Below are 115,343 nucleotides of genomic sequence, written 5' to 3' on the forward strand. Positions count from 1 at the left end.
CAAAGTAATACCTAAACTATTGCCAACCTTGCGGACGGCGGTTTTTTGCATAAGTTTCCTTTCGTTTGAGTAATTATAACAATTGTATTACTTGAAATCAACAACTATATTGATGCCGGCGACACATCAGATAACAAGCGGCTTACACGTGTCGCTTCGTCACGCCGCCGGCGGAAGCGTATGAGATAGACAGACAATTAATAAATAATTTAACCACAAAAACTAAACGAAACTATGCAACCAAGAAAACTCTCAATAATTGCCGGTATTAGCTACCTCATTATTTTCTTCGCAGCGATATTCGCTAATTTTTTTGTCCTTGAATCAATTCTGCAAGACCCCATAGGCGCCATTCAACAGAATCATATGATGGTAAGAATTGGGATTTTGGCATTTATTTTAACTGTTGTTTTTGACGTTGTTGTTGCATGGGCGCTTTATGAATTATATAAAGAACACTCATTGTCAAATTTAAGCACGTTCTTTAGAATGATGCATGCGGCAATTATGGGCGTTGCTATATTTGCACTTCCTGCAGCATTAAAATCAACTACTAGTCATGAAATTCTTAGACAAGTAGATACTTTCAATATTGTATGGCTTATCGGACTTTTCTTTTTTGGCATTCATCTTATCCTATTGGGAAAAATAATTGGTAAGCCGAGAATAATTGCATTCTTTCTCATTATTGCGGGTATAATGTACATGATTGATACAAGTGCGCATTTCCTGCTGCCGGATTATGAAGTATATAGTTCAATATTTTTAGCGCTGGTTGCAATTCCGAGTATTGTTGGAGAGATGTCGTTTACAATTTGGCTTCTTGCAATAAATGGTAAGGAAAAAGGTTAAATTAATTTTAGCCTTAATTAGGAGGGTGAAATTTGCTGGAAAGCTCCGCTTTCGGCAATAACCGAAACGGCGTTATGCGTCACGCCTCCTGTCTTGATGAAAATTCCCGATACCGGGAACCAACGCATGATTCATCTCTGAATGAGCTTAGGTATTTAATGCCCGATCATAAACCTATTTCTTTATATCGACTAACCGGCAATTAAATCCCCATCCGCCGCCGAGTTCGCTCACCGCGAGCACTAGTTCATTATGTTCTTTTTTCAGGGGAAGGTAGACGGCGTCATTTTCCGGGTTGACAATCCCGAGGAAACCGGGATCGCGAAAATTTTGCGCGCTTCGCCCTGTAAAAAGAATTTTTCCATTTAGGAACACGCTGACCTCGTCGCTATATCCGACGAAAAGTTTTTTCACCTGGTCACGATCTGATTCGATGGCGGTTTTCGCATACAAGACTTTCGTTCCGGGTTGGGGATCGAGACGTTTTGAAAAGTCGTTTGCAAACGTAACCCTCAGATGCGGCGCGTCGCGATAGCGATAGAGGTTGACAAGTCCGGGCGGTTCCGCCTCCACATCCTGCCAGCGTGTCGTATCGCTCTCAGCGGGCGAGAGCGGCCGCTCCGTATTACGCGCGAGCGCATCGTAGGCTGGAGAAATTTTCCATTTAGTCAAAGTGCCCGGAGGCATTGGCGGAAGATGCCTTTCCCATGCTGCGTCGGGTGTTTTGCGAATTTCGAAATTGGAGAAATAGGTTTCGCCGATCAGCACCGCCAAAGAAACCCGGCCTTTTTGAATACCGGTTTTCAAATCGTCCATCACGAGCGCGGGTGTATTCATGTCCTTGACGTAAAGTTTCGCCTGCGCTCCGGCGACCACCAGCCGCAGATGAAACCATGTATCCTTTGGTATATCGACTGCGCCGGTGAATCCTTCTCCGTTATAAAGCTGCCAGTTCAGGCCGGTGTTGAGAATCGGCGTATACTGCATCGCGTCGGGATATCCGGACTTGTGTTGGCGTAGATAAACCCATTCGCCGTTGAGGCCTTCGTTATCTAGGCGAAATTGTATGCCGAAGAATCCGCGTTTTGCAGGAGTCGAAACATCGACATCGATTACGCCGTCGCGCATTTCAAAGTCGCTCAGTTCCGCACTTCCGCCGTTGAGGAAGATGCTCTGCCGGCCCTGATGTTCTGTAATATTTGCGCGTCCCCCCAGAGACCAATGTAATGTGTCTGCGGGAACAGAGATCGATTGCGAAGTCTGTGATTGAGCCGCAGTTGTAATGAAAAGAATCAGCGCACAAAGAGCAATACTTCGGAACATAACTACGTCCTTAAGTTTGGGAATGAATACGAATTTATCGATTGGTTAATAACTTACGCTGTGTAGTCTGCTTTGTTACGATAAATAACCCGGGATTTGGTATCACTGAGAAATATACCCAAATAGGTCATAACTTTATTTTCAAATTTTCGTAGGGACTTATTCATTAGAAAGAATGCTTTGGGTATTATCGAATCGAAAGGATTTTGACATGGAGCACAGCGATATGTTGCTATTCTGGACGGCATCGTTCCTGCTGATATTGACGCCGGGACCCGACATGCTTTATATCATTGGCCGAAGCGTAGGACAGGGGCGCATGGCCGGTGTGGTTTCTGCTATGGGTATTGGTGTGGGCTGTATGGGACACATCATGGCAGTATCGCTTGGCCTAACGGCTCTGCTGAAAGCGGTTCCGGTGGCTTTTGAAATCATGCGTTACGCAGGCGCTTGTTATTTATTGTACCTTGGAATTAAGATGTTATACCGAAGCGGAAATCCGACGGATAATGTGGTTGTTGAGACCACGCCTTTAATGGAGATATTTAAGCAGGGGATGATCACCAATATATTAAATCCGAAAGTCGCATTGTTCTTCGTGGCTTTTCTTCCGCAGTTCGTCGATCCCGCAAGCGATAATGTCGCACTACAACTTGCAGGGCTGGGAATTCTGTTTGATATTTTAGGTACGGCGGTAAATCTCCTTATCGCTTACGCGGCAAGCTATGCAGGCGGGAGGATGAAACAGAAAATGAGATCGTCGGGTTTTTTTAATAAATTTACCGGGCTGATCATGATTGCGCTGGGGCTTCGGCTGGCGGTGGTTAGTAAGAAATAAAGAAGTTTTACTTATATTTAATAATCTGCTTATATATAATAGGATCTTTCACACCGGCCAATTGAAATCCCCGTAAACGCAGAGCGCAGCTATCGCACACGCCGCAGGCTTTGGCTTCGTATTGATAACACGACCACGTCAAGTGGAGAGGCGCTTTGAGTTCCACGCCTTTTTTTACAATTTCCGATTTATTCTTATGAATGATCGGCGTGACGACCTCGAGAGTCGTATCCGGGCGCGTACCGAGCGCGATGACCTTATTAAATGCTTTAAAAAATTCCTCCCGGCAGTCCGGATAGCCGGAGGAGTCTTCTTCTACTGCGCCGATGAATATTTTTCTAGCGCCGATCACTTCCGCCCAACTCACGGCGATCGCGAGAATATGGGAATTGCGAAAGGGAACGTACGAGGTAGGAACTTTTTTGTTCTCCAGATTGGCTTTTGTCACTTCTATCGAGCGGTCGGTCAGACTGGAGCCGCCGATTTTTTTCAAATGGTCGATATGGCTGATGAGTTGGCGATCCCCGGGTATCCGATAGAATTTACAAATATCGCGAAACGCTTTTTCTTCACGCCGTTCGGTTTTCTGCCCGTAATTGAGATGCAGCATGGCGAGTTCATACGACTGCGCCGCGATAGCCGCCGTGACGCAACTGTCCATACCGCCGCTTACAAGTATAACGGCAAGTTCTTTACTTGATTTTTTTTTAACGGGCAAACGTTTCAACGGCTTCTGCATACGATGAGGTAGTTTCCTGAATCCGGACTTTGACGGCAATGATATTTTTGTATGGAACCAGTTTTTCTTTGATTTTTTTGGCAAAATAAAAACTCAGATTCTCTGCCGTCGTAAAGAAATCGACGTAAACCGCCTTAAGTCCGCTTGTTTTAAGAAACGGCTTCATCATTTCGTCGTCATTAGAACAGAGAAACGCGTGATCGAGTTCGTCCACGATCGGCTTTACCAGCGATTTCATATCGCCGTAATCCATAAGCATGCCGTTAGGCCCCGGCGTGCCTTCGATTTCGACAAACATGCGATAGGAATGGCCGTGAATATTCTGGCAGCCGGAACGGTGATAGGGAAGGCGATGCGCCATTTCCCAGTGAAATTCTTTTGCTATTTTGATAATATTTTCCATAAGTATATTCCGAAATCCAACCACGGAGATCATGGAGGTTTATTGTGTTAAAAAGTTTTTTATTTTCTCTGTGTTCTCTGTGGCTTCGTGGTAATGTTTTTTCATACTCCTCTTGTTTCCGGCGCCCAGATCATCTTATGCATCTGGATCTGAAAACGCAGATTCGGAATTTCCTTTTGAATCTGATCGGCTAACATCCAGTTCACGATCTCCACCGGTTCGATGTTTCCAAAAACGGGTGAGAAAAGGATCGTTCTGCATTTGGCCTGAATACGGTATTGACGTATCTGCCCGATGGCCCATGCATAATCCTCCCGATTTCCGATGACAAACTTAACCTCGTCGTGCGGAAGGAGATAAGCAATATTCTCATATAAATTTTTATGCGCCATCTTGCTTGAAGGGCATTTAAGATCCATGATCTTAAAAACGCGCGGATCGATCGGGGATACATCCAAACTTCCGCCCGTCTCGATCAGAACTTCATACCCTTCGTCGCATAATCGCTTCATCAGGGGATGAACGGCCTTCTGCATCAAAGGTTCGCCGCCGGTAATTTCAATTGTTTTGCACTGATACTGTTTAACTTCATCCAAAATAGCATCCAGCGTCATGTCTTTGCCGTCATAAAAAGCATATTCCGTATCGCAATAAGAGCAACGCAAATTGCAGTACGTCAACCGAACGAATACGCACGGCTTTCCGGCATGGCTGGATTCGCCCTGAATACTGAAAAAAATCTCATTGATTTTCAGCGTGTTGTCTGCTGTAGCGGTTGATTCCATAGGTCGGGCAATATATTGATTATAAGCAATTCCCGCAAGTGCAAATCAGTTTCTCAGGCACCTGTTAGAAATACCCTGCCACAGAGTTCGCAGAGGAAAAACGAAAAATAACTGTGAAAGGTTGTCTCACATTAGTTTTTTTGTAAAAATTTTTCTCTGTGTTCTCTGTGGCAAAAGGATTGCTCTACTTTCAATTCGATACCAATTCTTTTATTGAAATTATGAAATTTATCCTTTACATTAATGCCGCCTTTTTAAACCTATCTTGAATATTAAACAGAATTATTAAGGAACATGAATACGACGCAAATCCAGGATGCGATTAAGGCATTAGAGAAAAAGATCGCAGGTGTTAAAGGTAGTTTTACGCTCAACGACGCGGCGTCTATTACGGGTTTGGCCGTTGACGAAGCCAAAGAGGCTTTAGATACAATGATGTCGAGATACGTTTGCCGCCTGATGGTAACGGATAACGGGGATATGATCTATTCGTTTGGATCATCGTTGCAGCGGCGCGGCGAAAAAACATTGGCCGAAAAAATGGAGCAGGTTGGTGAATGGCTGTGGAAGGCTTTTACTGTTTTTTTTAAAGCATGGATCGCGATTACGTTGGTTGTGTATTTTGTAATCTTCCTCGTAATACTGATTGGTCTCATTATAGCGGCTTCGCAGGGCGGCAACCGTGATCGCAAGTCGCCGGTCAGATTGGACGGAATTTTCAATATCTTTTTTTCCATTTTTCAATGGCGAACCGCGACACGTATGATTAATTATCAAATGGACCGCGACGGTTATCGTTACAGGCAGTATGAGCCAAAAAAATCGTATTTAAATGAAAAGAAGAAAAATTTTATTGCCTCTGTTTATGATTTCGTTTTCGGCCCGGAGCGCGTTAAAACAGATCCTTTGGCCAATGCGAAAGAGGTTGCGGCCTATCTGCGTCAAAGTAAAGGGATTGTTACTCCGGCTGAATTGGTTGCACTTGCCGGCTGGAAAATGGACGAGGCGGAGTCGTTCTTGTCAGACTGTATTGTTCGATTCAAAGGCGATGCCGTAATATCGGACAATGGCGTTGTGTATGGAAAATTTGACCAGATCACGCGCGGAACCGGTGAAGTGGACGGCGGAAAAATAGAACATTATTGGGATGAATACGAGCCGGAATATGAAATCACAGGCAACAAAACCGGTCGAAATGCGTTAATTGTTTTCATGAATCTATTTAATCTCTTTTTTGCATCCAGTATTTTATCGGGATTTTACAGTTCCCGCCCGGTGTACGTCGGACAAAACGATACTTTAGTGCTTATATTCTTGGGCTACCTTCCGTTTGTATTTTCATTGTTATTTTTTACAGTTCCGCTGAGCCGCGCATGGAAAGTCATAAAGCTGCGGCGGGAACGCGACGATATGAATAAGCGCAAACGCGTGATGAAAGTCATTTTCAAAAGAAACGATAAATCGGCCTCCGTCGATGAGATCATGAAGGAAATTAACTCGGTGTCGGGTGAAAAAGCCATGAGTCAGTCGGAAGTCGAAACCTGTCTGGAAAAGATGATGAAAGATTTTCAGGGAGAAACGACGCTGGATGCCGGCGGAAAAGTCAAATACTCGTTTTATCGGATTGCGGAACAGTATGCGGAAGCGGTGCGTCTCCGGGCAGGACGCAAAGAGGACAGCAAGTTAGGCGATGTAATTTTTGATTCGAAAAACTAATTTATCATATATTCAGGTGGTATGAAAAAAAAGAAACCCCTTAGGAAAAGTTCAAATAAGAAACGATCTGCGGTTAAGAAAAGCGCGCCAAAGAAAGTTTCTGCCGTAAAAAAATCCGTTACTGAAGTGAAAAAATTTAATATTTCTCCCGTAGATATCGACAAGATCGCGCACAGTCTCGGCGTGACAAAACAGGATTTCGGGAATCATTACAGGATGTATCTTGAAAATCCGCAGGAAGGCCGTAAGCTGACCTTGGAAATATATCCTAATATTCCCATCGGAACACGAAAAGGTACGTTGATCACGGTTTATACTCCCACGGCGCATTTGCAGCTTCAGTTTTGTTCAGGCTACGTCGTCAGTGAGATGCTGGGGGAAGTGACGTTTGTCGGAACCAGCGAAGGGAAATTGTCCGGCCTCATCATTGAAAAAGGAGCCGCCTGCTCGCTCTACGCCAATGTTGACACCGATCTGCTGTCAGGCGACATCACCCAGCTTGGCCCGGAAGTGATGTTGTCCAGCATCGCTCTCAGTTTAACCGAAACGATCATTAATGAAAAATGAGGATATGCCGGATACCTTAATAGAAGAAATCAATTCTGAACAAAGTATCGATAGCTTACGACAACGTCTCGCCGGGGGAAAAAAAAAGCTCTATTTAGAAACATACGGTTGTCAGATGAATGTATACGACTCGGAATTGGTAGCCAGTATTATGCATGATCTTGACTACGATCTCGTCGATCAATACGATGAAGCGGACGCTATCTTTATGAATACCTGCGCCATCCGTGAAAATGCGGAGCAGAGGGTTTGGGGGCAATTAACGCGATTCAAAAAACTTAAAGAACAAAAACCTGATCTTATCATCGGCGTGCTCGGCTGTATGGCGAAACATCTGGAGAACGAAATTCATGACAAACGTCCGTATGTCAATGTTGTGCTCGGCCCCGATTCCTATAAAAAACTTCCTGATCTGCTCCGGCAGGAATCGAAAAAAAATGCTCCGGTGACGATTCAGAAACTTAAGGATATGGATAATGATTTCAGCCTGAGTGAATTCAGAGATTTCAAATTTCAGATTGATACCCGCTTATCGCGAACGGAAGTGTACGAAGAAATAGAACCGGCGCGCTTCGGCAAGTTCACGGCATGGATTGCGATCATGCGCGGCTGTGATAATTTCTGCACCTTCTGCGTTGTGCCGTATACGCGCGGACGTGAACGCAGCCGGTCTGTAGAAAGCGTGGTTGAGGAAGCGAAAAAAGCCGTAGATCAGGGTTACACCGAAATTTGTCTGCTGGGTCAAAATGTTAATTCCTATAAGGACAACGCGCATGACTTTGCCTTCTTGATGGAGAAAGTGAGCGACGTAAAAGGTATACGGCGCGTACGTTTTACGTCGCCGCATCCCAAGGATTTTCCGGAGCGGCTGCTGTATTTGATCGCCGAGCGTGATAATATCTGCAAACATCTGCACATGCCCGTTCAATCCGGTTCCGACCGTATACTGTATCTGATGAATCGCACGTATACGCGTGACGAATATTTTACTTTGATCGACCGGGCGCGAAAGATTATCCCTGATGTGGCGCTCACTACGGACGTCATTACGGGGTTTCCGAGTGAAACGGAGCAAGATCACAAGGATACACTTAGTTTGTTTGAACGGGTTCAGTTCGATGCCGCTTACACTTTTAAATATTCTCCGCGTATTGGAACGAAAGCGTATGCCATGCCGGATGATGTGTCCGAGGAATTGAAATCGGAACGCTTACACGAAATCATGGAATTGCAGAGAATCGTTGGCGAAAAGGTGATCCGGCGTGAAATCGGGAAGGAACTCGAAGTTCTGGTGGAAATGGTGAGCCGAAAATCCGAAGAGCGTTATTGCACCAAAACCGGCAAGTCTCAGACGGTCATCATTCCGCGCGGCACATTTAATATAGGCGACTACGTAAACGTAAAAATAACGCGCTCCGACGGACACACATTGTTCGGCGAGCCGGTATAGTCTTGTCTAACCGTTCTTCTCTTCATTTACATGCTCAAATTACTTACCGAAAAAATTCATCATTCCGAAAAGATCAAGACTGCGATTGAACGCGTCCGTTCCGGAGGCAATTTTTCTTGTGAAGGGCTGATTGGTTCTTCCGATGTTTTAGCCGCTTTTCTTTTTATACAGGACCTCAAACCGGCGCAGTCCGTGCTCATTGCGCCGGATTCAAATGCCTATTCCAATATGCTCGATGATATGACCGCGCTTTCATCCAATGCCGGCGAGGCCTGCCCGGCAATTTTTTGTTTTCCGGAAGAAGACACATTGCCATACGATGAGAAAGAGCCTTCGGTATCCATCGCTAGCCTGCGGCAGGAATGTTTGGAACAATTGCTTGAACGTAAATCTTGTGTCGTTATCACCACCGTAAAAGCGTTATTAAAAAAAATACCTCTTCCGGAAAAACTTTCGTCCTATAGAATTGAACTCAATAAGGGCTCGACGTTTCAATTTCATTACTTGACAGCATTGCTTAGTGAACTTGGCTTTGAAAGAAATGAAGTTGTTGATCGGGTTGGAACTTTTGCCGTTCGAGGCGGTATTGTAGACATGTATCTGTATTCCATGGAAAACCCTGTACGCGTTGAGTTTTTCGGAGACGTCATAGAATCTATTCGTGAATTTGATGTAATGACGCAGCGATCGGTTGGACTACGGGACAATATTGCTTTATATCCGAAAAATGACGGAAGCCCCGCCGCGCAACGGGAAGGAAGTTTATTTGATTATTTGGATTCTGCAGCTATGCTGTTTGAATACGAACCCGACATCGTTACGGCAGCGTCGGAAAAGTTTCAAACAGCGGTCAAAGAGTATTATGAAAAGAAAGCCGTTAAACAAGAAAAGCTACAACTGCCCGATGAAATATATTTCACAACGTCCGGCATAAGAGCGCAAGTTAACCGGTTTAAACAGATCCACTTTTGCCGCTTGTCTAAACGACAATTTGAGATTCTTTCATTTCAGACCCGTGGGGTAGAGTCTTTTAACGGCCATTTGAATTTACTGCGTGAAAAAATTACTGCGATTCATCGGGAATACCGCGTTTTCATATTGTGCGGGAATCCCGGACAAGTGGAACGGTTGGATGATTTACTGGATTCCGAACAACTGCATTCCGGCGTGGACTATGCGATAGGCGCAGGAGAACTGCACGAAGGATTTTATTTTGACGATGCGGACGCCGCGGTATTTACCGATCACCAGATATTTGGACGGGTTAAGCGCGCGCGAGTTTATCGCCGTTTCAAAAGCGCACAGGCTCTGCGTCATATTCATTCCCTCAAACCGGGCGATTTCGTTGTACATGTAGATCATGGAATCGCTAAATATGCCGGCCTGGAGAAAGTAACGAGCGGGGAGCATACGGAAGAATGCCTTAAACTGTTGTATCAAAGCGGTGATAAATTATTTGTTCCGTTAGAGCATTTTATGCGCGTACAGAAATTTTCTGCAGATGAAGGCGCGGAACCGAAATTGAATAAATTAGGTTCCGTCGATTGGGATCGGCTGAAATCCAGAACCAGAAAGAGCATTAAAGATATAGCGCAGGATTTGATCAAATTGTATGCGGAACGAAAATCGAAAAAAGGTTATGCGTTCAGGCCCGATTCTGATTTACAGTATGAATTGGAAGCGTCCTTTGAATATGAAGATACGCCGGATCAATCTACCGTTACGGTAGAAGTGAAAAAAGATATGGAACAGGAAACGCCGATGGATCGACTGGTCTGCGGTGACGTCGGATACGGCAAAACGGAAATTGCAATACGGGCCTCATTTAAAGCAATTCAGGATAGCAAACAAGTTGCGATACTGGTACCGACCACCATTTTAGCAGAACAGCATTTTGAAACTTTTTCAGCGCGCATGAAAGAATTTCCGGCGCGTGTGGATGTGATTTCCAGATTTAAGTCGGCGAAAGAGCAGAAGCAAATACTGGAGAAAATCAAGACGGGTGAAATTGATATATTGATCGGCACGCACCGCCTGCTTTCAAAAGATATTGTATTTAAAGACCTGGGCTTGCTCATTATCGATGAGGAACAGCGCTTCGGCGTGGTGCACAAAGAACGCCTCAGGCAAATGAAATCGACGGTGCACACGCTGACATTGACGGCAACGCCGATCCCGCGAACGCTGCATTTTTCATTGATGGGAGGCCGTGATTTATCCGTGATCAATACGCCGCCGCAAGATCGACTGCCGATCGAAACGGAAATCACGCAGTTTGATGAGGACCTAATCCATGATGCAATCATGCAGGAGATTGACCGCGGCGGACAAGTATATTATGTACATAATCGCGTGCAGAGTATCGATCAGGTTGCGGAGACTCTCCGGCAAATGGTTCCAAAGGCGAGGCTCACGATTGTTCACGGCCAGATGCCGCCAAGGAAAGTGGAAGACGTCGTGCATGCGTTTATGCAAAAAAAATACGATGTGCTGATCGCGACCACGATTATTGAAAACGGTATCGACATTCCGAACGTCAACACGATCATTATTGATCATGCGCATCAGTTTGGTCTGTCGCAGTTGTATCAACTTCGCGGGCGCGTCGGACGGTCTAACAAGCAGGCGTACTGTTATCTGTTGACCATGTCTTATAATACGATGGCTACGGATGCATTAAGACGTTTGCAGGCGATCGAAGAATTCGCGGAATTGGGATCGGGTTTTCTCATCGCAATGCGTGATCTGGAAATTCGCGGTGCGGGAAATCTGTTGGGCTCGGAGCAAAGCGGCTATATGAATGCAGTCGGATATGAATTGTATTGTCAGATCGTCGAAGAAGCCGTTTTCGAAACGAAAAAAGAAATATTGCCAGACGCGGAACCGGCGCATACGATCCAGGTAAAAGAAAAAATTCTGCAAACCCATGTAGATGTGTTTTGCGATACGTATATACCGGATTATTATGTGAATGTTCAATCTGAAAGGGTGCGAATTTACAAGGAACTTTCCGGAGTCCAGTTCATTCAAAAGATCGAGGAAATTCAAAAAGAACTCGTCGACCGTTTCGGCCCCGTGCCGGACGAAGTTCAAAATTTATTGAAAACATTGGAAATTAAGTTTTATGCCTCTCGTTTCGGATTTGAACGCGTGGTTATTGACGAAAACAAAATATTATTGCGAATCGATGCGGAATTAGTTAAAGACAAGACGGCTACGGGCATACTGAAACAGAAAATGAATATTATTTTGTCATCGTCCGATAATATCCGGTTATTTCAGGAAAAGGAAAATCTAGACATCCGGATAGGCTTTCCATGGTTTGATATTCAAAAAAATAAACCGCTGCCATGGAATTTTCCGGTAACGGATCAACAAAAACTCGAGATGGCGCTTGAAATAATTAGAGGATGTTATGATAAGAATTTCGATTACGAGGAACAGCGATCGGCAAAGGCCGGACTGCAAGAATTAGTAAACGTATAGATACGGCAAAGGAGTAAAATGACCATGTTACGAATGATGAATGTGATTATTTTGTCGGCCATTTTTTTTGGATGCGCAAATGACAAAAAAGTCACTGATGCCCAAAACGTTGTATTGGCAATAGTGGGCAATGATACGATCACGGCAAATGACCTTAAACATCACATTGAAAAATTGAATCGGTCAAAAATTGATTTACAGAACGACGAGGTGCGTCAAAGCCTGCTCCAGGATTTAGTTCAGCACAGGCTCATTTACTACAATGCTATTGAAAACAAATTAAATGAATCGAAAGATATTATACTTGACGTAACAACTAAGCGAGATGAGATCTTTTATGAAAAAATTTTAAGGGATTATGTGTATTCTTCTATGATCTCCGAAGAAGAAATGAAGTCATTTTATGAAAAACTCAAAACCGAAGTAAGGGTACAGCAAATTTATATCGGATATAAGAACCCAAATAAGACGTTCATATTGGACAAAAAAGAACCTGTAAGGACTACAGCCGAAGCTAGACATTTAGTTGATTCATTGCATAACGCAATCGCTAAAGAACCGGAACTGTTCGGGCTTCTCGCAGAGTCGTATTCCAACGACGAAAACAGCAAATATTTAAAAGGAGACATTGGGTTTAGACGCTGGGGCATGCAGCCGGAATTGGAAAAGAGTTATTTCGAACTCCGAATCGGAGAACTGAGCCGGCCGATCGAAGCGAATTACGGATTCTATATATTTAAATCGACGGACCGAAGAAATGTCGAAAATCTAAAACCATACGATGTAGCCAAATCCGGTTTGCTTGATATGATGCTGTCCTATTTGTTTCGTGATAAGAAATCGGATATTGAAAAAAATAAGCGCAGATTTAGCGACAGCTTGTTAACGGAATACAAGTACACTGTAAATAAAACTAATTGCGAGAAGTTCCTGCGCGTATATCGCGGAATAAAAATTCCTGCTGAAATCAGTTCCGCTTTCACCGAACCGGAGAGCGCACTAGAACTGGCGTCTTTTCAGAACGGCAAGATTACAGTATCTGAGTTAGTCCATGTGATGAAAAACAATATCAATAAAATAAAGATAGACGACCGGATTCTGAATGACGGGTTAAAGGGCGTCGCTTTGCGAAGGATATATTCAGATCTGGCCCGGAATATGAGATATGAACTGAACGACAAAGAAAATGAATCCTTAAAAAATCATGAAATGAATTTGATGATCGGGCAGGCAGTGAATAACTTATACGACGCGATGGAGATTAAGGAAAAAGATATTCAAGATTTTTACGAAACGAATAAGGAAGAATATCGTCAACCCGGGTTGATCAATGTTTCCGAGATCACCTCCCCGGATATGAACGTGATTATCCGGATTTCTGCCGATGCGAAGAAAGGAAACAATTTTGAAGAGATGTATAATGAGGCTCAGAAAATTGAAGGGGTCAAGTGCATTACGACCGGATTAGTTTCGGAAATGAATTCCGAATTAATTATTCAAAAGGCCAAAGGAGTTAAAACAGGGACGGTGAGCGAGCCGTTTATGAAAGCCAACAAGGACTATTCCATTATCAAAGTAATGGATAGAAAAAAAGGAGATTTTATACCTTACGGCGATCTTAAGGACCGTGTGAAAGAAGACTACATAAATTTTAAAAGGCAATTAAGTTTTAACGAATGGATAGCAAAGCTGTCCGTTCAATACAAAGTACAAATCTTTTCCGATCGTTTGAAGAGCGTTTTTGACATCAAAATGAAGTAAAAATAACATACGGAGCCTGGATATTATAATTATATATGCGAAATATATTTACTTTACTTATTTATTTATCCGGCTCTAGTCTGCAAGCGCAGACATCCCCTGAGTCTTTCAGTGAAAGAGTCCATTGGTATTTTAATTTATCGGAATATGACAGTGTAATACAGTATTATGAACGCACGTCTGTCAATGAAAAGGATGCCGACAGCTTAGCGGTGGCGCTGAATTTAATTGCCAAATGTTATTATTATCTCGGACAGAACGGTGTATCGATAAGTACGTATCTTAAGATTCTTCAAAACCCGCCTCGTGATCCCGCCATTCTTGCCAAGGTGCATTGCACTTATTCAGAAGTGCTAATCGAGACCGCACAATATGAACTTGCTTCATCGCAACTGTCGCACGCAGAACGGATTTTGTCCGGGATAGACCGTTCCGATCTGGTTGCGCTGATGTTGAATAATCGAGGCGTACTATGTTTAAGAACCTCACGTCATACTGAAGCGCTTGGTCATTTAAATAGTGCGTTGCAAATGGTACAGGCCAATAAAGAAAGCGAAAGCAAACTATTATTACTCATTTTGAACAATATGGGCATTGTATATTACGACATCGGGAAATACCAGGATGCGCTTATCGTATTCCAAAACGTGCTCACGATAGATTCATCCTATCACATTAAAAAAGATCTTGCGGTGGATTACCTGAATATTGCAAGCGTTTATTGTCAGCTGAATGACAAACCAAACGGAATCGCTTTTTATCAAAAAGCGAAACAAGCATATGTAGATATAAAAGATTCAGCCGGACTCAGTTTTGTCCTTGGAAATCTCAGTACTATTTTTATTGAAATGAAAAAGTATTCGCTGGCTGAAGAATCGCTCAAGGAAGCGCTTCAGATTGCACAAAGGACGGGAGATCGTTTGGGAGAAACGGAATGGCTCTATTCACTTGTTATGTTGGATTATGAAAAGGGGAATTACAGCAATTGCTTTGATGCGCTTGAAGACGTTGCGCGGCGGTTTCTAGAATTAAAAAATTTTGCTCAATATGGGCAGACGCTGATCGAAATGGCTAAGTGTAAGAAAAAGCTAAATGACTACAAGAAATCGGAAAAGTTGTTATTACTGGCTTTTGAAAATTATAAATCAAATGACCTACGCAATGAATTGTGGCGCGCGCAGTCAAACCTCGCCGAAGTGTATGAGTTGCAAAAGCGGGATCGTGAAGCTGATTCTTTGTTCAGAGAATCCATAAAAGGAATTGAAGATTCGCGAGATGATTTGAGCACGGAGCTCAGAACTTATTTCATGGAAAGCGATCGTTTGGACGCGTATCGTTCTTATGCGCTTTTTCTGATTAGAAAAAATAAAAAAGAGCAGGCTTTTGATATTTTCGAAAAAGCCAAAGCGAGAAACCTCAGCGATATTTTGCGTGCCGGAGATCACATGACAACAAGTCATACTTCTATCGCCGATTCCGGTTTGTTAATAGAATATTTCCTGCAGGAAGAACAGTCCTATGCTTTCGTGAAGTCTTCCAAAAACCTGAAAATAATTCCGGTAGGGAAAAAAGAAATAATTGACAGGCTCATTATAGATTATTTAACGCAAATTAAGCAAAAAAGAAAGGACAGGAATTCGTTCCTAAAGTTATCCAACAAATTATATAAAGAAGTCATGGAACCGCTTGCGGAAGAATGGAAGTCCGCTTCCCATATAACCATTATTCCTGACGGACGCCTGTTTTATCTTCCGTTTGAGAGTTTGTTTGACGGAGAAGGGTTCGTTGCAGAGAAGTTCGAATGGGTTTATGCTCCATCGGCTTCGATTGCGCTGGCATCCAGCGTGCCGAAATCGGATAAAAACACGACGGACCGTATTTCAGTATTCTCCCCATCGCAAATTAAAAACAGCATGGACCATTCACTTCGGCTGGCTGAGCTTAATTACGCAGCATTGGAAGTCGATAACATCAAGAAAATTTTCAGAGACCGAGCGAATATTTGCTCGGATAATCATTTGACTGGGCAGGCCATATCCGACAGTGTTTTGGCAAGTTCATCCATTATTCATTTTGCGGCGCACGGGATCAATAATACTGAAAAACCTGAATTGTCTGCAATAGTTTTGTCGGAACCGGATGATGCAAACGAAGGGCTTTTGACGGCGCATGAAATTCAGAAAATGCAACTGAGTGGAAAATTGGTCGTCCTGTCAGCGTGCGAAACTTCAGTAGGCCAACTGCTTCAAGGCGAAGGCATGTTGGGTTTGACGCGCGCGTTTATGATCGCCGGCGCTTCTGCCGTCGTCGCTTCCTTGTGGAAGGTGTATGATGAAAGCACGGCAGAATTTATGAGAACGTTTTATGAAAAAAAGGTGGCGTTAAAGTTATCAAATTCCAAAGCTTTGCAGCAAGCAAAAATCGCCATGATCAAGAATGAATTATGGAATGATCCGGCCTTTTGGGCGCCATTTGTTTTATGGGGAACAAGTAATTAGCGTTTGAAAAAACAGTTGATTCGGCCATGAGCATTGTTTATCTTTTTTTGTTAATTTACTTCAATTAATCTGTTTCTATATAAGGGATAACGATGAAAATTCTCATTGAATACTGCGTGGTTTGAAATTATTTACCGAGAGCCGCCGGTCTGGCGGATGAACTAAAACGGATATTTGGAGCCGAAGTGGATTTAAAAAAATCTAAGGGGGGCGTATTTGAGGTTTCGGTAAACGATACACTTATTTTTTCAAAGAAAGAACTAGGGCGATTCCCTGATCCTGGTGAAATTAAATTGAAAGTTAAAAATGCCATTAAGTGATTCAAAAATATAGTCTTTAATGGGCTTGACATTCCACAACGATTGGGGTATATTTACACAATCAATTAGCGTTCTCTAATATCTTCGCGATTATTAATTAGCAATTCTACATAGATCATTTACTACATTTATTCTTTCATACCTTTCCAAAAATAGGAGGAAACTTATGTTTTTGAATTCAAATGTTCAGAACGTATTAGGTGTGTTCGGTAACGTGCTGTCAGTAACACTATTAGTCGGATTAATGAATTTTGCGAGTGTTGAAGCGGGTGTCAACGGAGGACGCATCATATATAATCCTGAAAAACATGTCGCAGAAGGCGAACCGATCTATATTGAAGCTGGTTTTACAACCGGAATTGAACGTGCATCGGTTTATTATCGCTTTCCGACCGATCCGGCATTCACCGAAGTTCCTATGATTATGAAAATGAATGGTAAATACGGCGCATTTCTGAAAAAACAAGGGCTCAAAAAAGGGACCATCCTTGAATATTATATTGTCGCAGAGTCATCGGACGGGCAAAGCCTTACTTATCCTGAAAATAACCCGGAGATGCTTCCGTTACAATTGGTCGTTTCCGAAAGAGCAGTTGTGCAGGAAGCCGGAATTGAAACGATCGTATTATCTCCTGATCCAGGGAGCACCGTCAACAAGAAGGATTTTCTTATTGCCATTTCGCTCTTTTCGGACGATACCATCAACGTTGTTAACTTAAAACTGACGTTAGACGGCGGTGACGATGTGACCAAAAAATCCGATATAACAAACGAGTTAGTAACGTATGCAGGGAAGAACCTTGAGCCGGGACCGCATGCCGCCAGGCTTTGGTACACGCTTCCTAATGGCGACAAAGTTATTTTGACCGAGTTCACATTTGACATTGCTCTTGAAGGCGGCGAAGATATACTGGCAGGAAAAGGTTTTACTGCTGCGACAGCCGGTCAGCTACAACCCGGAAGTGATGCTAATTTTGACGATGCGGGAAAATTTCGAGCCAATTTCAGAAGCGAGCATAAGGCGCAAAATAATTTGGGCCAAAAAACGACCTACGAGCGTGTCGGAGCGGATATTTCTTATGAGAAGAAGTTTTTTCAGGTCGCCGCCACCTTCGATTGGGATTCTGAGGATGATCCGACGAAAAACCAGCCCTTAAGCCGTTATCTTATTACGGCCAATGTGGATAATATTGCGATAGTAAATTACGGCGATTCATATCCCACATTCAGCCCCGTCACGTTGTATGGAACACGCGTACGCGGTCTGAGCGCCGGACTTTATCTCGGTATCTTTAATTTCGAGTTTGTCAAAGGAGAGGTTAACCGAAAAGTTCTTTCCAAACGCGATAAAGCTACTATACAAGAACTTGAAGACCGATATAACAACAATACCACGGATGACGCAAGAGCAGCGGCGATCATCGCCTATCTAAATCCTGATGCAAATGACCCCGCGGATGATAAGGCATTTGGAGGAACTTTCAAACGCGAAATGACCGCCGGAAGATTCAGCGTGGGCCCGCAAGCATTCCAATTCGGCCTCAGTTATGTTCATACTGGAGATAAAGAATCGTCATTGTACAGTCAAACCCTTATTTCTACCGGATTCAATGGCGTAGCGCCGCAGGAAAATGTTGTTGTCGGCGCTGATTTCAAAACGAGTCTATTCAGTAAACGGTTCAATTTCGATGCAAGCGTAGCCACAGGATTGACCAATACCAATATTACAGGCGGCACGGTGGATGCGCAAACTTTGGCAGATGCTAACCTTATTAAGCAAACCGAAGTCAAAGACGTCCAGGACTACATTGATCTTGCTGATAATTTTATGACGATCAATACCAACTTAACGCCGATTCCGACCGGCGCTGATTTTATTACGGACAAGAATAATTTTGCGTATACCTTCGGCGGATCGTTAAGCGCGTTTGATAATAACCTGAGCGCAAGATACCGAAGCAACGGGGGATACTTCCAGTCATTCGGATCATCCATCCAGCGCGATATTGAAACATTTGAAATTTCTGACCGCCATCGTTTCTGGCAGAACCGCATATTCGTTACGGTGAATTATGCGACGTCAAAAAACAATTTGTCTAAATCAAATGACAATACACTTGAAACGCAAACGATCGGAACGAATTTCTCTCTCTTCCTGCCCAAACTGCCGAGTTTGAGTTTCGGATATACAACGATGAATCGCGACAATAATTTTAATTACACGACGCCAAAAGTAGGTGCTTTGCCTGAAGAAAGCGTGACCAATATTATTTCGCTCGGCAGTTCGTATGGATTTTCTGCCATGGACTTGCGTCATAATGCCACGGTCAATTACAGTACAAGCAAGAAAGATGACAAGACGGAAAGCTATATAGTAGAAACTACGGTCAACGCGGTGCAGGACACTTTTTCGTATATACCATTTCAGGCATCCGACAACAATAGCGTCAGCCTTGGTATAACCACCGAATGGAAATTTCCGTTGCGCACGACGGTCAATTTCTCTTCCTCATCCGGTAATACGCGAAGCATCGCCGCATCGGGTAACGTTCAAAAAGACAAATCGTCGGCAACGGGATTCGGCGTTTCCGGCGATTATCAATTGCTCAATACCGATAAGTTAATTCTCAATGTGTACGGAGGCTTGAGCTACACGGGCGTATCGATTCCAAACTCAAGTGATCTCAGCCTTACGAGCATTAACCTCGGGCAGAGATTTAATTTTTATAAGAACAATACGCTCACATTGAATTTTAATCTGACTTCGGGTATCAAAATTCCTCAGTTCGACAGTGGCGGAAATGTTACCGGAACCAAGTCGGAGATCAACAGCCTGTTTTCTGCCCGCTACGATTTTGTTTTTTAATATGTAATAGCGCTATATATAACAAGGCCTAATCCGAATGACTCGGGTTAGGTCTTGTTTTTTATTCCGACCAAGTAAATCACATCTATTACCCACCATCAAACCCATGAGGTTACTATGGCCAACGGAACATTTTTTAAAAACCTGATGGAAAATAAATGGGCGTTTATTTGTCTCATTTTTTCCTTGCTTGTTTTCGTACCCAATTTGCTCTTAAAATTGTTACCGGATATGAGCGATTCTCTGGTATTATTTTATTTGCTGAATATCGGTTTAACCGCGCTGTCTATTTTTGCGATGCTGCTTGGCATTTATTTTTCAGGATTCAAGAATAAAACACTGTCCGGCGTTTTCATCACGTTATTGGCAGTCTGGTTCGGCAGTTTTCTCGTAAATGTGAAGGCTATTGAAAGTATTGAATTAAAAACCTTGGACGCCCGTTTCGGTTTTCGTTATCAATATGTTGATAACGAGAGAAGGATTACATCCGACGATTCACCGATCGTTATAATTGCTATTGACGATCAGTCTGGAAATTCAGTTCAGGAACGTTATCCTTGGCCGCGTTCCTACTACGCGCATTTCATTCGGAATATGAAGAAGGCTGGCGCGAAGGTGGTTGGTATAGACGTTGTTTTCGATGCGCCGGATTATAACGGCACGGAAAAAGACGATGACTTGGCTCAGGCAATTGCGGAATGCCAAAATGTTGTTTTGGCAGGCAAAGTGGTCAAGGCGGACGTAGGTGGAGGACAAGGGCAAAGTGAAATGGTAGTGACGCCCTTGGAAAAATTTATTAACAAGGGCGGTAAATGGGGTTTTGTAGGCGTCACAAATGACATTGACGGTTTTTGGCGTCAATACCTCATGGAAGATCAAATCGGATCGGATGAATATGCTCAAAAGTACTATTCATTTGCCATCGAAGTGTTGAAGAAATACTATGATATTCCTGATTCGGTAGAAATTGAAAATGCGGAAAATTATTTTAAGTTCGGCGATAAAATCATTAAGAAATATAAGCAGTATTCATTCCTTATCAATTTTCAGGGTCCTTTGCGCACTTTTCCATACAAGTCTTTTGATAATACGGTAGACGATGAGGAGTTTGATCTTAAACCTGAGTATGATCTTGATTCTTTTGACGGGCTTATTGATGAAAACGGCGAGCCCATCGGGCTGCTCCAGCAGGGTTTCTTCAAGGACAAGATCGTTCTTCTGGGCGCGACGATGGAGGAACTTCACGACGTTTTCCCCGTTCCGATAAGTGAAACGCGTAACGCCGAGGGTCAAAAACTTGAAACCCTTATGCCCGGGGTTGAGATCCACGCGAATGCGATCAATACGATCTTAACGGACGATTACATTACGGCCCAGCCGGATTGGATACGGGTTCTTATCGTCACTTTAGCCTCGTTTTTGGTATTTCTTCTCGTGTCCAAATTGCAGAAACCGCTATTGGCATTTCCGGTGTTTTTATTAATCATGCTCGCCGTAACCGTGGCCGCATTTTATTTGTTTGCATTTCATCACCTGCACATGCAAATGGTCACGCCCATGCTAGCCATAGGATTCACTTATGTCGGTAACGTCTTGTTCCAATACCTCGGTGAAAGAAAAGAAAAGGCTACCATTCGTAATGCGTTTGGCCGTTACCTGCCTGAAAAAGTCGTGTCGCAGTTAATCGATAATCCCGGCCTTTTGAAGCTGGGCGGTGAAGTTCGTTTCCTAAGCATTCTGTTTTCCGATGTGGCCGGTTTCACCACGATCAGTGAAAAATTAACGCCTACCGAATTGGTTCATTTACTCAACGAATATTTGACGGCCATGACCGACATCATTATGAAATACGATGGCATTATTGATAAGTATGAAGGCGATGCGATTATGGCGGAATTCGGCGCGCCATTGCAGGACGACCTCCATGCCCAAAAAGCTTGCTATGCGGCGATCGAGATGCAGGAGAAACTCGTCGAAATGCGCGTGAAATGGAAAAAAGAGGGACGTCCGGAAATGAGAGCCCGCGCGGGTATCAATAGCGGACAGGTCGTTTTGGGGAACATGGGATCTGAAAGCGTCTTTGACTACACCGTTATGGGTGACAACGTGAATTTAGCCTCGCGGCTTGAGGGTGCCAATAAAGAATACGGCTCCTATATCATGATCAGCGAATGGACGCAGGAACTGGTGAAGGACGATATTATCACTCGTGAACTGGATCTTATTCGGGTTAAGGGAAAAGAAAAAGGCGTCAAAGTATTTGAAGTTATTGCGCGAACGTCCGTTGGCATTACGGCAACAAAGAAAAAATCATTGGAAAATTACAACCAGGGCATTGCCGCTTACCGTCAGCAGCGCTGGGATGAAGCGATCGTTTATTTCAAGTCTGCGCTGAACAGCGTTCCCGATGACGAGACTTCGCAGGTGTACATCGAACGATGCGAAGAATTTAAGAAAAATCCACCGCCGGAAAATTGGGACGGCGTATTTACCATGACTACGAAATAACAACCATATAACCTATTGTGAACTAAGAATTAATTTGACTTTTTTTGATTTTTGCGGTAGATTTGCACGCCTCTTGTAGAATGTTATTTATTTATCAAACTTTCGGGAGAACCTATGGCAATAAAAGTTGGAATAAACGGATTCGGCAGAATCGGACGGCTTGTATTTAATGCAATGGTAGATAAAGGACTTTTGGGCAAGGAAATTGATATAGTAGCTGTTGTGGATGTGAGTACGGATGCCAAATACTTTGCGTATCAATTGAAATACGACTCCGTTCATGGCAAATTTGCGGGAAAACTTGCGACGGAAAAAAGTAAATCTGATTTGGAAACCGATGATGTGATCGTCGTAAACGGACACAAAGTAAAATGCATTATGGCAACGAAAGATCCTGCTCAATTACCCTGGAAGGAACTTGGAGTAGACTTTGTGATCGAATCGACAGGATTATTTACCGATGCTGAAAAAGCAAAAGGCCACTTAGCAGCCGGTGCCAAGAAAGTACTCTTATCTGCGCCGGGCAAAGGCGACGTCAAAACAATTGTTATGGGAGTGAATGATCAGGAGTATGATTCAACAAAGCATCACATTGTTTCAAACGCTTCATGTACTACCAATTGCCTCGTTCCTGTTGTCCATGTTCTGATCAAGGAAGGTATAGGAATTGAAACCGGGCTAATGACAACGATTCACTCCTACACCGCAACACAGAAAACCGTAGACGGGCCGTCTAAGAAGGATTGGCGTGGCGGAAGAGCGGCAGCGATCAATATCATCCCGTCATCCACCGGCGCAGCGAAAGCCGCCGGAGAAGTCATTCCGGCTGTTAAGGGCAAATTGACCGGAATGTCTTTTAGAGTTCCAACACCCAATGTGTCGGTAGTAGACCTGACATTCCGCGCAACGCGCGACACGTCCATTGAAGAAATCGACGGACTGATGAAGAAAGCTTCCGAGTCGTATCTAAAAGGAATTCTGGGTTATTGTAATGAAGAAGTGGTTTCGACCGATTTTATACACGATGAACGCTCTTCAATTTACGATTCGCTTGCTACTGTTCAGAATAATCTAAAGGGTGAGAAACGATTTTTTAAGATAGTATCGTGGTACGACAATGAATGGGGATACTCGCTGCGCGTCGTGGATTTACTTCTGAAAATCGCAAGATAATACGGTGATGATATGAATAAACTGACCATTGATAAAATTGATGTGAAAGCGAAACGCGTCTTACTACGCGTTGACTTCAATGTTCCATTAGATGATAAGGGCACTATAACAGATGACACTCGAATTCGAGAATCATTGCCAACGATAAAGAAAATTATCGCGGAGGGCGGCAAGCCCGTAATCATGAGTCATCTTGGACGACCGAAAGGTAAGAGAAACCCTTCGATGTCGCTCAAGCCCGTCGCCGTTCGTCTTTCAGAATTACTCGGAATTCCCGTTTTGATGGCGGACGATTGTGTAGGAGAGGTTGTTGAAAAACAAACTACTAATCTCAAGCCGGGCGATACAATGCTTCTGGAGAATCTTCGTTATTACAATGAAGAGGAAGCCAATGACGATATATTTTGTCAGAAATTAGCGAAATTGGGCGATGTATTCGTCAACGATGCTTTCGGCACCGCGCATCGCGCGCATGCTTCTACGGCGGGTATCACAAAATATTTTAAACAAAATGCCGCCGGTTATCTGATGGAAAAGGAGATTGAATATCTTGGAAGCGCAGTTCAGAATCCCAAACGTCCTTTTGTCGCGATCATTGGCGGAGCAAAGATCTCCGGGAAAATCGATGTGATTGAAAATCTCATGAAGAAAGTTGACACGGTACTGGTCGGCGGGGGTATGGCGTTTACTTTTGCAAAAGTGATGGGTTATGAAATTGGCGCGTCTCTCTTTGAAGCGGACAAAGCGGATATGGCAAAGGATATCATTGCGAGGGCGAAATCAAGTAAAGCGCGGATTCTATTTCCGTCCGATTCCGTTGTAGCCAAGGAATTCAAGAACGAAACGGAATTCAAAACCGTTCCAATAAATGCGATTCCTGAAGGTTGGATGGGATTGGATATTGGTGTGGGAACTATTGAAGCTTACAAGAAAGAAATTATGAGCGCCGGAATGGTTGTTTGGAACGGGCCGATGGGCGTTTTTGAAATGCCGAATTTTGCCAAAGGTACTCGAGCCATAGCGGAACTCTTAGCAGAAGCAACGAAAAACGGATGTACTACCATTGTTGGCGGCGGCGACTCGGCGGCAGCGGTGACGGAAATGGGTTTTGAAGAAAAAGTGACGCATGTTTCAACCGGAGGGGGCGCTTCGCTGGAATACCTTGAAGGTAAAAAACTGCCGGGACTTGAAGCATTGACAAATAGTTAGGAGAAGAATGCGGCGCAAAGTAATTATCGGAAATTGGAAGATGTTCAAAGGGCCGCAGGCAGCCCGGCAATTAGCTAAATCGCTCAAACTGAAACTAACTGATATTCGTAAAACCGAAGTAGCCGTCTGTCCTCCGTTCGTAAGTATTGAGGCGGTGCGGGAGATTATCAAGGATACCCGAATCGGCTTAGGCGCCCAGAATATGTACCTCCATAAATCCGGGGCGTTTACCGGGGAAGTATCTGCGGAAATGGTTGCCGAGAGCGGGTGTACCTATGTGATTATAGGCCATTCGGAACGACGGCAGTATTTTCATGAAACCGACGAGTCCGTTAATCAAAAAATCAGCTTTGCTCTAAATGAAAAATTAATACCGGTAGTGTGCGTGGGCGAAACGCTTTCCGAAAGAGATAGTAATCAGACCGAAGAGGTTGTAAAACGGCAATACTTAGGCGCGATGAAAAATATTACTTCAAGCGATGCGGAAAAGATCATCATTGCATATGAACCTGTTTGGGCCATTGGTACTGGAAAAAACGCCACACCGGAGCAAGCCAATGACGTTCACCGATTTATCAGGGATTTAGCCGCTAATTTGTATGGAAAACTCTTTTCAGAGAAAATGATCATTCAATATGGCGGCAGTGTAAAGCCGGAGAACGCAAACGACTTATTATCGTGTGAACACATTGATGGCGCTTTGGTTGGCGGTGCGAGTTTAGACGCGGATCATTTTTCATCCATAGTAAAAGCAGCAGAGAAATTAATTTAACATTTAAATAATAACAGGAGAAACTAATGTTTGTATTTTTGGTCGTCATTCACATTATTGTAAGCGTCTTGCTGGTGATTTCTATTTTGATGCAGTCAAGCAAAGGTGGCGGTTTGGCGGGGACATTTGGCGGTAGTTCGACGGCTTTTCTTAGCGGCCGTCAGGCGGCAGACACGCTGACAAAGGCTACTATCATATTGGCTATTCTTTTTGCTGTTCTGAGCATTACGCTGAATATAGGCGTCTTGCGCGAATCGGGAAGCGATCAGGGAATTATTGAAAGAGAATTGGAGCAAGGCGGACAACAAGTGCCGGCGCTTCCGACGCCGCAAAATTAATCGCTAAGATTAATTTTTTATTGAATTTCAATTTAAATTTAAATAGATTTGAATTGTAAATATGCCGAAGTGGCGAAATTGGCAGACGCACCATCTTGAGGGGGTGGCGCCTATGGCGTGCGGGTTCAAATCCCGCCTTCGGCACCATTAAATTTCTGCTGCATTATCATTTCTGAATCGGTTAATTTCTTTTTTTGATAAGCATTGTTTTAGATCATCACCTTAATATGTCACCTTAAGGAGGTTATTTTTAATGAAAAGAGTATGGATGCCTTTTTTAGTTGTAGTCCTTTTTTCAATTGTTTATTCAGTTAGCGCACAGGAAAAAACAAGCGAGGAAGAGGAGTATCAGAGAAAACTGGAAGCCTGGAAAAAGCAAAAAGAAATGATCGAAAAACAAAACCAGGAGAAACTAAGTTCCGTCAATTCGCAGAAAGGCGCAAAAGCGCGCTTCAAAGCGGGAAATGATTATTATAGACAAGGCGATTATGCGGCGGCTGTTCGTGAATTTCAGCAAGCAGTTAAGCTGGATCCTGAGTATCAAAAAGCGTATACCAACCTCGGGTTATCCTATAAACGTTTGGGAGATTTTCAAAGTGCGATCAGAAATTATGACATCGCAATCAAAATGCCTAATGGAGAAAAGGAAACGGTTACCCAGGCGATAAGTTATAAGGCTAATTTGTACATTGATACTAAGGAGTACAAGAAAGCAGTCGAAACTATCGATCTTTATCTGAAAGACAATCCGACTGATGACGGGATGTTATATTTGAAAGGCAAAGTGCTTAAGGACGGTCTAGGACAGTTAAAAGAATCGATCACAGTTCTACAGAGCGCCGTTGCAAGCAATCCGAACAATCCAAAGGCGCATTTGGAATTGACCAGTTGTTATAATGTTACCGGCGACTACCAGTTAGCAATTAATCACGGTTTAAAGGGTTTGGAAGCCTCTAACGATGCTGAAACCACAGCGGCATTGAATTTTGAAGTTGGCGACGCGTACAGGAAATTTGGCAATACTGGGGAAGCGGTCAAATATTATCAAAGCTCTAAGACGAGCCGTAAATGGCGTGAAATTGCCGAATACTGGTTAAAGACATTAGGTTCGAAATAACTTATTTTAAAGCGATTCGGCATGAGTGAAGTCATCGAAGGGTGGGCTGTCGTAAAGACAGTCAGTTACGAACATCAGGCTAATCTTATCAGCGACCAACTCCAGTCGCTTGGGGTAGAGAATACCATCCTGTCACAAAAAGACCATACAAATGTTGTATGGGTCGGTGACCTCTCAGAGATTAAGATTTTAGTACCACAGGATAAACTTCAACAGGCATTGGATATATGTAAAGATATTGAGTTACCTGAAATGGAACTTTCCGATGATACCGATGTTGGCGGCGATGAAGACGATGCTGAGGAAGATGACGAAGAGCATTAGAAAGCAGTATGCCGGAAACTAAGGGAAAACTAAGGGTATCTGCTGTTCAATATCTAAATACCAAACCTATAGTATATGGACTTGAGAAAAACCGCGTTTCTCACCGTTTTGAATTAAGTTACGATATACCATCGATCTGTTCAAAGAAACTTCTTGACCAAGAAGCTGATCTAGCCCTTATCCCTTCAATCGAGTACTCCCGAATCCGACGAACACGGTCTCTAAACATCGTACCTGACGTAGCTGTGGTTTCACATGACGAAGTGAATAGTGTGGAGTTGTTTTTTAATAAGAATTTGTCAGACATGAAACGAATTGCCGTCGATTCAAGCAGCCGCACATCGGTGGCTTTGTTAGAAATCATTTTGAAAGAAAAATACGATATCGAGCCTGTGTTGGTTCCCATGAATCCCGATCTGTCTCATATGCTGAAAGAAGCGGATGCAGCGCTCGTGATCGGAGATATTGCGCTGGAGCAGAGCGGAGTAATGGACAACAAGCTTGATCTCGGCGAAGAATGGAATGACTTAACGGACGGATTGCCGTTTGTATACTCTTTCTGGGCCGGCACTCAGGGAGCGCTAACACATAACGATGTCAAGAGTCTTATAGATTCCCGTAACACAGGAGTCCATAATCTCTCTGACATTGCTGGGGAATATGTGAATCAGAATTCTAGTGGACGGTCTCCTGAATTTTATGTTGATTATTTGACAGATAATATACAGTTTAAGCTTGGTAATGATGAATTAAACGGGCTGAAAGAATTTTACAGTTACTGCTATTTTTTTGGAATGATTGAGGAAATTCCAGAATTATATTTTTTTGAAGGAGCTTGATAATGTCAATTGAATTATGGAAAACACGCATTTTGTCTACAAAGGAAAAGTCAAAACGTTTTACTTTTTTTAATCCTGCCACTAACGGATTAGGTTCCTGGATTGAGTTTCAGGAAGTTTCTGAATCGAACGTATCCGGTAACAAAGTCCAGTTACTCAAATTCAGTTTTGAAGGCGGCGACGGCTTTCTCAATATAGCGGATTCAGAAGGAAAGATAAGGGAGCCTTTTTATGATCGTCATTGGTTTTTTGGAGAACTTACGCGACAAGGTAAAACGTGTATGGCGAGGTTTCGTTTTGTTGATGAACCGAGCAGCGGCACTGAACTCGGGACACGCATTTTTACTCATTGGCGCCATGGCCAATGGAAGGTATTGCCAAACCAAGATTCGCAAGGTAATTTGTCCAATTCAGAGGTAGAGATCAGCTTTGGTTGGAGTGTCAATGGAAATGCGTATTACTGGGAATTAAAGCCGGTTGAACCTGCTGAAGTTTCCAAAGAGGCTGCAAAAGCTCCTAAGAGTTTTGTGCCAAAGCCCGGTCCGCCAGCAGAAATAAAGGCTGAAGAAACGACCGCAGAGGCTGCGCCAGTAAAAAAACCAAAGATATTTGTGCCAAAGAGTAGACAGACTGAACCGCCACAATCGTAATTCTTTAAAGCAAATGGTTTGATTTTATGACGGTTGTTTATTAATTTAATACAAGAGTTTGTTTGCTTCTTCTAAAAGAGGTGTGAAATGTATGGATGTACCCGTTGAAATAAAGTGGATTATAGAAGACGAACAGAGCAACGGATATATACTTCAGTTGATTGAGACCAATCACGATAAAGGCCGGATTTTACCGGTTGTCATTGGCGCGCCTGAAGCTCACGCCATCGCATTGGAACTCCAGGGCATTAAGCCCTTCAGACCTTTTACACATGATTTAGCTGTTCAATTTCTCGAAGCGTTGGATGCGGAAGTGCGAAAAGTGGTGATAACTGAATTAAACAAAAATACGTTTTTCGCCACGATATACATTAGCAGCAACAGCGTGGGCGAACAAGTGATAGATTCCAGGCCGTCGGATGCGATAGCCATCGCGATACGTGTTGGCGCTCCCATTTTTGTCAATGAAGACGTCATGAGCGTCGCCGGTTTGGAAGTTGACTTGCAAACGGGCGCCTATAATAAATCCTTAAAACAAACGGACGGTATTCCCGATACTGCGCCGCCGATTATTCAAAATAACCTTGAAAAACTTGAGAAAGAACTTCAAAAAGCGATCGAATCTGAAAACTATGAACTCGCCGCCAAAATTCGTGATCAGATTAATCTCATGAAATCATAGCCCAGAACTTACCCCATGTTTATTCTTGCCCGATATATTATTCGCGAACATATCGGCCCTTTCTTTTTTGCATTATCCCTCATTATGACCATGTTGGTTCTCAATTTTGTGCTTCAGGCTATGAAGTATATCATTGGCAAGGGAATCAGCATACAGGTTATATTTGAATTTATTGCTTATAACTTAGCCGGCATCATAGTGCTTGTTGTCCCCATGTCCATATTGGTTGCTACTATTATGGCATTTGGCCGTTTATCATCGGATAATGAGATAACAGCAATCAAAGCAGGAGGGATTAATTTTTATAAGCTGATCATTCCTGTGCTCATGCTGTCGGGCGTTATCACCTACGGATTGTTTGTGTTTAATGATCAGGTTTTGCCGATTGCAAATCACCACGCGCGTGTCCTGAAAAAAAACATTCAGACGAAGCGGCCGACGCTGACAATTGAACCGGGGGTCTATCTGGATGGAGTTGAGAATTTTACTATGATCGTGGAAAACAAGGATGAACTGGGCTCGTCGATTTACGGTATTACGATATTCGATAAGACTCAGCGAGATGCCGCGCGAACAATCACGGCCGAAAAGGGGCAAATTGAAATCGAAGAAGAAAATGAAGACATGGTTATCACTTTAGAGAACGGCGAGATCCATGATATGAATCCGCGAAAACCGGATAATTACCAGAGGATAAATTTTACAAAATACAGAGTGACGGTCAAAGTTGAAAATCTTACATTAAAAAAGAGCGATGAGAGTTTTCATAATGAACGTGAAAAAAATATTTCCCAATTAATGGAAGATGTGCAGCGTTATAAAAATGAAAGGGATAAGCATCTCGACAAAGTGGTCAAAGCAGTTGAGAAAAGTCCCGAAGTAATAACGCAACTTGATGAAAAAGGCAAAGGCTATTTTCATCGTTTCTTCTTTAATTACTCTTTTCTCGATGATATTAACGCCATCTTTACGCGTCTAAATTTAGCGGCAGATACAACTGAGTACAAGTTCCAGACCGCTTTTCATGACTCCTCTCATAAGAGCATACTAACGATTTTGAAATATTCTTCCGACAGCACGCGCAAGCCCGGCGTTGTCTTAAAACGGGGCATGAGTTCTGAAGATTCAATAAGAAAAATGAACGCCGGTATTCAACTTCCCGATACAGCAGCAATGATTACGGCATTTGCCGTACAACAAGTCGCAAGCGCATTGAACTCCACGAATAATTATCAGCGTCTTATGGATCAACTGATGGTGGAAGTTAACAAGAAATATTCAATACCCGTCGCATGTATCGTCTTCGTCATGCTGGGCGCTCCGTTAGGCGTAATGGCGAAAAAGGGGAACTTAGGAATAGCCGGCGGCATTAGTCTTTTTTTCTTCATCGCGTATTATTTTTGTTTAATTCTTGGTGAAAATTTTGCAGACCGCCAATTACTGAATCCTTTTGTTGCAATGTGGTTTATGAATATCCTATTGGGATCCGTTGGTGTTATTTTAATCTATCAAACGGCTTCGGAAAAAGATTTTGGAATTGTCTCATTCCTGCGCACGGTTGTCTACAAAATCTATTATGCCGTAAAGCGGACGGATAAAAAGGAACGGCTTTGAACGAAAAAAACATCATATTCGGCAGAAGGGCTGTTATGGAGGCCATTCGAAGCAATACGGCAATTGAGGAACTGTTTTTGCAGAAAAATGCACAGGGACTGTCTGATATCCAAAATGAAGCGCAACTGTTTTCAATAAAAACAAAAGAAGTGCCGCAGAGCGTCATGGATAATATGGCCTTACGCCAGAACCATCAAGGTGTTCTTGCCAAACTAAAATATATGGAATTTGCCTATGCGACCGTGGAAGATATTTTTGAAAGAGCGGAGCGCAAGAATGAAAGAGTCCTTATAACCATCTTGGATGAAATAGTAGATCCCCATAATTTGGGCGCCATCATTCGAAGCGCTGAATGCGCAGGATTTCACGGCGTTATTATTCCAAAACATAACTCAGCAGAAGTAAATGCCACCGTGATGAAAACATCAGCCGGAGCAGCTACTCATATACCGATTGTCCAAGTAACTAATTTATCACGCGCGATGAAGGAACTGAAGGCCCAAGGCGTCTGGATACACGGGACGTCAATGAATGCCACAAAAAATTATTTTGAAATGGATGCGCGCGACCACATTGCTGTAGTGATTGGCAGCGAAGGAAGTGGAATGAGGCGTTTGACAGAACAGGGGTGCGACTTTTTGATAAAAATTCCAATCTTCGGAAATATCGAGTCGCTCAACGCATCGGTCGCAGCCGGAATTGTATTTTTTGACATTCAAAGGCAACGTTTATCACGGCCAAAACCAGGTTAATACCTTAACTTTCCAGTTCTTTTTGTTTTAATTCTTCTTTCTGTTGAATTTTTTCGCCAACCCAACCTCCGAATAATCCAAATATTCCGCCCCCTATAAGCGCAATTAATAAAACAAATACCGGAATTTCAATATCTAAACCGAACTTGAGAAATAAATAATTAAAAAGTATCGTAACCGTACCTGCAATCCCACATTCCAGTTCGGTGTTTCCCGGGGATTTGTAGCCTGCGACAATACCTGATGCTATGACGCTCAAGGCGAGAAATAGTGCAATAGGTATGAGTTTGTAGAAAAATAATGATACAAAAAACAAAATGAAACAATTGAGCATAAAACCGACAACTGATGCAACGATAATCCAATGCCACTGGATGAATTTTGTAGGTTGGTTAAACCCTTCCATTTCTTCACCGATCCAACCACCGAGCTGAGTCAGTAAAATACCTCCAACGATCAGTAGTAATATCTGAAAAACGCTGAGTTCAGTAAGTTGGGACTGCACTTCGTAAAGTCTAGTTAATATCATACCGACGATCGGAATGATCATACCTACCAAAGCTGCCTCTTTAATGGTATGTCCACTAGAATAGTGGCCTAATATCATTCCCGTTAGGATATAGGCTAATCCTGTGATTAAATAGGGTATGACTGGATTGTGAAATTTAGCGTAACTAATGAGAACCAATATCCCAATAAGAATAAGCCCGACTACCGTGCCGGCCGTAACCCAAAACCAATCAATATTCGATAGTAAATTTTTAATAGGGTTATTTTTCAAGTTCTGCTCAGTCATTACAGTGCCTCATATTTAGAATAATGGTGCGTATTATCATGCATGCAGAAAAATTCTCTCCGGAACATGTTTCAAACTGGAAAAATGTAGAAATTATAATCCTTATTGTCAAATTCAAGTTTGGTTCACATTTTGGACATTAATTTTTGCAAATGGGATTTCATTAAGCTATATTTTTTATATTTCAATATATATAGACAAAACAATAAAATATTTTTCGATGTTTGGTTAGAATAAAAAATAGTACCATGAACCGTTATACGCGCATAGCTGTCGGTGGGCTTTATATCATATTCGGTACCTTCATAATGCATTTTGAAGTATTGCCTGGAAACTTCGACCCCAGATTTCTTACTATGATGGGATTTGTATTGATCTGTTATGGCATGTATCGGGTAGTGCACAACTTTTATGTGAAGCCCGAAAACAGGGAACAACAGAATGATAAGGGTAATCAATGAACTCCAGCGTTGCAAAGTACTTCCTTATTGCAGCTTTATGCTTGTCGTGCCGGAAACGCGATGACGTCAGTTCGCCGACGAGCGGCAAACTGGACGTCATTTGTGATGAATCGGTTTCATCGGCAATTGAAACTCAAAAAACGGAGTTTGAAAAAAACTACCCTAAAGCGCGTATCAGCTTAAAGCTCAGTACGACAAATTATGCGATCGGCAGTTTACTTAACCATGACGTCGAATGTATTATTTCCACGCGCGAACTGGATTCCACTGAAACTGATTTTCTGATTCGAAACGACATTAAAGTATATTCGCAAAAATTAGCTTTGGACGGTATCGCATTTATTGTCAACGCCAAGAACCCCATCCAGGAAGTTACTTTGGACCAAATAAGTTCTATACTAACCGGAAGAAATATTCGATGGAATTCAGTTTCTGACGCTACATCCTTTCCTTCAAACATTGATGAAGTCCGTCTTGTTATCGACGGCCGAAAATCAGGAAACTATTATCTGCTTAAACATCAGGTTTTGAATGACGAGTCCATGACGGCAGCGGCTGAAATAATACCCGGTGACTCCATGGTCAGTTCGTCTGAAAGAATCTTGAATTACGTTGTATCGCATCGCGACGCGATAGGGTATGTTAGCACTGCGTGGCTCGGAAATAATCCTAAATTCACCAAAGTTGCCGATCAAATAAAAGTGCTGCGTTTAGCAGCAACCGACTACCAGAAGGCCGTTGCTCCCATTCCTGGCTATGTTTACCGTGGGGATTATCCATTGCGGCGTTTTATTTACATAATGCACCGCCAAGACCACATCGGACTTGCGGCAGGATTTACGGCATATATGACCGGAAATGAAGGGCAGCGAATGTTCTTACGATCTAATCTGGTACCGGCGATGAATCCTGTCCGGCTCGTACCTGAATAAAATTCGCTTGTGTTTTTATGAAAAAAATTAGAACTTTGCTGGCTTTTTATCCGTAGAATGTTTCATACAAACCCTTATCAAATAGGCTTGAGAAAGATATCTGTTCTAATGCGGCATATGCTGTTTAACTTTGCAAATACGAGTCTATTTTTATTGCTGTTAATTACTTCAGAAGCGATATCCCAGAATGTTCAAATTCAGGCGGCGCGAGAAAGGCTGAGTAGCGGCGATACAGCAGGCGCTCTGAGCCTCTTGGAAAGCGCAGCAAACGAATATCCTGAGTCGGCTGACGTCCACTACTGGCTTGCGTTAGCATATTATAAGAGCGAACGAATCTCGGATGCACTGAACTCGGCCCAGAAGACATTCGCCATCAAGCCGAAACATCTATTGAACCGAAGCTTGTTACTTGATATTTACTTGAAAGAAGAAAATTTTACAGATGCAAAAGCTGAAGCTGAATTCTTGCTTAAGGAATCACCCAAAGATCCGGATCTTCGCTTTAGGTTTGCACAATGTTTGGCAGGTTTAAGTCAGTTTGAAGAAGCAAGTATTGAGCTTTCGAAACTGGAAGTGCATAAAAAGTTACCGTATAATTTGCAGTACAAAGTTCTCTTACTACTCGGGGATGTGTATGCCAAACAGAATATAAATGAAACGGCAATTGCCTATTATTCCAAAGCAGCGTCAGTAAACGGCAGTTCGGTTGATGTACATATAAAACTGGGCAAAACGTATTTCAAGGAACGCCAGTATAACGATGCGCTGAGGGAGTATCTAGAAGTCGTGCGGCTTGATTCAAATAACACCGAAGGCAATCTCAATGTAGGGTATATTTATTATAATGGAGGTAAATCAAATCCTCAGCAGTATGGGAACGCAATTTTTTATCTGCAGAAATATGCGGCGCTAGAGCCGGCTGATCCTCGCGGATTTTTGTACATCGGAAAAAGTTTTCATGCGCTTAGAAGTTACTCCAACGCAATCCCACCGCTTCAGACGGCTGCTCGGCTTGACAGTGGGGCAGGACGAGAAGAGACGATGAAATTTCTGGCTGAGTCGTATTCAGGAATTCAGGATCACGAAAAGACGATTAAGATGTATGAAGAACTGGAGAAAAAACAGTATCCTTTGGACGCGATGGATTATGTCAGGTTAGGCCTTTCGTACAAAGCTATTAAAGATACGCTAAATACGGGCAAGTATTTTAGCAAAGCGGCATCCGCGGATTCGTTATACCATGTATTGCTTCAGGAAGTTGGGTTGATGTACTACGGAAGCAAAAATTTTGTCGAGGCGGCTCGCTGGTTCGAAAAACGAATTGCTGCAAACGCCAATGATACTGCCGTTGCCGGGACATGGCAGAGTTTAGGTTTATGCCAGTTTTATTCGGCAAAAACACGGCAGGATACATTAAAAGCGCTGTCATCAATTCGAAATGCGATACATTTAAAGCCGTATTCTCAATACTATTGGCTTATATTTGCACAAATCGCAGAGTATGCGGATTCCGCAGCGTCTGCAAAAATGGCTTATCAGCAGGTCGTAGATATTGATTCTAATAATGCTCAAGCTTATTTCGGGCTGGCAAGCATATCTTACCGTTTAAAAAACAATGACGAAGCCATCACGTATTTCAAACAGGTTATCCGGCTCGACGACAAACATAAATACGCGCTGTATTATCTCGCCCAATGTTACCTTAGGCAGAAAAATAATTTAGCAGCTATTCCATACCTGAGAAAATATGTCGAACTAGATCCAAACGGGCAATTCGCTGTAAATTCAAAACGTATTCTGAAGCAACTTGGCGCTAATTAATGTGAATTACCGGCGCATATATGCATCGCACACTACAGAAGCTATTATGAGACTCTACATCTTCACTATTCAAGGAGGAAATCTACATGAAACAGTCCGTTTTTATGACGGTATTAATCGCAACGGCATTTCTGATCTCAGCGATTATTTATGAATTCGTTTTTGGCGCGGAAGGCGATGCTTTCGGATTAAACTATATCTACAAAGGCGGATATTTGGTTGTTGTCCTCATGGTCCTGTCCATTATGGTTATAACGTTTGTATTTGAACGTATCTTTTCTTTGCGTAAAGCCAACGGCAGTGATGCTTTGCCGTTTTTTTTGAAAAAAGTTCAAAAAAACCTTCTTGAAAACAGCGTGGAATCCGCTGTAGAAGTGTGTGACCATCAAAAAGGATCGTGCGCAAATATTATCAAAATGGGACTTGAAAGTTTTATTCGTACTGGAAAGTTAGGCTTGACGATCGATAAGCGTGTTGCGGAAATGAAACGATCCATCGAAGAAGCTTCTTCGCTGGAAGTGCCGCTGTTGGAGAGGAATTTAATCGCGATTTCAACCATTGCATCCATTTCTACGATGGTCGGGTTGCTTGGAACGACTATCGGTATGATTCGCGCGTTCAAAGCCCTGGCACAATCCGGCGCTCCCGATGCGGTTCAACTTTCACTTGGAATTTCAGAGGCCCTGATCAATACAGCGGGCGGCCTGTTTGCAGCCATTGTTGCCATCGTCGCATATAATTATTTTGTTAATAAAGTGGATACGTATACGTATCTCATTGACGAAGCGAGCTATAACGTGGTCGAGATCTTGGCTAATAAGAATTCCGATAAGTAAACGATTCAATTCCCATAACGAGGCAACATGGCGAAAATTAAAAAACATCGCGTTGGTGTTAATCTTGATATGACCCCCATGGTAGACGTAGCGTTTCTGTTGTTAACTTTTTTTATGCTGGCAACGACGTTCCGACCGCCCGAAGAAGTATCTGTCACGGTGCCGGATTCTCATTCGCAATTAAAGTTACCGGTTGCAAACGTAATCACGCTGTCTATAACGAAGGAAAAACGAATATGGATGGACGTGGATGCTCAGGTTGTTCGCGCCAAGATTTTTGGAATAGACTATGCGCAGAAAGCCGGCAAAGAAATTAGTATAGATGAACTAGCTTCGCTGATCAATAAAGCGAGGTTGGAGAATCTTGCGATTCGCGGAGCGCAAGGAGCCATGCGTGTTGTCATTAAAGCAGATAAAGACGCGGACTACGACGTCGTGAGTGACATCATTGATATATTACAGAAAACCAAGATCACAACGGTAAATTTTATCACCAATCTGGAACGATAATAAATAGGCGGAGTTTAAATTATGTCTGAAATAGGAGCGGCACAGCCAAGGTCGCACGGCAAAGGGAAAAAAAGAAAACGACGGCTCGGCGTTCGTCTTGATATGACGCCGATGGTGGACGTAGCTTTTCTTCTTTTGACTTTTTTTATGTTAACAACGGCCTTTCGTTTGCCGCAAACCATGGAAATCAGCATTCCGGAAGACGATAAAGAAAGCAATCAAGTCAAGATCGCCGAATCAAATATTTTGCAAGTGCGGGTAACGGATGATAATACGATTTATTGGAATTTGGGAAATAATGCACCTCAAAAGACGGACTTAAACAATTTACGTCACCTATTTATTGAGCGAAGCGAGAAGAATATTCAAGACGGCAAAGGCGTTACAATTAAGGAGAAATATAAACTGATTATGCTCATCAAAATCGATAAAAAGGCCAAATACGAACATATGATCAATATTGTCGATGAACTGGATCTTGCGATGGTCTCGCTGAATGAGAAAAATAAGTTAACGGAAAGCGGCAGTAAATTATCTCCCCGTTTTGCCTTTGCGCCGCTTACCGATCGGGATCTAACGGAGCTTAAGAAGGCGCCATGAGCAATATCGATGTCATAGATGGATTTGAGAGGGAAAACTACGGTTCGTATGTACTCAAAAAAGTCTATTCGAAGAACTTAGCAGCCGGATTAATTATCGGCGTGGCGTTGCACATCGGAGGAATCGCTTCCTATTATATTTCGAATATCGTGATGCAGGAGGATAGGATAATCACCGTCAAATTCACCGACATTAATGAACTCCAAAATGCCCCGCCGTTACAGGATGCGCCGCCGCCGCCGACAGTAAAAATAGAAATCCCGGATGTGATCAAACCTGCTATGGGAATGCCTATCATCGTTCCGGATGAGGAGGCGTTGCCGGAATTAACCATTCAAACTCAGGAAGAAATCAAAACGGATATTGCATCAAGTACTTTTGGAGATCAGGATGGTGAAATAAGGGTTGATATCAGCGGAGTGATACAGGGGATTTCCGGAAATGATGAACCCGGCATGGATGAATTTGTTGTGGTCGAACAAAACCCGGTTCCGCTTGGAAGGCCGAATATCGTCTATCCGGAACTCGCAAAAAAAGCAGGCCTGGAAGGCAAGGTTGTTGTTAAGGCGCTTATCGACGAGACGGGGAGCGTGACAAAAATTGTTGTGATCGCCGGTGAAGATATTTTTAAAGACGCCGCAGTGGCTGCGATCAAGCAAATGAAATTTAAGCCCGCCATCAACGGCAACAGGGCTGTCAAGGTCTGGATTACTTATCCTGTCGTGTTTCGGCTCAATTGAAAGTTTTAGGGGATTAACTTTGGAGCCAAAAGCTATTGCGTTTACTACTCCGGATTAGTATGACAGACGCAGTTGTTCATTGATACAATAGTTATGTGCAATTGTCCTTTCAAAACAAAGGCGTCTTTCGTCTTTAAGAAATGTGCTTATTTTCTACATCGGAGGCGCTTTTGTATTCCAATATGTCTCCGGGCTGACAATTCAAGGCCTTACAAATTTCCTCAAGGGTTGATAGCCGAATCGCTTTTGCCTTGCCGTTTTTTAAGACAGAAACATTGGCGATCGTGATACCGACTTTCTCAGCAAGCTCGGTGACGCTCATTTTTCGTTTCGCCAGCATGACGTCTATGTTAATGATGATCGCCATAGTCTTATACCGTTAAGTCGTTCTCGGACTTTATATCCACGGCACTTTGCAAAACCCGTTCAAATACCGCTGCCGCAATTGCGATGACGATAGAGGCGAATGTGGCGATGATTCCCAACATAATGGCACCCGCGGCGTCATCCTTGTCACTACGAGCGGCTATCATGAGAAAGGCATCCGCCGCGACGATTGCGCCCGCAGTAACGAGTGCGCAGTATTTTATCATCCGAAAAGCTTTTACTGTTCCTTGTGAGAATGTTTTATTTATTCCGACATATCCTAGCACTTTGAATGCTTGATAGAGCGCCACGAAAAATGGGATGGACCCTATATACACATATGCTAGAAATGGATCATTGAAATATATCTCAAAGAGCGTGGCGTGTACGTTCCTACCTTCGAGCTGGGGTTCCCACAGCAAGGCAGCTAGAACACCGATGCCGATGAGCACAATGACAACCTGAAGAAATATCGTTGAATTTTTTTTCATAAGATACTCACCTCAAGGATTAATCGATTAGTGTTTATTTGCGACACATATTGAATATAAGATATTATTTATCGTTTGTCAATATGTTTTTATTGTTATATGTATATAGGAGGTGCTAACGTTCGCTCACCGCGCCAGCGGAAGAGTTTGAGATAGAGATTTGAGTTTACACGCGAATTTCTCATAAAACACAAATCCTCACAGATCCAAGACCTGTGAGGATTTGTTATTTCATTTTTCCAAGTCAGATTAGAACTTGATATCAATCTGTTTCGCTTTAGCTTCTTCCGCTTTAGGCAGTACGATGGTCAAAACGCCGTCTTTGTAATTAGCATCGATCTTATCGGACTTGACGAGCGACGGCAGACGGAATGACCTGCTGAAAGACCCGTAACTTCTTTCCACGCGATGGAAATTCTCTTCTTTCGTCTCGCTTTCCTGTTTCTTTTCTCCCTGAACGGTGAGAACGTTTTCCTGCAGCGTGATCTTTACGCCGTCTTTGGTGACGCCGGGCAATTCAATATGAACGGTGTATTTGTCCTTGCCCTCCGTGATGTCGGCTGACGGATACCAGTTCTGTAAACCGTTAAATGTCTCATCGTCGCCGGTGAAGAAGTTCGATAACATCTTACTCATTTCTTTTTGCACGTTGAAGAGGTCGGTCAATACGCCTCTTTCGTTGATCGGGTTATACCTGATGATTGACATGGTTATCCCTCCTTTTGTTTGTTGGTTTTAGTTAAAGTTAATTTTAATTTCACGAGGTTTAGCCTCTTCCTTTTTAGTTAAATTCATCTGTAAAAATCCGTTCTTCCATGACGCATCTATGTTTTGAGTATCAACGGTTTTTCCCAGCGTGAATATTCTTCGATAATTTCTTTTGTAGATCTCCGATCGTATCAATTCGCCTTCTTCCTGAATATTCATTTTGCCTTCGATCAAAAGCTGACCGTTTTTCACTTGCACGCTCAAAGTGTCCTTATTCACACCCGGCATCTCTAAGAGCAGGTGATAATGATCTTTGCTCTCGCGTATGTCGCAACGCGGCTGAACGTAGTAATAGCCATTTTCGTGTTTTACAACATCACGCTGATCTGTTTTGACTTCGTTGAAAGTTTTTGTCTCCATTTTTTGTCTCCTGTTTGATTTAATGAGTTAATTTTGGTTTCGTTCTTGATTAATACAAAGCCAGTGCCAAAATTTACATACTGAAATTTATGGGTTTATGAAGCACCCCTTTAGAAAATAAGACAAAATGACATATTTTACAATTTAGAAATCATGAAATAATTGCAATTATATGACAATATGGCTGTTTTTTACTAACTGAGGCATATAGAAGGTAAAGATTCGTATTAGTTAAGGATTTTTATGACACCAAGGCATAAAAACGCGAAGATTGATTGCAAAAGAAATTTTTCATCTTAAGTTAACTTTATGACTACGGGTCTTTGTGGCACTTATTCAATGGGAGCTCAGCGGTCGCTTAATTTCTGTTGATTTTACAGGTAATTTTAGCTAAACTTTTTTGCCTTTTTTTAACCCGGAAATTGCAATGTTAGACGAATTTCAAATAAGAGAAGACATTGTTGAGTGCGGCCGTCGATTGTATCAAAAGGGGTTTGTCGCGGCGAATGACGGCAATATCAGCGTGAAAATAAGCGACGATGAGATACTTGCCACTCCCACCGGACGATGTAAAGGGTTTTTGTATACAGATGAGTTGGTCAAACTAAATCATAAAGGCGATGTTCTTGAAGGAAGCGCCAAGCCATCAACGGAAATTTTGATGCACCTCGCCATTTATGAGGAACGCCCCGACGTTAGATCTGTGGTTCACGCTCATCCGATATACGCGACCGGCTTTGCAACCGCGAATATTCCTTTGTCCGATTGTGTGTTGGCGGAAATAGTTACGACCTTAGGATCAATTCCGATAGCTCCTTATGCGACGCCGTCGACGCCGGAATTGGCGGATTCCATAAGAAACGTCATACGTCATGCCGATGCATGCCTTTTGGCAAATCACGGCGTCGTGACGTGCGGACGAAACGTATTTGACGCTTATTACAAAATGGAACGGGTGGAGCATTACGCGCATATCATCTACGTTGCAAAAATGCTGGGCGGGGAGAGGGTTTTGAGTCCGGAAGAGGTACAAAAATTGTATCAAATAAGAGAAACATACGGAACGCAAACTCACGCAAATCCGGGTTGCCTGGCATGTACGGAAGACTGCGTCGGCGGCGATTGTGTCTTATATGAAAAAAAAAATAAAAGTCACGATAGCAGGAATGCGACCGATGAAACGCGTATATCTGCCCTTATCAGGGACATCATTCAAACTTTAAAATAGTAAAATGGTTGACAAGGCTTATCATTCAAAAATTCGTTCTTTCTTGTTTATTTCCTTTGGATTGGTTCTGACGTTTATACTCGTTTTAACAGCAATACCAATTTCGCTTTTTGCGCCGATGGGAAAGACAATGGCTGCGATAGAAAAATTTTGGTCGGGTGTCCTCGTACGCTTTTCTATGATGCGAGTTGTGGCTAAGGGGATGGAGCATATCAAAAGCGATAAAACGTATATATTTATTTGCAACCATCAAAGCGCGTTGGACATCCCGTTAATGATGTTTTACGCGCCGAAACAACTGCGGATGATATTTAAGAAAGAACTCCTATATATACCATTCTTTGGACTTGTGCTGTGGTTGCTCAAGTTCATTCCGATTGACCGTGGAAATAGGGAAAAAGCTATAACGAGTTTAAAAAAAGCTGCCAAACGCATCCACGATGGAATCAATATTGTTATTTACGCCGATGGCACCAGAAGCGTGAATGGAGAATTGAAGCCGTTTAAAAAAGGAGCTTTTCTATTGGCCATCGACGCGCAGGTGGACATTATTCCGGTAACGATCAGTGGAACCATAAACGTAATGCATAAATTCGGCGGAATTTTGGACGTCAAATTCGGCCAGGAAGTTCATATCATTTTTGATCCTCCCATTTCCACATCGTCTTTTGTGTTGGAACAGAAAGACGAATTAAAGACATTAGTTAATTCACAGATTGCCGGTAACTACGAAGTGATAAAACATCTGTCCAAGATCACCGACACGAACTTATTAGATAAAGTTACCCGATTTGAACAAAAGCAGCATTCGGTTACCGCTGCATAACATTCATATAAAGGAAATACCGATGAAAGGAATTATTTTAGCCGGAGGGCTCGGCTCACGCTTACAACCTCTGACTCTGATCACCAACAAACATTTGCTTCCCGTATATAATAAGCCGATGATCTACTATCCGATTGAAAAATTAGTTGAAGCGGGAATTGACGACATCGTTTTGGTAACCGGTGGAAGTTATGCAGGCGATTTTCTGCGGTTGCTTGGAAATGGAAAAGAATTTAACTTATCTCACATCAACTATGTGTATCAAAAGGGTGAAGGCGGAATTGCAGAAGCGCTGGGTTTGTGCGAGCATTACGCGAAAAATGACTCCATCGCCGTAATATTAGGCGATAATATTTTTGAGGATAGTATCAAAAATGCAGTCGCTGATTATGAAAAAACGAACAAAGGCGGCAAGATATTCCTGAAAGAAGTGCACGATCCGCAGCGTTTCGGTGTGGCGGAAGTTAAGGGTGAAAAAGTTATCGGCATTGAAGAAAAGCCAAAGATCCCGAAATCCAACTATGCGGTGACCGGAATCTACATGTATGATGCGGAAGTTTTCGATGTGATTAAAACGTTGAAACCATCCGGACGAGGCGAGCTGGAAATTACCGATGTGAACAATCACTACATCCGAAAAAACGCAATGAAGTACGAATTCATGAACGGATGGTGGACAGATGCCGGAACGTTTGAGTCGCTGTTCCATGCAAGCGGGCTGGTTGCAAAGTCTTTGAATGAGAAATAAAGTTGTCTCCTTTAATAGGTCGCTATTAACCGGCCCATTGGGGTTTTTATTTTAAATTGTAATCAAAAAGAATTTTTTGTAATATAACAAAGTCAATTAAAGCTAATTAATGAAGAAACTTGGGATTTTCGGTTCAACAGGTTCGATTGGAAAGAACGCGCTTCAGGTTGTGCGGAATAACCCGGATCGTTTTAAGGTTGTATGTTTAACGGCGAACAACAATGTTGACCTTTTAGTTCAGCAGGCATTGCAATTCATTCCGGAAACTGTCTGTATTTCAGATCAATCTGGTTTTAAAATTGTTAGAGAAAGACTGCGGCCGACCGGTATTCAAGTTCTTTGTGGTGCGGAAGCGTTGTCTGATCTTGCGCGCGAGGCTAATTTTAATATGATGGTAGGGGCCATTGTCGGATTTGCCGGGCTCCTGCCGACGATTGAAGCGATAAAGGCCGGTAAAGATATTGCGCTTGCGAATAAGGAAACTTTGGTGGTCGCCGGAGAGATCGTAAACCGATTACTGGAAGAGCATTGCGTTAGACTCATACCGATTGACAGCGAACACAGCGCGCTGTTCCAGTGCCTCGTCGGCGAGGATAGAACTAGCATTCGAAAGATAATTCTAACGGCATCGGGCGGGCCTTTTTTGCATAAGCCCAAAGAAGAATTCGGTAACATCACCGTGTCGGAAGCGCTGAAACATCCAAATTGGAAAATGGGTTCAAAAATCACAATCGACTCGGCAACGCTTATGAATAAAGGGCTTGAGGTTATTGAAGCGCACTGGCTTTTCGGGCTCTCACCGGACAAAATAGACGTTGCAATTCATCCTCAGTCCATCATTCATTCAATGGTGGAATTTGTAGACGGATCTACAAAAGCGCAAATGGGCGCTCCCGATATGAAAGTTCCGATTCAATACGCATTATCATATCCCGAACGGATTAAGAACGGTTTTAACGCATTTAATTTCCGTAAAACAAATCGGCTGGATTTTTTTAAACCGGATCGCACCAAGTTCAAGTGCCTGCCCTTAGCTTACGATGCCTTGAAAGAACTTGGGACCATGCCGGCAGTTTTGAATGCGGCAAATGAAGTAGTCGTAGAAAGTTTCCTTAAAGAAAAAATTAAGTTTGTTGATATTCCAAAATATATCAAAAAGGCGATGCAGGCGCATGACGTTATTCATGATCCTGGCCTGGGATGTATTTTGGAGGCTGATCAATGGGCAAGAAGCTATGTAAAAAAATCATTAGGTTTATAATTAAGCAAATTGATGAAAGGTACGTATGGGTTCTGCGTTATTTGATTTTATTATTCCATTTATTGTGGTCTTAGGCGTATTGGTTTTTATTCACGAATTGGGCCACCATCTGGCGGCGAAGCTTTTCGGGATGAAGGTAGACGCTTTTTCTTTAGGATTTCCTCCGCGCGCATGGGGGTTTCGATGGAGCACGAAAAGACTGCGTCCGAAATTCATGCGTGACTTAACTGCCGCGATCCAGGACAATGTAACCTTCAGGCAGCTTCACGAACGCCTGGTCTGCAAAAAAAGCTCCACAGCTGAAGATGAGTCGATCCGAATATTAACTGAATTGTTTAATGTTCAAGTCGAAGAATCGAAGATCCAAGTGTTAAACAAAAAAGGAAAATCCGAAGAACGTATTGAAAGTAAAACAAACGTCGTAATTGCGGATGGCGGGATATCGAAAAAGTTTTTACAGGATGAATTAGATACGATGTATAAGACTTTCACATCTGATGCCGATCTTGTGGATAGTTTTCACCGGTATAGTGAAATTCAGGATGATAAGATTTTTAAAGATAAATACCAGACGGACTATTGCGTTTCCTGGATTCCTTTGGGTGGTTATTGCAAGATCAACGGCATGATCGATGAAAGTTTCGACGTCGATAGCATGAAGGAAGGTGTCGCTAAGCCCTGGGAATACCGCGCTAAACCTATATGGCAGAGGATCATTGCCATCACCGGCGGCGTTGTATTTAATTTTCTCCTGGCGGTTATCATATTTGCCGTGATCGCCTTAAGCCACGGTTTGCCGGATATGGACAAATACGATGCATATAAAATGGGAACTACGATTCAAACGGTAGGTCCGGGAAGTCCTGCTGAAAAAGCCGGTTTGCTGGCCGGCGATAAAATTACCGCCATCAACGATACGCCTGTGGATGAGTGGAGAAGTTTAGTTGAGATCATTCACAACCGGCCGGAAGAGAAAATTCGCGTGACTTATCAAAGAGGCGAATCTGTTTTAAGCGCTGAGATCATACCGAATAGAGTAAAAACGCAAACCGCCGAAGGAATAAAAGAAATCGGACAGATCGGGATCGGCCCCTCGCCGTTACCTGAATTTACTCGCGAAGCATCTTTTGCTGAATCGATGCAATTTGGTTTTATGAATACCTACCGCGTTTCGGCGCTAATTCTCGTCAATCTCAAACAGATCATTCTTGGCGAACAATCATTTAAAGACAGCATGGGTGGTCCGATTGCCATTGTGAAGATGACCGGGGAAGTAAAACAACAACAAGGTTGGGCTGGCATTTGGGGTTTTATGGCGCTGCTCAGCATTAGTTTGGCTGTATTCAATCTTTTTCCAATCCCGGCCCTGGACGGCGGGCACTTGATGTTCTTAATTATTGAAGGGGTCATTCGACGTCCTTTGTCGATCAAATTTAAGTTATATGCACAGCAGGCCGGTATGGCGATTTTGCTGACTTTTATTGCGTATGTTACGTTCAATGATATCATGAAATGATCGGTTTTAAGATTGCAGAATTTTCACGGAGATTTTGACTCGGTATTGTTCGATTGTGACAGTACGCTGACAAAAATTGAAGGGATAGACGAACTAGCCGCGCTCAAAAATGTTAAGGACGAGGTGAGCCGCATAACGAATGACGCGATGGAAGGACGGCTGAGTTTTCAAAGCGCATTAGAAATGCGTTTATCAATTATCAGACCTTCCCACGCAGAATTGCTCGCGGTAGGGCAAAAATATATTGATGAGGTTGTAGATGGGGCTGTAGAGCTGATAGACGTGCTGCGCCAATCCGGAAAAGACGTTTATATACTCAGCGGCGGTTTCCAGGATTCAGTCAGATTGTTTGCAGAATTTCTGGGTGTTGAATTAAAACATGTTTTTGCCAATGAAATTCTTTTCGAAGCGGATGGAAATTACTCCGGCTTTAACGGTGAGTCGGCGTTGGCAAGGTCTCATGGAAAAGCTGAGATTGTTAGAACGATCAAAGGATCAAAAGTGATGATAGGAGACGGAGCCAGTGATCTGGAAACCCGGAACGATGTTGACCTTTTCATCGGATATTGCGGAGTTCAGAAACGAAAAATTATCGAGGAGAATGCAGATATTGTAGTTTACGATTCAAACCTAATGTCAGTTGCTCCTTTGATTATGAATAGCAACTTCATGTTGACAGAGTCGGATCAAATTAGATTTAATAGTATAGATTTGCGTAGATAACCGATACATTCATTAAATGAGGTGGATGATATGTTAAAATATACTCAAAAATTGGCAATGAGATGCGTTTACACACTCGCATTGATTTCAATTTTACTATCGGATTCGATTGCTCAGAGTCGAATTGCTGTATTGCCTTTCAAAAATATTTCCGGCGATAAGCAGTATGACTGGTTAGCTGACGGATTCTGTGAAACGCTGACATCCTCGTTCGCTCAAATAGGGTCGTTCGTCGTCGTCGAACGATCACAGATAGAAAAAGTTCTAAAAGAACAAGATTTTCAGATGAGCGATTATGCCAATGAAGCCAAAGTTGTCGAAGTCGGAAAGATTTTAGGCGTCGATAAAATGCTAATAGGAAGTTATCAGGTTTTTGCCGGCAATATCAACGTCAATACGCGCATCGTCAATATGCAAACGGGGCAGGTTGACAAGGCCGGCGCGCTTGCCAACAAACGCGCAAAACTTGAGAATATTTTTGACCTTCAGGACGAAATCTGTGTTTCTCAAGCGAAAGCCTTCGGCGGAGAAATTACTCAGAAAGAAGTTCAGAAGATCGCTTCCGTCACGTCGTCTAATAAAACCAATTCATTCTCCGCATACGAACTCTATAATAAAGGCGTCAATGAATATTACGCGAAAAATTATGCCGACGCGATCGTAAGTTTTAATAAGGCTATTGAAGCAAATCCTCAATATTCGGAGGCGTATAATTATCTTGGTCTGGTGGCGGATAATCAGGGAGATAATAATCAGGCAATTTATTATTACAAGAAAGCCTTTGAAATCAAACCGACGGATGCGGTGGTGGCCAACAATCTCGGAATAGTCTATGCGGTTAAGAAGGAATATGACAATGCGCGCTGGTATACGAATAAATCCATTGAATTGAATCCAAACTATTACAACGCTTACAACAATTTAGGCTGGATAAGCGAAACGCTGGGCGACAAAACCACCGCTCTGGAACATTTCTTGAAGGCGTACGAACTCGATCCGACAAATGATTATGCCTGTCGGCACATCGGCGGTATTTATGAAGGACAAGGAAAATACGAAGAAGCGGTAAAATACTACCAAAAGAGTATAGACAACAATCCAAACGACGCAGGAACATATTATGATATGGGGGTGGCCTACTGGAGTCTTGAAGATTGGAATGCGGTTGTCGACGCATGGGAAAAATGTTTGAGCATTAATAAGAGTCACAAAGAGGCTCTGGAGTGGCTTCCGAAAGCGAAAGAAAAATTAGGCTCATCCAGTTCCAAACGTGTATTAGACAATTATTCCTTAGGATTGGAATATTATAATGACAAAGAATATGACAAAGCCCTGGCTGCTTTTAAAACTGAGATCGAAAATAACCGACGAAACAGTTCCGCCTGGGGTTATTTGGGCCTGTGTCATTATTACAAAGAAAATTATCAGGAATCGATTCGCTGCTACAATAAATCTATCGCCATCAGCCCAACGGATTGGGTGTACTACGATTTAGGAGTGACCTACTGGAGTCTGGCTGATTGGGATGCGGTGATCGATGCGTGGGGAGAATGTCTCGCTATAAATCCTGACTATGCCGAAGCTAAAGAGTGGCTTCCAAAAGCAAAAGAAAAGAAAGCAGCGAAATCCGGTTCAAGTTTTAACTATTATGACGAAGGCGTCAGCCTTTACAATAAAAAAGAATACACTGCGGCCATTCAGTCGTTAAAGCAGGAGCTGGCCGTCAACAAGAAAAACAGCAATGCGTGGGGGTATCTCGGCTTGTGTTACGATTCCCAGGACAATGCATCGGACGCGTTGTACGCTTATAATAAATCGATCATGATCAAACCGACAGATTGGGTTTATTATAACATGGGTGTAGTTTATTGGAAGCAAAAAAATTGGCCTGCTGTGGTTGATGCGTGGGAAGAGTGTCTGGTGCTTAATCCAAATTATAAAGAAGCGCTGGAATGGCTTCCAAAAGCAAAAGAGAACATGAACAAATGAGCCATTATTGAAATTTACGTTATTACATACCGACACAAGTTCCGCCAATTCAAAGGCCAGAGCAGGCCTGCTTGAAACTGCTCATGGCACGATTGAAACGCCTATCTTTATGCCGGTGGGCACGCTCGGCGACGTCAAAGCGATAGAACACCGTGAATTGAAAGAAAATCAGGCTCAGATCATTCTTGGCAATACATACCATTTGTATTTACGCCCCGGAACGGAAATCATCAGCAAAGCCGGCGGGCTCCACAAGTTTATTGGTTGGGATTTGCCAATTTTAACGGACAGCGGGGGGTATCAAATTTTTAGTTTGTCCGAACTGCGCAAACTGTCCCACGAGGGCGTCAAGTTTCAATCGCATATTGACGGCTCAAAACATTTTTTTCGTCCGGAAGACGTTGTTGATATTCAGAGAAAACTTGGTTCCGATATTTGTATGGTATTGGACGAGTGCCCGCCATATCCATGTACTCACGAATATGCTCTTCGATCCAATGAACTCACCATGCAATGGGCAGAACGCTGCAAGATCCATTTTGAAAAAAGCGAGCCATTGTATGGATATCAACAAGCCTTGTTCCCAATCGTTCAGGGCAGTGTATTCGAAGATATTCGTTATCAAAGCGCGGATCGTCTCACTAAAATGGATTTTGAAGGTTATGCCATCGGAGGTGTAAGCGTTGGCGAGCCAAAAGAGGATGTCTACCGAATTGCCGAAATGAATTGCGGTGTTTTACCGGAGAATAAGCCGCGCTATCTTATGGGCGTCGGAACGCCGGAAGATATTTTGGAATGCATAGCTAGAGGCGTGGATATGTTCGATTGCGTTATGCCGACGCGTAATGCGCGGAACGGAACGTTGTTTACTACCTGGGGAAAAACGACGATCCGCAATGCTGTCTACGCCGATGATTTTTCGCCCATTGATGAACACTGTGATTGTTATACCTGCAAAAATTTCAGCCGCGCTTACGTCCGTCACTTATCGACTATTGGCGAAATTGTCGGCCACCAATTGGCGACGATCCATAATATCCACTTCTATCTATGGCTTACGCGAGAAGCCCGAAAGCATATCTTGGCCAATACCTTTTTAGATTTTAAGGCAGACCTCCTGGACCGGTATGCTGAAAACGAAACGAAAAGAGGAACGAACAACGTAAGGACGAAAAGCCCGCGCCGGAAGAAAAAGGACTATGAAACAGCTTAGTCCGGATGAATTAAAACAATGGATGGATTCAAAAAAAACATTTCAGCTTCTGGATGTTAGGGAACGATGGGAATACGATATAGTGCGATTTGAACAAGCGATACTAAGGCCGCTCGGTTTTCTGCAAATAAATCCGCCAGAATTAGATAAAGAAAAACCGGTGGTAGTCTGCTGCCATCATGGCGTACGCAGCATATCCGGTTGTTTAATTCTGGAGCAGCTCGGTTTCAAAAATGTGTACAATCTCTCCGGAGGAATTGATCTCTACGCTCAGACGGCGGATACCTCCATGCCAACCTATTAAAAAGCAAAGTTCAAAATAATGCTCTTTCCTCTACTCGAAGCGCTTTTGCAGAAGAATACAGAATTATGCAAACTGCGAATTCAAGAACATATTCTATCCGATGGAGATAGGATGTCAATTTACAAAAGCCTGTTTACCTACGCATCTCAACACGCCCCGTCAGACCATTCCAATATAAATGCGGTGATATTTTCTGATTGTTTGGTGAATCTGATTCAAGCCCATGGCGATAGGGGTGCGGGAAGTTGGCAGCAGGAGTTGATAGGATACGGTATCGATTATTTTTGTACGATTCCGATTGAGCCGATGGATACCACGCCGCTGAAGCCTTCGCGGAACGAAGCAAAAGTCGCTTCGATAGCAGATCTTGAGGAAAGTTTTGATCAGGACGATGTAAACATGGTTATTGCATCCGTTCGCGATTTACTGACCCTGATGGACAACAAACGTTATTTCATGGAAATCATGTTTCGTATTGCGTTGAAAAAGCCCCCTCGATGCCTTGTCCTTGCAAGCGCGATTTCTCGTGCCATAGGAATAATGGGTTGGCAGAATAATTTCACTCCTTTTCTGCTTTATCATTTAATCGTACGGCTGCATAATGAAAAAACAACATTTTCATTTTCAGAAAGAAATACGGAGAACACCAATATTTTTGAACAAAGTCTCGGCAACGTCAAATCAAACGATGACCTGCTTTTCCTGGCTGCTTCTTACCGAACGTACCATGACAGTAAGATACTTGCAACACAGATCCTTCCAATGATTCGTACGCGGCTCATCGATTATTTTGAGCGCAAGAGAAGCTCGGATCAATTGATCGAAAACAGTCAGTCAGCGATGGACCGTATCGTTCGCCCTTCCTGTCTCCTGGATTTGTCGTCTGTACAAGGAATTGAGGCGTTGCAGTCAAAAAATCCTTTTGCAGTTTAAGTTAACTTTTCTATATTTTGACGAATTATAAAAAAACTTTTATCATGCCCTCTCTAAAAATCACAACATACGGCAATCCGATACTTCGCAGGAAAGTAAAACCAATCACGAAAATTGATTCCGGTTTGAAAAAACTTGCAAAGGACATGTTGGAAGTCATGCACAAAGCCGACGGTATAGGATTAGCCGCGCCTCAGATAGGCAAGTCCATCTCAATTTTTGTTGCGGATATTTCTCCGATTCAAGAAGAAATGGCGCCGATGATTTTTTTGAATATTGAGATACTGGAATCGTTCGGGTCATCGCCTTATAATGAAGGCTGCTTGAGTATTCCCGGTGTGGTAGCCGAAGTCATTCGTCCGGAAAAAATTAGAATTCGTTATATGGACTTATCGGGCCGACATCATGAAGGCATGGCAGAAGGCGTGTTAGCCCGCGTGATTCAACATGAAACCGATCATTTGAACGGAAAACTATTTATTGATTATCTGTCCGAGGAAACTCTGGAGCCTTTTCAAGCCATTCTCAAAGACCTTGAACAAAAAAATAAAAAACTCGTGGCGAAAAAAAAAACCGCTAAAACTTTTACCCACTAAAAATAGATTCGGCTCCGTTATATCCATGCTTCAAAAAACTTTTAAGTTGTTCAATAAAAAACAGGAACCCATACGGGGCGATGTCTGTATTCCCGATCTGAATCGCAGGTATCCAATCGTTATTATCTGCCACGGTTTTAAGGGATTTAAGGACTGGGGTTTCTTCCCCTACGTCGCTGAAATGCTCTGCAAGCGAGGGTTCATTGTTGTTAAATTTAATTTTTCAGGAAGCGGGATCGGCGAAGATCTTATGAATTTCACGGAATTGGATAAATTCGCATCCAATACGTACACTCAGGAACTTGAAGATCTGGAGAAAATTCTAGACGAACTCGAACGAGGGAACGTTTGCGGTAATTCAGGTTATCTCGACAGAATCGGTATTTTGGGGCACAGCCGTGGCGGCGGAATGGCTATTTTAAAGGCGTCCTACGACAAGCGCGTAAAGGCCCTGGTAACATGGTCGGCTATTTCTACCGTAGAGCGTCAGTCGTTCTTAGATGTACTTCCGCAATGGAAACGGCAGACGTATATTGAAATTCCGAATATGAGAACCGGCGAAAAGATGCGGCTCAATATGAATATCGTAGAAGATATCGAAAGAAACGCGAAATCACGGCTGAATATTTCCAGATCGGCTTCGAAATTGGATGTTCCTTACATGGTTATCCATGGTGAAAAAGACGAAAGCGTGCCTGTAAGTGAAGCGCGCAATATTTTCCAGGAGTTACATTTATCCAGAATCAGACTTGAAATCATTCCGAACGCGACGCATACCTACGGCTGTGTCCATCCTTTTGATGGCCCCACGCCGGAGCTTAAAAAAGCTTTTTCACTGACGCATGAATGGTTCAGCAATTTTTTAAAGTAAATTATGATTATTGATATAGAAACGGTCGGCCCTTTTCAGGAAAATTGTTATATCATCGGCGATGAGAAAACCATGGCTGGCGCTATTATCGATCCGGGCGATGAAGCCGATCGAATTCTTAAAACAGCAAAAAAAACCGGGCTGCAATTTAAATATATACTCAACACCCACGCGCATATTGACCACGTTTGCGGAGTTCAGGAGGTCAAAGACGCGCTGCAAATCCCTTTCTATCTCCACAAAGACGATTTAGTTCTTTTACAGAACCTTCCGAAGCAAGCCGCTATGTTTGGAATATTTGTTGATCGTGTGCCCGAAGTTGACTTTTTCTACGGTACGGAAACGCAAATTCAGATTGGCGGTCTCACGGCGCAGATTTTTCACACACCGGGACATTCTCCCGGCGGTGTATGTCTTTATTTCAAGTCGGAAAATATTGTTTTCGGCGGGGATGTGTTGTTCAACGGATCGATCGGGCGAACGGATTTGTACGGCGGCGATTACGACACATTAATCAATGTAATTCGTGAGAAACTTTTTATACTTCCCGATGAAACTTTAGTTTACCCCGGACATGGCCCTGTTACTTCTATAGGCCACGAGAAGAGATATAATCCGTTCTTGAGTGGTGAATCGGGGCAGTTTGCATAGGTTAATCAGAAAAACTTAAGGTCTACCAAATGTCAACAGATAAAACAGACGTTGCGCTCAGCCCAGTAAAACGCCTCGTATCCAAACGAGATATAGGCATTGAGGCGTTTGAATTAGAAAACGGCAATGTGATGCTGGAAGCGACTTTTTTGGATCCGTATCATTTGATACGATTAAATATTCAGGTGGATCCGCGCACCCGCACTATCGTTGCCGCAAAAAGTCAAATGGCGAACCATCCGCACTCCATTTGCCCTAGCGTGACCGAGAAGGCAAAACTTCTGACAGGACTTGTTATAGAGCGAGGTATTACAAAAGAGATTTCCAAACGCATTGGCGGGAGCGAGGGATGTGTTCATTTGCGTGAACTCGCGTTCGAAACGGTTAATTTCGCCGCAACCGTCATGATGGGGTATGATGAAGGCTTTGGTCTTATGAGCAGAGAATTTAATATTCTTGACGAAAAAAAGCGTTTTGATCTGTCAAAACAAATTCTAAAAAACACCTGTCATGTGTACAAAGCAGACGAATAGGTCATTAGTGGGGAAGAGAACCATATGAGAATTGGAACATATACTGTTCATCCTATAGAAACAGGTAGATTCGCATTGGACGGAGGAGCCATGTTCGGCGTGGTTCCAAAGAATCTATGGAACAAAACCAATCCTGCGGACGACCAGAATCGCATTAGTCTGGCCATGCGCTGCTTATTGCTGATCGCTGACGACGGCAGAAAAATTCTCTTTGATAACGGTTTGGGACACAAATACCATGACAAATTCGCCTCTATTTACCGTGTGGATCATTCGCAATTCACTTTAGAGAAATCCTTGTCACAACTGGGGCTCACAACGGATGATATTACGGATGCAGTTCTAACTCACTTGCATTTTGACCACGCCGGAGGCTCTACAAAAACCGATACCGTTGGAAAGGTCGAACCCACATTCAAAAATGCGAAGTATTATGTGCAAAAAAAACATTATGAATATGGACTGAACGCGAGCGAGAAAGACCGTGCGAGTTTTTTGAAACCGGATTTCATGCCGCTTATGGAATCTAAAAAACTGAATTTAGTCACCGATGCAGATTCTTTGTTTGATAACGTTTCTTTTTTTATTGCGCATGGCCATTCGCCATATCAGCAATTGCCTATTATTTCAGACGGAACAACGACCATCTTTTTTTGCGGGGATTTGATGCCGACAAAAACGCATGTATCTGTTCCGTACGTCATGGCTTACGATAATCAGCCTCTGGTAACCATCGATGAAAAAAAGAAAATACTCTCGCAAGCCGTTGAAGGTAAATGGGCTTTGTTTTTCGAACACGATCCGGACACGGCTATGGGAACTGTGATCAGTGATGAAAAAGGATATAGATTTGATGAAAAAATTGATTTTTAATGTCGGGCTGAACACACGGTAATTATATGATTGGTCAGAAGACTGTAAGTGCGATCATTCCATCGGCCGGCGTCGGCAAAAGAATGCAGGGTAAGGTTCCGGGCGGAGTGGGCAAACAATTTGTGTCTCTGCATAACAAACCGTTGATAAGTTACACGCTGGAAAAATTTGATAAGTCAAAATACGTCGATGAAATCATAGTCGTGTGCGCGGCTGAAGCTATCTCGTATATGAAAAAAGAAGTTTTGAATCCAAATCATTTTTCACGAATAATTAAGATCGTACCCGGAGGAAAAGAACGCCAGGACAGTGTTTACGAAGGGTTTAAAGGAATTGAGCACGCGGATATTGTGTTGGTTCATGACGGCGTTAGGCCATTTGTGAGAACAAGCCGAATTGATCAATTGATCGAGGTTTGCAGTACCGTCGGAGCGGCCGTTCTTGCTGTAAGGCCGAAGGATACTGTGAAATCACAGGATAATGAACAGTATATAGAAAAAACATTGGATCGTTCAACATTATGGAATATTCAAACGCCGCAGGCATTCGATTATGGGATGCTGAAAGAAGCTTACGAAAGCGCCAATCGTTCAGGGTTCTATGGTACCGATGAAGCCATGCTGGTTGAAAAAATCGGGCGTCGAATTAAATTGGTTGAAGGCGATTATGAAAACATCAAAATTACAACGCCCGATGATTTGAATTATGCGGAATTTATATTGGCCAACGAACTAAAACAATTAGTTTGACATTGCGGTATTCATTTCATTAAGTTTTTATTACTTATAAGCTTTACTAAGTTTTTTAACACAGGAGGAGCGTATGGACGAATATAAAGAGTATATGAAAAAAGGCCGTGAGTTTTTCGTTCAGCAGGATTACCGAAAGGCGTATGAGTTTTTTAATGCCGCGCTGGACATGGTCAAAGAACTCAAAGAAGAGGATGACAAAAAAAGTCATTATTATATAACTCAAGAATGTGTATTTGATTCATTGGAGAAAATGCAGGATTACAAAAGCGCTTTATCACGAATAGAAGAAGTTATTACGGAGGAAAAAGCCAAAGGCGAAAATGCTACCGTAAAACATATTGCTCACTTCATGCAGCGCAAGGCGTGCCTGGAAATTAAGAACGGGAATAGCCGTCCAGGGGTTAAGTTGGCAGGGGAAGCATATGATCTCAGCTTCAAGACAAAAGAACAGACTAATTGTGAAATTGCGGCAAAAATATGGAACGAACATCAACGAGGCTCTAAAGTAACAGTCGAGTATTTGGAATACTGGCAAAAGCACCACAACTATTGGGTTGCCGATAAAGACTTACCTATATAATTTTTGCAGATTGCGTAATATTAAATCCGTTCCGGTTTTGGAGCGGATTTTTTTTTGCTGTTACCGTACCGAACCCAGTTGTTCATTCAAAGAAATTCTTGATTATTCATAGTAGGATGACTATATTTGGCACCAACAAAATTTGTTGGATAAACATACAACTTAGATTTTTTATCACGAGGATATTATGGATTTCAAATTGAGCGATGAGCAAGAAATGATCAGGCAAACTGCACGGGATTTCGCACAGGAGCACTTGGCTCCGCATGCGGCGGAACGTGATGAAAAACAGTTTTTCCCAAAAGAAGTTATTAAACAGATGGGCGAACTTGGATTTTTGGGCATGATGGTAGGCGAAAAATGGGGAGGTTTTGCCTCAGATTCCATTTCATACGTACAAGTAATAATCGAACTTGCAAAAGCCGATGCTTCCGCCGCGGTCATAGCTTCGGTTAATAACTCCCTTGTTTGTTTTAACATTGAAAAGTATGGTACGGATATCCAGAAAGAGAAATATCTCAAACCTCTCGCGTCCGGACAAGCGCTCGGTGCGTATTCCTTATCGGAGGCGGTCTCGGGAAGCGACGCTGCAGGTTTGATTTGTTATGCGGAGAACAAAGGCGATCATTATCTGGTAAATGGAACTAAACTATGGGTAACGAATGGCCACCATTCAGATTATGTTGTGTGTTTTATTAGAACCGATAAGTCAAACAAAACAAAGGGTATAAGTGCATTTATAGTAGATAAAGCTTTCCCTGGGTTTAAAGTTGGCAAAAAAGAGAATAAACTGGGTATTCGCGCTTCCGACACGACGGAACTTGTGTTTGAAAATTGCAAAGTTCCAAAGGAAAATCTTCTGGGCCAAGAGGGTATGGGTTTTAAGATTGCCATGGAAACGCTGGACGGCGGTCGAATCGGAATAGCCGCGCAAGCGATAGGCATCGCGGAAGCCGCTCTTGATGAATCCGTTAAGTATACCAAAGCGCGGGAGCAGTTCGGCCAGCCGATTGCAAAATTCCAGGCAAATGAATTTAAAATCGCAGACATGGCCATGCGTATTGACGCTTCCAAGCTGCTGCTTTACCGCGCCTGCTGGCTGAAAGATCAAGGCCAAAAATTCGGCAAAGAAGCGGCGATGGCTAAATTGTTTGCTTCTGAAACGGCAATGTGGGCAACGACCGAAGCCGTACAGATGCACGGGGGTTATGGTTATACAAAAGAATACCCTGTAGAACGTTTCATGCGCGACGCAAAAATAACTGAAATTTACGAAGGCACGTCGGAAATTCAGCGCATTGTAATCGCCCGTAATGTTTTGAACTGGTAGATCAATATCGCCGGAGAATTGAGAATGATAAATACGTTTGAATTGATGGAAGAGAAAGAACACGAAGAGGTTGTGTTTTTCAGCGATAAAAAAAGCGGATTGAAAGCGATCGTAGCAATTCATAATACCACTTTAGGTCCTGCTCTGGGCGGGTGCAGAATGTACCCGTATACATCAACTGAACAAGCTTTGACAGATGTGTTGCGCTTATCTCGCGGAATGACTTACAAAGCCGCTGTAGCCGGTCTTAATCTCGGAGGCGGAAAATCGGTAATTATCGCCGATCCGAAAAAAAATAAAAATGAAATTCTATTCAGGGCATTTGGTCGATTTATTCAAGGCCTTGGCGGACGATATATTACCGCCGAAGATGTCGGGACATGCGTGACCGATATGGAATGGGTCCGAATGGAAACAAAATACGTTACCGGAATATCGCGTGCATTAGGCGGCAGCGGAGACCCTTCGCCCGTCACGGCTCTGGGTACGTATCGCGGTATGAAAGCTTGCGTTGAAAAAGTGTTCGGGACGCAGTCATTAAAAGGATTGCGTGTCGCTATTCAGGGATTGGGCCATGTAGGTTATTATCTTGTGCGCCATCTTCACGATGAGGGCGCCAAACTGATTGTGAACGATATCGACAATGAAAGAGTAAAAAAAGTTGTTAATGAATTTGGCGCGGAATATGTCGACGCGGATAAAATTTATTCCGTAGATGCGGATATTTTCGCTCCGTGCGCACTGGGCGCCATTGTAAACGACCAGACCATACCGCAATTTAAGTTCAAGATCATTGCTGGAGCCGCTAATAACCAGCTTGCCGACGAAGCCAAACACGGCCAAATGTTGATCGAAAAAAAAATAGTTTACGCGCCGGATTATGTTATCAATTCAGGCGGCTTGATCAACGTATATAATGAGTTGGAAGGGTACAATCAGGAGAAAGCCCTTTCCCAGGCGAAGGGTATTTACGAAATTGTAAAGATAATATTGGATCTGGCGGAAAAAGAAAATATTCCGACCTACGTAGCATCTAACAAAATAGCCGAAGATCGTATGAATAGTATTGGCCGAATAAAGCAGACGTATGTCAGAAAATCCGAAACGGTGATGCGCAGATTAGAAAGTTTCTAGTTCCATTTGATTAACATATTCAACTTGCAAGTTGAAAAAGGTCTTTCTCAATTCTTATGAATCCTCTGTTGCTTGACGAATTAAAACCCGGCAATCATACCCCTAAGAGCAGCCGCAGAGAAGCGCGTGAAACGGTTCTTCAGGTATTATATGCCTATGAATTTTCTCAGGATCCTATCAATAAAATCGTCGAAGATGTTTGCGGCCCTTTTACAGATCAGACCATGGCGTTCATTAAGAAATTGGTCGCATGTGCCGTTAAGCATCGTGAGGTTCTTGACAATCACATCAAATCACGTACCCAAAATTGGGATTTTGAACGAATTGCGATGATTGACCGTTTGCTGTTGCGTATCGGAATTTGTGAATTCTTACATTTTGAAGATATCCCGCCCAAAGTTTCGATAAACGAAGTCATCGAAATCAGCAAGCGTTATAGTACCGACAAAAGCAGCAAATTCGTTAACGGCATTTTGGATTCAGTATACGAGGATCTCAAATTAGCCGGACGAATAACCAAGGCGGGCAGAGGCGTCATAGAAGAATAAAACTTTGATATGGACGAAAAACCGTTGTCAGCTTGTTCATATTCGTGAATAAGCTTTTTTTATATGAATAACCATTTGATTGATATCGCGCAAATCGTAGCAGTTTCCGAGGTTAATGGACCTGGGAAACGAGCGGTAATCTGGGTACAGGGCTGCCATAAGCGTTGCCCAGGCTGCTGGAATCAAGATTACTTAGAGTTCAGCAGTGTTTGGCAGCTTACAGCGCAGAATCTTTTTGATACTGTAAAACAAATGACCGCAGATTTTGTAGCTATTGAAGGAATAACTTTCAGCGGGGGTGAACCGTTTGCCCAAGCCGAAACTCTAGCGGATGCAGCTGCTTTGTTCAAGGAAAATGATCTGACTATCATGAGTTACTCCGGATATACGCTGGAAGAAATACAACGAAAAGATAAAAGTCAATCTAAGCTCCTTGCCGTTTTGGATATTTTGGTGGATGGCGAATATGTTAAGGAGCAGCATTGTGACCGTTTGTGGCGCAGTTCACTCAATCAAAAAGTACACTTTTTATCGGATCATTATAAATCGTATGAAGATTCGATCAACGCAGACGTTCGTGAATATGAGGTTGTTTTATCTGCGAACGAGACGCGTATTACTGGATTTCCAAAAGCTGAATTAATAACAAAAAGTTAAATTGGTTTTTCGTTGCCGATACCGTGGGCGTCATGCAAAGTAAACATTTGGACTAGCGGATGGACCTTTCAAAGAAGTTAAAAAATATTACGGATGAAACAATCCGGCTGATGGCTATAGTTGAAATTGGTAAACTGCTGAATTCGACGCTGGACTTAAATAAGATCCTCGAAATTATTTTAGATACGGCCATAAAGAACCTGAATGCCGATCGGGGGACCGTTTATTTGATTGATCATGAAAAAAAACAATTGTGGTCGAAGGTACTGCAAGGCGATAGCATTGTTGAAGTGCGTTTAGCGCTTGGTCAGGGAATTGCAGGCTTTGTTGCCCAAACAGGAAAAAAAATTATTTTAAAGGACGCTTATAAAGACCCGCGATTCAACCCCGATTTTGACAAAAAAACGGGTTACGTGACAAAAAGCATACTGTGTATGCCTATGAAAAACCGCAAGGGACAAATGATCGGCGTCTTTCAGATTCTCAATAAAAAGACCGGTTTTTTTAATGTTGACGACACAAAGTTTCTTGACACCTTATCCGTAGACGCTTGTATTGCAATTGAGAACGCGCGTCTTTACGAAGAAGCCATCGAAAAAGAACGAATGGAAAAGGAACTTGAAGTTGCGGCCACAATTCAGGAAATGATAATTCCGAAAGAGATTGTTCAGCAAGAGGGCTATGAAATTGCGGGTTTCAATGTACCGAGCAAACAAGTTGGTGGCGATTTCTATGATGTTGTCTATCTTCCGAACGGTAATACTGCGCTAATCATAGCCGATGTTTCCGGCAAGAGTATCCCGGGAGCCTTACTGGTGTCGACATTGCAAGCGTCGTTGCGCGCATACCTGGAAAGTGACTTTGAACTTGAAAAACTTGTTACAAAGTTAAATCGCATCATACTGAAAAATTCGACTGCAGATAAATATATTACTTTTTTTATCGGAATTCTTGACCCCAAAACCCATACTTTGAAATCCGTCAATGCAGGCCATAATCCGCCGCTTATTTGCCGAAACGGAACTATCAAGAAACTTACGGTCGGCGGTATTCCGCTGGGTATGTATCCGTATGACCAATATGAATCGGAGGAAACTCAATTAGGGCCCAATGACGTTGTCGTTATGTTTACAGATGGGGTTACGGAAGCGGCCGACAAGGATGACGAATTTTACGATGATAACAGGCTGGAACAATGCGTTTTAAAGAACGCTCAATTACATGCCGATAAATTGAAACAGGTTATTTTCGACGATGTGAAAGAGTTTGTTGGCGAAGCCGAACAATCGGATGACATAACGATGCTCTTATTAAGAAAAAAATAGACGTGTAAAGGGGGGGATTATGAAAACAGTATTCTCATTACTTATACTTTCATTCTGCTTAGTTTGTTCTGCCTATTCCCAGAGTACAAGCGGAAATGCAATGATTGTAAGCATTTCCGGCGATGTTCGATGCGCGACGTCACAACCTGCAATTCTAAAAACCGGGACTATCCTTGCGTCAAAAGACTCGCTTTTCTTAGGTGAAAAAGCAACGATTACAATTTTGGAAGAAGACGGGAAAGTAACTACATACAGTCAATCATTTAGATTGGCGAGTAAATCCGAATGTAACCCCACACTCCAAAAGTTACTTAAACAGGGCATACAAAGCCAAAACTGGATTGAATCTGCAAAAAAGAAACCGCGAAATAATTTCCGCTCCAACACGACTGACAACATCAGTATGGTTTATCCTCGGAACACCCGTTTGACGAAACTACCTGAGCGGCTGAATTGGACGGTATTGACTAAATCCGAAAGTGAATACGAAGTTTCAATTCGGTGTTATGAGAACGATTTTTCATACGATCATACAACCGGAAACAATAGCCTAGATATAAGTTCGGATATATCGCTTTCAATCGGGCAGCAATATTATTGGTTTGTTCGGGATGTTTTTTCCGAACTTTCCGAAGTTCCTTCGGCAGTTTGGTTCAACGTTCTGGATACGAAGGAGATAAAAAAATTAGAACAGGAAAGACAAACCGTTGCGTTTATCATGAATAACGACACACTCTCAGTTGCGTATCAAATGCTCTTCGCTAACTTGTTGATGTCGTATGAACTCTATGATGAATGCAAATCGTTATTGGATGATTTATCAAAGCAAGACGGTCAGAACCATTTGCTCCACACATTTTATGCAATCATTTATGACAAAATGGATTTAATTAGCGATTCCAGAAAATATATCGAGTATACTGATCAATATAGTAAATAGAATGGTTTTTTTTTGGAAATATGACAAAAGTCATTTGATTTATAAATAAAGTTTTTTACAATAGGTGGAACTTTAATGGGTTGTTGTGCGTTAAAACGTATAGTTGACAGACAAAAAATATGATGATTTACAACAAAATAGTTAAAACGGGTATAGTTGCAATAACCATAACTGCACTAATAGCGGTATATTTTAGTTCCGGTATGAAAATTTTGTGCTCGGCAAATGCGAGCGAAAGTATGACTTGTTGCAAGTCGGCTGACACTTCAAAAAATAGTTGCGATTCTCAAGGGCCGAATACTTTATCGCTTCAATCCGCACATAAGTGTCCTTGTCCTTCAATGCAAACGGGGCCTAATCAGAGTTTTGACGAAGTATTGCCTAATACTGGAAAAGCAGAGTCAAAATCACAATCTGTTCAATGCACTTCTATTTCCACAGAAATTTACACAAGTTCCATCTCTGAATTAGTTTTGACCGGTTATGTACATTCTTATTTATCTGCACATGAACGCCTTTCTCTCCTTCAAACCTTCCTTATTTAATCTCTTCTTTTTTTGATCATTGCTGTAGGTTGTTTTGACATTGTCAAAACAATGTTATGCTATTCAGGTTATGTGGAATAGTGTGGCAACGCCGTAATCTAAAATGATGATTTCAAAAGAGGAAGATTTGTATGTTTCATTCTATAAAAACCACGTTGTTTATTCTACTTGTATCACAGACCGTGTGTGCACAAACGCAAGACGGCTTAAGCCTTAATGAGCTTATTCAAGAAGCATTAGACAACAACCCGCAGTTACATTCTGCACGCCATCAAGCGGACGCCGCTAAAGCGCAAATCAAACAAGTGACCTCACTGGATGCACCGCAAGTTGGAATAGAGTTTTATCAAACACCGATTCAATCTTTTCCGATCGCGACAAAGAATAGCATGGAAACCGATTATTTTGTTCAGCAGATGTTTCCGTGGCCCGGAAAGTTATCCGGTATGGGAAAAATTGCAGAAAATAATGTCGCTATGAAAGAACAGGAATCGAAAGCGCTGGATAAGAAAATCATACGGGATCTTAAATCGGCGTATTATGAACTGTATCTAGTTCAGCGAAAGATGGAGATCAATGGAGAAAATAAACGCATCATGCAAAAGATCATTGATATTGCCCTTAAACAATACGAAGTAGGCGCCGGAAATCAATCCGATATTTTGCGTGCGCAAACTGAATTGACAAAATTGACCAATGAAAGTTTTCTGTTGGAGAGGGAAAAAGGAATTACGGAGGCTATGATCAATACATTGATCAGCAGACCAGCAAATCAACCTTTGGGGCGAATTGCAGAATTAGAGATTCATGATGTGAAAGTGGGCTTTGACCCATTGGTTGCGATAGCCGAAGATAACCGTGCCGAACTAAAAGCTATGGGTTACAATATTGAGATGTTCAAGTCTGAACAAGCACTCGCGAAGCGCGAATTCTATCCCGACATCATGGTTCGCGGAATGTATAAGAACATGTCCAATACTTCAAAAGACTTTTGGTCGCTGATGATCGGTTTCAATGTTCCGATTGCGTTTTGGTCTAAAAATAGATACCAGGGTAAAGTCAATGAATTTGGTAAGCATATCAATCATGCAGAGATGGAATATCGGGATACGAAAAACATGATCGGAAATGATATTCAGAATGCTTTGGTCATCATGGAGTCGTCGCGTAAGCAAGCGGATGAAATTAAGCGTCATCTTATTCCACAGGCAGAAGCGACATTAGAAGCAACGCTGGCGTCGTATCAATCGGGTAAAACATCATTCATCATGGCGCTGGACAGTTACCGGATGTTGTTAATGGCTAAACTGGATTATTCGATGAGCGTAATGAATACTGCGGTCAGTGAGGCCCAGTTGGAACAGGCCGTTGGCTTGAGTATGAACGAAATTAAGGAGCGACTCAAATAAGTTGGGTCGTAATAATCATGATAGAAAAAATTATTGATTGGAGCAGTAAGAATAGACTAATAGTTATATTTGCGTATTTGATTCTGACAGGATATGGTATATATGCTGTTTTCAATATGCCGGTCGATGCTATACCTGATTTATCGGAAAACCAGGTTATTATTTTTACGGAGTGGATGGGCCGGTCGCCGCAAATTGTGGAGTCCCAGTTAACATTTCCGATCGTATCGTCTTTGCAGGGATTGCCGGATGTCAAAGCGGTTAGAGCGGCATCGATGTTCGGCATGTCCTTCGTCTTTGTAATCTTTGAAGACAATACGGATATTTACTTTGCGCGAACGCGTGTGCTTGAGCGGCTAAGCACGGTTCAAACTACGTTGCCGCCCGGGGTGACGCCGTCATTGGGGCCGGATGGGACGGGCGTGGGCCATGTATTTTGGTACACGGTCGAAGGAGAGGGTTATGATCTGGGAACCCTGCGTGCCGTGCAGGATTGGTATATTCGATATAAACTTGCTGCCGTTGATGGGGTAGCCGAAGTTGCCGGAATCGGTGGTTTTGTAAAACAATACCAGGTGGATATAAACCCGCTTCAATTACGCGCTTATAACATTTCAATTTCAGACGTCGTCAATGCGATCCAACGAAGCAATAATGAAGTGGGCGGCAAGATCATTGAGGCGAGCGACGCAGAATATTTTGTAAGAGGGCAGGGCTATATTCAATCGGTCGACGATATCGGCAATTCGCTTATAAGAACCGCGCCAAACGGAATTCCTGTTTTGATAAAGAACGTTGCAACCGTGCAGGTTGGCGGAGATATCCGCAGAGGCTCTCTGGAAAAAGACGGAAAAGGCCAAGTAGTCGGCGGAATTATTGTCATGCGTAACGGAGAAAACGCTAAAGAGGTCATAGATCGTGTGAAGGAGAAAATTAATGAGATCTCACCGGGTCTGCCGTTCGGAGTTCAAATCGTTCCTTCCTATGACCGCAGCACACTTATTCGGGATGCTATCGGAACGCTTGAGCGTGCGCTGGTCGAGGCGGCAATCACCGTTTCAATCATGGTGGCCATATTTCTTCTGCACTTCAGGAGCATTTTGCGAATTATTATCGAAATTCCTGTTTCTGTGTTATTGTCTTTTATCCTCATGCGGATATTTGGAATCACATCGAACATCATGAGTCTTGGCGGTATCATTTTGGCAATTGGGGTCATTGTTGATGCTTCCATAGTCATGGTGGAAAATGCATATAGGAATATTGCGCATGCGATAGAAGAAAAAGGGCATTTGAGCGCGGAAGATTACAAAACAATTTCAATATCATCTGCCAAGCAAGTCGGGCGGGCGATATTCTTTTCCGAACTCATCATTTTAGTGTCATTCCTGCCCGTATTTTTATTAACAGGACAAGAGGGAAAACTATTTACGCCATTGGCATTTACAAAAACGTTTGTGATGATCGCTTCTGCCGTAGTAGTTATTACCCTAATCCCGGTCCTCATGACATTGCTTATGAAGGGAAAATTCAGGCCTGAAAAACAAAATCCTGTCACGGGCTTCTTCATTTGGATATACGAGCCCGTTATTCACTGGGTATTAAAATATCGCAAGACTACCATTGCCATCAATGCCATTGCGTTGATTATTACGATACCGATGATCGTGAAAACAGGTTCTGAATTCATGCCGCCATTGGATGAAGGATCCATTTTGTATATGCCGGTTACGCTGCCGAATGCCTCAATTACTGAAGTAAATCGTATCTTGCAGTTGCAGGACCAAATTATTCATACTGTACCGGAAGTTCACCATGTTCTCGGTAAGGCCGGTCGTGCTGAAACGGCTACCGATAACGCCCCGCTAAGCATGATTGAAACGATTATTGTTCTCAAGCCGAAGGAAGAATGGCGAGCGGGAATTACAAAGAAAGATATTATCGCTGAACTGGATCAGAAGTTGCAGATTCCGGGTGTCCGTAACGGGTGGACGCAGCCGATCATCAATAGAATTAACATGCTCTCAACCGGAGTTCGTACGGATATTGGTTTTAAGATATTCGGCGACAATTTGGATACACTCGAATATTACGCAATTAAAGCAGAGCAACTACTCAAGACCGTGGATGGAGCGGCGGACGTAGTAGCGGAACGCGTTCAAAACGGATATTATCTCGATATTGACCTTAAACGCGAAGCGTTAGCCCGCTATGGCGTCAATATAGCCGATATTCAAGACATCATAGAGACGGCCATTGGCGGACAAAATTTAGGTATTGTACTGCAGGAAAGAATGAGATTTCCTATTCGGATGCGATACGAACGCGAAATTCGCGATAATATTGAAGAATTGAAAAATCTCATAATACCTGTGAATGTTTCCGGAGGAATGAGCAATACCGGCGGCATGAGTTCAGCAGGCGTAGCTTCTCAGAGCATGGTAAGTCGAAAAATGGGTAGTTCGCCGGGTATGCAAAATACTAACACGGATAAAACTTATGAAGCATCTTTGACAAACGGGTTTTCACTCACAACTTCCTCCGGTGATACAAAAGTCTATCTGCCTCTTTCATATTTGGCCGACATAAAGACGTTGACAGGCCCACCCATGATCAATAGCGAGAACGGTATGCTGCGGTCTATTGTTTTTATGAATACGCGAGGGCGCGATATGGGCAGCGTGATGGAGGACGCTAAAAATGTGATCACTGAAAAATTGGACCTTCCGACAGGGTATACCTACACATGGAGCGGACAATACGAACATAAGGTCAGAGCACAAAGAACTTTGACCATCATTATGCCGGTCGTATTCTTACTGATATTTTTCATGCTTTACTATACACTGCATGATTACAAAGAAGCGGGCGTCGTCATGTTGTCCGTGCCTTTTGCGCTGATTGGTGGTATGTATATGATTTATTTTTTGGATTACAATTTTTCAGTTGCAGTCTGGGTCGGATTTATTGCTCTGTATGGGATTGCCACACAAACCGGCGTCATCATGGTAGTCTATTTGCATGAGGCTTTGGACCGGCGTATTCGTGATCATGAAAAGGGACTGCGGGGCCCTGTCACCGTGAAGGATATTTATGACGCGACAGTGGAAGGTTCGGTCTTGCGGCTTCGCCCCAAACTCATGACCGTTAGTACAGCCATGATAGGACTCATTCCGGTTATGTGGGCAACCGGGGCCGGATCGGATGTCATGAAACCATTAACGGCGCCTATGATCGGCGGGTTGTTTACATCGGCGGTTCATGTGCTGGTCGTTACGCCAATTTTGTTTGTCATTATGAAGGAACTCGCGCTGAAAAAAGGAAAACTCGAGAAATCTAAAATGGCGGATTGGATGAGAGAAGGATGAAGAATTTACGATCGATGAATAGATCAATTTAAGGAGGTAGTTTGTATGAAATATGTTTTGGTTTTATCAATACTGATAGTGGCGGGGATTGCCGGTTGTTCAAATAAAGAGTCGAGTGGTGATGAAAAAGAGAAAACAAAAGAAATCTATTATTGTCCGATGCATCCGGAAGTTACTTCAGAAAAGCCCGGGGTATGCCCGATTTGCAATATGGATCTGGTAAAAAAGGTTGATGAGAAAAGGGCGGTAATGGAGGACATGCCAGGAATGATTAATCTGAGTTTACAAAAACAAGTTCTGGCAAATGTCTCTACGCTCAAAATTCAAAAGGAACATTTTTTAAAGGAACTTGTGTCCTATAGTTATCTCGATTTTGCAGAGCAAAATAGAAGGCTTATTTCTGCAAGATTTAACGGACGGATTGAAAAGCTGTTTGTCGATAAGACAGGTGACTACATAAGCCGAGGACAGCCTTTATTTGAGATTTATAGTCCGGATTTGCTGGAAGCGCAGAACGAATATCTCATTGCACTTGAAAATACAGCCTCGATCCGCAAAACATCGTTTAATGACGCTGCCAGTACTAACACTTTAATCAAATCTTCACGCAAACGGCTTGAATTATATGGGTTGACGGATGAACAAATTGCGACCCTCGATTCAAGTCGTGAGTTACAATACACTATGACATATTATTCGCCTATTAGCGGAACGGTTATTGAAAAAAAGATTCAGGAGGGAGCATATGTAAATGAAGGCACGCTTCTTTATGATATCGCCGATATGTCCACCTTATGGGGTATTGCGGAAATTTATGAAAAAGATTTGTCTTTGATTAAAGTTGGCAACAGGGTCAAGCTTCGTCTTCCGGCATATCCGGATGAGGCTTTTGAAGGCTCTGTAAATTTTATATATCCTGTGGTCAACTCGCAAACACGCACGGTAAAAGTTCGCTCTGAATTTTCTAATGTAAATCACAAACTCAGGCCGCAGATGTATGGGGAGATTGTCGTTCAACAAGACATGGGAAAACAACTGCTGATTTCTCAGGATGCGGTTCTGTTTACAGGAAAACGTCAAATTGTATGGGTGAAAACGGCAGAAGACCATTTTGAGTCCAAGGAAGTGACTTTGGGAATTAAGAATGACGGGAAATATCAAGTGTTATCCGGATTAAAAGAAGGCGATGAAGTAGCCGTAACCGGCGGATTTCTCATTGACTCCGAAAGCCAGCTTCGCAGCGGAAAGGCTACGGGACATCAACATGAAGGCATGAAAATGGACGATGATTCAAAGGATCAAAAAAAGGAAACAAATGAAAGCCCAGAACACAAACACTAGGCTAAGGAGATAAAGTTTATGAAAAGGACCCATAAACATAAAAATTACAACAATCGCATTTTATTGATTTCAGCTATTGGACTTCTTGTCTTTGCAATTGTTTCTTTGCTAAACCTTGAGTTGGATGTAAAAGAGAACGTCGGGATATCAACGTCCAAAGCGACATCATCCGATGTTAGGGTAACCAAAATTGCATCGAAATTTATATGCAGTTGTGGAAGTTGTGGCGGTGAACCACTTGATTTATGTTCATGTGAGCATGCAGTTAAAGTGCGACAATATATCCAAGAGTATTTGTTAAATAATAAAAGCGAGGATCAGATTGTCGCCTTAATCAGCAAATCATACGGCGGATTGAAACCTCAATTTGAAAAAAACACGATAAAATGAAATGTGTCTGAAAGTCCGAACACTTAACTAATTAATTAACGTACTTAAAGGGAGTATACATGCAAAATGTCCATCCTATGTTAATTCACTTTCCAATCGCTTTATTTCTGACAGCGATGATCTTTGACCTCGTCTCTTTTGCCCGTAGAAATGAATCTTTTGAAAATATGGCTTCTAAACTATTTATTCTCAGCGCTATTGCATTTATAGCGTCCGCTATCACTGGACTTTTAGCAGAAAACAGTGTGTCGCACAGCGAAGAAGCGCATCACATTATGGAAGACCATAAACTCTTTCAATTGATTGCTACAGGCATTTCTGTTTTTATTGCTTTACTAATATTTTTTGTCAAAAAAAGAATGCAATTGCTAAGATTAGTATTAACTCTTCTCGGTGCAGGATTCATGACGTACGGCTCGTACCTGGGTGGCGAACTTGTCTATAGGTTTGGAATTGGAACAAATGTGCAAGTAATAAAACCTGATAGCAATAGACAGAATGAGCAACCCATACAAGAAGTCAAAAAAGACTCTACAGAAACTGAAGAGCACTCTGATACCCACGAGCACAAACACTAATTAATTTTTAAAAAGAAAGAAACTAACATGAAGACATATGACATTAAGACTTATATAGTGTTGATTATCAGCGTCGCCGCGGTAACTCTGAACGGATGCATGATGATGGCAATGGGTGGCATGACTCATGACTCGCATTCTGATCGCGGAATACATCAATCTCAATCTGTAGAAATTCAAAAAGGCGATTTAAAAGCTATCTTGACCGTGCCTGCCCTCGTTATGGGGAAGGAGTCGGAAATTGTCATGAAAGTATATGACCGCCATGGAATGGCCGTATCCGGCGCTAAAGTTACTATGCAATTTGATGCTGATCATGAGATGAAGAAGGATCACAATCACGGTTCTTTCGGTGGAGAAGAAAGGACTGCCGTAGAGACGGCGGGAAAGGGCACGTATAGCCTAAAACATAGCTTTGATCATCACGGTGCCATGCGTGTTACGGCGAAGATTTCCTATCAGGAGAATTCAGAGCCGCTTGTTCTGGCTATGACCACTGGGGTGTCACACATGCAAGAAAATCACAGCGGCCGCTCCATGACGCCCATGATTATTGCAGGCGCCGCTCTGATGGCCGTGATGATGATTTTTATGATAGGAAGATACAATTAGCAAATCATTATAAACTTAAAAAGGATTATTGCTATGAAAACAATGAAAATCTCAACAATGGTACTTCTTGGACTTCTATGGGTCATGAGTTGCAGCAATAACGATGATATGATGCAGGCACTGCGGATTAGCCCAAAAGATGGCGAAACGGGTGTTGCCTTGAATAAAAACATCGAATTGGATTTTGATACACCTATGGCGCGTTCAGTTGTTCAAAGAAATTTCCACATGATGACAACACAAAAAATGCAGACGATTGCAGATTCCATGATGGTTTATATGGTAATGATGGGGATGATGACACACGGCGATTCAGCGACAATTTATGACGGAATGATGCGAATGATGGACAACAATACGATGCGCGGAACCTTTGTTTGGAACTCGGATTCGACCCGGTGCACGTTTGATCCTGATTCGCTTATGATGCCCGGTACACAATACCGAATGCACATGGGCCAAGAAATGATGACGATGACCGGTATGATGCAAGGTGACGGTATGATGTCGGATGACAATCATGGAATGATGGGCAATGCCGGCGGTATGATGCATGGGGATATGATGATTAATTTTACTACCGGCAACAGTATGATGAAATCAGGCAACCTGAAAAATTAGGAGTAGAACTATGTTAGTTCATAATAGAATTTTTATAGCGGCTATATTCAGTCTGATCTTTGCGACCGGATGTACCAGCCCCATGTTGACCATATATAAGGAAAATCCTCTGTCCAAAGAAGTAATAATCATTGCCGGCAACACTGAAAACATGACCATCGGCAAAACCTACATTGTCTATCGAAACGAAATCCATACCACCTTGCCTTCATCCGGCGCTCATGCAGGACACGGTGGTCATGATATGGGAGGATCCACCCTTTCAAGAAAGATGGTGGGTCTTATACTTATTACAACAATTTTGGATTCTAAAACCGCCTCTGCTCAAGTCGTAAGTGGTGACGTGCAGAATGGAGATATAGCCGAGGAATAGTCGGATAAAATCTGTCAACACAATAATTTCTCTTGAGGTATATTCTTTAAAGTATTTCTGAAATTGATTCTAACTCAATTCTCATTAATTAAACCAAGGAGTGATTTATGAAAACCAGGATGTCTTTTTCTGTGTTAGTGATGTTAATTTTGTGTCTGAATGTCAAAGCTTGGGCACAGGAATCAAAAGAAGCCGAAATTATATCGAAAATAGTTACCATTGATGTTCCTACCATTAAATGCGGTTCATGCGTTAAAACCGTATCGAATGCTCTCAAACAATTGAAGGGAGTGGAAGAAGTCACTGTGGATAAAAAATCTAAAACGGCAGTTGTAAAATACGATCCATCAAAACTAAAAGTAAATGACTTAGAAACGGCGATTTCAAAATCAGGTTATGACGCCAACGAGGTAAAAAGAGACAAAAAAGCGTTTGACGAATTGGACTCATGTTGCCGCTAACAACGAAATTAATGTACTCCAAGCTTCATTCATACTAATTGCGATATAAAAAAATATATACCTGCACTACGGTTCAGTTGGTTAACGAAAGTTTATGACCCGCTGATTGCATTTGCCATGCCCGAATTGAAGTTCAAAAAAGCATTGATCGAACAATCTCGTGTCAAAGCTAATCATAGCGTGCTTGATTTTGGTATGGGTACGGCCACATTATCTCTTTTACTAAAAAAAGAAGTACCCGATTCCTTTGTTACCGGAGTTGACGTTGATGATAAAATATTATCTATTGCAAAACGGAAAATCGAGGAAAACAAAGCCGTGATTGTTGTTGATATATATGACGGATTAAAGCTCCCGTATGAGAATAATTCATTTGACAGGGTAATAACAAGCCTCGTGTTCCATCACCTTGATAAAGAACAAAAACTTAATTCTCTAAAAGAAATTTACCGGGTACTTAAACCAGCAGGAGAATTGCATATAGCGGATTGGGGAAAAGCATCGAACGGATTTATGCGTTTGGTTTTTTATGGTGTACAGCTATTTGATGGATTTAGAACAACAAAAGATAATATTAACGGATTACTGCCCGAATACATAAACAAAGCAGGATTTAAAGATATAAAAACGGGCAAATCTTTTAACACAATATTTGGAACGCTAACGCTATATAGAGGAGGCAAAAGTTGATAAAAATATTCCAGGAAGACTATATGAATAAATATTTTTTAATGTTTTTAGCCGTTCTATTGCTAGGGTGCAAAAAAAACGAAACGTACCAAGTTTATTACCGAGGCTCTTTAAGAGCCATCATGATGGGTGAAGACCTGGAAGCGAAAATGGAGATGGATTCAATAGCCGGGCTAAAGAACCTTTATGCTCTCGGTGCCATGGAAAACTTAAAAGGAGAAATGCTAGTCTTAAATAGCATTCCTCTTATCTCTACTGTAAGCGATTCTACGGTAACCGTTGAACGTACTTTTAATAAAAAACCGGCATTACTTGTGTATGTACAGGTTACCCGTTGGGATACGATCAAAATTACACAACCATTACGCGATACGGGTGAATTAGAATCTTTAATTGCATCCATGATTGAAACAAGGCGTTTAACACAGCCTGTGCCATTTATATTGCGTGGGAACTTTGAATCACTTGAATGGCATGTGATACGACCCAAAAATAGAAAAATACAAAATGAACACGACGGGCATAAGAATACCGGCTTTAAGGGGGTATTAAAAAATGAAAACGATGTTTATGTATTAGGATTTTTTTCCACCGAACATCAGGGTATCATTACCCACCACGATGCATTTACGCATATGCATTTTAAGACACCGGATGATAAGCTGGCTGGACATGTAGACAATATTATTCTTAAAGGTGAGGTGAACTTATTGTTACCAGGTATATAGATAAGTTGAAGATTAAATTTTCATTCAAGCAGATGCGGGGCATTCCAGAAAAACTGGGTTAGGCCTTTGTTTGTGCCAAACCATACATAATCGCCGTCAATCAATATTTTTTTTACGCGCGCCCCGGCCAATCCGTCCTGGATTCCGTAATAGATCCACTTTTGCTTACGTTTGATGTATCGTAGGACGCCGTTGTTTGTCCCGATCCATAAATTATTTTCATCGGATGCCGCGTCATTGACGCCGGGCAATAAATACTGGGTATTGACTGGAATAGACTCCCAAAACATCCTTACCTTATTGTATCTGATAACGCTTAAGTCGGATGCAAAATAGATGTATGTTGAATCCTCCGTTAAACCCCTGATCTGTTGATCAAGAAATTGCGAAGGACTGACAGTAAATCCCACCGCATTAAAATGAGAAAATGTATAGTCGGACAACGATACCGCATAGATGCCGTTGCTTGTGCCAAGCCAGATCGTCTTATTGAAGATTAATATTTTAAAGATAGAGACGTTAAATAATGCAGGAATTTCAATTTTAGAGATTACATATTCTTTCTGCTTGGGCCTAACTATGTTTAGCCCCTGCTGTGTTCCTACATACAAGTTGTTGCCTTCCGTTGCTATGGAATATACCGATGGATGATACAAACCGCTATACGTGCCATACGTTGTCCAATAGTCCATTTTGTTGATCCGTTGAACCAAACCTTCATCCGTTCCTATCCAAATATTGTTCTTATCGCTTATCATGCAGTTCACATTTTGCAGTCGCAAGCCTGACCTGAACCCGGAATCGTAATATTTAAAATCATCCTTTTCCTGATTCCATTCTGTGACTCCGGAAACAAAGGAGGAATAGGTTCGTCCATTTGATGAACGAATATTCCCGCCGGTCCACATAGTAATGTCGTCAAAGCACATAGCGGACACGTCCTCCATTGCAAGCCCGTAGTTTAAGGGTTCCGCTAAATAGGAAACGCTGTTTGCCTTCCAGACGCCGGCGCCATAAGTCGTGAGCCATAAATTACCAAGATGATCGTATACAGAAGAAGTGACAGGAAATTTACGAAATTCATTATCCGTAAAAACCTGTTCGTAATCGTCAAATTGAAAACCGGTTTCGGTGTTCGTAAAAATATGAGGCAATTTTCCTTGCGGCACCGCTCGCAAACCGTACCAGGCAACTACGGTTGTTTCGAGTAACGATTCTCGCGCAAACCCAAATAGTGAATTACTGGAAGATAAATAGCCTTTATTAGTTTGAAGCCAAACTTTGCTGCCTTCAAAGCCGATGGAGTGAATTTCTTCATCCAAAAGAATGCCGATTTGAAAATATGTTGCAGTTGTGAATTGTTGAGACACGGGGTTGTAGATTTGCAGACCCTCTCTTGACGCAACCCAAAGAAAGTCGTTTTGCTTTTCAACGGCGACAACTTTGATGTAATTATCCAATAAGCCGTTGCTCGTGGTCAATGGATAATTGAACTGTTTTTTTGTAAAATCATAGCGTAAGACGCCGCCTAAGGTTCCGACATACGCAATTTTATAACTGACTGCAATTGAAGTGCTGTAACGGGTCGCAGAAAAAGTAATCCAGTCGCCCGGCCTGTAGTTGAGTTGATAGTATATTTTTTCTACATCTTTTTTGGTTTGGGAATAAAGAAAGGCCGTAGAATTGGCAACTAGGAGCCCAAAAACGACACAATACTTAAGCATAGTTTTCATGGTGTTGACAATATCAATTGTAAACGTTTGTGTGCATCATCTAAGGCTTGTTTAGCCGTTTTCTTTTTGTATATAGCATACTCTATTTCATCCTCAATCACGGTTTCGATTTTTATCCAATGCGAATGAATAGGGGATGGACGGGACGTCTGTAACTGTTCAAATAGAATTTTTTCTATAGGTTTTCCCTCGTAATAGGAATCATTGTCTAAAACTTTTGATGCCGGAAGCGTGACTTTTGAAACATCGCAAAGCTTTAGAGCGTTCTCCTTTTTCATCAGGAAACGTATGAATTCGACGGCGCTGTCTTTTTTTGTAGATTGTTTATTTATTACGAGATATTCACCGCCAAAAAACGAGAACGAGCGTTGATCTTTCTTACTTTGTGGAAACATTATCGCGCCGTAATTCAGCCCCGGATTCTGATCAGCGATTTTTTTAATAAGCCATCCTCCTGAAAATACAAATCCAATGTGTCCTTGGGCAAACTTATCATCCAGGTTTTTTTGGCTTTCCAACAATCCATATTCACATAATTTTAAATAATATTCGAGCGCTTCAATATTTTCTTTTGAATTAATAACGGAAGTCTTTTTATCCGGAGACAACACATCGCCTCCATTGCTCCAAAAAAAAGGCAATATTTTTTTATATAATTGATGAGGTTCTTTCTTCGTATTACCGAAACCGTAAATATCATGGTCGGGATTATGTGCTTTCTTTACTGCCGCAAGAAGTTCATCCCATGTATGAATAGAATCGTTCGCAACCAGCTGTTTGTTGTAGAAAATGACGCGCGAGCCCAGCATCCACGGAAAACCAAAGGTCTGTGAATCATCCTGGCAGGATTCCCATCCTAAAAAACCATCTTTGATTTTTGTAGCTTCTGAACTTACATCCGCCAAAACATCACGTGAAGCAAATTCGTAAATCCAGTCGGAACCCAGTTCAAGCATATCCGGAGCGCGTCCCGAGGCAAATGAAGCAACGATTTTGTCATGACCGCCGGACCATGTTAGTTCGGTCATTTCGATTTTGATTCGTGGGTGAAGTTCTTCGAATTCGTTAATTAATTCTCTCACAATCGGCTTTTGATAGGGCTCTGCCCAAAATTGCCACCAGGTTATGACTGTTCTATCTTCGGTAGGGAGTTTAGCGGAACACGAAATTGAAATGATACATAAAGTTGCTATGCATAAGATTGATTTCACGGACATTTGAAGCGATTTCACTATTTTGTCACACTAGTTTTTCAATTGTATGACCGACACGGAAACACATGGTTTCATCAAAAGCCTTTGAGATGACCTGAATACCAATCGGCATATTTTCGGAGTTTGTTCCGCACGGCACGCTGAGGGCGGGATTCCCGGCGATATTAATATTTACTGTATAAACATCTGACAAATACATGGCGAGCGGGTCTTTAGTTTTTTCGCCGAATTTAAAGGCCACCGTTGGTGAAGTTGGCGCAAGTAAACAGTCAATGTTCTTTGAAAAAACGTTTACGAAGTCATTCTTTATCAGCGTTCGAACTTTCTGAGCCTTTTTGTAATAGGCTTCGTAATATCCTGCGCTTAAGACATAAGTACCCAGCATGATGCGCCGTTTAACTTCCTCACCAAACGCCTCGCTTCTGCTTTTGACATAGGTTTCAGCAATGGTCTTTGCCTCCTGGCTGCGATGGGTATAACGGATTCCATCATAACGCGCAAGATTGGACGACGCTTCAGCAGTTACAAGTATATAATACGTTGCAATTCCATACTCGGTATTCGGAAGCGACACGTCGACAATTTCCGCTCCTTCTTTTGATAACTTATCCATCATTGAGCGTATGCTTTTTTCGATCGCAGCATCAAGACCTTTTCCAAAATATTCCTTCGGAATTCCGATTCGTAATCCTTTAACACCCATGGAAATATGATCTGCATAATGGGGGACGGGAACATTCGCGCTGGTTGAATCCGATGCATCCAGGCCGGCAATAATTTCGGTTAATAGGGACGTGTCTTCCACATTATTGCCGATCGGCCCGATCTGGTCAAATGAAGATGCAAACGCGGATAACCCGTATCGTGATATCCGTCCATACGTGGGTTTTAGTCCTACGACTCCGCAAAAACTTGCCGGTAAGCGCACTGAACCGCCTGTTTCTGAACCTAATGCAACGGTGCTCATCCCTGCAGTAACGGCCACTACGCTTCCGCCGCTGGAGCCGCCTGGAACTCGCGACGTGTCCAATGGATTCAGGACATTCCCATAAGCGGAATTTTCGTTGGACGAACCCATGGCAAATTCATCCATGTTCGCTTTGCCAATGATGATGGCGTCTTCCTTTTCCAATCGTTCAATTACTGTTGCGTCATAAGGTGAAATATAATTTTCTAGAATTTTTGAACCGGATGTGTTGCGCTCATCTTTAACAACAATAGCATCCTTTACAGCAACAACAAGTCCTGCTAATTTACCGGCGGATTTGGAATTTATTTTAGAATCTACAATTTCAGCTTGTTTTGCCAACTTTTCTTTATCAAACACCGTGATAAAAGCGTTTAAGTTTTTTTTCTTTTCAATATTTTGTAAATAGCCGTTAACCAATGTTTTGCACGAAGTCTGCCCGCTTTTCAATTCCATTGATATTTCAGAAAAGGTTTTGTTCACTGGATCTTTCTCCAATTAATCATTATGTCTGGTTAAAACAAAATCGGCCGCGACGATCAGGGGAAGTTTGTTATTATTTTAAATAAATCCGTCGGCGTGCTGATTTCAAAATCCGGTTTGTGCTTCCAAAATTTTGTATCAGCCCCGCTATATTTTACAACGACCGAAATAACTTTGCTTTTTTCGCACAATCTATCTTTAAGGTTTCTTGCAAATTCAACATCCATCTGATGGTCGCCAATATAGAGTATGATTTTCTCCGCTATGGTGTCAAATAACTGCTTCAGACACTTTATTCCGCCATATCCGGATGGTTTTTGTTCATCAGGAGGAATATCGTCATAGCCAACTATTGAGCCAAACTTATGAGATAAATTGTTTTCATTCAACACGCAATTTATGTTTTTAGAAGAATTCTGCGAACAAATCCCTTGGGGAATAGAAATTTGATCGATGGCTTCTTTAATCTTGGGGAACAAGTTAACGGGAGTTGGGTTTTTTAATTGATATTCAGTCCACAATCGTCCGGCATCAAGCATTTCAATTTTAGTCATTCCAAAATAAGAAATATACAAATCCTGCCAATTTTTGGCTTGATGATTGGCTGTGCTATATACTATTTCGCTTTTCAGACAGTCAGGTAAATTTTCTCCTGTCAGGCGAGGGGCTACAACCGACAGAATCTGTTTTGTAACGTCGAGGTTTTTTGGGACTGAATTTACCAAGGTTCCATCGTAGTCCCAAATGATTGCATCCACTTTCATTGAGTGCTCGTTATTGATTTATCTTAGTCTCAGATTAACGACTGTCCCGTACAAATGTACTATACAAAAAAAATCCCGACACGCCGACAAGTCGGATAATCGGGATTTCTAAAAAATATAATTCCGAAATATATTATTATTTCTTATCCGGATCTTCGGTAATTCCTTTTTTGATCTCTTCTTCGGTCGAATGCATCGCGCGTTTGAATTCTCTGATGCCTTTACCCAGGCCTTGGGCAAATTCCGGGATTTTTTTGGCACCGAAAAGAACTAATACTGCGATACAAATGATAATAATTTCAGGCATACCTAAATTCATGAAAAGCACCTCCAATGGGAGTTAATAAGCATTTTTTACACAATCGAATGTATTGTTTTGTCAATTTAAATGCAACAAATAAAAAAGAGTAGGCGTCAACTACTCTTTGTTTTGCTGGAATGCAGGGATTCGAACCCCGATTAATGGATCCAGAGTCCATTGTCCTACCATTGGACGACATTCCAAAGAACGGCTCAATATATTCAACCGATAGTGAAAATGCAATATTGAAATTTTGAAAAATCAAATCCTCAATCAGGACGGAAAAGTTTAAATCTGCCTACCCTGCAGCAATAATCAGATCTGCGATTGAACGTGTGATATCATGTTTCGATAATTAGCCGCCGAATGAATCATCCAAAAACCCAAGAGTGGCATACTATTGAATCATAAAAATAAAAAAAGTATATTTGTATATCTTACCATACTCAATGAGGCACATCATGAAACACAGTGACTTGCTCAAAATGCTTTCACAAAAAACCGATTCGAAGATCGTTCTTTTAGTGCTGGACGGACTTGGCGGTATACGAACGAAAGAACGTCCTAAAACCGAATTAGAATTAGCGAATATACCTAATCTGAATGCGCTGGCAAAAGAATCTCTTTGCGGGCGAATTATGCCGGTTTCATACGGCATAACGCCCGGCAGCGGACCGGCGCATTTCTCTTTGTTCGGCTATGATCCGACGGATGACCAGATTCAGATAGGGCGCGGCGTTTTGGAGGCGCTTGGGCTGGATATGAAATTACAAGCCGGCGATGTTGCCACGCGATGTAATTTTGCAACGATCGATGAAAAAGGGTTACTAACAGACCGGCGCGCCGGACGTATTCCTACAGAAGAATGCGTACGTCTATGCGACTTACTGTCTGCTAAGATCAAAAAAGTAGATGACGTAAAAGTGATAATAAAACCGGGTGAACAATACCGTTTTGTCGTAGTTTTCCGTGGAAAAAAACTGGACGGACGCATCAAGGATACCGATCCGCAAGTAACGGGTGTAAAAGCGCTAGCGGCGGTTGCTGCAAATACAGCGTCAAAGCGTATGGCGCTTATTGCCAATAAATTTATAGTTAAAGCGAATCAGGTATTGAAAAGCGAGCTTAAGGCCAACAGCATCCTCATGCGCGGGTTTTCAGTATTGCCGCACGTTCCTTCGATGACAGAACGATTTAATATCACGCCGGTTTGTATAGCCAGTTATCCCCTCTACCGCGGTGTTGCCAGCGTCGTGGGTATGGATGTTTTTCACACGGGAATGGAGATTTCAGATGAATTTCAGACGCTGAAAGAAAATTGGAGCAAATACGACTTCTTCTTTATGCACATCAAAAAAACCGATTCATATGGTGAAGACGGGAATCCCGAAGGCAAAATGAAGATACTTGAGGAAGTAGATAAACATATTCCGATGTTGAGAGAATTACATCCGGACGTTATTATGGTAACGGGCGATCATTCAACTCCGCCGCCGATGAAAAGCCACAGTTGGCATCCGGTCCCATTTATGATCTATTCAGCCGTTTGCAGTTTCGATGATACACAGGCCTTTAATGAAGTAGAGTGTTCAAAAGGACAGCTGGGCAATTTCCCATCGTATTATATAATGGAACTGGCGCTGGCAAATGCCGGCAAACTAAAAAAATTCGGAGCCTAGAAAAAAATGGAAATTTATTTATTACGTCATGGCATCGCCGAAAATATCGGCGGTAAAATTCGATCGGACGGAGTACGTCCATTGACCGAAGAAGGTATTGATCTCATGCGTGATGAGGCTAAGGGTATGAAACGTCTCGGGCTGCATTTCAACGTGGTCTTGACAAGTCCGCTGGTGCGTTCAAAACAAACTGCGGAGATTGTGGGTGATGTGCTGGATTGTTCCAACAAAATCCACAATTGCGCAGCTTTGGCAATTCCAATGTCCGTAGCTGATCTGATGCAGTCGTTCAAGTCATTCCAGAATGACTACAAGGTTCTTTTAGTCGGACATCAACCGGACCTTGGAAAATTAGCCGGTTATTTTATCGGAAACAGTAAGCTGTCGCTTTCCCTAAAGAAGGGAAGCCTTTGTAAGATCGAAGTGGAACGCCTCAGCCCGACACCGCGCGGTAATTTAAAATGGTACCTCACGCCACGTCAATTGAAAATTATGAGTCAGGCTTAGCGGTTTAATACAAAGTATGGCGATATGAGAAAAAAACAAACTGAAAAGAATAAGAATTATCTTGCCGCAATAGATATTGGTACAAATTCGTTTCATCTTGTCATCGTAGAAATCCTGGCGGACGGAAATGTCAAAATTCTGGATCGCGCTAAAGAAAACGCACGTCTGGGCAGCGGCGGTAAAGATATGAAAACGATCACACCTGAGGCAATGGAACGCGGTATAACCGCTTTAAAACATTTTGCTGAAATCGCTCACACGTACCAAGCTCCGATTCGTGCTGTGGCAACTAGCGCCGTGCGCGAAGCGCTGAATCAAAATAATTTTCTCAAGAAAGTTCATGCCAGAACCGGTATTACCGTAGAAGTGGTCTCTGGATTTGAAGAAGCGCGCCTCATTTATTTGGGTGTGCTACAGGCTTTGCCGGTTTTTGAGAAGAGAGTGTTATGCATTGACATCGGGGGTGGGAGTGTAGAATATCTGATCGGTACTAAGGGCGAAGCGCTGTATGCCAACAGCCTTAAAATCGGGTGTATCCGCTTAACGGAAAGGTTCTTTTCTAGGTCCATCCTCAAAGATAAGGATATCAAGGCGTGTCGTGAACACATAGTCGGTTTCATTTCGCCTGTTGCAAGAGAAATTAAAAAGTACCGCTATGAATTTGCCATAGGAAGTTCTGGGACGATACAAAATATCGCAAATATGATCCGGGCTATGCGTGGCGAAATCATCAGCATGCAGGTTAATAATTTTTCTTTCACAAAAGACGAACTTAATAAGATCGTTAAGACTCTTTTGCGGGCAAGAACGGATGGTCAGCGCGCACAAATTCCCGGGCTGGATCCTAAACGTGTGGATATTATTGTTGCAGGCGCGCTTGTATTACAAGAATCATTCAATCTGCTAAAAATTAAACGTCTCACGGTTTCTGAATTTGCACTTCGCGAAGGGATAATCTATGATTATTTGAAAAACCGTTTGTATGAACTCGATCACCACCACCACCTTTCAAATATTCGTTACAAAAGCGTGATGCAATTGGCAAAAACGTTTAATTACGATACGCATCATGCAAATCAAGCCGTAAAATTATCGTTGAGTATTTTTGACCAAACCAAGAATTTGCACAAGCTGGGCGAGAGGGAAAGAGAGTTTCTAGAATATGCGGCTTTACTCCATGAGATTGGGTTTTTTATTTCCCATGCGCAGCATCACCGCCACACGTATTATTTGATACGTAATTCGGAATTAGCCGGTTTTACGGACACTGAAAAAGAAATCATTGCCAACATCGCGCGTTACCACCGAAAGAGCCACCCGAAGCCCAAACACGACGGGTACAATTATTTAACGGAAAATGAAAGAGTGATTGTTAAGAAATTGGCGGGGATATTACGTTTGGCTGACGGCCTTGATCGAAGCCATATTAGCAAAGTTTCGTCTGTTAAGTGCAGGGTGCAACCGCGGAGTTTTATATTAAAGATAAAGTCCTCGTCGAAAATTGATCTCGAAGAATGGGCTGTGAATATGAAAAAAGGTCTATTCGAAGAAGTGTTTCATAAACCGGTCGTGTTAAAGCGCGCTTAATCCGCATCTTCTATATCCGATTCGATTTCAAATGCTCTCCTTTTATCCTGCGCATGCTTTTTTGCTGCAGTGAAACGTGCGTAAAACTCCTGCAAGAATTGATTACCAACCTGTCTGTCATAAATGACGAGAAAATTATCGTCATTAGCTTCATTGGCATTTTTACTGAAATTAAATGAGCCTGTAATGACGATAGGGATATCTTCCGTATCCGGATTTTCAGCGTCAATGAGAATGTACTTATGATGAAGCTGTCGATCTTCATGGGCAAGATAAGCATCGGCTTTTTTAGCCCAAGGTTGACGTGAAATCGAATCTAAGGTCATTGCGCTATAGAGGCCATACGAACTTCTGCCGGTTTTGTCAAATACCGCTTTCAGGTCCAGGTTTTTTAATTCAAATTTTTCACGGATCGCCTCATCAATCTCTACGCCGGTACTGAAAGAGAATGCGCATATCTTTATGTCATGGTCTGCCTCTTTGGAAATTAGGTCTGCCACTATTTCCAGCAAATTAGGCCTAATCTTATCTTTGCTCATCGGAGCAAAATAAGCTTCGACTCTGCTATTGTTACCAACCAAGGTTTTTGCATTCGACGATTTTTTTTTGTATTGGTGAAACGCAGCTTTTAAAGTATCCGGGTTTTCATCAGAACAGCCCCACATGGTTTCAAATTCTTCTGTAAACGAACGTGCCAGAGTTCGACTTTGAACTTCTATCACGTTCTGCATGCTGACCATGCCCGTGATTGTAAAATTATAGGATCCGGTGATAACTATATCATCCGTTGAATCCGCTGAAAGATAATCTGCTACCAAAAATTTGTTATGCATAAAGGCGCTTCGTCCTTTGAAAAAATTCTTTTTGGACTTTATAGCCGGCCAGCCGGCATCGCTCAGCATTGGGATTTTATATTTATTCTGAAGAAGACTGCGGGCAACTTTCCAAAGATCTTTGTTATTATTCGGTGCGCTTTCATCATCAAATATTATGCGAACTCTCACTCCTCTGACTTTCGCCTTACAGAGAGCCACTACAATATTTAAACTGTTTAATTCAAAAGCGGCTAGATCAATACTTTTTTTTGCGTTATTAACTGCGTCCATAACGCGTTGCTCAAGGTTTTCATTACCATTTGCAATATTTCCGGAACTTGCGTAAATGCTGTCGATTGTTCCGTTAAAATAAATATATCCTTTTCCACCAAAGACCGGGGTTGGGCTTAGATTATATCGCACTTGGGCGGCGAGATTTGCATAGGCAAGAATTCCAAGCACATGCAACACAATGAGAGCGTTTGAAATCGTGAAGTGCAAAATAGGTTTCTGGTGAGTCAATAATTATATTATAAACAAATTTATGTGCTTATCGGATTCTCACCCACTTAGCGAATTACTTGTCAGCCTAGCATGTCGAAGGTTGATTTTATTGATCAACAGGCTTGTCCCGAGCCCTGCCGAAGGGCTCAGCTGACTTTGTGAGCCGACCCGATGAGCAGGTAAATTTAACATAGTTTCAATCGTTTTCAAAGTAATTTTTCAAATGATGTCTTGAACAACTTACGCCAATTTGACATAAAAAATAATTAACTGCCACAAATTCATGATTTAGTGACAAAAAGCCAAAGCAATCCGCCATAAATGCTTAAAAATACATGAATTTACATGGTATAAGGTTTGCAATGATAAGGAAATGTCATTGTTTGAGCTATTGAGTTAATTTTACATAAAGTTAGAAATAAATTAAATAAAATCCATAACAAGGAGACAGAATCATGACCAAAGGAAAAGTCATAGGAATCGATCTTGGAACAACAAACTCATGCGTTGCAATAATGGAAGGCGGGCAGCCTGTCGTCATTGCAAATGCTGAGGGCGGACGAACCACGCCGTCGGTTGTCGCATTCACTAAAGTTGGCGAAAGAATTATTGGCGGCCCGGCTAAACGGCAGGCCATTACAAATCCGAAAAATACAATTTTTTCAATCAAGCGATTTATGGGCCGGCGCCATGATGAAGTAGTCGAAGAGCGTCAAAAAGTGCCCTACGAGGTTATCAGCGGCGACGGGAATTCGGCGCGCGTCAAGATTAACGATCAGGTTTTTTCGCCTCCTGAAATTTCCGCAATGGTATTGCAGAAAATGAAACAAACGGCTGAGGATTATTTAGGACAAGCCGTGACGGATGCCGTTGTTACGGTTCCTGCCTATTTCAACGATGCGCAGCGGCAGGCAACAAAGGACGCAGGTAAAATAGCGGGCCTCAATGTGCTGCGGATTTTAAACGAACCGACGGCCGCCGCATTGGCATATGGCCTTGACAAGAAATCAAATGAAAAGATAGCCGTATACGATTTAGGAGGCGGTACATTTGATATTTCAATTTTGGAAATCGGTGACGGCGTGTTTGAAGTGCTGTCGACGAACGGCGATACGCATTTGGGCGGCGACGATTTTGACGAACGCGTAGTGAACTGGCTCGCTGATGAATTCAAAAAGAATGAAGGGATTGATCTAAGAAAAGACCCCATGGCGCTGCAACGGTTAAAAGATGCAGCTGAAAAAGCGAAGATTGAAATCTCCAGCTCTATGCAGACACAGATCAATTTGCCGTATGTTACCGCAGTGGATTCAGTGCCTAAACACTTGGACATTGTCTTAACGCGCGCAAAATTTGAGCAAATCTGCGAAGATCTGATACAGCGTACGGTTCGTCCTGTCGAGCAGGCCATGAAAGACGCGGGATTGCAGTATTCGCAAATTGATGAAGTAATTCTCGTGGGCGGTTCGACGCGTATTCCCAAGATTCAACAGCTTGTTCAGGATCTCTTCAAAAAGGAACCGCATAAAGGTGTTAACCCGGACGAGGTTGTCGCGGTCGGAGCAGCTATTCAAGGCGCAGTTTTAGCCGGCGAAGTTAAGGACGTATTGTTACTCGATGTGACGCCGTTGTCGCTCGGAATCGAAACGCTCGGCGGAGTATTCACAACGATGATTCCGCGCAATACCACGATTCCAACGAAGAAAAGCGAGATATTTTCCACTGCGGCTGACAGCCAAACTGCAGTGACTATTCGCGTAGGACAGGGTGAACGTCAGCTATTTACGGATAACAGAGAGATTGGTCGTTTCGAATTAGTAGGAATCCCCCCTGCGCCGCGCGGAGTGCCTCAGATCGAAGTGACGTTTGATATTGACGCGAACGGTATTCTCCATGTTCTCGCGAAAGACAAAGCGACCAACAAAGAACAGAGTATTCGAATAGAATCTTCGTCGGGATTGAATTCTGAAGAAATCGAGCGAATGGTGAACCAGGCAAAAGAACACGCCGACGAAGATAAGCGGAGCCGGGATCGAATCGATGCAAAAAATCATGGTGAAAGCCTTGCATATCAAACGGAAAAAAACATAAAAGAATTTGGCGATAAGATCGATGCCGATTCTAAAACCAGGCTTGAAAACGAATTGCAGAAATTGCGTGACGCGATCGCTTCCAATAACGTAGATGACATCAAATCTGCATCCGGATCATTGGAAAGCGTATGGAATGAAATTTCTACAAAAATGTATCAGGCGGGAGCAGGCGCTCAAACGGCACAACCGGGGCAAGAGGCCGCGGGCAGCGATCAAGGCAAGAAAGTGGAAGAAGCCGATTATGAAGTAGTTGACGATAAAGAAAAGAAGTAAATACGAAAGAACAATAGTATGCCGACCTATGATTTCAAATGTCCGGAAGGGCATGTATTCGAAGAGTTCCAACGTATCAACGATGAACCGTCAACGCCATGTCCGACTTGCGGAAAGGCGTCATCGCGAATGATCGGAGCAGGATCTGGCCTTATGTTCAAAGGTTCAGGCTTTTATATAACTGATTATAAGAAAACCGGTGCCTCGAATGGCTCCAATGGTGAAAAAAAAGAAAAGAAGACTGATTCCGGGAAGAAGGATTAGGCCCAAATTATCTGAAAAAAAAAGAGGAAGGTTTCAAGTATGTTTTTCATGAACACATTTAAGACCATGTTTTTGCTTACAATGCTGACATTACTTTTCGTGTTTATAGGAAATATGATTGGCGGTCAGTCAGGTGCCATTATCGCTTTGGTCTTGGCCGGTATTATGAATTTTGTGAGCTATTGGTTTAGCGATAAAATCGTACTGAAAATGTATGGCGCGAAGGAAATCCAATATAGCGATAACACTAAATTTTATAATCTGGTTCAGCGGTTAGCAACTAATGCGAGTCTGCCGATGCCACGGCTTTACATTATTCCGACAGATTCGCCAAACGCATTTGCTACCGGACGTGATCCGGAGCATGCCGCAGTAGCAGCTACAGAAGGTATTCTATCAAGGCTGAGCGAGGACGAACTTGAAGGAGTGATGGCGCACGAACTTGCGCATGTTAAGAACCGCGATATACTGATTAGCTCAATTGTAGCTACATTCGCGGGTGCGATAGGTTATATCGCGAGTATGGCGCAGTGGGCTGCGATTTTTGGCGGATTCAACAAAAGTTCTGATGATGATGATAGCGGCGGCAGTAACATTTTTTCATTTCTTATCATGGCAATTCTTGCTCCCATTGTCGCAACCATCATTCAGTTAGCCATATCACGGTCGCGTGAGTTTTTGGCGGATAGAACGGGTGCAGAAATCTCTCGCAGGCCTATGCAGCTGGCAAACGCTTTGATTAAATTGGAAAAAGGAAATTTGCAGCTGCCATTACACGCAAGTAATGCGACCGCTCATATGTTCATCATTAGCCCTTTGACAGGAGGCGGCCTTACCGGTTTGTTCAGGACGCATCCGACGACGAAAGAACGGGTTGAAAAGCTCAAGCAATATGCACAGGAAACGGGATTATCATTTTAAGAAAGATTTCCTTGAAAGATTATTACAAAATATTGGGCATTTCGGAATCAGCATCGGAGGATGAGATCAAAACGGCGTACAAAACGCTGGCGAAAAAATTTCATCCGGACCGTAACCACGGAAATAAACAGTCGGAGGAAAGATTCAAGGAAATGTCCGAAGCCTATAATACCCTGAGCGATGCAAAAAAAAAGAAAGAATATGATACACTGCGCCGATTCGGCGGCGGGAGAAGCGGAACGAGTTATCAGAATTCTGATGATTTCTCATCCTCTGACTTGAATGATTTTATGAGAAATTTTAAATCGGGTGGGAAATCATACGGATTTGGCGGGCGTGAATCGTTTGCAGATATACTGGATGATATGTTCTTTGGCAACACCACAAAAAAGCAGGAAATCAATGTTGAATTATCCGTTCCGTTTCAGAAATCGATAAATGGTGGAGATGTGGAGTTTGCTATAAACAATGGTATTCCGCACACCATACGGGTAAAACTGCCAGAAGGAATTAACGACGGTGAGCAATTGCGTATTCATCAAAACAATTCCCCTGACATACTTTTAACTATACGCGTTCAGCCCGATCCGTTTTTTTCAAGAAAGGGTAATGATGTTTATTGCGAAATTCCGGTTAATTTCGCTCAGATGTCGCTTGGGAGTACTGTTAAAGTTAAGACAGTTTATGGGAGCCATGTGGAAGTCAAAATTCCGGTTGGAACACAAAACGGAACGATGTTGAAACTTTCACATTTAGGAGTTCGCCATAGCGGGAAAAAAGGGGATATGTATGTTACTATGGCGCTTTCAGTTCCAAAAAATTTAACAAGAAAACAGAAAGAGCTATTGGAAGCCTTTGCCAATGAATCCGGAATGAAATGGTAATTCAGCAGAGTTAAATTTCAATATTATTAAGGTTAGACTAATATTATTAATAAATTATTACGTATTTTGGATAAAACTTTCAGCATTTTATACCGTAAAAAAAATAAAGTTTTCTTTATAACAAATTTTGGAGGAATGTAATGCATACTGCGAGATCGTCGAGACTAATCATAGGGTTAGTACTGGTTATTATTGGAATAGTCGCCGGTATCCTTCTGACGGCAAATTTAGATATGACTTTTAAAGGACGAGCTGGATCGGATACGGAAGTCAGGCTTCAATTGGAAGAGAAAATGGCGGCCATGAAAGATTGGAGTGAAGGGTTTTCAGTGGTTGCTGAATATGTCACACCAAGCGTGGTTACAGTTGAAACTGAGACTACCGTAAAATATAGCGATCCATTCAACGATTTTATGGGTGGGGACGATATGTTCAGGAGATTCTTCGGGAATCCAAGAAGCCAGCCAAAACAAGAGCAAAAAGTTGCGGGTCTTGGGTCAGGCGTTATTGTGAGCACCGATGGATATATAATTACGAATAATCACGTAATTGACAGAACCGACAAGATAAAAATCACGCTATCAAACGGGAAAACATATGACGGAAAGTTGATTGGAACTGATCCAAGAACAGATCTTGCCGTTGTAAAAATTGATGAAAAAGGATTACCGGCAATCAAAGTTGCCAATTCGGATAATATAAAAGTCGGCCAATGGGCGTTAGCGGTTGGAAATCCTTTCAGCAAATCTCTTAGCCATACTGTAACCGCCGGCATTATCAGCGGCATGTCGCGTTCCTCCGTTGGCCTTGATACCGATGTCGATTTTTTACAAACGGATGCGGCCATTAATCCGGGTAACAGCGGCGGTGCATTGGTTAATTTGAGCGGAGAACTGGTTGGCATAAATGCCGCGATCATGTCAAGAAGCGGCGGTTATGAAGGAATCGGTTTTGCAATACCGTCTAACACCGCAAAATCGATTATGGATCAATTAATCAAGTCAGGAAAAGTTGTTCGCGGCTTTGTCGGCGTGAGCATGCAGGACGTGGATGAACAAATGGCGAAAGCCCTTGGGTTAAAGTCGGCAAAAGGCGCTGTCATTGCTCAAATCGTGGAAGGCAGTCCGGCTGACAAAGCACAGTTGAAACAAGGCGATGTAATTGTGAAGGTGGACGGTAAAGAAGTTGCCAATAGCGTCGAGATTAGAAAACAAATAATTCCAAAGCAGCCTGGAACCGATGTTGATCTTACTTTAATACGCGACGGCAAAGAAATAACCATAAAAGTTACATTAGCGGAAGCCCCAGGCGAGCCTATGGCTGTAAAAGAAGAAGCGCCTGCCAAAAAGAGCTTTGAACGATTGGGGATCAATGTTACCACGATGAATAAAGATCTGGCAACTAAGTTCGGCGTCTCAAATATTCCGGGTGTTATAATTACGGACATTGAACAGGACGGATCTGCATTTGGCGCAGGGCTTAGACAAGGCGATATCATTCAGCGTGTGGGCCGGAAGGACGTTAAGAATGTGAAAGAATTTATCGATGAAGTAGATAAGGTGACCAAAGGAGAAACGGTACTGCTGCTGGTAAACCGCAAAGGGAGTTCATTATTTGTCGCGTTTAACATGCCAAACTAAACGAGACAATGTGATTTCTTGTGCATCAGCATCAGGAATCTTTACGGTCCCTGATGCTTTTTTATTATTTATTATTATATGATTTCATTATCAAGGATTAGAAGATGACAAAAACTTTCGAGGAACAGATTTCTCTCAAAGAAAAAAAGAAGAAGGGTCAGTTACCGGAATCGTTGCCGATCATTCCGTTGCGCAATACGGTGCTATTTCCTCAGCAGATCATGCCTTTGTCCATCGGCAGAGACAAGACGCTTAAGCTGATTTCAGAGTTCTCAGACGCAAACCGCCTGATCGGTGTTGTAGCGCAGAAGGAAAGTTCGATTGAGAATCCCAGCCATTCCGATATGTATGAATACGGAGTAGCTGCGACGATCATGCGCGTATTCGATATGCCGGATGGCAGTAAGAGCGTAATCGTTCAGGGTGTTCAACGGATCCGACTCAAAGAATTTATACAGGATGACCCCTATTGGGTGGCAAAGATAGACGAATTGGTTGATATTCCTCCATCGCATGATGACCTTGAGATAGACGCATTGGTGATGAATATAAAAAGCATTTTTCAAAAAATGGCCGGGTTAGCACCGTATCTTACTGCAGAACAGACGTCAATGATACTAAATGTACAACTGCCTGGACGGGTCGCCGACGTTGCAGTTTCAGCGCTGAATATTTCAACCGAAGAAAAACAGGAGATACTGCAAGTTCTGAATGTGAAGGAGCGCCTGGATAAAACGCATGTGATGTTAAATAAGGTTTTGCAGACTCTCGAATTAGGGAACAAAATCCAAAGTGATGTGCAGGACGAAATTAGCAAAACGCAACGTGAATATTATTTACGCGAGCAGTTAAAGGCAATTCAGCGTGAGCTGGGTGATGCGGAATCTGCCAACCCGGAAATTACAGAGATAAAAGAAAAGATTGAAAAAGCGAAGATGCCTAAAGAAGTGTATGACGTCACAAAAAAGGAATTGGAGCGTCTGGGCCGCATGTCGCCTATGGCGGCCGAGTATACAGTATCACGCACCTACATTGACTGGCTTGTCGACATGCCGTGGAGCATATTTACTGAAGACAATATGAAGATAGATGCGGCGCGAAAAAGCCTTGAATCGGACCATTATGGTTTGGAAAAGGTCAAGAAAAGAATATTGGAATATCTGTCCGTGCGTAAACTTAAGAACGATATGCGCGGCCCGATCCTCTGTTTTGTTGGTCCGCCGGGCGTCGGAAAAACCTCATTAGGCCGATCCATTGCTAAGGCGCTTGGGCGAAAATTCGTTCGCATGTCGTTGGGCGGGATTCGTGATGAAGCGGAGATTCGAGGCCACCGCCGAACATATATCGGCGCATTACCGGGGCGCGTGATACAAGGTATCAAGAAAGGCGGTTCCATCAACCCGGTATTCATGCTTGATGAGATTGATAAGGTTGGAATGGATTTTCGAGGGGATCCGTCAAGCGCATTGCTTGAAGTGCTTGATCCGGAACAGAATTTCAGTTTTGCAGACCATTATCTGGATGTACCGTTTGATCTCTCGAAAGTCCTATTTATTGCGACAGCCAATCTAGCTGATCCGATCATACCCGCCCTGCGTGATCGTATGGAGATCATTGAAATTCCAGGTTATACGGAGGAAGAGAAGATAAATATTGCACAAAAATTCATTATTCCGAAACAGATAAGCGAACACGGTTTAAGCGGGAAACAAATCAAATTTGACCGTCAAACGATCAAACACATTATCCGCGATCACACACGCGAGGCGGGGCTGAGAAATCTGGAGCGGGAAATTGCGACTATTTGCAGAGGTGTCGCACACCAAATTGCCGAAGGAAAAATCACCAAGACCACGATTGACAAAAAAAACTTGTATACTTACCTCGGAAAAATAAAGTTCTTCTCAGATGCCGTTGAGCGTATCAATAAGCCTGGAATTGTCACGGGACTGGCATGGACAGCCGCCGGCGGGGACATACTGTTTATTGAAGCTTCAAAAATGAAAGGGAAGGGCAACTTGACACTGACAGGGCAGCTGGGTGATATCATGAAAGAATCAGCCGTTGCTGCATTGAGTCAAATTCGGTCGCAGGCAGAGGAGCTTGGAATCACAGATGAATTCGACAAAATAGACATCCATATTCATGTGCCTGCAGGAGGAATTCCGAAGGATGGGCCTTCAGCAGGAATCACTATGTATACGGCCATTTATTCGCTATTAACAAACAGGCTTGTTCGAAATGATATTGCGATGACTGGAGAAATTACGCTTAGAGGGGCTGTATTGCCGATCGGCGGCGTAAAAGAGAAAATACTCGCGGCGCATCGCGCAGGTATCCGAACCATAATTATTCCGAATAAGAATGCTAATGATCTTGATGAAGTTCCAAAACAGATCCGCGATGAGATCAAGTTTGTTCTGGTCAAAGAAGTTTCTAAAGTTGTTGAGATCGCACTTGAACCGATCGTTAAATCCATACGGGTTCATAACAACGGTGTGAAACCAAAAAGGAAGAAAACAAAAAGTCTAAAACGATCACAAAAAAAATAACAACTCAAAAGGGCTCATAAGGAACATATAATGAATAAACAAAAACTGCAGATACCTATCATTTTGGGCGTCCTATTTCTATTTGTTCTCCTCAACCCAATATTATTTCCAAGCGGACAAGACGCAGAAATAACCTATAAGGAGTTTCGCGATAAATTAGCCGCAGGAAAAATTGACGAAGTTCAAATCACCAACGACAAGATATTCGGAAAATTTAAATTACCTGATAGTCTTGTTGCTCAGCAGGAAAAAGCAAACCAGCAGCCGACGGATATCACGGAGCGAATTCGCCTTGGAAATTTTTTTGAAAGCCAATTCAAAAAAGACCTCCGTCAGACTTTTATTGTAAACGCGCTAACTGACGATAAGTTAGTCGAAGATCTTCAGGCTGCCGGCGTAAATTATAAGGGCGTGATCGACAGTAATTGGCTTGAAAATATTCTCATCTACTGGATTTTTCCGTTGCTTCTGCTTTTTCTTTTGTGGGGATTTATTTTCAAACGAATGGGCGGCGGCGGCAATGTAATGAGCATCGGAAAAAGTAAGGCCAAAATTTATGCGACGGATTCAAAAACAAAAGTAACATTTAGCGATGTTGCCGGTGTTGAAGAAGTGATAGAGGAGGTTCGGGAGATCGTTGATTTCCTGCAAAATCCAAAAAAATATACCAAACTCGGGGCAAAACTACCCAAGGGAGTTCTATTAGTTGGCCCTCCTGGAACAGGGAAAACACTGCTTGCAAAAGCCGTAGCGGGCGAGGCGAATGTGCCTTTTTTTCATTTGAGCGGATCTGATTTTGTCGAAATGTTTGTCGGTGTCGGCGCTTCACGGGTAAGAGATTTATTTGCCGAGGCAAAATCAAAGGCGCCATGTATCATATTTATCGATGAAATCGATGCCATTGGCCGGAGCAGAGCCAAAGGAATGATCATGGGCGGCCATGACGAGCGTGAGAATACTTTAAATCAATTACTTGTTGAAATGGACGGTTTTAATACGGACAAAGGCGTGATCATCGTTGGCGCAACCAATCGACCGGATGTTTTGGACGTTGCATTGTTAAGACCAGGACGATTTGACCGTCAGGTGGTATTAGACCGGCCGGACCTTAAAGCAAGGATGGAGATATTTAAAGTTCACACAAAAGGTATGCCTCTAGCTGAGAACATGGATTTACAGGCATTGGCGGCCCAGACACCCGGATTTGCGGGAGCTGAAATCGCAAACGTTTGTAACGAAGCCTCTTTGCTGGCCTCTCGAAAGGATAAGGAGAGAATCGATACATCTGATTTCCAGGATGCGATTGAACGTGTGATTGGCGGATTAGAGAAGAAAAATAAAATCATCAGTCCGAAAGAAAAAAACATCGTTGCCTATCATGAATCCGGCCATGCGGTAGTCGGGCATTATCTCGAGAACGCGGATCCTATACATAAAGTCTCGATAGTTCCACGCGGGGTTGCTGCGCTTGGGTATACGCTGCAGACTCCTCTTGAAGACAGATATTTATTGTCGCGTGATGAATTGATCGAGAAACTATGCAGTTTACTTGGCGGACGTGCTGCTGAGGATATTGTTTTCAACCAAATCTCCACCGGCGCATCGAATGACCTTGAGCGTGTCACGGAAATTGCAACGCGTATGGTAACCATGTATGGTATGTCTACAAAGCTGGGCAATATTTCATACATCGAGAATGGACGCGAGAATTTTCTTGGCGGAATTACCATGAAGCCGTATAGCGAAGAAACGGCAAAACTGATAGATTCGGAAGTTAAATTTATCATCGATGCGGCCTACGAAAAAACTCGAAACCTGTTAATCGAGAAGCGCGACAAATTGGAATCATTAACAAAAAAATTACTGGAAAAGGAAGTTCTGGATAAGAAGGAAATCGAGGAGATTCTTGGTTCAAAGAACGCCTTGGATGTAAATGATAACGGCCAGAATGGAAAATCAACCGAGTCTCAGGAGAAAAAAGTCGTCGAAGAGATTGTTATTGACGCGGAAATGAAATAAATAAAACCATGAAAATTCTCATAAGCGACGAGGTTTCACCTGCTTGTGTTGGAAAACTGAGCAGCCAATTTGAAGTTGATTATAAAACCGGCTTGTCACCAGCTGAATTAGCAAATATCATATCTGAATATGACGCTTGGATCGTTCGAAGTGCAAGTAAAGCAACAGCATCACTCATTCATGCAGCGGGCCGACTGAAGATCATAGGCCGTGCCGGAGCGGGTGTTGATAATATCGATGTAGAGGCCGCAACCCAAAAAGGCATTGTCGTAATGAATACGCCTGGCGGAAACACCGTTTCAACAGCGGAACACACTATTGCGATGATCATGGCGTTATCTCGAAATATCCCGCAGGCAAACGACAGTGTTAAAGGCGGTGAATGGAAAAAAAGTAAATTCACAGGCTCTGAACTGTTTGAAAAGACTTTAGGCATTCTCGGAATAGGAAAAGTCGGACGTGAAGTTGCACTCAGAATGAAATCATTTGGTATGGCTATTGTCGGATATGACCCGGTTCTAAACCCAAGCGAAGCGGCGAAAATAGGGGTTGAACTTGTTTCACTTGAAAATTTATTGGCACGCTCCGATTTCATTACAATTCACACACCGCTTAATAAAGCTACCGAAAATATTTTGAACAAGAACACATTGCAAATGTGCAAAGACGGCGTTCGAATTGTTAATTGCGCACGCGGCGGGATCATAAATGAAGAGGCGCTTTTTGATTTTTTAAAGTCCGGAAAGGTTGCAGGAGTTGCCTTGGATGTTTTCAATTCCGAACCGCCCGGTAACAATCCGCTATTACAATTACCCAACGTTATTGTTACGCCGCATTTAGGTGCATCAACAGAAGAAGCACAGGAAAAAGTAGCTATACAAATCGCAGAGCAGATCATCGACGCTTTTTCAGGCAAAACAATTCGCGGGGCTGTGAATATGATGCCCTTAGATCAGTCGGTTATTATAAAAAGCTCTGCTTATCTGAATCTCGCAAATAAATTAGGAAGTTTTACTTCGCAGGCTTTTGACGGGCCTTTTACAAAAATAAATGTATGTTACTTTGGCGACGTCCTTGACCATCCGACCGAGTTGATGACGACAAGCTTCTTGACCGGATTGCTTGATAACGTTATAGAGAACGTCAATATGGTTAGCGCTCCGGTAATTGCAAAAAACCAAGGCATTGCCGTAAGTGAAACACGTAGCACAGAACATCAGGATTTTACGCATCTCATCACAATTGAAATCGTGGCTAATGGGAATATTCATACAGTGTCTGGCGCCCTCTATGGAAAAAACGACCCTCGATTAGTTGCGATCAATGAGTTTATGTTTGACTCGAAGTTGAACGGTTTTCTTTTAAAAATTTCTAATGATGACAGGCCCGGGATGATTGGGAAGCTGGGAACGGTTTTGGGTAATCACAAGATCAATATTGCGCAAATGTCGTTAGGCCGAAAAGGCATCGGCGGGAAAGCGATGACCGTGTTAAATCTTGACCAGGGAATTCCGATTGAAGTCGAGAATGAATTACTGAAGAACGGATTTGCCGATGTGCGTTTCATCAGTTTAAACAATGTATTGCAGCCGTTTAGTCTCCAAAGAACGAATGCATGACTTCGTGGAATAGGTATTCACTCTTATTTGCTGTCTGCCTTGTATGTATCGCTCCCGTCGCGTGGATGATAGGCGTGTCATTGGTTGAATATCCAGAAAAAAATTTTTCTTTTGGAAATTATGTTGAAGTTTGGAATTCAGGATTATTTGGGCGATATTTCTTTAATAGTTTAATTGTCTCGATAGCTGTTACGGCGGGTAATATTGTTTTTTGTTCGATGGCAGGCTATTTCTTTGCAAGACAGAATTTTCGCTATAAAAATGTACTTTTTATTACGGTTCTTTTGACTTTAATTATCCCCGGACAGATAGTCATGGTTCCTCTCTACATGTTGATGAATCATTTTAATTGGCTCGATACCTATTGGGCACTCATTATTCCTTGGGTCGTAAATCCGTTCGGAATATTCCTGATGAAACAATATTTTGAAAAATTACCTGTTTCTGTAGAAGAGTCGGCGCGCATGGACGGGGCTGCTGAAATGACCATATTATTTCGTATCATCATGCCGATGGCAAAGCCTGCATTAGCGGTTTTAGGAATTTACATTTTTGTGAATAATTGGAATCAGTTTTTGTTTCCGTTTCTTTTTACAGATTCTGATGTTATGAGAACTTTGCCCGTCGGTTTGGCTTTTTTCAGCGGTTACCAGGATATTGACACGCCGCACCTAATGGCAGGAGCCGGTATTTCGTCTATTCCGATGATCATTATTTTTCTTTTATTTCAAAAACAAATAATATCCGGGCTCACCAGCGGAGCTTTGAAAGAATAACATTTATATACGCTACACTCCATGCGAATTGCCGTCATTTCCGACATTCACGCTAATTTAGAAGCCTTAACCAAAGCGCTTAACGTGATCGATGATCAAAAACCAGACGAGATCATTTGTCTGGGAGACGTCGTAGGTTATGGACCTGATCCTGATCAGTGTATAGATATTGTTCGAAAGCGCTCTAATATTATACTCATGGGAAATCACGATTATGCTGTAACCCATACTGAGGCAACAGAAAATTTTAACCCTATTGCCAAAGAAGCCGTGCTATGGACCCGCGAGCAGATCAGTGAAGATAATTTAAACTTTCTCTCGCTCCTGCCATATACGCACAAGCTAAATGATATCTATTTTGTTCACTCGACTCCCCAGGAGCCTGAAGAATGGCATTATGTTTTTACTTGGAATGATGCCATGACGCAATTCGATCATTTTGAAGAAAAAGTTTGCTTCATCGGCCATTCTCACGTACCGCAGATATACTACCACGACACAAGTACTACCATGTCGTTTTCACTGAGTAAAGAAACCAAATATTTGATCAATGTCGGAAGTATTGGACAACCCAGAGATGGCAATCCGCGTCTAAGCTTCGGCATTTTTGATACGAATAAATGGTATTACCAGCCCTATCGCTCTGAATACGATACGGAAGCGACAGCTCAAAAAATAAGAGAAAGGGGACTGCCTCCATTTTTAGCTGATCGTTTAATAAAAGGAAGATAAGAGCTAGATATATTTAAATCTAATAATAAGATAAAATAGACTTGGATACTTAATTTAACTGTGTGAATAGATGAAGGAGCCGCATTAACCAATGATTTCAGCTGTATTAAGAGCCGTTTTAGGTAATAAACATGAACGCGATGTAAAAAAAATATCGCCTATCGTTGAAGAAATAAATCGTTACGATGCTTTATACGACGCTTTGAGTACTGAGCAGCTTGCCGAGAAAACCGGTGAATTCAAAGACAGAATCAAAGAACTTACTAAAGATGAAGCTGCCGCCGTTCAGGAAATCAAAGAGAAGATATATTCAAGTTCCGATCACAATCTTGCAAAAGCATTGGTGGATGAACTAAAAAGCGCTGAAAAACGGCTGTTTGACATGCAGCAAGCGGCCTTAGATGATATACTACCGGAGGCCTTTGCCAATGTTAAACAGGCCTGTAAACGCCTGAAGGGGAGCTCCTATATAGTGTGCGGACGACAAGTAACATGGGACATGGTTCCTTATGATGTACAGCTGATCGGCGGAATTGTTCTACATCAAGGAAAAATTGCAGAGATGGCAACAGGCGAAGGAAAGACATTGGTTGCAGTGGCGTCAATTTACCTCAATGCATTAGCTGGGCGGGGCGTACATCTGGTAACCGTAAACGATTATCTGGCTTTACGCGACAAAGAGTGGATGGGAAAAGTCTATGAATTTCTCGGCCTAACTATCGGTGTGATTCTTAATGACATGAATCCTGCGCAACGGAGAGAGGCATATAATTGTGACATCACCTACGGTACCAACAATGAGTTTGGATTTGATTATTTACGCGACAATATGGCAACGTCACCGGACGATGTGGTACAGGTACGCGGACATTATTATGCGATCGTAGATGAGGTAGATTCGGTTTTGGTCGATGAAGCGCGAACACCCTTGATTATCAGCGGAGCAGTGGATACACCTACAAATCAAAAATATGAAGAAAGTAACCCGCTCGTAAAGAAGCTGCTCGACATGCAAACCCGATTGGTTAATCAGCTCGTAGCAGACGGTGATCAGGCGCTTAAGAATGGTGATAATGTAGAAGCAGGAATTAAATTGCTCACAGCATTGCGTGGCGCGCCAAAGAACAAAAGGTTAATGAAAGCCATGACGCAGGAGGGTGTCGCGCAACTCATACAGGCGACTGAGAATAATTATTTACGCGATAAAAAAATTCATGAAATTGATGAAGAACTTTATTTTGCGATCGACGAGAAGAGTCACGCGATAGATCTGACTGAAAAAGGCCGAAATACCATGTCGCCGACAAACCCGGAGATGTTTATTATTCCGGATCTTTCAGATGAGATCATAAAGATTGACACGAATCACGACCTCAGTGAACGTGACCGCGCGGTTAAGAAAGATGAATTAGGGAAGTTATTTGCGGAACGCAGTGACCGAATACACAGTATTGAAAAATTGCTATTGGCGTATTCGTTGTACGAAAAAGATATTGAATACGTTGTGCAGGACGGCAAAGTACAAATCGTAGACGAATTTACAGGACGTATTCTACATGGACGCCGGTACAGCGACGGCTTACACCAGGCGATCGAGGCTAAAGAAGGAGTCAAAGTAGAACGCGACACACAAACGCTTGCTACTATTACGCTTCAAAATTATTTTCGACTGTATAAAAAATTGGCCGGTATGACCGGCACCGCAGTAACGGAAGCGACCGAATTATTCGAAATATATAAACTAGACGTGACGGTAGTACCTACGAACCGCCCGATAGTTCGAAGCGACTACGAAGACCAGATCTATAGAACAAAACGCGAGAAATACAATGCGGTGGTTGATCTTATCGGTGAAAACCAAAAATCAGACAAACCAACGCTTGTAGGAACAACCTCCGTGGAAGTATCAGAAACAATTAGCCGAATGCTTACACGAAAAGGCGTAAAACACGAAGTTCTCAACGCAAAACAAAATCAACGCGAAGCAGAAATTGTATCAAATGCCGGTCAAAAAGGCGCGGTGACTATTGCAACGAACATGGCCGGACGCGGAACGGATATCAAGCTTGGATCAGGCGTTCAGGCCGCAGGCGGACTTCAGATCATCGGCACGGAACGTCATGAATCGCGACGCATTGACTTACAGCTGCGAGGGCGAAGCGGCCGACAGGGTGATCCGGGAGCATCGGTGTTTTTTATATCGCTTGAAGATGATCTGATGCGCTTGTTTGGATCGGATCGTATTGCCCGCGTAATGGATAGATTAGGCGCAGAGGAAGGGGAAGTTATTTCTCATCGTTGGATCACCAAAGCTGTGGAACGCGCGCAGAAACGAGTAGAAGCGCGCAACTTTAGTATCCGAAAAAGATTGTTAGAATATGACGACGTGATGAATCAGCAACGTGAGATCATTTACAGCCGTCGGAGACGAGCCTTGTTAAATGAGAATGTTAAGAATGAATTTTTGGATGTTCTGGACGAATTTATTGAAATGGTGAATGAAAGGCATGTTGGAGATCGGCCGCATTCTGAAGATTGGGATATTGCTGGTCTGACAGATTATTTAATGAGAACCTGCGGTATTGCGCTTAATAATGACGAATTATTTAGCCTAAGGCTAGAAGAATTTAGCGACTATTTACGGAAGCACCTCATGGAACGCTATGGGGCAAGAGAAACAGTTTGGACGTCAGAAAATATGCGCCGAATAGAGCGTATCGCATTACTGAAGACTATTGATGAACGTTGGAAAGAACATCTGCGCGAAATGGAGGAATTCAAGGAAGGTATCCATTTACGGGGATACGGACAAAAAGATCCTTTGATCGAATATAAGAAAGAAGGATTTGATATGTTCATGCAACTCCTTGACCGTATTACCTCTGAAATAGTTGAATTCGTGTTCCGGGCTGAACCTGCCGAAGAAATGGAAAAACAAATGATCAAACGCGCACGGGCCTTACGTACGGTTCATGCATCCACTGATGGCATGGGTTTTTCCGGAGCATCTGAAAGGCAAGGAGAGGAACAGCCTGCAAAAGTTAGCCACACGCCGGTCAGGGCAGAGCAAAAAGTTGGCCGCAATGACCCATGCCCGTGCGGAAGCGGAAAGAAATTTAAACATTGTCACGGAAAATAAGGCGAGGAAGTATAATGCTTGTGACGCAAACAAATTTTGAAAATATTCCGCTCATGCGTCGCGGAAAAGTACGTGATGTGTACGACCTGGATAATTATCTGCTAATTGTTGTCACCGATCGTATATCAGCGTTCGACGTTATTATGCCCAACGCAATACCACGCAAAGGGGAGGTGTTGAATCAAATTTCCGCTTTTTGGTTTGGTCAGACCAATGGAATAATACGAAATCACGTTGTATCCACAGATGTTAAAACATTTCCAGATATATGTAAGCCCTATGATTCGGTACTCGAAAAACGCAGTATGCTGGTTCATAAATCACAAGCTCTGCCTATTGAATGTATTGTTCGTGGATATGTGTCTGGATCCGGTTGGAAGGAGTACTTGAAAACAGGTTCAATCTGCGGAATCAAATTACCCAGTGGATTAAAAGAATCGGATAAACTTCCTGAGCCCATTTTTACGCCATCGACGAAAGCCGAGGAAGGGCATGATCAGAATATTTCATTTGAAAAAGTAAAAAATATTATCGGAACTGGCGTTGCCCATAAGATTAAAGAAACCTGTATTCAGATGTATTCACACGCACAAAAGTTAGCGTCGGAGAAGGGAATTATTATTGCAGATACAAAAATGGAGTTTGGGCTTATCGACGATGAGTTAATCCTAATTGATGAATTGTTGACGCCGGATTCATCGCGATTCTGGCCGGCGGATCAATACAAACCCGGCGGGAGTCAACCGAGTTATGATAAGCAATTTTTACGTGATTATTTGATTTCAATTAAATGGGATAATAATACGCCAGCACCTGTATTGCCTGAGAACATCATTATGAAAACGAGTGAAAAGTATTTAGAAGCTTTGCGATTGTTCACAAGGCTTGAATAGTTCGTCTCTTAATTACCTCCAATGATTATTTCTCGCCGGCCATTTTTAACAACTCATACCACATCGCTTCCGGAACCGGTATAACTGAAAGCCGCGATTGTCTTACCAGCTTTAATTCAGACAACTTAGGATTAGCTTTAATTTCGGACAATGTCACTGGCTTCTTTAATCTGTATTTAGGAATAAGATCAATCACAGCGAACTTTGCTTCTTTCAACTTTGGATCTGGATACGGCTCAGAAATAATTTCGGCTAAACCGACGATACATTTCCCCTCATTACTATGGTAAATCATAGCCAAATCTTTCTTTTTCATCGAACGAATATGTAGCAAGGCCTGTGGATTACGTATTCCGTCCCATGTTGCCTTCTTGTCCTTAACTAAATTGTCAAATGAATATGTGGTCGGTTCTGATTTTAAAATCCAATACGACATACAAATCCTCCTTATTACACATTATCAAATAGATTAGGCGCTTTAATTCTGAAATCAATCGTAAAAGTTGTTCCAAGATTTTCAATGCTGTCAACTTCAATTTGTCCTTTGTGTTCCTCAATAATTGATTTAACTATGGCAAGGCCGAGGCCCATACTCGACGTTTTTGTCGAAAAATGCGGCTCGAAAATTCTAACAAGGTTTTCTTTTGGAATACCGTGTCCGTTATCTGAAATAATCAGCCGTATCGTCGTTTCAGACGACCGGGTACATATGGTTATTTGAGAATCCGGCTTTCCGCCAGTTGCAGAGAGTGAATTATCTACCAGATTAATAATAATACGTTTAACGGCTTCGGCATCTAATTCTGCGGTCGGCAAATCGTCCTGTAACAATAATTTAAACCTAACATTTGCATAGAACGCAACGACATCTTTTATGATCTGGTTCAACTGTGTAGGTTTATACGACATGCTCGGCATTCGTGCAAATTCTGAAAATTCATTAGTTAGATTTCTCAAGCTCTGAATTTCTTCATCCACGATTTCATAACACTCCTCGAGAATTTTTTTGTATTTGGGATCGTTGCCTTTGTATGAGTCTTTTATCTGCTGAACAGTAAGTTGGATAGGCGTCAAAGGGTTTTTTATTTCATGTGCTAAACGCTGGGCAATTTCACGCCATGCCGACATCTTTTCAAGGTAGAGTACGCGGTCTTGTTCCTGCTTAATGTTTTGTACCATCTGATTGAAGGAGACCATTAGCTGGCCGATCTCGTCGTTTCTCGGTTTTATATTGATCTGATAATCGAGGTTCCCCTTGGATATTTGTTCCGTACCGAGCGCTAAGTTCTTGATAGGGTGCGTCATTACTGCAGAAAAAAATACGCTCAATCCGATTGATAAACAAATTATGATGAAGTAGATAGATAAAAACGCATAAAAGAAACTGGCTTTTATATTTTCACTTTCTACATTAAATGTCTTATACAATTGTAATGCTGTAAGAACACTCTCAGTTTTTCCATAAAACCCAGGAGTAATTACGAACACACTGAGAATAACGCCACGCTGCTGATTAGGTAACGATACGGGAATGCCTGTAACGAGCAAATGTTCAGCTTCACGATAATCGACAGATTCAGAATTAGTTAAAAGCCGGTCACGGGCAAATAGTGTATCTTTTAGGCCGTTCACTATATCTCTGCGTTCGTACACGGTACTAAGAAATATTTGTTGCAGTGAATTATCGTAAATAGCTACTCCATCGAGTTTATTTGACTCCAAAAGTTTCAGGTTTACCAAGTCATTAAGGTCATTTGCGTTTAATTGTCGCGAAATGTATTTTCTCAACAGGGCCAGCACCATCGGATTTTCAATAAATTGCCTGGTATTCTTCAGGCTGGTTTTTTTTTCGTTTTGAATAAGAGAACGAGAAATATCTACTGCATCCTCTAAAGCCGTCTCGATACGATTATTGAGTCTAAGACTAAATAGCTTATCAATCATGTTCTGGAAAAGGTAAGAGAGAGGAATAGCCGGTAAAATCGCAATGATTCCTATACCTGCAATGAGTTTGTATTTGATCTTATTAAGACGCATACCTCAATTCGGTTTCAATTCACTTAACTTAAATTTGTCGGAATGATACCAATGGTCATCCGGTTCTGATTTTCCGAAAAAAAAGTTTATAATAGCTCCAAGAGAGAATTTCTTGTTAGACGACGCTTGACTGATCGAATCTATAAGACTGCCTGATCGTTCATTGTAAACATGAATCTTCATTGATATATAAAAACTTTGATCCTTTTCCAGTAGAGGCAATTTCGAGACGGGAATACCCCTTATTAGGTTTAGACGGTTTTTTAATGAATCTAAGTTAGGGATTTGCTCCTTGATGCCTGATTGTTTTAAAGTAAACATCTCATCCCAAACATCATAATATAGAATGATCTCCGTTTCATTGCTCATGACCTGGTTCTTGTCAACACCCCGTAGTTTTGCAGGTATGACGATGTGAAGCGGTATGCCGCTCAAGAGGACAGAATGGGTCTTTGAGTTGAATAGATCGTTGACGACAACATCGCATTTCAATTCATTCGAGTCTTGATATGGGATAATCTGTGTAATCTCAATTCCAGGTATCAAAAAGTTAAACAAAAAAACAATGAAGATACTAAATTGACGTGTTGACGAATGGGGTATCATAGGTTTATCGATGCCGGCTTACGTTTACTTTAGGACACACATTGGTAACAGGACAAGTCGAACAGATTGGTGATACGGGTTTACATTGATTTTGGCCAAATGTTACAAGCAGATCATTATAACTGAGCCAATATCTAGTTGGTAATTTTTGTCTCAATTTCAGCTCGCTTTCGTCTGGCGTTTTAGTTGTAATATATCCGAAACGATTCGAAATCCTGTGCACGTGTGTATCAACACACATGGCCGGTATTCCAAAACCGAGGATCTGCACTAAATTTGCTGTTTTTCGGCCAACACCCTTAAACTTAAGCAATTCATTAAGCTCCTTCGGAACAATCCCATCGTACTCTTTGATAAGTCTTCGGCAAATCTCCAAAATATGAGTTGATTTATTTCTATAGAAAGCTACGGGGTAAATGAGTTTTTCAAGTTGCTTTTGGCTCAGAAGCATCAAAGATTCGGGTGTGTCGGCTATTTTAAACAGCCGGATGCTGGCTTCCAGTGTTACAGCATCTTTAGTTCGTAAACTCAATATAGTGGCGATTAAAACATGAAAAGGTGAGGAAGATCCGGTCGCAATCATGCTAACAGAGGGCAATACGTTTTTCCTCATTTTTTTTTCTATTCTGTTTAAGATTGGTCCAATATTTTTATTGGTAATCATTTTGAAACCAGTATTGTGGATACGAAAATGGTATTGAAAAACGAATTTGAAACGATATATTGGTCAATTAAAATAGAGAATTTTTTGCGATAACACAAGAAATTGATTAAACTAACTATTGTTATTGTGGGCTAAGTTTTATTATTTTACTAAAAGTTTGTATTACATTTGATCGATAAGAAACTAATATTGTACACTCAATTTATTGACAAGACAACAATTCAACTCCGTACGTTTTGGCAACACTTTCTTCCGATTACTCAATTAATAAGTCATTAACATAATCACCTGTGAACTTGACTGAATATAATATGTCTTCCAAGCCTTGGATGAGATATCAAAAACATTCCAGTTTAAGAAAAAATATCTTAGCAGGTTGTTTTTTGTTATTAGGCTGGCTTATTGCAGCAACCGCAATTAACAACGCATATCTTATTGAAAGATTGGTATGGAATTCGAAAGTTGGCCCGGTTGACATAGGCGGTAGAACGATTTCAGAAGCACGTATGATGATAAATGACTATATGAAAGAATTCAAAAGCCTTGAAGTTACCTTAAAAAGCAACGAGGGAAATTACACTATAATAAACGAAGAGATTCAGCCTCAGTTTGATTTGGATGCCGTATTGCATGATGCTTATGAGATCGGCCACAAACAAAATTTTATTGATAACCAGAAAGCCCGCATTTTTTCCATGTTAAAAACGACGACAGTTTATTTGGAAAACTGGTTTGATGAAGCGAATTTCGTATTAACTATAATTGACCGTATTCCAAAATTACGAAACAATAAAGTGCTAGACGCCTCAGTAGTTCTGAGTGGAAAAGAGTTTATCGCCATTCCTGGGCAGGAAGGATACGGTTTTAATGACGAGGCAGCGGTTGAGCAATATCACAATATTCTTGCCGCATTAAAGCCGGAACCAATTGTTATCAATATAGCGCAAAAGTCTCCCGACATCACGCTGGACATGGCGCAATTCGCAAAACGCCGCGCAAATCAGCTTGTCCACCGCAGGTTGGTGATGATTTACAGTTACGATGGATACAACTTCGATGAATGGAAGATCGATAATTACGAGAGAAGAAACTGGATTGAATTTCGAAAAATAGCTGAGTTTGGAAATTATTCATTATATCCGATCCTTAATTCAGATAAATTGAGAAATGATCTGAATAAACGCATCGCCCCTTATATGTATCGGGCAAAAGAAGATATTACAATCACAAATGAAGGCGGCAAAATTCATGTCGAAGGCGTCGCAAAGGATGGGTATTATTTGGACGTTCCTAAAACGATCATTGCCATTAATAACACGATAATAGCCAACGAACTCGACACATCGGGTCATTATGCAGTACCCCTTGTAGTTGCACATCTGTTGGGGGGGGTTGCTAATCCAAATAATGAATTCGGTGTGTCTGATGTATTAGCAACAGGCGTAACCGATTTTTTTGGATCACCTGAAAACAGAAAATTTAACATCAACCATGCGTCGCAAACGTTTCAAAATGTTGTCATTGAGCCCGGCAAGAAATTTTCTTTTTTAAAACAAATGGGTAAAGTAGACAGCACGACTGGATATGAGAAAGAGCTTGTTATTATAAATGGAGACAGCACGGAGCCGCAGTACGGCGGTGGCATGTGTCAGGTATCCAGCACGCTTTTTCGTACGGTATTCTTTTCCGGCTTAAAAATTCTGAAACGAGCAAATCATTCATTTGAAGTGAAATATTATTTACCATCCGGACTTGACGCAACTGTGGCCGATTTTGGTCCTGATCTGGTATTTGAAAATGATACTAAAAATATAGTCCTAATGCAAAATTTGGTAGATCTGAAGAGAACCAAGATGTATTTCAAATTATTTGGCAAGAACGATGGAAGAAGATTGCGTTTCGATGGGCCAATTCAGGACGGTCCTGTTGGAGAAAAAAATGAACATTATCGGGTCACATGGTACCGATATGTAGAGTTTGCAGATGGAAATGAGAAAAATGACAAGTTCATTTCAGTATACCGAAATAAAGATCTGGTAAAGAAACACCAACCGGAGAATTTACTTGAGAAAAAGGACAGCATTTTCGTTCCGGTATCGCTGGATACCACTATTTTTAACATAAAGTCAGCGTCTCCTGTTGACTCCACTAACAACCCCCATCCCTGATTTTCATTGCGACCTGCTTGTGTACTTTTGAAAACGCATGCATTTCGAGTTCGTCTATTTTAACCCACTTTGCAGTCGATTTATTCAATCTTCCACTTAAGTATGAACAACAAAAAAAATGAATTGTAACGCTATAGTGAGAATAATGGTGTTTGATTGAAATAAAAGGTTTGATTATTTTAGCGCTAATCCCCACTTTACTTTTTAATTCTCTAACACATGCGGCATCCAGGGATTCATTTCTTTCCTTCTTGCCACCTGGAAATTCCCAGAGACCTCCCAATATAACATTCTCAGGACGTTTAGAAATCAAAACAGTATTTCTATTCCTTACGATTCCAGCGGCGATATGGACATGGGCGTTCCTTATCTTTTTTGTCTTTTTTGGAAGAATTTCGGGATTCGGCATTTCATTATAGGCTCGACAGAACTTTTGGCAGCAACAGATATTACATTTTGGTCTAACTGATTTACATACCGAAGCGCCCATGTCCATCAAGGCTTGTGAGAATGCTGATGCTTTATTCGCCGGTATCAGATTAACAACAGTCTTTTCAATCGTTCTTTTTGTCGCAATCCGGGTTATATCCGATTCAATCTTAAAAAGGCGTGACATGAGTCGAATGACATTTCCATCAATTGCCGGATAGGGAAGGTTGTATGCAATGCTCAATACTGATCCGCACGTATAGGGCCCGAAACCAGGGAGTGTTGCTAATATTTCATACTTGCTTGGAATCTTACTTTTATGTCTCTCTGCTATAATTTTTGCCGCTTCAAGCAAATAGCGCGCTCTTCGATAATATCCCATCCCTTCCCACATTTTCAGGACGTCGTCAAGGTTAGACGAGGCCAACACGTTGATCGATGGAAACTTATCTAAGAAGCGATAATAATATGGAATCACTTGTTCAACGCGTGTTTGTTGAAGCATAATTTCAGAAATCCAAATCTTGTACGGATCATGGGTTTTTCGCCATGGCAGATCGCGTTTGTTATGTTTGTACCAGCTTAGAATAGATTGAACTAAACGCTTCTTAAGTCTCTTTTTCTGATCGGCAGTCAACTTTTGTAATTTAATTTGACGTGACTGAAATAATCCGCAAACAATAATATTGATATTGGAGCGGTATTTATCTATATTTTTTAATTGCCTAATCTAACAAAAATAATATAAAACACAAAATCACAAGGCAGAATAAAATTAAATGATTCTTACTGACCGACAGATTTTAGCTGAAATTGACGCTAAAACAATCGTTATTGAACCCTATCGTAGAGAATGCCTCGGGACGAATAGTTACGATGTCCATCTAGCTAAATATTTAGCAGTCTATAAAGACGACATAATTGACAGCCGAAAGGATAATCCCATTTCGCATCTTGAAATACCGCCTGAAGGTTTTTTGCTTTTGCCAACAAAACTCTATCTAGGTGTCACAGAAGAATACACTGAGACGCTGAAACACGTCCCTTTTCTTGAAGGCAAATCGAGTATTGGTCGGCTCGGTATTGACATTCATGCAACAGCAGGCAAAGGTGACGTTGGGTATTGTAACACGTGGACACTTGAAATTTCTGTGAAGCAGCCTGTAATGGTATATGCCGGGATGCCGATAGGGCAGCTCATATATTTTGAAGTATCCGGAATTACAGAAATCCCGTATAATAAGAAAAGTTCGGCTAAGTATTCAGAGCGAACTGTTAAGCCAGTAGGCTCAAAAATGTTTATGAATTATGACTCAGAAAAAATGAGATGGAAATAGTCGCGTACCCTGCCTAATCTATACCACTTGTTATGAACAACCCGCAAAATATAATTGAAAACATCATATATTTTGAAAGACGCTTCTACGAAATCAATCCGGATGGAAGATTTTTGGAATCATTAGTTGAATTTTGCTATTCATTCAAACCTCTTCTACCGTCCCGTTATTCTATAGCCGTGACGGACACCGATGTGTTTGTTACATCCCTCATCGGTCAAAGTTTAAAATTACCTGTCATCGAGAAACGGAAAATTGATGAATATTTCAAGATTAATCAGGCCATCACGAATAATGAAGTTTTCACACAACAGTCAAATTCATTAGGGTTTGAACTCATTCAAACTACAGTGCCTGTACACGGTATAGACGGCGGTGTCATTGGAACTTTTAATATATTTTACCAACCGGACGACATTCAAAAAGACGCTGACTACAGAAACGAACTTGTGCGCGCGATTGGCATTGGTATGGAGACCGGTGTCATTTGCCGTTATCTAGCTGAAAAAATAAATCAATTGTTATCAGCCGACCATGTATTGATCACGGAATATGACACTATCGAAGAGTGCTTTTTTTCTGCATCTGAATTCACTTTTGACAACACGACGCTCGTTTCTGAAGATTTTGAACGAGAAAAACTCACATACGGTCATTCTATTTATAAAAACATCAAGAATACGGTTCAGTCCTACGTTTACAGTTCAGCTAAATTACCTGACATTCAGAACTCTCCCTTCAGAAACAATACCAGGCAAACGTTTGTTGTGACCCCGATCATATCTAAAGACCAGATTATCGGAACATTAAATGTCGGATTTACACACAATACTGAGTTAAATAAATCAATGATTTATTTGATTGAAGAGCTTGCATGGTACTTATCTATTTGTATGGCCAGGGACAATAATCTTAAAAGTCTTGATCAGATTTCAAAACAACTATCTGTAATTGAAAAAGAGCTCCACACATTTCAGGATACTAATTCAGTGCGAGATCTTAGAAGAGAATTCTTGTCAGACACCCGGGACCAGCTAATCCAGATTATTACAAATGTTGGTATTCTCTGTGATATCGAGAATCAACAATCAGACGCGGCATTGTCACATATTGTAGATCATCTGGATAAAATGACCTACGCGGTAAATCAGCTCCAGAGCCATGATTTTGTTCTTGATCATTCCAGTCACGTTGCAGTTGACATTAAATCCATAATAGATGAGGCGCTCTTCGGAATGGAAGAAAAGGCCGCTATGAATAAAATGCCCGTTAAAAATGTACTTTTTTCCAACCGCATTACTTCATGTGGAATCACTGAACTGAACCGAAATGAATTTGACCGGATATTGAACAACGTATTGTTTGTGTTAATTAATAAATCACAGCTGAACAGTACAATTTATTTTGACAGCCGCGAGAGCGAAAACCGAACGCACATAATGGTGCGAAACTTCCAAGGCGATTTATCCGCAGTCCGGCATCCTGAAGACACACAAAAACATCAAAAAAGATCAGAGCTCGTATTTAGAACAACAAAAATGCTTTTGAGTTTGAATGATATCGAATTCCGATTTGACGTGTTTGCTGATTTTAAGTTTATCTGTGAATTCATTTTCAAGCGGACGGATTCAGCTCGCTTTTTACGAACTGAAGTAGAATTGCAGAATGACATTAAAGTTGAAAACGAGTCTTTTAATATCCTTGTAGTCGATGATGACGATGCGTTGAGCGAACTTATGGTGGATATACTCGAATCACGAAATTTTCAGGTTTCCTGTTGTCACGATGCAACGTCGGCAATTGAAGAATTCAAGAAACATAAATTCGATTTGGTTATTACAGATTTAAGTTTGCCGAAGATTAGCGGGTTAGAACTCGCTTCCAGAGTAAAAGATATGTGCCCCGCAGTGCCTGTTATTATGGTCACAGGGTGGACTTCAGAAGTAGAACAGATAAAAGAAAAGAATCTTAATATTGATTTTATTTTATCAAAGCCCTTCAATTTGATTGATCTAATGGGCATGGTCGAGGGAGCATTAAAACTGCTCAAACCAATAGAGGTCTAATGAAAAACATTCAACCATTGCTCATTGTTGATGATGAAATACGCGTTTTAGACGTGCTCGTTAAGACATTTGAATCAGATTATAAAACACTTTCTGCGAATAATGGATTTGAGGCACTGGAAATATTAAAACAATCGCCGGTAAAGGTCATAATTACCGATGAGCGTATGCCAAAAATGAACGGCATGGCGTTTTTAAGACAGGCTAGGCTTATTCTTCCTAACACAGTCAATATCATCCTTACGGCATATACAGATCTGTCCGTTGCCATAGACGCTATTAATAGCGGTATTGTTTACCGATACCTCGTAAAACCATGGGATACGGATGAATTACGAATTACTATAAGACAGGCTTTTGAACGATTCGATTTGCTGAATGATAATAAAAATCTGACGGAAGAATTACTGAGGAAAAATCACGAACTAGAGCAGAATATACGCGAATTAAAAGAAACTCAGGATAAACTCTTGCGGACCGAAAAGCTGGCAGTTGTCGGTCAATTAACGGCGAGCATAGGCCATGAATTACGCAACCCGCTTTCACGGATCAAAACTGCAGCCGCTTTGATGAAAAATGAAATTAAGGACGGAAATAAAGAAACCGCTGAACTGCTGAAGATAGTTGACAATGAAGTAATGGTATCCACGAAGATCATAAACGATTTACTTGATTTTTCTAGGGAACGGAAACCAAGTTTAAAACCCTGCGACCTTAATGAAATCGTAACCGGGACGCTAAATCGACTCAGATTCCCGGATTACATACATGTTGAACAACAATTGGATGAAACCATTCCAGAGCTGTATCTTGATGATGGCCAGATTCAGCAGATATTAGTTAATTTGATTTTAAATTCAATACAATCCATTGACGATTCCGGTAAAATATATATTAAAACCATCCTGAATAAGGAATTTGTTGATCTAACAATCAAAGATACCGGTTGCGGCATCCCCCAAAGTGACCTTGATAAGATGTTTGAGCCTTTGTTTACCACAAAACCTAAAGGAATCGGTCTTGGTATGTCCATCGTAAAAATGTTACTCGAAAGCCATGGGGGTACTATTCAAGTTCAAAGCCGAGAAAATATCGGGACTACCATCACGATAAAACTACCACTCAAACCTAATCTATTGGAGAAATGATGCAGCATTCTATCGATGAACAACTTCTCATAATTCGACGCGGAATAGTTGATATCATACCAGAAGATGAACTTATTAGGAAGCTGGAGCGGGCAATAAAAGAGAATAAGCCACTCAAAATTAAATTGGGTTGTGACCCGTCGCGGCCGGATTTGCACATTGGCCACTCAGTCGTTCTTCGGAAATTAAGACAATTCCAGGATATTGGACATGAAGCAATATTGGTGATCGGAGACTTTACAGGTATGATAGGGGATCCGACTGGCAAGAACAAAACCCGCCCTTCTTTGTCACTAGAAGAAACTCGGCATAATGGCAAAAGTTATTTTGAACAAGCTTCTAAGATTCTGGATCCTGTAAAAACTAGAATTGTTTATAATTCAGAATGGCTGGCTCCGATGGCCTTTGCAGACGTAGTGAAGATGGCAAGTATGTATACCGTTGCCCGAATGCTAGAGCGTGATGATTTTCAGAACCGCTATAGAAATAATGAACCAATCAGCGTACATGAATTTTTGTACCCCCTCGCTCAGGCGATGGATTCAGTTGCACTTGCATCTGACGTGGAGTTGGGGGGGACTGACCAACGATTTAATTTGCTGGTTGGAAGAGACATACAAAAAGAATACGGCCAAGAACCACAGGTCATCATTACTATGCCCTTACTCGAAGGAACCGATGGGGTTCAAAAAATGAGTAAATCACTTAACAACTATGTCGGTATTGACGATGTCCCGAAAGAAATGTTCGGAAGAATCATGTCTATACCGGACTCATTAATCTATAAATACTTTGAGTTAACGACAAACGTTTCCATTTTGGAATTAGAATCAATAAAAAGGGATCTAGAAAACAAATCTGTGAACCCCTCGCTTCTAAAACGAAAATTGGCAATGGAAATTATTGCACTGTATCATGATAAATCATCTGCCGAAAAAGCTGAAGAGGAATTTGATCTTATATTCAAAAAGAAAGATATTCCGGAAGATATTCCGATTTTTAACGTGTCGATAAATGAAATGACAATTGTAAAGTTGCTAACAGAAACGAAACTGGTTGATTCTGGAAATGAGGCCCGAAGACAGATACTACAAGGCGCAGTCAGTCTTAACGGCCAAAAAATCATGGATGACAAACTAAATGTGAAACTGGATGGCGATCTGATTCTAAAGGTAGGTAAAAGAAAATTTCTAAAAATTGTCCGTACAAAATAAACGTTATTCTACTGCCGGGATATCCGAAATTTCATCATCATCATCTACTCTCTTAAAATGATCAATAATTGCGCGCAGCAAACCGCTGAAGATAAACATCATCATTCCCGGAAATATTATTTTTGACGGAAATATCGCAAAAAGGGGAAGAATTACGATCATCAAAATGATTTTAATCGCGTCTTGAGGCCTCTTAAATGAAAAATTAGGCATAGCTTCGTATCGTATTTTACTGACCATCAACAAAGATACAAGTATGGTCAAGCCAGTAAGTATTTCAGGATGTTTGAATCCGCCAAATATGGATTTTTCGAATACAACAAAACCTACAAGTGAAATGGCAGATGAGGGAATGGGCAACCCCTTGAAAAAATTGTCCTTTTCAGCAAGGTCAGTAGCCTGCGTATTAAAACGCGCAAGCCGAATTCCCCCGAAAACGAGCGGTAAGAAGCTGAGAAATATTCCAAAAAAACCCCAAGACGAAAAATAAGACTGGTAAATTAGAATTGCCGGGGCAAAACCAAAACTGGATATATCAGCTAAAGAATCAAGCTCTACGCCGAATTCAGAACTTGACTTAACCAGACGCGCAACTTTTCCGTCAAGGACGTCCATGACAGCCGCAACAAGGATCAACCAAGCTGCCGACACATAGTCTCCATTTATTGAGTATACCACTGACAAGAATCCTGCAAAAAGATTCAATGCCGTCACTAAAGAAGGGAGGTGTCTTTTTGGTAATTGTCTCAAAAAAGTTTCTCCATTTTGTCGTGGTACATTCTAACGAATGACTCCGATAATGGTTTCCCCGCCGGCTACTTTGTCGCCAACCCTGATTTTTATGTCAACGTTTTTTTGCATAATCACATCAACGCGCGACCCGAACTTAATGATTCCGCATCGGACACCTGTAACCACATTGTCTTTTTCTTTTGGATCGAACACGATTCGGCGCGCCAATAATCCGGCTATTTGTTTGAACAGTAGCTTACCTTTAACCATTTCGATGCCAATAACCGTCTGTTCATTTTTTACCGATGCATCATGATTAAAGGCAGCCAAAAAAGTGCCATGCATGTAACGAAAATATTTGATAACCCCGCTGATCGGAATTCGATTTACGTGAACATTGAAAACCGACAGAAATATACTGACCTGCACAGCATCTGATTTTAAAAACTGATCTTCGTATACATCCTTGATCAACACTACTTTCCCATCGGCTGGAGAAACTATAAGATTATCGCCCAATGGAATATTACGCTCAGGATCACGGAAAAAATAGATAACTAAAAATTCAATAAATAATAATGGAGCAAGCAACCAGTAGAGAACCGGATTACCAAAAAAAATAAGTAAAATTATAACACACGAAACAAAAATATTAACCAAAACAATCGTGAGTGTCCCTTCTTTTGATATTTTCAAGATTTGATACTCCATGTTGAAAGATTAAATACGTCATTAATTTAGCCTACCAAATTCAGTTTCTCGTCTTTGGCGCGCGGATGCAAAATTCGCTGTTTCACTTCATTGTATATTTTGCCTATTTGGTTCTCTTTGCTGTGCGCGATCTCTTTTTCTAACCTTGAATTATCAACGTTATCCCAAATCCGGCAGGTATCAAGCGTAATTTCATCGCCAAGGTAAATCTTACCTTTGGATCGGCCAAATTCTAATTTTAGATCTACTAGTTGATAATTTCGGCGCTCAAAAAAGTTTTTCATCACAGCATTTACTTTGGCAGAGAGCCGCTGGATCATCCTGATTTCGTCTTGATTAGCAGACCCAAAGACATACAGATGGTATTCATTAACCATCGGGTTTCCCATTTTTTCATTCTTGAAATAAAACTCAATAATGGGAGCGGGGAGCACCTGACCTTCATCCATTCTGAAATTTTTTGCAAAAGTTCCTGCAGAAACGTTGCGAACGATAACACTGATTGGAACCATTTCCAATTTACGGACTACAAGCCATTTTTCATTGAGCTTCCCAATATAATGAGTCGGGATATGATAGCTATCGAGAAACTGAAATATATATGAAGATATTTCTGTATTGGTTTGACCCTTGCCTCTTACTTTTTTAGTTTTCTTGCTGTCAATAGCAACAACCTCATTCTTGAATTCCATAAACAAGTAATCGGGGTTGCTGGTGCTGAAAAGTTTTTTCATACTGCCGTCATAGAACAGCTGCTCTTTTTCCAATTTCTTTATGTTGACTTCCAAGGTAGCCTCCTGCAATGCCTTAATAACGTTTAGTTCATTTTATTCCGGATCGTTCAAACAGATAATCAATGTGTTGTAAACTTCGGGACATATCAAAACACTCATTAATATCTTGTTCACTTAACAGTTTTCTCACAATCTCATTCTTGGAAATAACTTCCTTGAAGTCGCTTT

104 protein-coding genes, 2 tRNA genes and 2 pseudogenes (1 of these 108 running past the window's edge) are annotated in these 115,343 nt (G+C 42.0%); 83 read left to right on the top strand and 25 right to left on the bottom strand.

Translation table 11 applies throughout. The features are described from left to right. Positions 1–234 precede the first annotated feature (234 nt). Positions 235–852 carry a DUF4386 domain-containing protein gene (locus F9K33_00770; protein KAB2881310.1) on the top strand — a complete coding sequence of 206 codons (618 nt, stop codon included), beginning with the start codon at positions 235–237 and terminating at the stop codon, positions 850–852. A 174-nt stretch (positions 853–1,026) separates the two neighbouring features. Here the strand turns inward: F9K33_00770 and F9K33_00775 are convergent, their stop codons facing one another. Then, a complete protein-coding gene (locus F9K33_00775) occupies positions 1,027–2,175 on the bottom strand; it encodes a hypothetical protein (GenBank protein ID KAB2881311.1) in 1,149 nt (382 codons plus the stop codon). Positions 2,176–2,404: 229 nt separating this feature from the next. On the opposite strand from F9K33_00775, the gene F9K33_00780 reads away from it, so the two are divergent. Further along, positions 2,405–3,013 carry a LysE family translocator gene (locus F9K33_00780; protein KAB2881441.1) on the top strand — a complete coding sequence of 203 codons (609 nt, stop codon included), beginning with the start codon at positions 2,405–2,407 and terminating at the stop codon, positions 3,011–3,013. Positions 3,014–3,020: 7 nt separating this feature from the next. Here the strand turns inward: F9K33_00780 and queC are convergent, their stop codons facing one another. From queC to F9K33_00795, 3 genes are all read right to left on the bottom strand, one after another. Continuing rightward, entirely contained in the window at positions 3,021–3,752 is a 732-nt protein-coding gene (queC, locus tag F9K33_00785; GenBank protein KAB2881312.1) for a 7-cyano-7-deazaguanine synthase QueC, read from the bottom strand. Continuing rightward, entirely contained in the window at positions 3,721–4,143 is a 423-nt protein-coding gene (locus F9K33_00790) for a 6-carboxytetrahydropterin synthase (GenBank protein KAB2881442.1), read from the bottom strand. Before F9K33_00790 ends, queC begins: the two co-directional genes overlap by 32 nt. Positions 4,144–4,256: 113 nt before the next feature. Then, positions 4,257–4,940 carry a radical SAM protein gene (locus tag F9K33_00795; GenBank protein KAB2881313.1) on the bottom strand — a complete coding sequence of 228 codons (684 nt, stop codon included), beginning with the start codon at positions 4,938–4,940 and terminating at the stop codon, positions 4,257–4,259. 294 nt (positions 4,941–5,234) lie between these two features. Between F9K33_00795 and F9K33_00800 the strand changes: the two genes are divergently transcribed. The 21 genes from F9K33_00800 to rlmB all read left to right on the top strand — a co-directional run bounded on the left by F9K33_00800 (position 5,235) and on the right by rlmB (position 31,582). Next, a complete protein-coding gene (locus F9K33_00800) occupies positions 5,235–6,656 on the top strand; it encodes a hypothetical protein (protein ID KAB2881314.1) in 1,422 nt (473 codons plus the stop codon). 21 nt (positions 6,657–6,677) lie between these two features. Continuing rightward, a complete protein-coding gene (locus F9K33_00805) occupies positions 6,678–7,223 on the top strand; it encodes a hypothetical protein (GenBank protein KAB2881315.1) in 546 nt (181 codons plus the stop codon). A 4-nt stretch (positions 7,224–7,227) separates the two neighbouring features. Further along, positions 7,228–8,673, top strand: coding sequence for a tRNA (N6-isopentenyl adenosine(37)-C2)-methylthiotransferase MiaB (miaB, locus tag F9K33_00810; GenBank protein ID KAB2881316.1), 1,446 nt, complete (start codon positions 7,228–7,230; stop codon positions 8,671–8,673). A 30-nt stretch (positions 8,674–8,703) separates the two neighbouring features. Next, on the top strand, positions 8,704–12,159 hold the full coding sequence (gene mfd, locus F9K33_00815) for a transcription-repair coupling factor (protein KAB2881317.1): 3,456 nt from the start codon (positions 8,704–8,706) through the stop codon (positions 12,157–12,159). 18 nt (positions 12,160–12,177) lie between these two features. Next, positions 12,178–13,920, top strand: coding sequence for a hypothetical protein (locus tag F9K33_00820; protein ID KAB2881318.1), 1,743 nt, complete (start codon positions 12,178–12,180; stop codon positions 13,918–13,920). A 35-nt stretch (positions 13,921–13,955) separates the two neighbouring features. After that, positions 13,956–16,418, top strand: coding sequence for a CHAT domain-containing protein (locus tag F9K33_00825; protein ID KAB2881319.1), 2,463 nt, complete (start codon positions 13,956–13,958; stop codon positions 16,416–16,418). Between the two features lie 92 nt (positions 16,419–16,510). Further along, entirely contained in the window at positions 16,511–16,738 is a 228-nt protein-coding gene (locus F9K33_00830; GenBank protein ID KAB2881320.1) for a SelT/SelW/SelH family protein, read from the top strand. Between the two features lie 166 nt (positions 16,739–16,904). Further along, on the top strand, positions 16,905–19,604 hold the full coding sequence (locus F9K33_00835) for a hypothetical protein (protein KAB2881321.1): 2,700 nt from the start codon (positions 16,905–16,907) through the stop codon (positions 19,602–19,604). A gap of 117 nt (positions 19,605–19,721) precedes the next feature. Beyond that, entirely contained in the window at positions 19,722–22,112 is a 2,391-nt protein-coding gene (locus F9K33_00840) for a CHASE2 domain-containing protein (GenBank protein KAB2881322.1), read from the top strand. Positions 22,113–22,226: 114 nt separating this feature from the next. Then, positions 22,227–23,285 (top strand): type I glyceraldehyde-3-phosphate dehydrogenase, encoded by a 1,059-nt coding sequence (gap, locus tag F9K33_00845; protein KAB2881323.1) that lies wholly within the window; start codon positions 22,227–22,229, stop codon positions 23,283–23,285. Between the two features lie 12 nt (positions 23,286–23,297). Further along, positions 23,298–24,494 carry a phosphoglycerate kinase gene (locus tag F9K33_00850; protein KAB2881324.1) on the top strand — a complete coding sequence of 399 codons (1,197 nt, stop codon included), beginning with the start codon at positions 23,298–23,300 and terminating at the stop codon, positions 24,492–24,494. 7 nt (positions 24,495–24,501) lie between these two features. Then, the gene (locus F9K33_00855) at positions 24,502–25,266 is read left to right on the top strand and encodes a triose-phosphate isomerase (GenBank protein KAB2881325.1); all 765 of its coding nucleotides are present in this window, start codon (positions 24,502–24,504) and stop codon (positions 25,264–25,266) included. Between the two features lie 26 nt (positions 25,267–25,292). Further along, entirely contained in the window at positions 25,293–25,604 is a 312-nt protein-coding gene (gene secG, locus F9K33_00860) for a preprotein translocase subunit SecG (protein KAB2881326.1), read from the top strand. A gap of 63 nt (positions 25,605–25,667) precedes the next feature. After that, positions 25,668–25,751: transfer RNA gene (locus F9K33_00865), tRNA-Leu, on the top strand. A 106-nt stretch (positions 25,752–25,857) separates the two neighbouring features. Continuing rightward, positions 25,858–26,721, top strand: coding sequence for a tetratricopeptide repeat protein (locus F9K33_00870; GenBank protein KAB2881327.1), 864 nt, complete (start codon positions 25,858–25,860; stop codon positions 26,719–26,721). A 21-nt stretch (positions 26,722–26,742) separates the two neighbouring features. Continuing rightward, positions 26,743–27,045 carry a hypothetical protein gene (locus F9K33_00875; GenBank protein ID KAB2881328.1) on the top strand — a complete coding sequence of 101 codons (303 nt, stop codon included), beginning with the start codon at positions 26,743–26,745 and terminating at the stop codon, positions 27,043–27,045. 8 nt (positions 27,046–27,053) lie between these two features. Further along, on the top strand, positions 27,054–27,884 hold the full coding sequence (locus F9K33_00880; GenBank protein ID KAB2881329.1) for a menaquinone biosynthesis protein: 831 nt from the start codon (positions 27,054–27,056) through the stop codon (positions 27,882–27,884). 2 nt (positions 27,885–27,886) lie between these two features. Next, positions 27,887–28,534, top strand: a complete 648-nt coding sequence (locus F9K33_00885; protein ID KAB2881330.1) for a hypothetical protein — start codon at positions 27,887–27,889, stop codon at positions 28,532–28,534. Positions 28,535–28,625: 91 nt separating this feature from the next. Beyond that, positions 28,626–29,216 carry a bifunctional nuclease family protein gene (locus tag F9K33_00890; protein KAB2881331.1) on the top strand — a complete coding sequence of 197 codons (591 nt, stop codon included), beginning with the start codon at positions 28,626–28,628 and terminating at the stop codon, positions 29,214–29,216. A gap of 15 nt (positions 29,217–29,231) precedes the next feature. After that, positions 29,232–30,830: a YjgP/YjgQ family permease gene (locus F9K33_00895; protein KAB2881332.1), complete on the top strand. Its 1,599-nt coding sequence runs from the start codon at positions 29,232–29,234 to the stop codon at positions 30,828–30,830. Continuing rightward, positions 30,827–31,582: a 23S rRNA (guanosine(2251)-2'-O)-methyltransferase RlmB gene (gene rlmB, locus F9K33_00900; GenBank protein KAB2881333.1), complete on the top strand. Its 756-nt coding sequence runs from the start codon at positions 30,827–30,829 to the stop codon at positions 31,580–31,582. The genes F9K33_00895 and rlmB overlap by 4 nt, the downstream gene beginning before the upstream one ends. Positions 31,583–31,586: 4 nt before the next feature. Here the strand turns inward: rlmB and F9K33_00905 are convergent, their stop codons facing one another. After that, positions 31,587–32,378: a hypothetical protein gene (locus F9K33_00905; GenBank protein KAB2881334.1), complete on the bottom strand. Its 792-nt coding sequence runs from the start codon at positions 32,376–32,378 to the stop codon at positions 31,587–31,589. 457 nt (positions 32,379–32,835) lie between these two features. Between F9K33_00905 and F9K33_00910 the strand changes: the two genes are divergently transcribed. The 6 genes from F9K33_00910 (at position 32,836) to F9K33_00935 (ending at position 38,278) form a co-directional block, all read left to right on the top strand. Beyond that, entirely contained in the window at positions 32,836–33,771 is a 936-nt protein-coding gene (locus tag F9K33_00910) for a hypothetical protein (protein KAB2881335.1), read from the top strand. 57 nt (positions 33,772–33,828) lie between these two features. After that, complete coding sequence (locus F9K33_00915; GenBank protein ID KAB2881336.1) at positions 33,829–35,592, top strand: tetratricopeptide repeat protein; 1,764 nt, start codon at positions 33,829–33,831, stop codon at positions 35,590–35,592. Positions 35,593–35,678: 86 nt separating this feature from the next. Then, positions 35,679–36,428: a MotA/TolQ/ExbB proton channel family protein gene (locus F9K33_00920; GenBank protein ID KAB2881337.1), complete on the top strand. Its 750-nt coding sequence runs from the start codon at positions 35,679–35,681 to the stop codon at positions 36,426–36,428. 27 nt (positions 36,429–36,455) lie between these two features. Further along, entirely contained in the window at positions 36,456–36,938 is a 483-nt protein-coding gene (locus tag F9K33_00925; GenBank protein KAB2881338.1) for a biopolymer transporter ExbD, read from the top strand. A 21-nt stretch (positions 36,939–36,959) separates the two neighbouring features. Further along, positions 36,960–37,538, top strand: coding sequence for a biopolymer transporter ExbD (locus F9K33_00930; GenBank protein ID KAB2881339.1), 579 nt, complete (start codon positions 36,960–36,962; stop codon positions 37,536–37,538). Continuing rightward, the gene (locus tag F9K33_00935) at positions 37,535–38,278 is read left to right on the top strand and encodes an energy transducer TonB (protein KAB2881340.1); all 744 of its coding nucleotides are present in this window, start codon (positions 37,535–37,537) and stop codon (positions 38,276–38,278) included. The genes F9K33_00930 and F9K33_00935 overlap by 4 nt, the downstream gene beginning before the upstream one ends. Before the next feature lie 133 nt (positions 38,279–38,411). Here the strand turns inward: F9K33_00935 and F9K33_00940 are convergent, their stop codons facing one another. From F9K33_00940 to F9K33_00955, 4 genes are all read right to left on the bottom strand, one after another. Next, positions 38,412–38,645 (bottom strand): helix-turn-helix transcriptional regulator, encoded by a 234-nt coding sequence (locus F9K33_00940; GenBank protein KAB2881341.1) that lies wholly within the window; start codon positions 38,643–38,645, stop codon positions 38,412–38,414. Positions 38,646–38,649: 4 nt separating this feature from the next. Continuing rightward, entirely contained in the window at positions 38,650–39,135 is a 486-nt protein-coding gene (locus F9K33_00945; protein KAB2881342.1) for a DUF2975 domain-containing protein, read from the bottom strand. A 249-nt stretch (positions 39,136–39,384) separates the two neighbouring features. Next, the gene (locus tag F9K33_00950; protein KAB2881443.1) at positions 39,385–39,771 is read right to left on the bottom strand and encodes an Hsp20/alpha crystallin family protein; all 387 of its coding nucleotides are present in this window, start codon (positions 39,769–39,771) and stop codon (positions 39,385–39,387) included. Between the two features lie 99 nt (positions 39,772–39,870). Beyond that, a complete protein-coding gene (locus tag F9K33_00955; GenBank protein ID KAB2881343.1) occupies positions 39,871–40,263 on the bottom strand; it encodes an Hsp20/alpha crystallin family protein in 393 nt (130 codons plus the stop codon). Between the two features lie 427 nt (positions 40,264–40,690). On the opposite strand from F9K33_00955, the gene F9K33_00960 reads away from it, so the two are divergent. From F9K33_00960 to F9K33_01125, 34 genes and pseudogenes are all read left to right on the top strand, one after another. Next, positions 40,691–41,491, top strand: a complete 801-nt coding sequence (locus F9K33_00960; GenBank protein ID KAB2881344.1) for a class II aldolase/adducin family protein — start codon at positions 40,691–40,693, stop codon at positions 41,489–41,491. 4 nt (positions 41,492–41,495) lie between these two features. Then, entirely contained in the window at positions 41,496–42,317 is an 822-nt protein-coding gene (locus F9K33_00965) for a 1-acyl-sn-glycerol-3-phosphate acyltransferase (GenBank protein ID KAB2881345.1), read from the top strand. 22 nt (positions 42,318–42,339) lie between these two features. After that, positions 42,340–43,065, top strand: coding sequence for an NTP transferase domain-containing protein (locus F9K33_00970; GenBank protein KAB2881346.1), 726 nt, complete (start codon positions 42,340–42,342; stop codon positions 43,063–43,065). 109 nt (positions 43,066–43,174) lie between these two features. Then, complete coding sequence (locus F9K33_00975) at positions 43,175–44,326, top strand: 1-deoxy-D-xylulose-5-phosphate reductoisomerase (GenBank protein KAB2881347.1); 1,152 nt, start codon at positions 43,175–43,177, stop codon at positions 44,324–44,326. Between the two features lie 25 nt (positions 44,327–44,351). After that, positions 44,352–44,486 (top strand): annotated as a pseudogene (locus F9K33_00980) (RIP metalloprotease RseP). Between the two features lie 1,368 nt (positions 44,487–45,854). After that, positions 45,855–46,565 (top strand): HAD-IB family phosphatase, encoded by a 711-nt coding sequence (locus tag F9K33_00985; GenBank protein ID KAB2881348.1) that lies wholly within the window; start codon positions 45,855–45,857, stop codon positions 46,563–46,565. Positions 46,566–46,595: 30 nt separating this feature from the next. Then, complete coding sequence (locus F9K33_00990; protein ID KAB2881349.1) at positions 46,596–48,554, top strand: tetratricopeptide repeat protein; 1,959 nt, start codon at positions 46,596–46,598, stop codon at positions 48,552–48,554. A 7-nt stretch (positions 48,555–48,561) separates the two neighbouring features. Next, the gene (gene tgt, locus F9K33_00995; protein KAB2881350.1) at positions 48,562–49,767 is read left to right on the top strand and encodes a tRNA guanosine(34) transglycosylase Tgt; all 1,206 of its coding nucleotides are present in this window, start codon (positions 48,562–48,564) and stop codon (positions 49,765–49,767) included. Beyond that, positions 49,754–50,071, top strand: a complete 318-nt coding sequence (locus F9K33_01000) for a sulfurtransferase (protein ID KAB2881351.1) — start codon at positions 49,754–49,756, stop codon at positions 50,069–50,071. The genes tgt and F9K33_01000 overlap by 14 nt, the downstream gene beginning before the upstream one ends. A 111-nt stretch (positions 50,072–50,182) precedes the next feature. Further along, on the top strand, positions 50,183–51,004 hold the full coding sequence (locus F9K33_01005; protein ID KAB2881352.1) for a hypothetical protein: 822 nt from the start codon (positions 50,183–50,185) through the stop codon (positions 51,002–51,004). A gap of 44 nt (positions 51,005–51,048) precedes the next feature. Next, the gene (gene def / locus F9K33_01010) at positions 51,049–51,600 is read left to right on the top strand and encodes a peptide deformylase (protein ID KAB2881353.1); all 552 of its coding nucleotides are present in this window, start codon (positions 51,049–51,051) and stop codon (positions 51,598–51,600) included. 25 nt (positions 51,601–51,625) lie between these two features. After that, the gene (locus F9K33_01015) at positions 51,626–52,471 is read left to right on the top strand and encodes an alpha/beta fold hydrolase (protein KAB2881354.1); all 846 of its coding nucleotides are present in this window, start codon (positions 51,626–51,628) and stop codon (positions 52,469–52,471) included. A 3-nt stretch (positions 52,472–52,474) separates the two neighbouring features. After that, complete coding sequence (locus F9K33_01020) at positions 52,475–53,122, top strand: MBL fold metallo-hydrolase (protein ID KAB2881355.1); 648 nt, start codon at positions 52,475–52,477, stop codon at positions 53,120–53,122. 29 nt (positions 53,123–53,151) lie between these two features. Beyond that, positions 53,152–53,655, top strand: a complete 504-nt coding sequence (locus F9K33_01025; GenBank protein KAB2881356.1) for a DUF2889 domain-containing protein — start codon at positions 53,152–53,154, stop codon at positions 53,653–53,655. Between the two features lie 24 nt (positions 53,656–53,679). Next, complete coding sequence (locus F9K33_01030) at positions 53,680–54,528, top strand: MBL fold metallo-hydrolase (GenBank protein ID KAB2881357.1); 849 nt, start codon at positions 53,680–53,682, stop codon at positions 54,526–54,528. Positions 54,529–54,554: 26 nt separating this feature from the next. Further along, on the top strand, positions 54,555–55,277 hold the full coding sequence (gene ispD, locus F9K33_01035; GenBank protein KAB2881358.1) for a 2-C-methyl-D-erythritol 4-phosphate cytidylyltransferase: 723 nt from the start codon (positions 54,555–54,557) through the stop codon (positions 55,275–55,277). Positions 55,278–55,350: 73 nt separating this feature from the next. After that, positions 55,351–55,860, top strand: coding sequence for a hypothetical protein (locus F9K33_01040; GenBank protein ID KAB2881359.1), 510 nt, complete (start codon positions 55,351–55,353; stop codon positions 55,858–55,860). Positions 55,861–56,047: 187 nt separating this feature from the next. Next, positions 56,048–57,190, top strand: a complete 1,143-nt coding sequence (locus F9K33_01045) for an acyl-CoA dehydrogenase (protein ID KAB2881360.1) — start codon at positions 56,048–56,050, stop codon at positions 57,188–57,190. A gap of 27 nt (positions 57,191–57,217) precedes the next feature. Then, positions 57,218–58,324, top strand: a complete 1,107-nt coding sequence (locus F9K33_01050) for a Glu/Leu/Phe/Val dehydrogenase (GenBank protein ID KAB2881444.1) — start codon at positions 57,218–57,220, stop codon at positions 58,322–58,324. 56 nt (positions 58,325–58,380) lie between these two features. Further along, a complete protein-coding gene (gene nusB / locus F9K33_01055; protein ID KAB2881361.1) occupies positions 58,381–58,872 on the top strand; it encodes a transcription antitermination factor NusB in 492 nt (163 codons plus the stop codon). A gap of 63 nt (positions 58,873–58,935) precedes the next feature. Continuing rightward, complete coding sequence (locus F9K33_01060) at positions 58,936–59,529, top strand: radical SAM protein (GenBank protein KAB2881362.1); 594 nt, start codon at positions 58,936–58,938, stop codon at positions 59,527–59,529. Between the two features lie 59 nt (positions 59,530–59,588). Further along, positions 59,589–60,854, top strand: a complete 1,266-nt coding sequence (locus F9K33_01065; protein KAB2881363.1) for a SpoIIE family protein phosphatase — start codon at positions 59,589–59,591, stop codon at positions 60,852–60,854. 100 nt (positions 60,855–60,954) lie between these two features. Beyond that, positions 60,955–61,794, top strand: a complete 840-nt coding sequence (locus F9K33_01070; protein ID KAB2881364.1) for a hypothetical protein — start codon at positions 60,955–60,957, stop codon at positions 61,792–61,794. A gap of 676 nt (positions 61,795–62,470) precedes the next feature. Further along, entirely contained in the window at positions 62,471–63,748 is a 1,278-nt protein-coding gene (locus F9K33_01075) for a TolC family protein (protein KAB2881365.1), read from the top strand. A gap of 17 nt (positions 63,749–63,765) precedes the next feature. Beyond that, positions 63,766–66,117, top strand: a pseudogene (locus F9K33_01080) (efflux RND transporter permease subunit). 1,044 nt (positions 66,118–67,161) lie between these two features. Then, on the top strand, positions 67,162–68,457 hold the full coding sequence (locus F9K33_01085; protein ID KAB2881366.1) for an efflux RND transporter periplasmic adaptor subunit: 1,296 nt from the start codon (positions 67,162–67,164) through the stop codon (positions 68,455–68,457). Positions 68,458–68,475: 18 nt separating this feature from the next. Beyond that, positions 68,476–68,847: a hypothetical protein gene (locus F9K33_01090; GenBank protein KAB2881367.1), complete on the top strand. Its 372-nt coding sequence runs from the start codon at positions 68,476–68,478 to the stop codon at positions 68,845–68,847. A gap of 59 nt (positions 68,848–68,906) precedes the next feature. Beyond that, positions 68,907–69,425: a DUF2231 domain-containing protein gene (locus F9K33_01095; GenBank protein ID KAB2881368.1), complete on the top strand. Its 519-nt coding sequence runs from the start codon at positions 68,907–68,909 to the stop codon at positions 69,423–69,425. Positions 69,426–69,452: 27 nt separating this feature from the next. Further along, positions 69,453–70,037, top strand: a complete 585-nt coding sequence (locus F9K33_01100) for a hypothetical protein (protein ID KAB2881369.1) — start codon at positions 69,453–69,455, stop codon at positions 70,035–70,037. Positions 70,038–70,070: 33 nt separating this feature from the next. Beyond that, on the top strand, positions 70,071–70,658 hold the full coding sequence (locus F9K33_01105; protein KAB2881370.1) for a hypothetical protein: 588 nt from the start codon (positions 70,071–70,073) through the stop codon (positions 70,656–70,658). Positions 70,659–70,668: 10 nt separating this feature from the next. Beyond that, positions 70,669–71,031 (top strand): hypothetical protein, encoded by a 363-nt coding sequence (locus F9K33_01110; GenBank protein KAB2881371.1) that lies wholly within the window; start codon positions 70,669–70,671, stop codon positions 71,029–71,031. A 107-nt stretch (positions 71,032–71,138) separates the two neighbouring features. Continuing rightward, positions 71,139–71,492 (top strand): heavy-metal-associated domain-containing protein, encoded by a 354-nt coding sequence (locus tag F9K33_01115; protein KAB2881372.1) that lies wholly within the window; start codon positions 71,139–71,141, stop codon positions 71,490–71,492. Between the two features lie 117 nt (positions 71,493–71,609). After that, positions 71,610–72,182: a class I SAM-dependent methyltransferase gene (locus F9K33_01120; GenBank protein ID KAB2881373.1), complete on the top strand. Its 573-nt coding sequence runs from the start codon at positions 71,610–71,612 to the stop codon at positions 72,180–72,182. A gap of 23 nt (positions 72,183–72,205) precedes the next feature. Then, positions 72,206–72,910, top strand: coding sequence for a decarboxylase (locus F9K33_01125; protein ID KAB2881374.1), 705 nt, complete (start codon positions 72,206–72,208; stop codon positions 72,908–72,910). A 20-nt stretch (positions 72,911–72,930) separates the two neighbouring features. On the opposite strand, the gene F9K33_01130 is transcribed toward F9K33_01125, so the two are convergent. The 6 genes from F9K33_01130 to F9K33_01155 all read right to left on the bottom strand — a co-directional run bounded on the left by F9K33_01130 (position 72,931) and on the right by F9K33_01155 (position 78,575). Then, a complete protein-coding gene (locus F9K33_01130; GenBank protein ID KAB2881375.1) occupies positions 72,931–74,634 on the bottom strand; it encodes a hypothetical protein in 1,704 nt (567 codons plus the stop codon). 5 nt (positions 74,635–74,639) lie between these two features. Further along, positions 74,640–75,860 (bottom strand): extracellular solute-binding protein, encoded by a 1,221-nt coding sequence (locus tag F9K33_01135; protein KAB2881376.1) that lies wholly within the window; start codon positions 75,858–75,860, stop codon positions 74,640–74,642. Between the two features lie 22 nt (positions 75,861–75,882). After that, complete coding sequence (gene gatA / locus F9K33_01140; GenBank protein KAB2881445.1) at positions 75,883–77,280, bottom strand: Asp-tRNA(Asn)/Glu-tRNA(Gln) amidotransferase subunit GatA; 1,398 nt, start codon at positions 77,278–77,280, stop codon at positions 75,883–75,885. An 83-nt stretch (positions 77,281–77,363) separates the two neighbouring features. Continuing rightward, positions 77,364–78,071, bottom strand: a complete 708-nt coding sequence (locus tag F9K33_01145; GenBank protein ID KAB2881377.1) for an HAD family hydrolase — start codon at positions 78,069–78,071, stop codon at positions 77,364–77,366. Between the two features lie 136 nt (positions 78,072–78,207). Further along, positions 78,208–78,405, bottom strand: coding sequence for a twin-arginine translocase TatA/TatE family subunit (gene tatA, locus F9K33_01150; protein ID KAB2881378.1), 198 nt, complete (start codon positions 78,403–78,405; stop codon positions 78,208–78,210). Positions 78,406–78,504: 99 nt separating this feature from the next. Beyond that, positions 78,505–78,575: transfer RNA gene (locus F9K33_01155), tRNA-Gln, on the bottom strand. Between the two features lie 258 nt (positions 78,576–78,833). Between F9K33_01155 and F9K33_01160 the strand changes: the two genes are divergently transcribed. From F9K33_01160 to F9K33_01170, 3 genes are read left to right on the top strand one after another with little or no spacing between them, the layout of a single operon-like run. Then, a complete protein-coding gene (locus F9K33_01160) occupies positions 78,834–80,051 on the top strand; it encodes a 2,3-bisphosphoglycerate-independent phosphoglycerate mutase (protein KAB2881379.1) in 1,218 nt (405 codons plus the stop codon). 6 nt (positions 80,052–80,057) lie between these two features. Further along, positions 80,058–80,558, top strand: coding sequence for a phosphohistidine phosphatase SixA (gene sixA / locus F9K33_01165; protein ID KAB2881380.1), 501 nt, complete (start codon positions 80,058–80,060; stop codon positions 80,556–80,558). Between the two features lie 24 nt (positions 80,559–80,582). Beyond that, positions 80,583–82,145, top strand: a complete 1,563-nt coding sequence (locus F9K33_01170; GenBank protein ID KAB2881381.1) for a Ppx/GppA family phosphatase — start codon at positions 80,583–80,585, stop codon at positions 82,143–82,145. On the opposite strand, the gene F9K33_01175 is transcribed toward F9K33_01170, so the two are convergent. Next, positions 82,142–83,461, bottom strand: a complete 1,320-nt coding sequence (locus F9K33_01175; protein KAB2881382.1) for a hypothetical protein — start codon at positions 83,459–83,461, stop codon at positions 82,142–82,144. The two genes, F9K33_01170 and F9K33_01175, sit on opposite strands and share 4 nt — an antisense overlap. A 458-nt stretch (positions 83,462–83,919) precedes the next feature. On the opposite strand from F9K33_01175, the gene dnaK reads away from it, so the two are divergent. The 12 genes from dnaK (at position 83,920) to F9K33_01235 (ending at position 101,269) form a co-directional block, all read left to right on the top strand. Continuing rightward, complete coding sequence (gene dnaK, locus F9K33_01180) at positions 83,920–85,830, top strand: molecular chaperone DnaK (protein ID KAB2881383.1); 1,911 nt, start codon at positions 83,920–83,922, stop codon at positions 85,828–85,830. Positions 85,831–85,848: 18 nt separating this feature from the next. Then, a complete protein-coding gene (locus F9K33_01185) occupies positions 85,849–86,094 on the top strand; it encodes a zinc ribbon domain-containing protein (GenBank protein ID KAB2881384.1) in 246 nt (81 codons plus the stop codon). 48 nt (positions 86,095–86,142) lie between these two features. Then, a complete protein-coding gene (htpX, locus tag F9K33_01190) occupies positions 86,143–87,015 on the top strand; it encodes a zinc metalloprotease HtpX (protein ID KAB2881446.1) in 873 nt (290 codons plus the stop codon). An 11-nt stretch (positions 87,016–87,026) separates the two neighbouring features. Next, complete coding sequence (locus tag F9K33_01195; protein ID KAB2881385.1) at positions 87,027–87,899, top strand: DnaJ domain-containing protein; 873 nt, start codon at positions 87,027–87,029, stop codon at positions 87,897–87,899. A gap of 140 nt (positions 87,900–88,039) precedes the next feature. After that, positions 88,040–89,539, top strand: a complete 1,500-nt coding sequence (locus F9K33_01200) for a Do family serine endopeptidase (protein KAB2881386.1) — start codon at positions 88,040–88,042, stop codon at positions 89,537–89,539. A 104-nt stretch (positions 89,540–89,643) separates the two neighbouring features. Then, complete coding sequence (gene lon / locus F9K33_01205; protein KAB2881387.1) at positions 89,644–92,091, top strand: endopeptidase La; 2,448 nt, start codon at positions 89,644–89,646, stop codon at positions 92,089–92,091. A gap of 30 nt (positions 92,092–92,121) precedes the next feature. Further along, positions 92,122–94,110 (top strand): ATP-dependent zinc metalloprotease FtsH, encoded by a 1,989-nt coding sequence (gene hflB, locus F9K33_01210; protein ID KAB2881388.1) that lies wholly within the window; start codon positions 92,122–92,124, stop codon positions 94,108–94,110. Between the two features lie 8 nt (positions 94,111–94,118). Next, positions 94,119–95,729: a phosphoglycerate dehydrogenase gene (locus F9K33_01215; GenBank protein KAB2881389.1), complete on the top strand. Its 1,611-nt coding sequence runs from the start codon at positions 94,119–94,121 to the stop codon at positions 95,727–95,729. Next, positions 95,726–96,505, top strand: coding sequence for a carbohydrate ABC transporter permease (locus F9K33_01220; GenBank protein KAB2881390.1), 780 nt, complete (start codon positions 95,726–95,728; stop codon positions 96,503–96,505). Before F9K33_01215 ends, F9K33_01220 begins: the two co-directional genes overlap by 4 nt. Positions 96,506–96,526: 21 nt before the next feature. Next, the gene (locus F9K33_01225; GenBank protein ID KAB2881391.1) at positions 96,527–97,237 is read left to right on the top strand and encodes a metallophosphoesterase family protein; all 711 of its coding nucleotides are present in this window, start codon (positions 96,527–96,529) and stop codon (positions 97,235–97,237) included. A 91-nt stretch (positions 97,238–97,328) separates the two neighbouring features. Continuing rightward, a complete protein-coding gene (gene secA, locus F9K33_01230) occupies positions 97,329–100,376 on the top strand; it encodes a preprotein translocase subunit SecA (protein ID KAB2881392.1) in 3,048 nt (1,015 codons plus the stop codon). A gap of 14 nt (positions 100,377–100,390) precedes the next feature. Beyond that, on the top strand, positions 100,391–101,269 hold the full coding sequence (locus tag F9K33_01235) for a phosphoribosylaminoimidazolesuccinocarboxamide synthase (protein ID KAB2881393.1): 879 nt from the start codon (positions 100,391–100,393) through the stop codon (positions 101,267–101,269). Between the two features lie 25 nt (positions 101,270–101,294). On the opposite strand, the gene F9K33_01240 is transcribed toward F9K33_01235, so the two are convergent. The 4 genes from F9K33_01240 to F9K33_01255 are packed head-to-tail and all read right to left on the bottom strand — an operon-like array spanning position 101,295 to position 104,576. After that, positions 101,295–101,705: an EVE domain-containing protein gene (locus F9K33_01240; GenBank protein KAB2881394.1), complete on the bottom strand. Its 411-nt coding sequence runs from the start codon at positions 101,703–101,705 to the stop codon at positions 101,295–101,297. Positions 101,706–101,719: 14 nt separating this feature from the next. Then, positions 101,720–103,306 (bottom strand): HAMP domain-containing protein, encoded by a 1,587-nt coding sequence (locus F9K33_01245; GenBank protein KAB2881395.1) that lies wholly within the window; start codon positions 103,304–103,306, stop codon positions 101,720–101,722. Positions 103,307–103,309: 3 nt separating this feature from the next. Further along, positions 103,310–103,912, bottom strand: coding sequence for a DUF4390 domain-containing protein (locus tag F9K33_01250; protein ID KAB2881396.1), 603 nt, complete (start codon positions 103,910–103,912; stop codon positions 103,310–103,312). A 4-nt stretch (positions 103,913–103,916) separates the two neighbouring features. Next, positions 103,917–104,576 (bottom strand): endonuclease III, encoded by a 660-nt coding sequence (locus F9K33_01255; GenBank protein KAB2881397.1) that lies wholly within the window; start codon positions 104,574–104,576, stop codon positions 103,917–103,919. Positions 104,577–104,887: 311 nt separating this feature from the next. Between F9K33_01255 and F9K33_01260 the strand changes: the two genes are divergently transcribed. Next, positions 104,888–106,744, top strand: coding sequence for a hypothetical protein (locus F9K33_01260; GenBank protein KAB2881398.1), 1,857 nt, complete (start codon positions 104,888–104,890; stop codon positions 106,742–106,744). On the opposite strand, the gene mutY is transcribed toward F9K33_01260, so the two are convergent. Further along, complete coding sequence (gene mutY / locus F9K33_01265) at positions 106,725–107,903, bottom strand: A/G-specific adenine glycosylase (protein KAB2881399.1); 1,179 nt, start codon at positions 107,901–107,903, stop codon at positions 106,725–106,727. The two genes, F9K33_01260 and mutY, sit on opposite strands and share 20 nt — an antisense overlap. Before the next feature lie 49 nt (positions 107,904–107,952). Between mutY and F9K33_01270 the strand changes: the two genes are divergently transcribed. The 4 genes from F9K33_01270 to F9K33_01285 are packed head-to-tail and all read left to right on the top strand — an operon-like array spanning position 107,953 to position 112,938. Then, positions 107,953–108,510, top strand: a complete 558-nt coding sequence (locus F9K33_01270) for a dCTP deaminase (protein KAB2881400.1) — start codon at positions 107,953–107,955, stop codon at positions 108,508–108,510. A 32-nt stretch (positions 108,511–108,542) separates the two neighbouring features. Beyond that, positions 108,543–110,576, top strand: a complete 2,034-nt coding sequence (locus tag F9K33_01275) for a response regulator (protein ID KAB2881401.1) — start codon at positions 108,543–108,545, stop codon at positions 110,574–110,576. Further along, positions 110,576–111,724 (top strand): response regulator, encoded by a 1,149-nt coding sequence (locus F9K33_01280; protein KAB2881402.1) that lies wholly within the window; start codon positions 110,576–110,578, stop codon positions 111,722–111,724. Before F9K33_01275 ends, F9K33_01280 begins: the two co-directional genes overlap by 1 nt. Next, positions 111,721–112,938, top strand: a complete 1,218-nt coding sequence (locus tag F9K33_01285; GenBank protein ID KAB2881403.1) for a tyrosine--tRNA ligase — start codon at positions 111,721–111,723, stop codon at positions 112,936–112,938. Before F9K33_01280 ends, F9K33_01285 begins: the two co-directional genes overlap by 4 nt. A 3-nt stretch (positions 112,939–112,941) precedes the next feature. Here F9K33_01285 and pssA read toward each other — a convergent pair whose 3' ends face one another. The 4 genes in view from pssA to F9K33_01305 are tightly spaced (at most 34 nt apart) and all read right to left on the bottom strand, a layout consistent with a single transcriptional unit that may run on beyond the window. Beyond that, positions 112,942–113,688, bottom strand: a complete 747-nt coding sequence (pssA, locus tag F9K33_01290; GenBank protein KAB2881404.1) for a CDP-diacylglycerol--serine O-phosphatidyltransferase — start codon at positions 113,686–113,688, stop codon at positions 112,942–112,944. A gap of 30 nt (positions 113,689–113,718) precedes the next feature. Then, a complete protein-coding gene (locus F9K33_01295) occupies positions 113,719–114,381 on the bottom strand; it encodes a phosphatidylserine decarboxylase family protein (GenBank protein ID KAB2881405.1) in 663 nt (220 codons plus the stop codon). A 26-nt stretch (positions 114,382–114,407) separates the two neighbouring features. Further along, positions 114,408–115,169: a phosphoribosylaminoimidazolesuccinocarboxamide synthase gene (locus tag F9K33_01300; GenBank protein KAB2881406.1), complete on the bottom strand. Its 762-nt coding sequence runs from the start codon at positions 115,167–115,169 to the stop codon at positions 114,408–114,410. Between the two features lie 34 nt (positions 115,170–115,203). Further along, positions 115,204–115,343: the final stretch of an adenylosuccinate lyase gene (locus F9K33_01305; GenBank protein ID KAB2881407.1), read on the bottom strand. The gene runs 1,156 nt beyond the window's last position; 140 of the gene's 1,296 nt are visible here — the last part of the coding sequence; its start codon lies beyond the right edge, outside the window; the stop codon is at positions 115,204–115,206.

The organism is bacterium (genome assembly GCA_008933615.1).
GTDB lineage: Bacteria > CLD3 > CLD3 > SB21 > SB21 > SB21.

Excerpts from the sequence above, each read along its gene's own strand:
- F9K33_00770 (KAB2881310.1), top strand. The coding sequence starts at position 235 with ATGCAACCAAGAAAACTCTCAATAATTGCCGGTATTAGCTACCTCATT.
- F9K33_00775 (KAB2881311.1), bottom strand. The coding sequence starts at position 2,175 with ATGTTCCGAAGTATTGCTCTTTGTGCGCTGATTCTTTTCATTACAACT.
- queC (KAB2881312.1), bottom strand. The coding sequence starts at position 3,752 with ATGCAGAAGCCGTTGAAACGTTTGCCCGTTAAAAAAAAATCAAGTAAA.
- F9K33_00795 (KAB2881313.1), bottom strand. The coding sequence starts at position 4,940 with ATGGAATCAACCGCTACAGCAGACAACACGCTGAAAATCAATGAGATT.
- F9K33_00800 (KAB2881314.1), top strand. The coding sequence starts at position 5,235 with ATGAATACGACGCAAATCCAGGATGCGATTAAGGCATTAGAGAAAAAG.
- F9K33_00805 (KAB2881315.1), top strand. The coding sequence starts at position 6,678 with ATGAAAAAAAAGAAACCCCTTAGGAAAAGTTCAAATAAGAAACGATCT.
- miaB (KAB2881316.1), top strand. The coding sequence starts at position 7,228 with ATGCCGGATACCTTAATAGAAGAAATCAATTCTGAACAAAGTATCGAT.
- mfd (KAB2881317.1), top strand. The coding sequence starts at position 8,704 with ATGCTCAAATTACTTACCGAAAAAATTCATCATTCCGAAAAGATCAAG.
- F9K33_00820 (KAB2881318.1), top strand. The coding sequence starts at position 12,178 with ATGACCATGTTACGAATGATGAATGTGATTATTTTGTCGGCCATTTTT.
- F9K33_00825 (KAB2881319.1), top strand. The coding sequence starts at position 13,956 with ATGCGAAATATATTTACTTTACTTATTTATTTATCCGGCTCTAGTCTG.
- F9K33_00835 (KAB2881321.1), top strand. The coding sequence starts at position 16,905 with ATGTTTTTGAATTCAAATGTTCAGAACGTATTAGGTGTGTTCGGTAAC.
- F9K33_00840 (KAB2881322.1), top strand. The coding sequence starts at position 19,722 with ATGGCCAACGGAACATTTTTTAAAAACCTGATGGAAAATAAATGGGCG.
- gap (KAB2881323.1), top strand. The coding sequence starts at position 22,227 with ATGGCAATAAAAGTTGGAATAAACGGATTCGGCAGAATCGGACGGCTT.
- F9K33_00850 (KAB2881324.1), top strand. The coding sequence starts at position 23,298 with ATGAATAAACTGACCATTGATAAAATTGATGTGAAAGCGAAACGCGTC.
- F9K33_00855 (KAB2881325.1), top strand. The coding sequence starts at position 24,502 with ATGCGGCGCAAAGTAATTATCGGAAATTGGAAGATGTTCAAAGGGCCG.
- secG (KAB2881326.1), top strand. The coding sequence starts at position 25,293 with ATGTTTGTATTTTTGGTCGTCATTCACATTATTGTAAGCGTCTTGCTG.
- F9K33_00870 (KAB2881327.1), top strand. The coding sequence starts at position 25,858 with ATGAAAAGAGTATGGATGCCTTTTTTAGTTGTAGTCCTTTTTTCAATT.
- F9K33_00875 (KAB2881328.1), top strand. The coding sequence starts at position 26,743 with ATGAGTGAAGTCATCGAAGGGTGGGCTGTCGTAAAGACAGTCAGTTAC.
- F9K33_00880 (KAB2881329.1), top strand. The coding sequence starts at position 27,054 with ATGCCGGAAACTAAGGGAAAACTAAGGGTATCTGCTGTTCAATATCTA.
- F9K33_00885 (KAB2881330.1), top strand. The coding sequence starts at position 27,887 with ATGTCAATTGAATTATGGAAAACACGCATTTTGTCTACAAAGGAAAAG.
- F9K33_00890 (KAB2881331.1), top strand. The coding sequence starts at position 28,626 with ATGGATGTACCCGTTGAAATAAAGTGGATTATAGAAGACGAACAGAGC.
- F9K33_00895 (KAB2881332.1), top strand. The coding sequence starts at position 29,232 with ATGTTTATTCTTGCCCGATATATTATTCGCGAACATATCGGCCCTTTC.
- F9K33_00905 (KAB2881334.1), bottom strand. The coding sequence starts at position 32,378 with ATGACTGAGCAGAACTTGAAAAATAACCCTATTAAAAATTTACTATCG.
- F9K33_00910 (KAB2881335.1), top strand. The coding sequence starts at position 32,836 with ATGAACTCCAGCGTTGCAAAGTACTTCCTTATTGCAGCTTTATGCTTG.
- F9K33_00915 (KAB2881336.1), top strand. The coding sequence starts at position 33,829 with ATGTTTCATACAAACCCTTATCAAATAGGCTTGAGAAAGATATCTGTT.
- F9K33_00920 (KAB2881337.1), top strand. The coding sequence starts at position 35,679 with ATGAAACAGTCCGTTTTTATGACGGTATTAATCGCAACGGCATTTCTG.
- F9K33_00925 (KAB2881338.1), top strand. The coding sequence starts at position 36,456 with ATGGCGAAAATTAAAAAACATCGCGTTGGTGTTAATCTTGATATGACC.
- F9K33_00930 (KAB2881339.1), top strand. The coding sequence starts at position 36,960 with ATGTCTGAAATAGGAGCGGCACAGCCAAGGTCGCACGGCAAAGGGAAA.
- F9K33_00935 (KAB2881340.1), top strand. The coding sequence starts at position 37,535 with ATGAGCAATATCGATGTCATAGATGGATTTGAGAGGGAAAACTACGGT.
- F9K33_00940 (KAB2881341.1), bottom strand. The coding sequence starts at position 38,645 with ATGGCGATCATCATTAACATAGACGTCATGCTGGCGAAACGAAAAATG.
- F9K33_00945 (KAB2881342.1), bottom strand. The coding sequence starts at position 39,135 with ATGAAAAAAAATTCAACGATATTTCTTCAGGTTGTCATTGTGCTCATC.
- F9K33_00950 (KAB2881443.1), bottom strand. The coding sequence starts at position 39,771 with ATGAGTAAGATGTTATCGAACTTCTTCACCGGCGACGATGAGACATTT.
- F9K33_00955 (KAB2881343.1), bottom strand. The coding sequence starts at position 40,263 with ATGGAGACAAAAACTTTCAACGAAGTCAAAACAGATCAGCGTGATGTT.
- F9K33_00960 (KAB2881344.1), top strand. The coding sequence starts at position 40,691 with ATGTTAGACGAATTTCAAATAAGAGAAGACATTGTTGAGTGCGGCCGT.
- F9K33_00965 (KAB2881345.1), top strand. The coding sequence starts at position 41,496 with ATGGTTGACAAGGCTTATCATTCAAAAATTCGTTCTTTCTTGTTTATT.
- F9K33_00970 (KAB2881346.1), top strand. The coding sequence starts at position 42,340 with ATGAAAGGAATTATTTTAGCCGGAGGGCTCGGCTCACGCTTACAACCT.
- F9K33_00975 (KAB2881347.1), top strand. The coding sequence starts at position 43,175 with ATGAAGAAACTTGGGATTTTCGGTTCAACAGGTTCGATTGGAAAGAAC.
- F9K33_00990 (KAB2881349.1), top strand. The coding sequence starts at position 46,596 with ATGTTAAAATATACTCAAAAATTGGCAATGAGATGCGTTTACACACTC.
- F9K33_01000 (KAB2881351.1), top strand. The coding sequence starts at position 49,754 with ATGAAACAGCTTAGTCCGGATGAATTAAAACAATGGATGGATTCAAAA.
- F9K33_01005 (KAB2881352.1), top strand. The coding sequence starts at position 50,183 with ATGTCAATTTACAAAAGCCTGTTTACCTACGCATCTCAACACGCCCCG.
- def (KAB2881353.1), top strand. The coding sequence starts at position 51,049 with ATGCCCTCTCTAAAAATCACAACATACGGCAATCCGATACTTCGCAGG.
- F9K33_01015 (KAB2881354.1), top strand. The coding sequence starts at position 51,626 with ATGCTTCAAAAAACTTTTAAGTTGTTCAATAAAAAACAGGAACCCATA.
- F9K33_01020 (KAB2881355.1), top strand. The coding sequence starts at position 52,475 with ATGATTATTGATATAGAAACGGTCGGCCCTTTTCAGGAAAATTGTTAT.
- F9K33_01025 (KAB2881356.1), top strand. The coding sequence starts at position 53,152 with ATGTCAACAGATAAAACAGACGTTGCGCTCAGCCCAGTAAAACGCCTC.
- F9K33_01030 (KAB2881357.1), top strand. The coding sequence starts at position 53,680 with ATGAGAATTGGAACATATACTGTTCATCCTATAGAAACAGGTAGATTC.
- ispD (KAB2881358.1), top strand. The coding sequence starts at position 54,555 with ATGATTGGTCAGAAGACTGTAAGTGCGATCATTCCATCGGCCGGCGTC.
- F9K33_01040 (KAB2881359.1), top strand. The coding sequence starts at position 55,351 with ATGGACGAATATAAAGAGTATATGAAAAAAGGCCGTGAGTTTTTCGTT.
- F9K33_01045 (KAB2881360.1), top strand. The coding sequence starts at position 56,048 with ATGGATTTCAAATTGAGCGATGAGCAAGAAATGATCAGGCAAACTGCA.
- nusB (KAB2881361.1), top strand. The coding sequence starts at position 58,381 with ATGAATCCTCTGTTGCTTGACGAATTAAAACCCGGCAATCATACCCCT.
- F9K33_01060 (KAB2881362.1), top strand. The coding sequence starts at position 58,936 with ATGAATAACCATTTGATTGATATCGCGCAAATCGTAGCAGTTTCCGAG.
- F9K33_01065 (KAB2881363.1), top strand. The coding sequence starts at position 59,589 with ATGGACCTTTCAAAGAAGTTAAAAAATATTACGGATGAAACAATCCGG.
- F9K33_01070 (KAB2881364.1), top strand. The coding sequence starts at position 60,955 with ATGATTGTAAGCATTTCCGGCGATGTTCGATGCGCGACGTCACAACCT.
- F9K33_01075 (KAB2881365.1), top strand. The coding sequence starts at position 62,471 with ATGTTTCATTCTATAAAAACCACGTTGTTTATTCTACTTGTATCACAG.
- F9K33_01085 (KAB2881366.1), top strand. The coding sequence starts at position 67,162 with ATGAAATATGTTTTGGTTTTATCAATACTGATAGTGGCGGGGATTGCC.
- F9K33_01090 (KAB2881367.1), top strand. The coding sequence starts at position 68,476 with ATGAAAAGGACCCATAAACATAAAAATTACAACAATCGCATTTTATTG.
- F9K33_01095 (KAB2881368.1), top strand. The coding sequence starts at position 68,907 with ATGCAAAATGTCCATCCTATGTTAATTCACTTTCCAATCGCTTTATTT.
- F9K33_01100 (KAB2881369.1), top strand. The coding sequence starts at position 69,453 with ATGAAGACATATGACATTAAGACTTATATAGTGTTGATTATCAGCGTC.
- F9K33_01105 (KAB2881370.1), top strand. The coding sequence starts at position 70,071 with ATGAAAACAATGAAAATCTCAACAATGGTACTTCTTGGACTTCTATGG.
- F9K33_01110 (KAB2881371.1), top strand. The coding sequence starts at position 70,669 with ATGTTAGTTCATAATAGAATTTTTATAGCGGCTATATTCAGTCTGATC.
- F9K33_01115 (KAB2881372.1), top strand. The coding sequence starts at position 71,139 with ATGAAAACCAGGATGTCTTTTTCTGTGTTAGTGATGTTAATTTTGTGT.
- F9K33_01120 (KAB2881373.1), top strand. The coding sequence starts at position 71,610 with ATGCCCGAATTGAAGTTCAAAAAAGCATTGATCGAACAATCTCGTGTC.
- F9K33_01125 (KAB2881374.1), top strand. The coding sequence starts at position 72,206 with ATGAATAAATATTTTTTAATGTTTTTAGCCGTTCTATTGCTAGGGTGC.
- F9K33_01130 (KAB2881375.1), bottom strand. The coding sequence starts at position 74,634 with ATGCTTAAGTATTGTGTCGTTTTTGGGCTCCTAGTTGCCAATTCTACG.
- F9K33_01135 (KAB2881376.1), bottom strand. The coding sequence starts at position 75,860 with ATGTCCGTGAAATCAATCTTATGCATAGCAACTTTATGTATCATTTCA.
- gatA (KAB2881445.1), bottom strand. The coding sequence starts at position 77,280 with ATGGAATTGAAAAGCGGGCAGACTTCGTGCAAAACATTGGTTAACGGC.
- F9K33_01145 (KAB2881377.1), bottom strand. The coding sequence starts at position 78,071 with ATGAAAGTGGATGCAATCATTTGGGACTACGATGGAACCTTGGTAAAT.
- F9K33_01160 (KAB2881379.1), top strand. The coding sequence starts at position 78,834 with ATGAAACACAGTGACTTGCTCAAAATGCTTTCACAAAAAACCGATTCG.
- sixA (KAB2881380.1), top strand. The coding sequence starts at position 80,058 with ATGGAAATTTATTTATTACGTCATGGCATCGCCGAAAATATCGGCGGT.
- F9K33_01170 (KAB2881381.1), top strand. The coding sequence starts at position 80,583 with ATGAGAAAAAAACAAACTGAAAAGAATAAGAATTATCTTGCCGCAATA.
- dnaK (KAB2881383.1), top strand. The coding sequence starts at position 83,920 with ATGACCAAAGGAAAAGTCATAGGAATCGATCTTGGAACAACAAACTCA.
- F9K33_01185 (KAB2881384.1), top strand. The coding sequence starts at position 85,849 with ATGCCGACCTATGATTTCAAATGTCCGGAAGGGCATGTATTCGAAGAG.
- htpX (KAB2881446.1), top strand. The coding sequence starts at position 86,143 with ATGAACACATTTAAGACCATGTTTTTGCTTACAATGCTGACATTACTT.
- F9K33_01200 (KAB2881386.1), top strand. The coding sequence starts at position 88,040 with ATGCATACTGCGAGATCGTCGAGACTAATCATAGGGTTAGTACTGGTT.
- lon (KAB2881387.1), top strand. The coding sequence starts at position 89,644 with ATGACAAAAACTTTCGAGGAACAGATTTCTCTCAAAGAAAAAAAGAAG.
- hflB (KAB2881388.1), top strand. The coding sequence starts at position 92,122 with ATGAATAAACAAAAACTGCAGATACCTATCATTTTGGGCGTCCTATTT.
- F9K33_01215 (KAB2881389.1), top strand. The coding sequence starts at position 94,119 with ATGAAAATTCTCATAAGCGACGAGGTTTCACCTGCTTGTGTTGGAAAA.
- F9K33_01220 (KAB2881390.1), top strand. The coding sequence starts at position 95,726 with ATGACTTCGTGGAATAGGTATTCACTCTTATTTGCTGTCTGCCTTGTA.
- F9K33_01225 (KAB2881391.1), top strand. The coding sequence starts at position 96,527 with ATGCGAATTGCCGTCATTTCCGACATTCACGCTAATTTAGAAGCCTTA.
- secA (KAB2881392.1), top strand. The coding sequence starts at position 97,329 with ATGATTTCAGCTGTATTAAGAGCCGTTTTAGGTAATAAACATGAACGC.
- F9K33_01235 (KAB2881393.1), top strand. The coding sequence starts at position 100,391 with ATGCTTGTGACGCAAACAAATTTTGAAAATATTCCGCTCATGCGTCGC.
- F9K33_01240 (KAB2881394.1), bottom strand. The coding sequence starts at position 101,705 with ATGTCGTATTGGATTTTAAAATCAGAACCGACCACATATTCATTTGAC.
- F9K33_01245 (KAB2881395.1), bottom strand. The coding sequence starts at position 103,306 with ATGCGTCTTAATAAGATCAAATACAAACTCATTGCAGGTATAGGAATC.
- F9K33_01250 (KAB2881396.1), bottom strand. The coding sequence starts at position 103,912 with ATGATACCCCATTCGTCAACACGTCAATTTAGTATCTTCATTGTTTTT.
- F9K33_01255 (KAB2881397.1), bottom strand. The coding sequence starts at position 104,576 with ATGATTACCAATAAAAATATTGGACCAATCTTAAACAGAATAGAAAAA.
- F9K33_01260 (KAB2881398.1), top strand. The coding sequence starts at position 104,888 with ATGTCTTCCAAGCCTTGGATGAGATATCAAAAACATTCCAGTTTAAGA.
- F9K33_01270 (KAB2881400.1), top strand. The coding sequence starts at position 107,953 with ATGATTCTTACTGACCGACAGATTTTAGCTGAAATTGACGCTAAAACA.
- F9K33_01275 (KAB2881401.1), top strand. The coding sequence starts at position 108,543 with ATGAACAACCCGCAAAATATAATTGAAAACATCATATATTTTGAAAGA.
- F9K33_01280 (KAB2881402.1), top strand. The coding sequence starts at position 110,576 with ATGAAAAACATTCAACCATTGCTCATTGTTGATGATGAAATACGCGTT.
- F9K33_01285 (KAB2881403.1), top strand. The coding sequence starts at position 111,721 with ATGATGCAGCATTCTATCGATGAACAACTTCTCATAATTCGACGCGGA.
- F9K33_01295 (KAB2881405.1), bottom strand. The coding sequence starts at position 114,381 with ATGGAGTATCAAATCTTGAAAATATCAAAAGAAGGGACACTCACGATT.